This is a genomic window from Novipirellula caenicola (assembly GCF_039545035.1).
In the GTDB taxonomy this organism is placed as follows: domain Bacteria; phylum Planctomycetota; class Planctomycetia; order Pirellulales; family Pirellulaceae; genus Novipirellula; species Novipirellula caenicola.
The window spans coordinates 1-91,160 of record NZ_BAABRO010000023.1; the positions used below are offsets into that span (position 1 = coordinate 1).

The 91,160-nt window shown below is 54.5% G+C and carries 71 protein-coding genes and 1 rRNA gene; 17 read left to right on the forward strand and 55 right to left on the reverse strand.

What is annotated here, in order from left to right; all coding sequences use genetic code 11:
- Nucleotides 1–146 precede the first annotated feature (146 nt).
- The 5 genes from ABEA92_RS27320 to ABEA92_RS27340 all read right to left on the reverse strand — a co-directional run bounded on the left by ABEA92_RS27320 (nt 147) and on the right by ABEA92_RS27340 (nt 4,899).
- A complete protein-coding gene (locus ABEA92_RS27320) occupies nt 147–1,397 on the reverse strand; it encodes a class I SAM-dependent methyltransferase (RefSeq protein WP_345688320.1) in 1,251 nt (416 codons plus the stop codon).
- A gap of 194 nt (nt 1,398–1,591) precedes the next feature.
- A complete protein-coding gene (locus tag ABEA92_RS27325; protein ID WP_345688322.1) occupies nt 1,592–2,527 on the reverse strand; it encodes an NAD-dependent epimerase/dehydratase family protein in 936 nt (311 codons plus the stop codon).
- A complete protein-coding gene (gene rfbC / locus ABEA92_RS27330; protein WP_345688324.1) occupies nt 2,515–3,057 on the reverse strand; it encodes a dTDP-4-dehydrorhamnose 3,5-epimerase in 543 nt (180 codons plus the stop codon). Before rfbC ends, ABEA92_RS27325 begins: the two co-directional genes overlap by 13 nt.
- A complete protein-coding gene (locus ABEA92_RS27335) occupies nt 3,054–3,821 on the reverse strand; it encodes an FkbM family methyltransferase (protein WP_345688326.1) in 768 nt (255 codons plus the stop codon). Before ABEA92_RS27335 ends, rfbC begins: the two co-directional genes overlap by 4 nt.
- Nucleotides 3,822–3,927: 106 nt before the next feature.
- On the reverse strand, nt 3,928–4,899 hold the full coding sequence (locus ABEA92_RS27340; RefSeq protein WP_345688328.1) for a glycosyltransferase family 2 protein: 972 nt from the start codon (nt 4,897–4,899) through the stop codon (nt 3,928–3,930).
- Nucleotides 4,900–5,147: 248 nt separating this feature from the next.
- On the opposite strand from ABEA92_RS27340, the gene ABEA92_RS27345 reads away from it, so the two are divergent.
- Nucleotides 5,148–5,354 (forward strand): hypothetical protein, encoded by a 207-nt coding sequence (locus ABEA92_RS27345; protein ID WP_345688330.1) that lies wholly within the window; start codon nt 5,148–5,150, stop codon nt 5,352–5,354.
- A gap of 115 nt (nt 5,355–5,469) precedes the next feature.
- On the opposite strand, the gene ABEA92_RS27350 is transcribed toward ABEA92_RS27345, so the two are convergent.
- The 5 genes from ABEA92_RS27350 to ABEA92_RS27370 are packed head-to-tail and all read right to left on the reverse strand — an operon-like array spanning nt 5,470 to nt 11,947.
- Nucleotides 5,470–6,729, reverse strand: a complete 1,260-nt coding sequence (locus ABEA92_RS27350) for a polysaccharide pyruvyl transferase family protein (RefSeq protein WP_345688332.1) — start codon at nt 6,727–6,729, stop codon at nt 5,470–5,472.
- Complete coding sequence (locus ABEA92_RS27355; RefSeq protein WP_345688334.1) at nt 6,722–8,140, reverse strand: Coenzyme F420 hydrogenase/dehydrogenase, beta subunit C-terminal domain; 1,419 nt, start codon at nt 8,138–8,140, stop codon at nt 6,722–6,724. Before ABEA92_RS27355 ends, ABEA92_RS27350 begins: the two co-directional genes overlap by 8 nt.
- Nucleotides 8,140–9,732, reverse strand: a complete 1,593-nt coding sequence (locus ABEA92_RS27360) for a lipopolysaccharide biosynthesis protein (RefSeq protein WP_345688336.1) — start codon at nt 9,730–9,732, stop codon at nt 8,140–8,142. The genes ABEA92_RS27355 and ABEA92_RS27360 overlap by 1 nt, the downstream gene beginning before the upstream one ends.
- Nucleotides 9,729–10,931, reverse strand: a complete 1,203-nt coding sequence (locus ABEA92_RS27365; RefSeq protein ID WP_345688338.1) for an NAD-dependent epimerase/dehydratase family protein — start codon at nt 10,929–10,931, stop codon at nt 9,729–9,731. Before ABEA92_RS27365 ends, ABEA92_RS27360 begins: the two co-directional genes overlap by 4 nt.
- Nucleotides 10,928–11,947, reverse strand: coding sequence for a Gfo/Idh/MocA family protein (locus tag ABEA92_RS27370; protein ID WP_345688340.1), 1,020 nt, complete (start codon nt 11,945–11,947; stop codon nt 10,928–10,930). The genes ABEA92_RS27365 and ABEA92_RS27370 overlap by 4 nt, the downstream gene beginning before the upstream one ends.
- Nucleotides 11,948–12,787: 840 nt before the next feature.
- On the opposite strand from ABEA92_RS27370, the gene ABEA92_RS27375 reads away from it, so the two are divergent.
- Nucleotides 12,788–12,928 (forward strand): hypothetical protein, encoded by a 141-nt coding sequence (locus ABEA92_RS27375; protein WP_345688342.1) that lies wholly within the window; start codon nt 12,788–12,790, stop codon nt 12,926–12,928.
- Between the two features lie 1,809 nt (nt 12,929–14,737).
- Here the strand turns inward: ABEA92_RS27375 and ABEA92_RS27380 are convergent.
- The 21 genes from ABEA92_RS27380 to ubiE form a co-directional block, all read right to left on the reverse strand.
- Nucleotides 14,738–15,799 (reverse strand): glycosyltransferase family 2 protein, encoded by a 1,062-nt coding sequence (locus ABEA92_RS27380; protein WP_345688344.1) that lies wholly within the window; start codon nt 15,797–15,799, stop codon nt 14,738–14,740.
- 500 nt (nt 15,800–16,299) lie between these two features.
- Nucleotides 16,300–17,826 (reverse strand): capsular polysaccharide export protein, LipB/KpsS family, encoded by a 1,527-nt coding sequence (locus ABEA92_RS27385; RefSeq protein WP_345688346.1) that lies wholly within the window; start codon nt 17,824–17,826, stop codon nt 16,300–16,302.
- Between the two features lie 708 nt (nt 17,827–18,534).
- Nucleotides 18,535–19,227, reverse strand: coding sequence for a PIG-L deacetylase family protein (locus ABEA92_RS27390; RefSeq protein ID WP_345688348.1), 693 nt, complete (start codon nt 19,225–19,227; stop codon nt 18,535–18,537).
- 1 nt (nt 19,228) lies between these two features.
- Nucleotides 19,229–20,212, reverse strand: a complete 984-nt coding sequence (locus ABEA92_RS27395; protein WP_345688350.1) for a hypothetical protein — start codon at nt 20,210–20,212, stop codon at nt 19,229–19,231.
- A gap of 217 nt (nt 20,213–20,429) precedes the next feature.
- Nucleotides 20,430–21,467, reverse strand: a complete 1,038-nt coding sequence (locus ABEA92_RS27400; RefSeq protein WP_345688352.1) for a 4-hydroxy-2-oxovalerate aldolase — start codon at nt 21,465–21,467, stop codon at nt 20,430–20,432.
- Entirely contained in the window at nt 21,464–22,267 is an 804-nt protein-coding gene (locus ABEA92_RS27405; protein WP_345688354.1) for an amidohydrolase family protein, read from the reverse strand. The genes ABEA92_RS27400 and ABEA92_RS27405 overlap by 4 nt, the downstream gene beginning before the upstream one ends.
- Entirely contained in the window at nt 22,254–22,913 is a 660-nt protein-coding gene (locus tag ABEA92_RS27410; RefSeq protein ID WP_345688356.1) for a class I SAM-dependent methyltransferase, read from the reverse strand. Before ABEA92_RS27410 ends, ABEA92_RS27405 begins: the two co-directional genes overlap by 14 nt.
- Nucleotides 22,906–24,108: an ATP-grasp domain-containing protein gene (locus ABEA92_RS27415; RefSeq protein WP_345688358.1), complete on the reverse strand. Its 1,203-nt coding sequence runs from the start codon at nt 24,106–24,108 to the stop codon at nt 22,906–22,908. The genes ABEA92_RS27410 and ABEA92_RS27415 overlap by 8 nt, the downstream gene beginning before the upstream one ends.
- Nucleotides 24,109–24,223: 115 nt before the next feature.
- Entirely contained in the window at nt 24,224–25,003 is a 780-nt protein-coding gene (locus tag ABEA92_RS27420; protein ID WP_345688360.1) for a hypothetical protein, read from the reverse strand.
- 33 nt (nt 25,004–25,036) lie between these two features.
- Complete coding sequence (locus tag ABEA92_RS27425) at nt 25,037–25,402, reverse strand: hypothetical protein (protein WP_345688362.1); 366 nt, start codon at nt 25,400–25,402, stop codon at nt 25,037–25,039.
- Nucleotides 25,390–26,118, reverse strand: a complete 729-nt coding sequence (locus tag ABEA92_RS27430; RefSeq protein ID WP_345688364.1) for a hypothetical protein — start codon at nt 26,116–26,118, stop codon at nt 25,390–25,392. Before ABEA92_RS27430 ends, ABEA92_RS27425 begins: the two co-directional genes overlap by 13 nt.
- On the reverse strand, nt 26,115–27,218 hold the full coding sequence (locus tag ABEA92_RS27435) for a pyridoxal phosphate-dependent aminotransferase (protein WP_345688366.1): 1,104 nt from the start codon (nt 27,216–27,218) through the stop codon (nt 26,115–26,117). The genes ABEA92_RS27430 and ABEA92_RS27435 overlap by 4 nt, the downstream gene beginning before the upstream one ends.
- Nucleotides 27,212–28,282 carry an N-acetylneuraminate synthase family protein gene (locus tag ABEA92_RS27440; RefSeq protein ID WP_345688368.1) on the reverse strand — a complete coding sequence of 357 codons (1,071 nt, stop codon included), beginning with the start codon at nt 28,280–28,282 and terminating at the stop codon, nt 27,212–27,214. The genes ABEA92_RS27435 and ABEA92_RS27440 overlap by 7 nt, the downstream gene beginning before the upstream one ends.
- 25 nt (nt 28,283–28,307) lie before the next feature.
- Nucleotides 28,308–29,471 carry a pseudaminic acid cytidylyltransferase gene (gene pseF, locus ABEA92_RS27445; RefSeq protein ID WP_345688370.1) on the reverse strand — a complete coding sequence of 388 codons (1,164 nt, stop codon included), beginning with the start codon at nt 29,469–29,471 and terminating at the stop codon, nt 28,308–28,310.
- The gene (gene pseC / locus ABEA92_RS27450; protein ID WP_345688372.1) at nt 29,468–30,685 is read right to left on the reverse strand and encodes a UDP-4-amino-4,6-dideoxy-N-acetyl-beta-L-altrosamine transaminase; all 1,218 of its coding nucleotides are present in this window, start codon (nt 30,683–30,685) and stop codon (nt 29,468–29,470) included. The genes pseF and pseC overlap by 4 nt, the downstream gene beginning before the upstream one ends.
- The gene (gene pseB, locus ABEA92_RS27455) at nt 30,685–31,749 is read right to left on the reverse strand and encodes a UDP-N-acetylglucosamine 4,6-dehydratase (inverting) (protein ID WP_345688374.1); all 1,065 of its coding nucleotides are present in this window, start codon (nt 31,747–31,749) and stop codon (nt 30,685–30,687) included. The genes pseC and pseB overlap by 1 nt, the downstream gene beginning before the upstream one ends.
- A gap of 1,303 nt (nt 31,750–33,052) precedes the next feature.
- Nucleotides 33,053–35,899: an O-antigen ligase family protein gene (locus ABEA92_RS27460; protein WP_345688376.1), complete on the reverse strand. Its 2,847-nt coding sequence runs from the start codon at nt 35,897–35,899 to the stop codon at nt 33,053–33,055.
- Nucleotides 35,900–36,522: 623 nt separating this feature from the next.
- Entirely contained in the window at nt 36,523–37,680 is a 1,158-nt protein-coding gene (gene mqnE, locus ABEA92_RS27465) for an aminofutalosine synthase MqnE (RefSeq protein ID WP_345688378.1), read from the reverse strand.
- 103 nt (nt 37,681–37,783) lie between these two features.
- Nucleotides 37,784–38,692, reverse strand: a complete 909-nt coding sequence (locus tag ABEA92_RS27470; RefSeq protein WP_345688380.1) for a UbiA-like polyprenyltransferase — start codon at nt 38,690–38,692, stop codon at nt 37,784–37,786.
- Nucleotides 38,689–39,303, reverse strand: a complete 615-nt coding sequence (locus ABEA92_RS27475) for a UbiX family flavin prenyltransferase (protein ID WP_345688455.1) — start codon at nt 39,301–39,303, stop codon at nt 38,689–38,691. Before ABEA92_RS27475 ends, ABEA92_RS27470 begins: the two co-directional genes overlap by 4 nt.
- A 104-nt stretch (nt 39,304–39,407) precedes the next feature.
- A complete protein-coding gene (ubiE, locus tag ABEA92_RS27480) occupies nt 39,408–40,214 on the reverse strand; it encodes a bifunctional demethylmenaquinone methyltransferase/2-methoxy-6-polyprenyl-1,4-benzoquinol methylase UbiE (RefSeq protein ID WP_345688382.1) in 807 nt (268 codons plus the stop codon).
- A 666-nt stretch (nt 40,215–40,880) separates the two neighbouring features.
- Here ubiE and ABEA92_RS27485 point away from each other — a divergent pair.
- Nucleotides 40,881–41,567, forward strand: a complete 687-nt coding sequence (locus tag ABEA92_RS27485) for an HAD family hydrolase (protein ID WP_345688384.1) — start codon at nt 40,881–40,883, stop codon at nt 41,565–41,567.
- Between the two features lie 463 nt (nt 41,568–42,030).
- On the opposite strand, the gene ABEA92_RS27490 is transcribed toward ABEA92_RS27485, so the two are convergent.
- Together ABEA92_RS27490 and ABEA92_RS27495 are read right to left on the reverse strand one after the other, a co-directional pair.
- Nucleotides 42,031–43,827, reverse strand: coding sequence for a BamA/OMP85 family outer membrane protein (locus tag ABEA92_RS27490; RefSeq protein ID WP_345688386.1), 1,797 nt, complete (start codon nt 43,825–43,827; stop codon nt 42,031–42,033).
- A complete protein-coding gene (locus ABEA92_RS27495; protein WP_345688388.1) occupies nt 43,817–45,253 on the reverse strand; it encodes a BamA/OMP85 family outer membrane protein in 1,437 nt (478 codons plus the stop codon). Before ABEA92_RS27495 ends, ABEA92_RS27490 begins: the two co-directional genes overlap by 11 nt.
- Nucleotides 45,254–46,377: 1,124 nt before the next feature.
- Here ABEA92_RS27495 and ABEA92_RS27500 point away from each other — a divergent pair.
- Entirely contained in the window at nt 46,378–46,803 is a 426-nt protein-coding gene (locus ABEA92_RS27500) for an endonuclease domain-containing protein (protein WP_345688390.1), read from the forward strand.
- A 598-nt stretch (nt 46,804–47,401) separates the two neighbouring features.
- Here ABEA92_RS27500 and ABEA92_RS27505 read toward each other — a convergent pair.
- Complete coding sequence (locus tag ABEA92_RS27505; RefSeq protein WP_345688392.1) at nt 47,402–48,574, reverse strand: 3-dehydroquinate synthase; 1,173 nt, start codon at nt 48,572–48,574, stop codon at nt 47,402–47,404.
- A 99-nt stretch (nt 48,575–48,673) separates the two neighbouring features.
- Nucleotides 48,674–49,528 carry an alpha/beta hydrolase gene (locus ABEA92_RS27510; protein WP_345688457.1) on the reverse strand — a complete coding sequence of 285 codons (855 nt, stop codon included), beginning with the start codon at nt 49,526–49,528 and terminating at the stop codon, nt 48,674–48,676.
- 387 nt (nt 49,529–49,915) lie between these two features.
- On the opposite strand from ABEA92_RS27510, the gene ABEA92_RS27515 reads away from it, so the two are divergent.
- Together ABEA92_RS27515 and ABEA92_RS27520 are read left to right on the forward strand one after the other, a co-directional pair.
- On the forward strand, nt 49,916–50,953 hold the full coding sequence (locus tag ABEA92_RS27515) for an aldo/keto reductase (protein ID WP_345688394.1): 1,038 nt from the start codon (nt 49,916–49,918) through the stop codon (nt 50,951–50,953).
- Nucleotides 50,954–51,060: 107 nt separating this feature from the next.
- Nucleotides 51,061–51,618 (forward strand): hypothetical protein, encoded by a 558-nt coding sequence (locus ABEA92_RS27520; RefSeq protein WP_345688396.1) that lies wholly within the window; start codon nt 51,061–51,063, stop codon nt 51,616–51,618.
- Here the strand turns inward: ABEA92_RS27520 and ABEA92_RS27525 are convergent.
- Nucleotides 51,585–52,898, reverse strand: coding sequence for an amidohydrolase family protein (locus ABEA92_RS27525; RefSeq protein ID WP_345688398.1), 1,314 nt, complete (start codon nt 52,896–52,898; stop codon nt 51,585–51,587). The genes ABEA92_RS27520 and ABEA92_RS27525 overlap by 34 nt on opposite strands.
- A 567-nt stretch (nt 52,899–53,465) precedes the next feature.
- Between ABEA92_RS27525 and ABEA92_RS27530 the strand changes: the two genes are divergently transcribed.
- Together ABEA92_RS27530 and ABEA92_RS27535 are read left to right on the forward strand one after the other, a co-directional pair.
- Nucleotides 53,466–53,882 (forward strand): hypothetical protein, encoded by a 417-nt coding sequence (locus ABEA92_RS27530; RefSeq protein ID WP_345688400.1) that lies wholly within the window; start codon nt 53,466–53,468, stop codon nt 53,880–53,882.
- 288 nt (nt 53,883–54,170) lie between these two features.
- A complete protein-coding gene (locus tag ABEA92_RS27535) occupies nt 54,171–55,049 on the forward strand; it encodes a cysteine peptidase family C39 domain-containing protein (RefSeq protein ID WP_345688401.1) in 879 nt (292 codons plus the stop codon).
- A 283-nt stretch (nt 55,050–55,332) separates the two neighbouring features.
- Here the strand turns inward: ABEA92_RS27535 and hemW are convergent, their stop codons facing one another.
- The 3 genes from hemW to ABEA92_RS27550 all read right to left on the reverse strand — a co-directional run bounded on the left by hemW (nt 55,333) and on the right by ABEA92_RS27550 (nt 58,376).
- Nucleotides 55,333–56,493, reverse strand: a complete 1,161-nt coding sequence (gene hemW, locus ABEA92_RS27540; RefSeq protein ID WP_345688403.1) for a radical SAM family heme chaperone HemW — start codon at nt 56,491–56,493, stop codon at nt 55,333–55,335.
- 2 nt (nt 56,494–56,495) lie between these two features.
- The gene (locus ABEA92_RS27545; protein ID WP_345688405.1) at nt 56,496–57,335 is read right to left on the reverse strand and encodes an MBL fold metallo-hydrolase; all 840 of its coding nucleotides are present in this window, start codon (nt 57,333–57,335) and stop codon (nt 56,496–56,498) included.
- 147 nt (nt 57,336–57,482) lie between these two features.
- The gene (locus tag ABEA92_RS27550) at nt 57,483–58,376 is read right to left on the reverse strand and encodes a segregation and condensation protein A (protein ID WP_345688407.1); all 894 of its coding nucleotides are present in this window, start codon (nt 58,374–58,376) and stop codon (nt 57,483–57,485) included.
- A 254-nt stretch (nt 58,377–58,630) separates the two neighbouring features.
- Here ABEA92_RS27550 and ilvN point away from each other — a divergent pair, with 254 nt between their 5' ends.
- From ilvN to ABEA92_RS27565, 3 genes are all read left to right on the forward strand, one after another.
- Nucleotides 58,631–59,170 (forward strand): acetolactate synthase small subunit, encoded by a 540-nt coding sequence (gene ilvN, locus ABEA92_RS27555; RefSeq protein ID WP_345688409.1) that lies wholly within the window; start codon nt 58,631–58,633, stop codon nt 59,168–59,170.
- 90 nt (nt 59,171–59,260) lie between these two features.
- Nucleotides 59,261–60,265, forward strand: coding sequence for a ketol-acid reductoisomerase (gene ilvC, locus ABEA92_RS27560; protein WP_345688411.1), 1,005 nt, complete (start codon nt 59,261–59,263; stop codon nt 60,263–60,265).
- 3 nt (nt 60,266–60,268) lie between these two features.
- Nucleotides 60,269–60,889 carry a DUF4254 domain-containing protein gene (locus ABEA92_RS27565; protein WP_345688413.1) on the forward strand — a complete coding sequence of 207 codons (621 nt, stop codon included), beginning with the start codon at nt 60,269–60,271 and terminating at the stop codon, nt 60,887–60,889.
- Nucleotides 60,890–61,058: 169 nt separating this feature from the next.
- Here ABEA92_RS27565 and ABEA92_RS27570 read toward each other — a convergent pair whose 3' ends face one another.
- Together ABEA92_RS27570 and ABEA92_RS27575 are read right to left on the reverse strand one after the other, a co-directional pair.
- Nucleotides 61,059–62,795 (reverse strand): LamG domain-containing protein, encoded by a 1,737-nt coding sequence (locus ABEA92_RS27570; RefSeq protein WP_345688415.1) that lies wholly within the window; start codon nt 62,793–62,795, stop codon nt 61,059–61,061.
- Nucleotides 62,796–62,827: 32 nt separating this feature from the next.
- Nucleotides 62,828–63,373 carry a sigma-70 family RNA polymerase sigma factor gene (locus tag ABEA92_RS27575; RefSeq protein WP_345688417.1) on the reverse strand — a complete coding sequence of 182 codons (546 nt, stop codon included), beginning with the start codon at nt 63,371–63,373 and terminating at the stop codon, nt 62,828–62,830.
- 329 nt (nt 63,374–63,702) lie between these two features.
- Between ABEA92_RS27575 and ABEA92_RS27580 the strand changes: the two genes are divergently transcribed.
- Nucleotides 63,703–64,944, forward strand: coding sequence for a DUF1559 family PulG-like putative transporter (locus tag ABEA92_RS27580; RefSeq protein ID WP_345688419.1), 1,242 nt, complete (start codon nt 63,703–63,705; stop codon nt 64,942–64,944).
- A gap of 49 nt (nt 64,945–64,993) precedes the next feature.
- On the forward strand, nt 64,994–65,173 hold the full coding sequence (locus ABEA92_RS27585; protein ID WP_345688420.1) for a hypothetical protein: 180 nt from the start codon (nt 64,994–64,996) through the stop codon (nt 65,171–65,173).
- 241 nt (nt 65,174–65,414) lie between these two features.
- Here the strand turns inward: ABEA92_RS27585 and leuS are convergent, their stop codons facing one another.
- Nucleotides 65,415–68,258: a leucine--tRNA ligase gene (leuS, locus tag ABEA92_RS27590; RefSeq protein WP_345688421.1), complete on the reverse strand. Its 2,844-nt coding sequence runs from the start codon at nt 68,256–68,258 to the stop codon at nt 65,415–65,417.
- 802 nt (nt 68,259–69,060) lie between these two features.
- On the opposite strand from leuS, the gene ABEA92_RS27595 reads away from it, so the two are divergent.
- Nucleotides 69,061–69,978 (forward strand): hypothetical protein, encoded by a 918-nt coding sequence (locus tag ABEA92_RS27595; protein ID WP_345688423.1) that lies wholly within the window; start codon nt 69,061–69,063, stop codon nt 69,976–69,978.
- A gap of 31 nt (nt 69,979–70,009) precedes the next feature.
- Here the strand turns inward: ABEA92_RS27595 and ABEA92_RS27600 are convergent, their stop codons facing one another.
- From ABEA92_RS27600 to ABEA92_RS27610, 3 genes are all read right to left on the reverse strand, one after another.
- Nucleotides 70,010–71,347 carry a DUF1552 domain-containing protein gene (locus ABEA92_RS27600; RefSeq protein WP_345688425.1) on the reverse strand — a complete coding sequence of 446 codons (1,338 nt, stop codon included), beginning with the start codon at nt 71,345–71,347 and terminating at the stop codon, nt 70,010–70,012.
- A 23-nt stretch (nt 71,348–71,370) separates the two neighbouring features.
- On the reverse strand, nt 71,371–73,926 hold the full coding sequence (locus tag ABEA92_RS27605; RefSeq protein WP_345688427.1) for a DUF1592 domain-containing protein: 2,556 nt from the start codon (nt 73,924–73,926) through the stop codon (nt 71,371–71,373).
- Between the two features lie 352 nt (nt 73,927–74,278).
- Nucleotides 74,279–74,668 carry an acyl-CoA thioesterase gene (locus ABEA92_RS27610; protein ID WP_345688429.1) on the reverse strand — a complete coding sequence of 130 codons (390 nt, stop codon included), beginning with the start codon at nt 74,666–74,668 and terminating at the stop codon, nt 74,279–74,281.
- 168 nt (nt 74,669–74,836) lie between these two features.
- On the opposite strand from ABEA92_RS27610, the gene ABEA92_RS27615 reads away from it, so the two are divergent.
- Complete coding sequence (locus ABEA92_RS27615) at nt 74,837–75,346, forward strand: acetolactate synthase (protein WP_345688431.1); 510 nt, start codon at nt 74,837–74,839, stop codon at nt 75,344–75,346.
- A gap of 407 nt (nt 75,347–75,753) precedes the next feature.
- Here ABEA92_RS27615 and ABEA92_RS27620 read toward each other — a convergent pair whose 3' ends face one another.
- The 9 genes from ABEA92_RS27620 to ABEA92_RS27660 all read right to left on the reverse strand — a co-directional run bounded on the left by ABEA92_RS27620 (nt 75,754) and on the right by ABEA92_RS27660 (nt 87,082).
- Nucleotides 75,754–77,175, reverse strand: a complete 1,422-nt coding sequence (locus ABEA92_RS27620) for a sigma-54-dependent transcriptional regulator (protein WP_345688433.1) — start codon at nt 77,173–77,175, stop codon at nt 75,754–75,756.
- Entirely contained in the window at nt 77,172–78,563 is a 1,392-nt protein-coding gene (locus ABEA92_RS27625; protein ID WP_345688435.1) for a sensor histidine kinase, read from the reverse strand. The genes ABEA92_RS27620 and ABEA92_RS27625 overlap by 4 nt, the downstream gene beginning before the upstream one ends.
- A gap of 159 nt (nt 78,564–78,722) precedes the next feature.
- A complete protein-coding gene (locus tag ABEA92_RS27630) occupies nt 78,723–80,009 on the reverse strand; it encodes a nucleotide sugar dehydrogenase (protein WP_345688437.1) in 1,287 nt (428 codons plus the stop codon).
- A 139-nt stretch (nt 80,010–80,148) separates the two neighbouring features.
- Entirely contained in the window at nt 80,149–81,009 is an 861-nt protein-coding gene (gene rfbA, locus ABEA92_RS27635; protein WP_345688439.1) for a glucose-1-phosphate thymidylyltransferase RfbA, read from the reverse strand.
- A 73-nt stretch (nt 81,010–81,082) separates the two neighbouring features.
- Nucleotides 81,083–81,961 (reverse strand): sugar nucleotide-binding protein, encoded by an 879-nt coding sequence (locus ABEA92_RS27640; protein WP_345688441.1) that lies wholly within the window; start codon nt 81,959–81,961, stop codon nt 81,083–81,085.
- 103 nt (nt 81,962–82,064) lie between these two features.
- Nucleotides 82,065–83,456: a UDP-glucose 6-dehydrogenase gene (locus ABEA92_RS27645; protein ID WP_345688443.1), complete on the reverse strand. Its 1,392-nt coding sequence runs from the start codon at nt 83,454–83,456 to the stop codon at nt 82,065–82,067.
- 213 nt (nt 83,457–83,669) lie between these two features.
- Nucleotides 83,670–84,701 carry a GDP-mannose 4,6-dehydratase gene (locus ABEA92_RS27650; protein ID WP_345688445.1) on the reverse strand — a complete coding sequence of 344 codons (1,032 nt, stop codon included), beginning with the start codon at nt 84,699–84,701 and terminating at the stop codon, nt 83,670–83,672.
- A complete protein-coding gene (gene nusG, locus ABEA92_RS27655) occupies nt 84,698–85,255 on the reverse strand; it encodes a transcription termination/antitermination protein NusG (protein ID WP_345688447.1) in 558 nt (185 codons plus the stop codon). The genes ABEA92_RS27650 and nusG overlap by 4 nt, the downstream gene beginning before the upstream one ends.
- Nucleotides 85,256–85,492: 237 nt before the next feature.
- The gene (locus ABEA92_RS27660) at nt 85,493–87,082 is read right to left on the reverse strand and encodes a glycosyltransferase family 4 protein (RefSeq protein WP_345688449.1); all 1,590 of its coding nucleotides are present in this window, start codon (nt 87,080–87,082) and stop codon (nt 85,493–85,495) included.
- Nucleotides 87,083–87,714: 632 nt separating this feature from the next.
- On the opposite strand from ABEA92_RS27660, the gene ABEA92_RS27665 reads away from it, so the two are divergent.
- Nucleotides 87,715–88,764 (forward strand): hypothetical protein, encoded by a 1,050-nt coding sequence (locus ABEA92_RS27665; protein WP_345688451.1) that lies wholly within the window; start codon nt 87,715–87,717, stop codon nt 88,762–88,764.
- An 84-nt stretch (nt 88,765–88,848) separates the two neighbouring features.
- Nucleotides 88,849–90,201, forward strand: a complete 1,353-nt coding sequence (locus ABEA92_RS27670; RefSeq protein ID WP_345688453.1) for a polysaccharide biosynthesis/export family protein — start codon at nt 88,849–88,851, stop codon at nt 90,199–90,201.
- 856 nt (nt 90,202–91,057) lie between these two features.
- On the opposite strand, the gene ABEA92_RS27675 is transcribed toward ABEA92_RS27670, so the two are convergent.
- Nucleotides 91,058–91,160 (reverse strand): 16S ribosomal RNA (locus ABEA92_RS27675); the annotation flags it as partial.

A 91,160-nucleotide genomic window follows, 5' to 3' on the forward strand; every position in this document is an offset into this window, starting at 1 on the left:
CGCCACTCGCTATGAGAAGCTCGCACGAAACTTTCTTGCAATGGTGAAACTATCGATGATCGGTCGCTATCTTCGAATCATCGCCCCATGGAATTCCGCAATTTAAGGTTTTCAGACAGAGCCTAGCGGAAGCGGCTCAGGAATCACTAAACGCTGGTCTCTACCCCACCTTCGCCGACGACGCGAACATGTGGATTTGGAACGATGAACTTGCCACCTGCCGCGAGATAATCTTTATACTTTTCCACAAAGAAAGGGAGGAAATTCCAACTAAGCACGAGGTAGTAGTCTGGTTTCTCGGTTTGTAACGCTTCGTCTTCGATAGGAATGTGTGTGCCCGGTGTTAGCTTGTCAATTTTGAACTTGTTGACTTCGACTGCTTTTTGACAAAGATTAGGTCCGATATCGCAATAGTTCAGCAGGGTGCTGCCCTTCAGCGGTGCGCCCAGTGCCCACACACTCTTTCCGTCTGCCTTCAAGCCTTTGAGCAGTTTTTGCAGATCGTCGCGATTGGTTTCCACTTTCCGTTTGAATTCATGATAGGCGTCGATGTTGTACAGGCCGGCGTCTTCTTCATCGCGAATCCACTTTTCAACGGTTGGCGATGTGACGTTCTCGTTTGAGTTTAGCCCGACATAGCACAGGAACGAACCTCCGTGAACGTCGACGTGCTCAACATCGATGATCCGCATGCCATGTTCTTCAAACAGACGCTTCAGCGGACCAATGGAGTGAATCATGGTATGTTCATGGTAGAAATGATCGAATTGGCACTTCTGAATCACATCCTTCAAGTTCACGCACTGTGTCAGAAAGATCGTCTTGTCGTCCATTACAGCCGTTAGTCCACGGATAAAATCGTGAATGTCTTGGACGTGATAAAATACTGCAGTTGCCGTGATGAGTCGTGGCCGAACATTCAACTGACTTAATGCTCGACCAGTCGCCTCGTTCCAAAACGTTTCGCAAACCGTCGTGCCCGCATTGCGACACAATTCACCTGTCAAACGACCAGGATCGACTCCCAAGACACGCATTTTATGGTCTTGGAACTTTCTCAGCAGCGTCCCATCATTGCATCCTATGTCAATGACTAGGCTGTTTTCAGGAAGTCGAAATCGTTCAACCGTCCGCTTGGCCATCCAGTCAAAGTGATCCACGACCGGCATGTTAACCCCCGTAACGTAGGGGTGATTGCTGAACATGAACTCTGGGGCAGGAAATTCTTCCAACTGTACTTGGTGGCAGCTTTTGCAGATCATCATTGCAAAAGGAAAGACCAGTTCCTGATCTTTAATCTCTGAAGTTGGAAAGTGATTTCCATTGGGCTGGTCACCCAAGTCGATAAAACGCTGCAGATCGTAAGATCCGCAATTCATACAGTGAAGGTTTTTCATGAATTAGTGTGGGGCTGTAAGCGAGAAGTCGTAGGTGATGTCAAAGAATTGAGTTGTCAGATTAGGAGGCTTGGCCACGACGTTTATAAATCAGATTTGCGAGTCAGTTGGCATTTATCGCGTGGCAATTGTGAAAGGGCATGCCGGGGGCGCGTCGGTTTCATGTCCGGCTGCGGAACACTTGTGAGAAGTGATCAATCCTTAACATTGATCTGTTCGTTCATCCACCAGTCACAATTTTCAATCAGTCGTTGTTTTAATGTAGCAGAGGGATGCCAGCCCAGTTCAGTCGTTTGCCGAGTGATGTCTGCGACGATGCGTTGTGGCTGCCCATGGGGATCGGGCAGGGTGCCAAATTGAACGTTTTGGATCTGGCCCATGTGTTGAGCCAGCACGGTGACGATATCGCGAATCGAGGTGTCCTGGCCAGACGCCAGATTGATGGGGCCTTGCACGTTTGACGTGGCTAACGCCGCAAAAGCGTCTCCCAGATCCTGGACGCTAATAAAGTCGCGAATTAGACTGCCGCTGTCAAACGGCATCGGCTCGTCGGTACGCAGACGTGCGATCAGCTTCGGGATTAATCGTTCGGGACGCTCGTTTTCTCCAAACGGACAAAAGACGCGTCCCCAGGCCCAAGACAGGTTGTGGATGCTTGCCCACTGCTCCACCATTCGTCGCAATGAATCTTTTGCGGTGCCGTAAAGCGTGTTAGGCTGCTCGCTTTTCCCTTCGACAAGGTCTTCATTGCCACCCCATTCGTACTCCGCGCTGGTTCCGGCGACGACGATTCGTCTGCCGCCCGATTCCTGAAACGCTTGAAACAGCTTCAAACTGGCCGAAATCCAGTCCAGGTTCTTTGAGCTTGTCCAATAGGTCCCCGGTGTTGTATCCCATGCTGTATGAACCAAGGTGTCTGCATTGGCGTCTGCAACCGTGCTGGCGATCGTGGAATGATCCAAAAGATCACCAACAATCCATCGCACTCTGCCTGAAGTTAATTTTGTTCCATGGCAATATGCCTCGCTAGACCTGCAAGTGAGTGCAACAACTTCGCAGTCGCGAGCAACTAAAGCGGGCAGAATCCAGCGACCAATGAACCCTGTCGCACCGGTAACTAAAACTCGCATTGATCCCAATCTGGAGCGGCGGCATCTTTATCCGACAGAACCGGGTCCTTGACTGGCCAATTAATAGCCACCGTTGGGTCGTTCCATCGTAGCACTCGACCTTGGTCGGGCATGTACTGCCCTTCGATCAGGTAGGCAATCGTGGTGTTTGGTTCCAACGTGACGAATCCGTGGCCACATCCGGCAGGAATCAATACTGCTTGGCCACTCGCCGCTGAAAGCTTCGTGGCATGCCATTTACCGAAAGTGCTCGAATCGTCTCGCAAGTCGACCATTACATCCCAAGCTTTGCCGCTAACACAGGACACTAGTTTGGTTTGTCCGTGCGGCGACTTTTGAAAGTGCATGCCGCGAAGAGTGCCAGTGTGTGTATTGTACGAGTGGTTTGCATTGGTGGGGGAAAACGAAATGGACTGCGGAGAGAGTAAATCACGCTCCCAAAACACTTCAAATGCTCCCCGGATATCGGTGAACACCCTTATGGAAAAGAGCTTTGCACCGTCGATCGGTAATTCTTTTATTTCAATCAATTGATCGTGTTGTATTCGACTTTGCTCGGGACGGCCAGGATGTGGTGATATTGTCCGTTGTGATTGGCCATATTGGATAATTGTTGGATTTCAAATCCACGCTCTCGAAGAAACGCGTAGACGGACTCAGTCGATTCACCAAACTGCGGCAGCGCGTAGTCGTGTACTTCGAGCAACAACTTTGGTCGAACACGAGCTAAGAAATCTAATCCGCTGCGGAGCACGGACAATTCAGCGCCCTCGACATCAATCTTCACGAAGCAATCATCCAATGCCGTGAGGTGGGAGGTTGCCGAATCCAAAGACTGATTCTTCACACTCACTGTACCACTGGCCCCGATGTCAGTAGAGATTGCAGCACTCGGTTCCAGGTTGTCTGAGTCCACGACCATCTCTAAAGTTGGCTGTTCTAAATCGCTGACCGCGCTAGCGACAACGCTGACTTGATTGTCCAAGTGATTTAACTTGATGTTGCGTCGCAATTGTCGAAGGTTTTCTGGAATGGGTTCAAAAGCCATCACTTTACCGCTGGCCCCGACGCACCTCGCCATCAAAACTGTATGCATACCAAAGTTAGCGCCGATATCGATCGCAGTTCCGCCACTTTCAATACCAGATTCAATTCCCTCGCGAACCTCCGACTCTTGGTCAAAGTTCCATCTGCGTAGCGAAACATCGAACCTAAACTCGTGTTTTCCGATCGATCTAGGAACACCGCGTCCCAGATACCTCAATTGAAACAGAAAATCTCGGAGTACTTTCATAAGCTTCTATTGATCACTGCGCAAGGAAGTTGACAATTAAGGGACAGAAAACTTTGCAATTCATGGGATTCATCGAAGGTGATTCGTAAAGTTGCTGGCGCACCATTCAATAGTTGATCAGTCGACGCATTTTCTCGAAGAGCTGGATACCCAGAATCTTCCGCAGAGAAAGGGAACAGGAGGACGACTTACATCGGCAAAGCCAAAAATTTGCCCTCGCAGCAGCCATTTCTGCATATTCACGATTGCCGGCTGCAACCGCTTGCGAATACAGCCCAGAGTAGAGTCGCATTAGATTCGATGATTGAACCGCATTTGGCTCGCGTCCAGATTCCCCAAGAGTTTTTACGTTCTCTTCTGCTGCAGCGTTGACCCCCTCGTACCACTGCTGAACATCATCCGACTTAGTACGGCAATTCTCTGTCTGTGTGCGATAAAGAGCCGTGGCCGTATCGCTAAACGCGACCTTTCCGTAAAGGCAAATGCGAAACCAAAACGCATTGTCTTCGGCGAGCCAACCATCCAGATGTTCGGGCCAGGGATTCGCGAGCACCAAGTCACGGCGAACTATCGCTGCATGAACTGCCCATGGCGAAGCAGCGATTGTGGCGTCAGCTATTTTTGACGAGTCCTGTTCGCTAGCAGGACGTTTCTCAACAAACTCATCTGGTACTCCGTCAACGAACTCTTTCCAGCCTCCTGCAATCACGTTGGCCGATGGATACTTAATTGCTTCGTGAATCAACGTTGCTAAATGATTTTCCTCAAGCAAATCATCGGCATCCAGAAATTGAATCCAATCGCCTACAGCCTTTGAAACTCCAAAATTCCTAGCATGCCCTGGACCACGTCCTGGTGAACTCAGCAGACTGACTTGGGGATGTTGCCGGGCAAATTTCTCGACGATTGCTGGCCCCCCGTCTGTTGATCCGTTATCGACCACGAGAACTTCAATCGCTGATGTGGATGGTTCTTCTTTTGAACCGAATGGCTCGCTGAATTGCGAGACCGCCGATTGCAGCGTTGCTTCAATGTAGTCAGCTTTGTTGAACAGCGGAATGACAACGCTAGTTAGCAAGTTTCGGCTCCTTTTCGCGACGAAACCTTGACCGCTTCAAAACAGGCCATTCCAAAAAATGCCAAGAAATTGCCGCGATGGGATGATCTAAGCACGGGGAGACAAGAAGCATTTGGATTGGTGAAATTGACTCCACATTGTTCACAACCGACTGCTGGATGGGATACGCAAAAATATACATTCGATAGGAATAGTCGCCGACTTCACTAAACTCTCGAGCGGCTCCTGTTGGGACGAATTCAATCCAAATGATGCAATACTCTGCAAGCAACAATAGCCCCGGTCTGAACAATCCCAAGCCAATGAAGGCACAACCAGCAAAAAAGGCTATGCAAATGCCTTCCATAACACCGGAATACGCTTCTCTGAAAGATGAAGCACAAAGCACCAGTTGCAGCGAACGCCCCAAACCGCAAAAAGTGGATGCCCACCACCTCGAATGCCAGGTGCACTAGCGATTACGCAGCAACAAATGACTGCCGAATTTTTTTCTTGTCCACAAGCCTATCGCTAACATGAACCGAACTAGGTTCTAATTGTTGTTGCGACCTTTGGCGAAATCCGACAGCACTACTTGCCCCTCTCAAGAATCACTTTTAGGAAATTACCAGCGGCCAAAGAGGCATCTCGGATCTTGGGTATCCGCTCAGACAGATGGGCACGCAGATGCCTTTCCTCTGCCAGCATACGTTTTATTGTCTCCAATAATCCATTAAGTGTCAGTGATGACGACGGTAAACACCAATCTTGAGAATCAAAAACGTCTTGGTTCAATCCCCTGGCTTTCAAGCTGTAGCCAAGGCTAAGCGTTGGAACGCCAGACCCAATGGACGCAATCGTGGAGTGAGTTCGAGCGCCGACAAAAACTCGGCATTTTCCAATAATCCATTTAGACTCGGCTGCGTTCAGTGTTGGCGGTATCAGCTTAACCCTCTTTTGATCTTCAGTGCTGGTTGCATTCATGACTCGATTCAAGAAATATAAGTCATCGCTTCCGACATGATCTGAGAACACATGAGGAACCAGTACTATCGATGAGTCGGTTGTCTGCAGTAAGTTGCGAATGAATTGCACTGAGAATTCAATGGCCGGTTTCAGGTCCGATTCGGTCAGTTCCCAAGGCATTTTTGTCAACTTGAGTTGTTTTCTTGCCACCAGTGGCGAGAGGTTAACACCGATTGGCTGATCTCGAACCATGTCCTGGACCTTTTGCTTTGGTGCGACGGGTGACAAAAGGAACGCGGGGTCTGCGACTTGACGAACATTCTCCTCAACGCCAATCGAATTCAAATATTGCTTTGAAAAGGATTCCCTGACAAATACGCCGTTGAGGCTCTCCAGATGTTTTTTGATCTGCTGCTCGAATTCAGGTGAATCAGTAAACGGACCGATCGAGGCTCCCCAGATGAAAACGGGGATTCCTTGTGTCAACATGTAGCGATCCATTTCAAGGAAATGCCTAGGGATCCCATAATCCAGGGAATAGTTGTCACCGCCTAGTTCTAGTCCCGCCATTGCACTCGACGCCCTCGCGAGAATTGGTGAGTGAACACCGGCAAAGTGAGTTCCAACTCTGCGATTCAGTTGATCAGCGAACCAGTCGAATGAGCATCGTGGTTTTGCGATTTTAAGCCCAAAGTGAGTAACTGCTGCATCAGATTCGCTTGCCAATTGTGATTGCAGGGTTGCTTCGTTTGCGTAAATTCCTGAATCAAAGTGAATATCGTCGCCGAAGTTTGCTCGCAATATCTTTAGCGTCCCACGGACGATAGCTTCGCACCCAAGGTTTTTGTACGAACCATTCCCGACGAAAAGAATACGGTTAGCCATCCACTTGACTCCGACTGGCCATTCTGGCCACCCACTTTTTGACTCTAGATAGTTCTACGAATGTCTTTGTTTTGACTCGAGACATTAAACTCGGTCGGTACAGTTTGTCGTATGCTGAAAGAAGTGGTTGCATCAGCCGAAAAAACTCGGACAGATCGCCCCGATCCGTTGCAACAACAAAAGCCTTGTGGCTTTCAGAGGCGATTTCTTGCCGGAGTTCGAATACGCGTTTTTGCCTCTCATTTAAGTGGCTAGCACTTGGCTCAACGCGTTTCTTCGGGCGCCAAAGATTCTGTTGATCACGAAGGTGAAGACGGTAGGCTAGGCCATCGCGTCTATGGCGTAGGCCAGCGTCCTGAGATTCAATCACACGTTCTGGAGCAACTCTTTCGAATGCTAATTTCCCAGAACCAATTGCCGAATCTACGATCCCTCGGATTGCCTCATTCCTGACAATGACAACGTTAGAACCACCGCTATCGTTTACATATTCAGGTAACCAAGCATCACCAACTGAAATGTCGGCAGTTTCCCCGACTACATCATCGCAAAACTCACAGGCAGAGTATTTGAAGAACCCGTAGCCCCAACTACTTCCCTCGTACTCTGAGTTTGCACGACAGTGGTCCACTCCCTCCCCTCGCACAGAAATTCCGTAGTTGCTCGCGGCGCGTTCCTGAAGCTTGGTTCTAAAATTGATGGCTTGAAGGCCGCCCGGCATAATCCCGGCTTGCCAAGCAAAGAAATCTGCAAAATGACTGCTCTTAAGGTGTCCACAGAATAACGCAACCGTAAATGCAACGCGTCTTTCGATTTCCTTATCGTGTTTGGACAGCAATCGAATGCCCTTGACAAAACACGGCAATCCCACAACAGCGAATTTCCCATCCAATACACGAAGTTCCTTCAATACCTCGGACATTTCGACGGGGTAGTAGCGTGACTTGGACCGAGCCTGAACTTGTTCTTTTGTTCTCGATATTGCGTACTTAAATGGAACTCCATCAGCGTTGTCGCAACCGCCAACATGTAAGATACCATCAACCAGGCCTTGCTCTAACAACTCTAGAAGAATCCAGGTCCCCATTCCACCCGAACTGCCCGCCTTGCGCACTTCCGGCAGGGTCACGTGTCCGGCGTAGCAGTCGGAAAAATAGCCTATGCCCTGCTTGTATTCGCAGGTACTAGCAAATAACGCTTCTCCGATTTGGTCTTCGTTTTGCGATTGGTCACTGAATGGACATACCGAACTAATGCCATCAGGTTCTTGGTTTTGAACTGTTGCTTGAAATGTTCCATCATCCGTCAATTGGATTGAGAAAACATCACTTGATGCAGCGCAAACTCCACAACCACTGCACATTCCATTTGCAATGACGGTGTCTTTCAGTGTTGATGATCTTGATACCATCAGGTTATGTTCGCCCAGGCTTTTTCGAAACCCATCTTGGCGCCAATCTTTGCAAGCTTGTCACTGACGAACTTGCGGTCTTCTGCATCCATCACCAAAAAGTAGACGGCAGCCGAATACAAGACCGATAAACAAGATGCAACAGATAAAATACGGAACCAGGTGTCGATCAACATCGCCTGACAGGCGACCCACGTTACGCCAGCCAAGGCCGTCGTTGCAAGCAGCAGCCCAAGCAGCGGCAACAAGAATGTTCGCAGAGGTCTATCTATGTTGTGAGCCGCCCACATAGGAGTAAAAATGACGTTTTTCAGAGTCAAAACGGCAACCCCCGAGATCGCCACTCCGTAAATTCCAAGTGTCGTTTGAGTTACTAAGATAACCCCGAGCAGCACATTCATTATCCCAAAACCAATGGTCAAGAGACCAGGGATCTTGATCTTGTCAGCGGCCAGCGAGACAGCAAAGAGTGGAAGCACACCTAGATTGATCGAAAGGGGACCGATCAGGATCACCATCAGCGGAACAAGGTCGGTAAAATCTTCTCCCAACCAAACGTCCAGGATGTCGGCTGCCATCCCGCATAGGATGCCGATTGGGATCGACATCGAATACCCGACGAACCGTGCAGCACGCAACGCATAAAGTTTTACCTCATCCAAGTCACCTTTGGCATGCAGGCCCAAAATTGTCGGTGTAAAGACGGCAGCGAGAGAGGTCGCGAAATTCCGTAACATGGCACTCCACTGCAGGATCGCCGCATAGCGTCCCCCACTGGTTGGGCCGAAGAAATGATTGATCAGGACCAAGTCCACACTTAGCAATAAGATGGTTCCGACTTGAAAGACTGATACCCAGACTCCCGTAAAGAACAGGTGCTTGAAAGTGCTCCACTGTACGTTTGGAAAACAAATAGTTGTCCCGGGCATCAAATGACGCCACGCAATTACGTGCAACAATGCGGCAGTGGCAACTGAGGTCAATCCAGCAACGCCAACCCACTTAATGCTTGGCTCAAATAGTCCAAAAAACAGCACTATCCCGGCAACGCGAACGACGTTGCCAATGATGGCTATTGCGTGGGTGATCTCAAATCGATTCCTACAAAAGGCGGCCACCGAAAACGGTGTCATGACGGTCGAAACTACAAAGGAAAGTGCAGTGGTGCCAAACAACCAACGGGCTTGATACAGCCCATTCTCTGGAATCTGGATCAGCTTGTCTAAGAATACTGCTGCACCTGCCAGAAACAATGATACGACACATGCGATTACCAAGCAGACAACAACAGACGTGCTGAAAATCAAGTTTACATTTGCGTCGTCATCGCGTTCAACTGCTTGAGTCAGTGAGCGCGAAACAGACGTGTTGATCGCAACGGTCAAAACCCCGCAATAGCTAATCAGTGTTAACGCAAGTGGAATCAGTCCGTAATGGGCAGGTCCCAGTCTGTGAATTAGATATGGAGTAAGAAGTACACCGATCCCAATGAAAATAGAGAAGCTCAGGACTTGCGCAATCACGTTGACCGAAAATGTCCCACGACGCACCGAAGCCTTTGCTTTCACTGGATATGGGTCAGATCTGGTCATGATTCGCCTACTTGGCAATCGATAATCCTAGCCCATCGTGCCCACTGTTCGGTTGCGGCCATTCCTGCATGGATATCGAACTGAGGGTCATATCCCAGCAAGCGATTGGCCTTCTCTATGGAGTATTCAGTCTCTGCTGCGAGATACTTTCCGTAAAACGCAGGAGGAAGATGTAGCGGAAGTTCTTCGTTGGTTTTAGCTGCGGTTGATGCTGTTAAAGAGCTAGCGGTTGCGGCATTCTTTCTACGCACGAGGTTACACGCCCACTTCAGGGGCACGACTAGTCCTGACGCAGTCAAAGCAGCTCTGAACTCGGGATTGCTCTTTAGTGATCTTACTGCAGACGGGGCAAGCTGACGCGTCGCGGCCCTCTTCTTCGATCTAAAGGCAGACTTGAGGTTGGTCCCTTTCAATAAAACGATTCTATCGTTCTCACCGATCATCCTTTGGTAGTGCTCGTAGAATTCAAGACGCGTTATGCGCCCCGGACCTTTGATCATGAATATTTCGCCAACGGCGGATTCCATTACTGCTGCCCGTAGTAGAGCTTGAACCACATCATCGACATAGGTTGCGTTGGATACACCTTTGCCTTCGTTGGGAAGTCCCACCCGACCAGCTTGTAGTTGTCTTAATGGAGCAATGGTAAACACAGGACCCCAAGGGCCATATACACCCGCAACCTGAAGTACCGTTCCCGGAAGCCCTCTACTCTTATGAAAATCCAACACCACGTTTTCGGCATCCAGCTTCATATCGGAATAGTTCCACCCCCATCGAATCCGTGGTTCCGTTTCGTCAATTATGCCGTTCGCTCGATTGCCATAGACGGCCGCTGTACTGACATTTACAAACCGATCGACACCGCACTTTAAAGCTGCAGTTGCCAGCGTTTGTGTTCCCTCGACCGTGACTTTGTAGTCCTCTTTGGCGTTTCCAGATTTTGCATACGCGAGGTGGAAGACGATACTGCAGCCACTCATTGCCTTCTGCATTGCCTTCTGATCAGTCATTGGTTCGAAGACCGTATTTACCGGAAAACGACACATCCTTAGCGCACCAGCATAAGGACGATTTACCAAAGCAGTTACATTCGCCTCGTAGTCTCTGACGAGACATTCAACAAGACGGCCGCCTATGAAACCGGATCCCCCGGTCACAAAAACGTTGGTACCTTTGGGAAAACCAATGCTATTCATGATGTACCTTCGATTGGCTGCATCCATGGAAAATCGAGAATCTTGGGGCTTGCGTAGCAACCATCTATCAGCGCAATTGACTTCATCGCATCTTCGCCAGTCGCCATCGGAGGTTTGCCCTCGATAACAGCATCTGCGAAATCGTCAAGCTCCTGAGACATGATCTTGGCAACTGATTGCACTTCTGCATAAGGTGAGCCCGCTGGCACCGACCTTCCGTTGAGCGTCAATTCACTTCCTGCAAGTGATACGGAAACATTGTCACCGTAGAACGGTGCGTAAATGGTTCCCTTTTCAAACTCAAAAAGATAACGGTTTTCTAGGTTCCGACTTCGGCTCAGTTCTACGCAGCCCTTTGCTCCGCCGGCCATGGTCAGATGGACTTTGCATTCTGATTCAATGCCGCCTTCGGAATCGCATTCGAACTCAAACGCTATGGGGTCGCCAAGCATCCAAATTAGGGAATCCAGGACGTGCGAACCAAGCCCCATCAAAACGCCTCCTCCAGCCTGAGCCTTGCTTAAGATGAAGTTAGAGGCGGACGACCACGCGTAGTCGTATCCGTTTTCCACATTGAAGCTTACTAGCTTTCCCAAAACACTCGACCGAATGTATTCTCGAACCATTCGATCACTCCGAAAGAATCGCCGAGTCATTCCAGCGGCAACTAGTACGTTTTTCTCCTTTGCAAGAGAAAGCAACGTTTCGCACTCCGCAGACGATAGGGCAATTGGCTTCTCTAGCAGAACTGGCATTCCCATTTCGATCAATCCGCATGCGATAGGAACATGCGAACCGGGCGGCGTAGCGACCACTGCAGCGTCTGCGTACTTGGTAACATCCGTTATTGAATTCGAGTTATGCGCCACTCCAAACTGGTCGCAAAGTTGCTTTCTTCGAGCTTCAAGTCGATCAACAAGTAGCGTGACCTCCACTTTTTCTGATTCCGCAGCGCCAGGTAGGTGACCTTGCTCTGCAATTGCGCCGCATCCAATGATTGCTAATTTTAATGGCATTAGTTTTGTATGGTCCTACTGTGTCTACTTTCTATGAACGTGTTTCAAAATGCCATTTTTTGTTGTGTGAGTCGTCGGCTCATCAGATCAATCATTGCCAGGTAGATGGCAGTCTCTGGCGTTTCTGTGAGACGTTCATAGTCTTTGGAGAGGCTGCGATGCCGACTTATCCACGGAAGTGTTCGTTCGGCAATCTATCGCTTCGGTAAGACGACAAAACCCTTTCGTGTTTACCGGTTGTAGTACGGTGTGAAGCAAGAGACGGTGAGAGGGTTGCAAGAAGTCAGGCAGCCCGCATTAACCGTTAGCAATGTATGCAGACACCACTTTAAGCCCAGGGCAATCGCACGTAGATTCCGTTTACGTTCTGATCTATCGCGAGCAATCATTAGGAATCGATGTCGACTCGTAAAAAGCAAAAATTCGCTGGGTATCATCGCGTGAAATATTGGGCCGACACTCTTATTTCAAACGCGTTATGGCGGAGGAGCTTACATGTACGCCATCTCGGTTCCTGATGGCAAGTATCGCTCAACAATTTACGGCAAATCTAAGTGTGTTGACCCTCGCGAGGGTTGTGGACGCGATTTGTTCGCTGGAAGGTGCTCGGGTTGGCACCCTAATCTTAATCGAGGGCATCTCATTCCGCGCGGACTTCGTCCACGTGGGTGACACTAACCCATTTGCGTTTTTTTGATTTTGATCGCTTGATTCCTGTGCGTCGGGGCGACGCTGGGAATCAAGTGAATCGCGGTTTGCCCATCCGCCGCTGGTTGGCGGACGCTTCGCGGCCGCGAGGGCTGCCGGAGCCAGGGTTTTTGCCAAGATCCACGTCCGCAAATGCCGAGACCTCACGATCTTGGGCAAAATTGGCTGCCCGCGGGCAGCGACCGCAGCGCGTTTGCCGCTGTGCGGTCTGCGAAAAGTATCCTGACTCAGCCGCCTCGTCCTGACAAGGACGCGGCTGCCAAGTTGCTGTAATCTAATCCGCTTCGAGGGGTTTAGTAGGGTTGTAGCAGTATTAATTTTTGAGGAAGCGGCTAGCGGTGAGTCGCTAGACGCTAGAGGCGGGTTAGGGAGTGGGGAGAGGGGGAGACAGGGAGTGGGGAGTGGGGAGTGGGGAGTGGGGAGTGGGGAGTGGGCGTAGCGGAAGTCGTGGAGACTTTCGGGACCGACGGGGGATGATTGAGGTGGTGAAGATGCGCCGCGGGGCTGTGGGGAGAGGTAACTGCTTCTTGCGGCTGTTCCGCGCGGCAGGAGAGAGACTGCCGATTGAGGATGACACGATCGCTTTTTTGGTAGCGGTCTGGTCGTTAGTCACGGGTGAAGGGTTGCGAGGCCTCGCTAATCGCAAGGCGGCTAGCTTGTTGAGTCGTCGTCGTAGACACGGAGGAGAATTGAAAAAGTTAAATTGACAATTGGAAATTGAAAAATGGTGGGAGAGCTGTAGCGGAAGTCGTGGAGACTTTCGGGACCGACAGGGGATGATGATGAAAATGCGCCGCGGGGGCGCGGGGAGAGGTATCCGCTTCTCGCGGCTGTTCCGCGCGGCAGGAGAGAGACTGCCAGTAGAGGGTGCTGTTCGCTTTTATGGTGGCGGTCTGGTCGTTAGTCACGGGTGAAGGGTGGCGGGGGCTCGCTAGCCGCCATGGCGGCTAGCTTGTTGAGTCGTCGTCGTAGACACGGAGGAGAATTGAAAAAGTTAAATTGACAATTGGAAATTGAAAAATGGTGGGAGAGCTGTAGCGGAAGTCGTGGAGACTTTCGGGACCGACGGGGGATGATGATGAAAATGCGCCGCGGGGGCGCGGGGAGAGGTATCCGCTTCTCGCGGCTGTTCCGCGCGGCAGGAGAGAGACTGCCAGTAGAGGGTGCTGATCGATTTTATGGTAGTGGTTTGGGCGTTAGTCGAGGGTGAAGGGTGGCGGGGGCTCGCTAGCCGCCATGGCGGCTAGCTTGTTCAGTCGTCGTTGGAGAGAGGGAGGTGAATGGGGAGACACGGAGAGAGGGAGACACGGAGACATGGAGACATGGAGACATGGAGAGGGCGTAGCGTAAGTCGTGGAGACTTTCGGAGGCCGACGGGGGATGGAGATTAAGATGCGCCGTAGGGGCGCGGGCCGTAAAATAACGGGGCGTGCGTGGGGCCCGGCCGCTGACGCGTCGCGGCTCAGTAAGTCAACAAGTCGTGGGCGGCTTTCGGGGACTTGGGAATTTTGGGATAGGCCAATAGCGGTGGTGTGCGAGGGCGATGGCACGGCCGTGGCCAGGGGGAAGTTGCTCGGACGGCCCTCACCCGAACGAGGCCTTGAGGGCCCGTTCGACCTCTCCCAGCAGAGCTGGGCGAGGTGACATGCGGGGTGGCGGGTTCTGGGAAGTGGAACGTGCAGGCAAGCAGTCTCTAGCCCTCCCCGGCCGCTTTGATGCGGCCGCCCCTCCCGCAGGGAGGGTGAGTTGGAGTTCACCTCCCCTTTGGGGAGGTCAGAGTCGGCGGCAGCCGGCTCTGGGTGGGGTTCGGAGTGTTAGAAATAGACCGTGCCAGTTTCAGGTCCCTAGCCCTCCCCGTCCGCATCCATGCGGCCGGCCCTCCCGCAGGGAGGGTGATTTGGGAGTCACCTCCCCTTTGGGGAGGTCAGAGTCGGCGGTAGCCGGCTCTGGGTGGGGCTCGTGGTGTTAGAAGTCGAGGGTGCCCATTCAAGGTCCCTAGCCCTCCCCGACCGCATCCATGCGGCCGACCCTCCCGCAGGGAGGGTGAATTCTCCTCACTCCTCACTCCTCACTCCTCACTCCTCACTCCTTGTCTCCTTGTCTCCTTGTCTCCTTGTCTCCCCCTCCCCCCGCGAGACGCTGTAGGAAGCGGCGGAATCGCTTGCGGCTGAAGAGTCGCTTCTTCACTGGAGGTGGCGGTTCGCTGGGGTCGGGAGGCGGTGGTGGGAACGATGCGGGGGCCCAGGCCGATGCGGATGCGCCCTCGGGCGGGGCCATCTCGTACCGCGTTTCCTCGAGCGTTTCGTCGAGCAAGTAGTCGCGTTTGACGGCCCTGGGGTGTTTCAGTGGCCACGACAGTGAACTGGCGACGCGGTTGGCCATCTTCCAATCCTCGCTCACCGTGTGAGTGGCTGCGGGGCCGCAGCCGATATTGGAGATCAAATTTTGAGTCGGGACGATGCATAACCCCGAATGGATCCAGGTCGCGTAGACCCATTGGTAGTCCCAGGTGAACCCGGGGGTGTAATGCGTGTACCACAGGTGTTCCAGCCAGGCGTCTCGCACGAATTGGCGACGAAAAAAACGGTCGATCCAGCCGCTTTTGACGTCTTCGGGCAACGTCGCCATCGTGCCGTCGTAACACTTCCAAGCTCGCCGCCATGTCGCCCAGCCCCAGATCAACGAGTAACAGCTGAACGAGTACGAAGCGTCACAGTGTTCTTGCCACGCTCCCGGATAACACTCGCCTGATATCGACATCACTCGCGTGTCATCGCGGTAGCGGTCAAGCATCTCGTGGCAAAACACAAAGAAGCTGGGGTCGGGAACGCAATCGTCCTCCAAAATGATGCCTTCTTCGACATGCGAGAAGAACCAGTCGATCGCGCCGCTGACCGCAGCCTGGCAGCCCTGATTCTGCTCGTGGTACAACGTCTTGACTTCACAATCCCAGTCGACTCGCGAATCAAACTGACGCATCTGACGAACCGCGTCGGCGTCCGCGGGCACGTCGGCGCGAGGACCATCGACGGCGATAAACAGTTGCTTGGGTTGGTAACTGCGAATCGCCGCGAACACTTGCTCGGCCAGGTCGGGGCGGTTGAACCCGAGAAAGAGGACGGGAGTTTTTGGGGTTGGAGGCATTGGTGGGGGAGAGAGAGGGAGAGGGGGAGTGGGGAGTGGGGAGTGGGAGTGGGGAGTGAGGAGTGAGGAGTGAGGAGTGAGGAGTGAGGAGTGAGGAGTGAGGAGAATTGAATTCACACTCCCTCTGGGAGGGGCGGCTGCACGATGCGGCCGGGGAGGGCTGGTGAAACGATGCTTGTAATATCCACTTCTAACACCACGGCCCCAATCCAGAGGGGAGGTGGCATGCTGATGACAGGCTGGAAGCCTATCCCACAGTGGCCGGCTTCGCTACGGTATTGTCGTTGATCGCTCCGCGATCTTTACGCTGCGTTGATCGACGACGATCCTCCGGTGACATGCTTTTGACAGGCTGGAAGCCGATCCCACAGTGGCCGGCTTTGCTATGGGATTGTCGTTGATCGCTCCGCGATCTTTACGCTGCGTTGATCGACGACGATCCTCCGGTGGCATGCTTTTGACAGGCTGGAATCCTATCCCACGGTTTTGTGGCTGAGGCGTCATGAACGCAGGGGTTTGGGGAGCAACGAGCGGAAGACTTTGCGGGTTCGCCGCGTGAAACGTCCCGCCAGCCCGTGGGCTTGGTGGTGGGCGGCAACAACTGGTTCAGCGAACAGGTTCTGTCCGCGGAATTCGCCGTAAAAGAAATCGCTCGGTTCGTAATAATCAAACGGCACGCCGTGCTTGTTTGCGTAAAAACCGTATTTCAGCGATGCGTCTTGCGACCGCGGGGTCCACTGCGCCGCGTCGGCTAAGAAGTTTTGGATTCGCTCGGAAGTGTAGGCTTGATGCGCCACATCGAGTTGGTCGTAGAACGATGACCCCAATAACAGCACTGGTTTGCCATAATATGCGGCTTCCACGCCGACGGTCGAACCGTAGGTGATCACCAAATCGCTGGCGTCAATCAAGTCGTACGAGTTGATCGGCGAATCGGCTGCGATCACCGTCACGTTTTCACCTCGCGGTAAGTTGTCCCAAAACGCTCTCGACTCTTCCGACTTGCTTCTTAAATGGGGGTGGACGCGGATCGCAAGATGACAGTCCGGTTGCGACTTCATCGCATCCAACAACGCCAGCACCGCTTCGGCTTGCGTTTCAAATCCTTGTTGTGCAAACGCATCACCGATCGCCACGTTCTCGTCGTCCGATCCGCAGAAGTAACTCAGCAAATGTTTCGCTTTACGAAACTCTGCTGGCACCCCTTGGTCTTGATGACTGGTGAAGGAGGGCCATCCGTGCGATCCTCCCTGACGCCGGCCTTCGAAAAAAGCCCTGGCGTGTTCGTCTCGATATTCCTCGGAGTGCTGGTCCCAAAATTTTAAGATGTTCTGTTGCAAACGCACGCGATTGTGCGGCACGTCGGTCAGCAAGCAGTAATGCGCCGGGTCGCAGCCACGCTCTTGGATTCGAAACTCTGTCTCGTTCGCTTGTGTGGCACGCATGATGCCGCGGGTGCTGCAGAATCGACCATTAAAGAAGTACGCCAGATCGTAGTGGCCCGACTTCAGGACTTGGTCGGCCGCTTCGTATGCCAGCATGAATGCGAGGATCGCGTCACGAACGATCTCACAGTGCTTGTGCACATCAAGGTCGGGTGATTTGAATCGGGACACCAACGACGAAACGACGCCCATGCCCAGATCCATCCCCCGCCACCGCGATGACTTTAGGTTCTCAATCGTCGTCAGCGGCAATTCAGACGCTTCGTTCGCCAGTTCGTTTTTCAGCGAATCGGACAGTCCAAGATGCTCGATCACACGGACGTCGCTACCGAGTCGCTGCAGGCCTCGATGAAACGCGGCTCCAGGGCGAACCGATGGATTGGTTGGTCCCCACGGTTCGTGGTAGGGCAGTTCGCCGTACCAGAAGCAGATCGTGACTTTGTCGCCCATGTCGAGGTGCTTTTGGGCAATTTCCAGCGTGGTCTCGAGATGCGGTGATGCCTCTTGCGTTTCAAACAGCACCACATTGAGAGGTTCTTGTTTGGCGACGGCCGAGCGTGACTGTGCAAATGATGTGTACATACGCTGATCAGTTAAGGTGAGACGTGGGATTCAATGTGGAATAGGCTTCGAGCCTGTCAGCGGCACGTAGCGGAAGTCGCGGGCGGCTTGTTGATTTGATCCAAATGGAAATCGCAATGGTGAAGGTGGTCCGTAAGGCAACGGGTATCGTGTGGGACCCGGCCGCTGACGCGTCGCGGCTCAATAAATTAACAAGCCGTGAAGACTTTCGTGGACTTTGGGATTTTTGGATAGACCAATGTGCGTTGGCGTGCAAGGGCGATGGTATGGCTGTGGCCAGGGGGACGTTGCTCGGACGGCCCTCACCCGAACGAGGCCTTGAGGGCCCGTTCGACCTCTCCCAGCAGAGCTGGGCGAGGTGACACGCGGGGTGGCAGGGCGTTGGGAAGTGGACGGTGCCAGCTTAAGGTTTCTAGCCCTCCCCGTCCGCTTCCTGCGGCCGACCCTCCCGGAGGGAGGGTGAGTTTCATTTCACCTCCCCTGTGGGGAGGTCAGAGTCGGCGGTAGCCGGCTCTGGGTGGGGGTCGCTGTGTTAGAAGTGGAACGTGCCAGTTTCAGGTCACTAGCCCTCCCCGGCCGCTTCCTGCGGCCGACCCTCCCGCAGGGAGGGTGAATTCTCCTCACTCCTCACTCCTCACTCCTCACTCCTCACTCCTCACTCCTCACTCCTCACTCCTCAGCTCCCCCAGCTCCCCCAGCTCCCCCAGCTCACGCGATGATCCGCTGGACTTCGAAGGCTTCGGCGGCGGGGATCCCGACGCTCGAGCCGCGGTAGCGGGCTAGGTGTTCGGCCGTTTCGAGGCTGCGGGCGTGAGGAAACGGACGCATCTCTTCGTCGTAGGCGGCGAGAGCTTCCAATTTTTTGGCAAGCGTTGAACGGATGTCGACGAAATAGTTGGGGCGGAATGACTGGGATGTGCTTCCTTCCCATCCGGTGCTTGAAAGCACCTCGAAGGAGAGGATTCTTGCAGGTTTCCCTGACGCCGCAGGCTGTGGACGGAAACAGGTCATGACGGCTTGGTGCGTCAGCCGGTGATCCAGATTCAGGTCCGAGCCGTGATGCGTGTAAACCGTGTCGGGGACGCCCCAGTCACCACAGAATTTTTCGATCGTTTGCGTGATTTCAAGTAGCGGGACACTGTCCATCGCGTTGTCCGGAAAACTCATCGCTTGGAACCGCGATACGCCGAGGATCGACATCGCGGATTGCATCGCGGTGTTCCGCATCGCTGCTTCGGGTTCCCCGGCCGACAACCGCGAACTAACGCCGTCGGTCATGAACACGACTCCAACTTCGTCACCATTGGCTGCGTGACGTGCCATCGCTCCGCCGCAACCGAGTGCCTCGTCATCGGGATGGGCGGCGACGACCAGTACTTTTTGCGGGGAATGGGAACTCAACTTAAAGGCTCCGAATGAGTTGGCTGAGTCGTTCGGGTCCGCGACCATCGATGATCGATCGGCCTAATTCCGAGCGGCCATGGCGTAACGATTGACTGGAAAGGGCGTCGAGTTCTTGCAGGACCTGTTCCCGCCAATCGTCTTGTTGACAATCGATCTTGGACCCCAGCAGTCCGGTTTGCAGATAATGATCTTGGTTGGGAATCTGGTCATCGCCGACGCGGATGCCAACGAACGGAACTCCGAGAAAGGCAAGCTCGTGTAGCGTTTGTCCGCACGCGGAAACCGCGAGGTCGCAGCCCGCAAGAGTCGCTGCCATTTCCGCCGCATTCAACATGCCATGCACTTGCACGTTCCCACAATCGTGTGATGCTCGGATTTTGCCCGCGTAATCATCGTTGCCGGCGATCACGACCATCGAGGGCACTCGATCGATCAAGCAATCCAGTAGCTTTGGTAACACACCATGAACGTCCGAACCACCCAGTGTCACGACCACTCGCGTGATCGTTGATGCATGATTGATTTTTTGTGGAGTGTTGGTGATTTCAGGCCGCAGTAATACCCATGGGGCGCCACCGATCCGAGCGGCGTGGGCATGTCCCGACGGGCTCGATGATAGAATCGGATCAAACGCCGGATTGGGATTGACGATTGCTTGGACGGGGTAATCGAGTCGGTTGTAATCGTCGATCGCGACGACCTTGGCACCCCGTCGCTGCAGTGCTCGATAATCCGCCGCCGTCGCGAGGTACGAATCGACGACGGCAACGTCCATTCCATCGGCGACGTCGGGGTTGCGACGCCAATCGAGGATCTGCCACGATTGCGATTGCGGAAGATTGCCCGTGCCCTTGTGGTCCACTCGCAAGACGACGTCGTCGCCACTTTGCGATAACTGGGACGCAAGTGCGGTCATCCGAGTCAGGTGGCCAAAGCCAATCCCGTCACCGGATTCGGTCAGGATGCAAATTCGCGAATTCATTCGTGGGCGTTCGTGGCCGTACAATGGCTTGGGAATGGCGAATTGACGCCGGTGGGTTCGGTTTAAAGGATGGGCGGTGGGATCTTTAGCAAGATCCAGTACGGGGATGGTTGGGGTGTGGAGGGATCTTTAGCAAAATCCGTTGCAGGGATGGTTGGGGTGTGGAGGGATCTTTAGCAAGATCCGTTGCAGGGATGGTTGGGGTATGGAGGGATCTTTAGCAAGATCCACTACGGGTTGTTTGGGGGGCGTCGGTGGCCAAGGCCGATGCGGTTGCGTTGATCAAGTCGTCGCTTGGATTGATGCAGTCGATGGCGGAAACGTCCAGAACCAATCGGTTCAGGTCCACGCTGTACTGCGAGGCGGCTCGTCGCAGTCGCGGCAGGTGCGAAGTGTGAAAGCGTGCCATCCCGATCACGATGTCCAGTGGCGGCAGTCCTTGGGCTTGGACATTCAGCGGACGGATGATTCGTTCGCCAAATTCAAACAGTTTGAACGGGTCGATTCCGGAATCGTAACCCGAGCTGTCCATCAAGTGCGCCAGCACTTCGGTTTGCGCATTGCCGGCACTTCGTCCCATCCCGCGAACGGTCGCGTCGACAATTTTTGCTCCGGCGTCCAATGCCACCAAGCAATTTGCATTGGCGAGATCCAAGTTGTTGTGTCCGTGGAATCCAACAATGGCGTCCGACGCGTCGACGGCACGTTTGACATAATCGGTGACGTCACGGGGCAGCATACAGCCAGCGGAGTCAACAATGAACACACAGTCGGCGCCGATTGCAGCAAGCTCGCGGCTAACCTCGGCGACTCGCGACGAGGATGACGCGTAGGTTTTCATGAAGTTGGCACAAACAAACATGCCGTGCTCTTTCGCCCGTTGGATAAACGGGAGCATCGTTTTGTATTTTTCGACTTCGGATCCGATGCGGACAAAGTCCATATCGTACGACTTCGCTCGATCGAGATCGTCAAGCGTGCCGATGCCGGGGATAAAAAACGTGCCCCATTTGGCCTGGGTCAACGTTTCGGCTGCCGCTTCGAGGTAGACTTCGTCGGCTTCAAAAGCGACGCCATATCGCGGTGATGATGCCCCGAGCCCCAAGCCGTGGCCGATCTCGATCATCTTCAGACCGGATTGCTCCAGCGCCTGACACAGCCGGATCGTGTCGCGTTTGGTGAATTGGAAATTGACCGCGTAGCTGCCGTCACGCAGCGTGCAGTCTAACAGAAGTGGGAAGTCAGTTGGTTTCATTGGTATTCGCTCAGCAGTCGCCTGCATGATCTCCCCATGATATTGTCGCTGTCGGTTTGGTTGAAATCGTGCCGACGTAGAAATTGTTGATGGTCTTCGATCGATTGGTCGAGTGGGATGAACGGAGCGTCCGAGCCAAACAGAATTCGCTCGCTGCCCAGTTTGCGAATCACAAATGCCAAGTCAGTCTCGATGCTGCTGCCCAACCAATAGCTAAGCGAGAACGATGTTTCCAAGTAGGCATTGTCCCACATTTCGGCGATCAACATCGCGTCCAACACCTTTGCTCCGCCTGCATGATACATCACGACAGGACATTTCACGGCATTGAGCACTTCGACGGTCAAACGCAGATTGTCATAGCGATAGATTTGGCGACTGCCATAGGCGGTGCATAACCCGACAAACATGCCAAGTTCCTCAGCGAGTTGGCTGAGTTCGACGACCAACGGAAATCGGTCATCCGAAATGTGTTGCAGGTAGCTGTGGAAGGTGATGCCGCGAATCCCTGCGTCCTTGGCCTCGCGTAGTTGTTGGTGGGGATCGGCGGCGTTTAGGTCCGGTTGCAAGGTGAACCAAGCACGATTGGATTGCCGCAGTTTTGACGCCGTGCTTTGAAAACCCGCGTTTGCGATGACGGCAGGATCCATCAGGCAAATTCCAGAACTTGCCACCGCGGCGCGGTCGGATTCGCTGAGGAATTGATCGCACCACGCTGACCAGTCGACATCGCTGAGATCAAACAGCGAAGCTTCGTCGGGCCGCAGGACCGGGTGGCGAAAGGCATCAAACATCGGCATGTTTTCGCAGACAGAGCATCATTTCGCGTTGCGGGATCGACGGGTAATCGTGGCGGAGGGTGACGTGAGGCGTCAACGAAAACGCGAACTCGAGGATCTCGGACGGATTGTAGTAGTAGACGAAATCTTCCTCGGGATAGTCCTCGTCGCGTACCGTCGTCAGCATGTCAAAGACCAATGCGTTGTCGACGCGATCGAATGCCGCGGCGATCATCGACTTGGCAAATTCGAGGTTGTTGATTTCGGCAAAACGAAAATTCAAAACGCCGAACATTACGGCAAAGTCGGCTCGCACGTCGGGCAGTTCGTCCACCAACAGGTTGCCGCAGCGAAATGTATCGTCCGGAAACTTGGTTCGGCACTGTTGAAGCAAATCGGGGTTGATGTCAACACCGATGTAGCGGCCGCAGTGGTTGCCTGAGTCGTTGAGGTAACTGCGGAAATCGGCTAAGCCACAGCCAACGTCCAACACCGCTGCGTCAGAAACGTCGATTTCACGGCACGCCAATGCAAACCGCACGCGTTGATTGGCTTGGGTGTCCCAGCCCAACGTTCGCGGGTCGTCACCGAAATTGCGTAGTCGACCGCTGTAACGCTCGTTCAGCGACTTGTCGATTTCGCGAAGTTGTTCGTGAAAACTAGGCATATTCGATCTTTAATTTCGAGATGCATTCGGCGTGAATCGCGTCGACGGTCTCGATGTCATCGCCCACAAAGATGCCGAATCCGTGGCGTCCCGCTCCCGATTCGGGAGGCCCGATTTCATCGCCCGCTTTGATCAACAGTTGCAAGTGTTTGACGCCGTCGACCGCGGCGGCGTCTTCGATTCCATTGATTGCCGTCACCGTGCCGGAATCGAAGATGAAGAAGACTAGTTTAGCAGCTTTTGATTTCTTCCACGGCGACACTTCGAATGGTTCGCCCAAGGCTTCCTGCACGAGCAATTGGTTCAGATCGACGCCGGTGATTTCAGGCAGGATCAATCCTGAGGTCAGCACGCCGCCACCGCGATTGGCGGTTTCCAATAGAAAACAGCGGCCCGCCGAATCCAAAATGTACTCACTGTGCGTCAGTCCCCGGGTCAATCCCAGGGCGGCAATCACGCGAGTGTTGGTATCGAGTACGTGGGATAATTGTTCCTCGCTGATGTCGGCTGGATACATCACCTCGGTGATGATCGGTTTGCTGCCGGAGGTAATCTTTTTCGACGCGACGCCCAGATTGTAATGTTGGCTATCGCCGTCAAAACAGCCATCGACCGTTAGATGGATGCCTTCGATGAATGCTTCGACCAAGACTTCGCGTGAATGCGAATTCATCAATGCGTGTAAGAAGGCGTCTTCGACTTCGCTTGGTCCGTCGACGCGGCGGACACCAAAGCTGCCGCGATTGTCGACCGGTTTGACGATCACGGGATAGTCGATCAGATCGATGGCGGTTTGCACGTCCTGTAAGGTGCGGCAAGCTTGAAACCGCGGCTGGACGACATGATTTTCGTGACAGCGTGCACGCATCCAGTGTTTGTTGGTGGTGACTTGGGCACCGGCCAAATCCGCACTGGGAAGCGACAACATTTCACGGACAAAGTTGGCTGCGTAATTCGAGTAGTCACATTCGTCGGCGGTGACACCTTGAATCCCGCTGGCGGTCGCCAAGTTCAGGATGGCAGTCAAATCGCGAGGATCGACCACGACACTTTGTGTTGCCAGATCAAAGCCGCTGGCATCAGGCGTTAAGTTGGTTGCCAGGATCTCGCATCCGGTACTTTTCGCGGTGCGAAGCAACGGGACTTGCTCCCACGAAGCACCGATGACCATCAATTTCTTGTTCGATTTATGCATTGCTTTGTTTTAAAGAGGCTTTGGCGTGTTACCGAATTTTCGGAGTTTTTTGCCTTTGGGGCGGGCGAGGATTGCAGCGACACGGCTTGGGCGATCCATTGCGTGTCCTGATTTTTTATTGTTCTAGATCTCGCAAGCCTTCCACCTTTTGTCCTAGGACGGTCTTCACTTCAATCAGTGCAGGAAAGAGGATCCAGCGACCGCTGCCGGAGTCCCAGTCAAGTGTCTTTTGAGGATCGATAGCGTCGACACCGTGCACACAATTCGGATTCATTAGATAGACATCGCCCACGTCCAGGTGTTGATCGATATCAAGCTTGTTCCCATCCATTTCCACATAGAAGCCGCCTTGTTCAAAATCGCTGCCCTTTTTCGACATTGAGGCGATGATGACTGCAAACTGTTTGTTGGGTGGATCTTGGTGTTTGTTTAACTTTCCGCCGCCACTCGGGTAGTGCGTCACGTTGCCATAGGTCATGAATCCGTCGGGTTCCATTCCGGCGATCGTATAGGTGGCGGGAAGTCCAGCGATCTCGTTACGCAACACAGACATGGCTTTCATCATGTCGCTTTCGCCTGCCAAATCGTCGTTCCAGTAAAACGAAGCAAAAAACTGCTTCACTCTCTTTACGGCACTCTTGGCAGGGTTGTCGTCACGTCGCCAGAAATTGGTCACTCCGGCTTCGATCATTGGATTCGTCGGTGGGTTCTCGGCGATGTAAGAGACCGTGTTTTCGCGAACCCTTTGTAGGTCTTCTTTTGCGAAGACACCTTTTAATACGACGACGAGTTCATTGGAAATCTGCTGACGAATATCGCTGATGTCTCTGGGCGTGTAACCATTGATCCGGACGTTTTGTTTGTCGTACTTGAAATTTTCGAAAACTTTGATCATGCGAATTTTCAGCTCTTACGTTTTTTTATTCGTTCAGATAGGGAAGGTCGTTGGGGCAGACGGATCACGTCCTTGATGCTCGTGCGGGGCCGGTTGGACGCCTAGTCGGTATTCATCCGCAGCGGGGTCGTACAGCAGCAGATCGGTCCAACCATCGCTAGGCGATTCAAGTTGGCCCTGCCATTCTTTGCTGGTCGTCAATGGCTGCGTTAATAGGATCACGCGTTTGATCGAGGCAAGCTCTAAATTCGATTCATTGATCGAGTGATGCAACATCGACTCGACCAACGTGGTTCCGATGTTTTCGAGTCGCCAGGCATGCAGGCGTCCAAACGAAGCCCAGCGGGCAACGTCGCCAATCGCGTGCATTGCGTCTTGATAACAGTTCAGCTCCAGCATTCCGTTCCACAATTCAGTTTGTCTAAGCCGACGTACAGGAAAATGAATCCGAAATGGAAGCCAACAAAGAAGACTGGCAGCCCGCTATTGAGGACCGAGTCGCGGCATGGACGTGTGTTGGGTTGACCAAGGCAATAGCGAAAATCGCACGGTGCAAACGCGGCTAGCCAAGCGTTCAGGATGTAGGTGCTTTCGAAAATGCCAAACGTAAAGAAGTTGCGAAGCAGCAAAGCCGCGACGACTAAATTGGCGAATCGCAGCGCCCGGCCACCCCACCCCAAGGTGATCGCAATACCGAGGGCGGCCCACAGATAGATGGTTAACTTGAACCCTTCGCGTATCACAGGATGATCAAGCCCGTAAAACAGGATAGAGAAGTTTTGCAGCGTCCTTACCGCGGTGATCAGCGTCAACAATCCGAATGCAATTCGAAAGATTCCCAGCACTTTCAAGTTAGGCGTTTGAATGCGAAGTCGCTGTGCAGCGTTGCGGAGTAATTTTGCCGATTTGGATTTGCCATAAGACAGACGGGCGATGATCAACGCCAGTGCGATGGCGAAGACGGTTCTTCCCGCATAACGGAATGACGATGCGTCATCCAGATCGTGAATCGTGACCACGAAAATGATCGACAACAATACCAGCAGGGCATATTGCCAACGCTGGAGTGCCCGAAATGATTTCCACCAATCCGTCATGGAAAACTTCTCTGTCATTGGATTAGAAAAGGTGTCAATTGGTTCAGCCCGGTTTGAAGGGTGGCTTCAGAAACACTGAATGACATGCGAATGAATCCTGAAAAGTTCTCGCCATACGCCTCACCTGGAACCACCGCGATTCCCGCTTCGTCGAGAAGCTTTTCCGCTAGCGCTGTCCCGTCGCGTTCGCCGAACAGCGACGCGGGAACAAAGAAATAGAGTGCTCCGTCGGGAGCATAGGGAGCCAAGCGAGGAAACCTTTGGCAAATCGCTTGTCGGTTCGCTTCGTACTGCTTCACAGTCGCCCTAAGCTCGGCGAAATCGGGACGAACCATGTCCAGGACGCCATATTGTACCGGGGTGCTGACGCAGGTGGCGATGTGTTGTTGGGCTTCGAAACAGGCGTCCACCAAGTCGCGATGATGGGATGCGATCCAGCCAATTCGCAATCCGGTCAGAGCGTGCGATTTCGATAATCCGTTACAGACAATGGTGCGTTTATAATCAAATTCAGAAAGCGAATGCCACTTTTGCGAGTAGTCATAGACGCTGTAGATTTCGTCGGAGATCAACCAGGCCTCTTTCGCCGCACAGATACTGATCAGCTGTTCGGTCTCGGACGCTTCGAAGACTTTGCCGTCGGGATTGTTGGGGGTGCAAACAATCAACACGTCGAATGTTTCGCGGCGAAGCCGGTCGACCCATCCGGGCTGCGTTTGGTCGTTCGAAACGACCGGAACGTTGAGAAGATTGGCGGTCGCTTTGTATCCCAACCAAGCGGGTTCCAATACGCAAACTCGTTTGGGGGCAAGCGATTGCAGCACATAGTAGATGCCCTGTTTAACACCGGGAACCACTAAGATTTGATCGTCTTGGTATTTTGCGTGGTAGTAGTGTTCGCAGATGGCTCGCCGAAGTTCCAGCAATCCGCGGGCTGAACTGTAGTGCGTTTGTCCGGACTGCATCGCTCGCGTGATTCCATCAACGATCTGCGGAGCGGGCGAGACATGGGTGTCGCCCATCGCGAACGAAATAACCTCGCGTCCACGCTCACGCATTTGACGCACGCGTTCGGCCATCGCCATCGAGGCACTCGGTTTACGCTGCGCGGCTAGCATCGAGATTGTTCCGGTTGCGGTTCTGGCTGCAGCACAAAATCGTCCATCTGCAACAAGCAGTCTTTGCTCAAGTCGTTGGTTGCAACCACGCGTTGTTGAAGCATTTGGTTGAGGGCGACGGCATCAACACCGCTGGGGTGACGCAGGAAATAAACGTCGTCGGAGCTGAGTTCATGTCCCTTGGCGATGTCATGTTTGAGAATCGCTCGATAGCGAATCGCGTTTTTGAATTGGGTCTCTTCGGCTTCGATTTCGATTCTTGTTTCGGTGCGGTTGGCTTGCTCGACGGTGCGAATACTTTGCACCATCGCCTGCAGTTCCGCAGGTTCCAGTGAAAACGGTTCATCCGGTGCGTTGACAATGCCGCGTTTCAAGATGAAATGCTTTTCAATCACATCGGCTCCGAGTGCCACCGCGGCGGTGGCGACCGCGATGCCGTCGGTGTGGTCGGAGAATCCCACCGGACAGCCGAACATTTTCCGGTAGATTTCCATGCGGCCCAAGAAAACGCGATCCGCAGGAGTGGGATAGATACTGTTGCAGTGCAGAATGCAGTAGTTTTTGTTTCCGCTGCGTTCAAAGATCTTGATCACTTGTTCGAGTTCGCCGTAGCTGACCAGCCCCGTCGATAGCAGCGTTGGTTTGCCGGTTTGGGCGACACGCTGAATCAGCTGCGGGAACGTGCCAATTTGAGCTGAGGCGAGTTTGAACAGATCGACCGACAGATCATTCAGTAGATCAACGGATTGTAGGTACGTTGGTGTCGAGAAAAACAGAATGCCACGCTTATCGCAGTGCTCTTTCAGAGGCCGATGCCATGATTCGTCCAAGTCAATGGCTTGATGCAGTTTGCGTGTTTCGTCACTCGGGTCGAGGTAAAGGGCGTCGAGTGCGATCGATTGGAACTTGACGGCATCTGCCCCGGCTTCGGCTGCGGCATCGATCGTATCCAGGGCTAGTTGAAAATCTTGGCCATGATTCGATCCGATTTCGGCAATGATGAAGGTGGGGGATCCGTCGCCGATGCGTACCGACCCAACGGTTAGCGCTCTGTTTGGGCTCATCAGCAATGTATTGGTAGTGAGTGTGTCACGGACTCCGGAACCTTACAAATTTTTTTTCTGTTGAGGTCAGAATGAATCCGTTTTTCTTAAAGCAGGTTTGAGAGGCGATATTTGCCTGTTTGACGTCGGCAATGATGGGGGCCGAAGAGAGTTTGCGGAGTTCTTTGGTCGCAAGGCGGATCGCTTCGGCTCCGTACCCACGTCCTCGATGATTTGCCGCGACTGAGAAATCAACTTCCCAAACTCTGTCGCCGGCACAGTAGTCAAAACGTACTTGGCCCACCAATTCAGCGTCATCCTTCGTGGCAACGACGAATAGAAGTGAATGGTCATCCGAGAGTTGTGATCGAAACCACTGTGAATGCTCCTCCCACGATATCGGTCCTGTCCGACGAGATTGACTGCGGACAAGCGGGTCATTGACCCAATCAAAGTAGGTTAAGCAATCTGCATCGGTTGCGGGACGCAAAACAAGGGCGGCGTTCGCAGTGCTTTTTTGCGACTCCGCAGTGAGTACTTGGAACGCCAGTTCGGCGCGTTTCCAGTCTTCTTCGGTATCAATGTCGTGAACTAAATGCAGTGGAATTGGGTAAAGGCAAACATGTTCAGGGAAAAATTTGGCGGCTTTGCCAAACACTTCTGGCAATCCCCAGTAGAACATGCCCGCGTCAAAGTAGCGTTCCGGCAGTTCTTGCGAACGTTTGGTTTCGTTTTCAGGCCAGACAAATTGTCCCCAGCCATCGTCGCGGATTTCGAACGCACGTTGGATCGGGGATGGGAACGTGGCTACCGAAAACGTCATTTCGGCACGACGTTCGTCCAACATGTTCAGTCCGTCGCGTAGTTGTTGTGCGTTGACGAACGGAGCCGTTGCGGTCAACATGCAGGCTCGGCTGATGTTGCCCAAGTGTTCGTTGCAGAACTCAATCGCATGTTTCATCACGCGATTGGATCCCACGGTGTCGCCCGACAATTCGGCGGGCCGTTGAAAAGGCAGTTCGGCACCGCAATGCCTCGCGACATCGGCAATTTGGTCGCAGTCGGTCGAGACAATCACATGGTCGAAGACGCCGGATTCGATGGCGGCGTTGATCGAGTATTCGATGATCGGCCGTCCGCAAAACGGACGGATGTTCTTGCCCGGGATGCGTTTGCTGCCACCGCGAGCGGGAATGATCGCAACAATCATTTTGGGTTTGTGACCTCAAGCATGCTTTCGATTACCAATTGAACGTCGGCATCACTCATTTCGGGGAACAATGGCAAGCTTAGACATTGTCGGTAATACTGTTCAGCAATGGGACATTTTCCGGCGCGGTAGCCGAAGGTGGATTGATACCACGGCTGCAAGTGGACCGGAATGTACAACACTTGAGTGCCCACTCGTTTGGCACGAAGTGACTTCATCATCGAGCTTCGTGTTACCCCCAAGCGTTCGAAATCAACCATGATGGTATAGAGATGCCAGGACGTGAGATCGCGGTCACGTTCGTTACGCAATCCCGGGGTCCGAATCCAATCGTTTGATGCAAAGGCATCGTTGTAAGCAGCAACAATTTCACGCCGTCGGTTTAGAAAGGAATCGAGTCGACTGAGTTGGCTGAGTCCCAGTGCACATTGGAAATCAGTGATGCGATAATTGAACCCGAGATCGTGCATTTCGTAATACCAAGGCCCTTGTTCATCCAAGGCGGTGTCGCCGGTATTCTTGCCGCCCTCGCCTAGTCCGCGAAAATTTTCGGGTTCGCGGACCATGCCATGACTGCGAAGCCTACGTGCTCTTTGGGCGTATTGGTCATTGTCGGTGACGAGCATGCCGCCTTCGCCACACGTCATCGTTTTTACGGGGTGAAAGCTAAACGTGGTGATGTCGGCCCAAGAGTGTCCGCCTATCTTGTGGTGGCGAGCCTGGTGTTCAAATTGGCCGCCGACACCATGACAAGCGTCCTCGATCACGACCGCGCCGTGTTGCCGAGCGATCTTGCTGATCGCAACCATGTCGGCGGTTTGGCCTGCGTAATCCACCGCGACGACGCCGCGAGTGTCGGACTTCCAGTCGGCCGCAAGTTTGGCAGGATCAAGGTTGTAGGTGACCGGATCGATGTCACAAAAATCGGGAGTTGCTCCGACAAAGGCGGCACAATTGGCTGATGCGAGAAACGTATTCGGTGAGGTGATCACGCGATCGCCGGGACCGATTTCTGCAACCAGCATCGCGAGATGCAACGCGGCAGTTGCATTGCAAACCGCAACGGCGTGTTTCGCGCCGACTCGATCTGCAAACGCTTCTTCGAACTCGTCGACCTTTGGCCCCGTGGTCAACCAGCCAGACTGGATGGACTCGGTGATCGCCTGCAAGTCCGACGCGTCAATCGATTGACGGCCGTAGGGTAGGATGTCCACTAGACGGCGAAGTTGGGGTCAACGTGTTGTTTGATCAATTGTCGCAACTCATCGACGTTTAACCATTGGTCGTTGCTTTCGGAGCTATAAAGAAAGTTATGCTTGACCTGAGTGGCGTCATGATGCGCCGCGAACGTCGCGATGGTTTCGTTGTGGTTGCGGCGATGCAGCATCGGGACGATCACGTAGTAGCGGTCGTTTTCGATCGTATTTTGGCTGTCGCTTGCGGTGACCATTTCTTCGTGTAACTTTTCACCGGGACGAATGCCTACAACGGGCTTCTCGCACTCGGGGCCAATCGCTTCGGCAAGATCGGTAATTCGGTAAGATGGAATCTTGGGCACCAGGATCTCGCCACCGATGCTGTTATCAAGCGTGTACAGCACCATATTGACGCCCTCATCCAACGAGATATTGAAACGCGTCATGCTGGGATCGGTGATCGGCAGCACGCCAGTGTCTCGTCGCTTCAAAAAGAATGGGATCACGCTGCCGCGGCTGCCCATCACGTTGCCATAACGGACGACCGAAAAGCGGATGTCGCGATGCCCTTTTAAGTTGTTCGCGGCAATAAACAGTTTGTCCGAGCAAAGTTTGGTTGCACCGTACAGGTTGATTGGCGCCGCCGCCTTGTCGGTGCTCAACGCCACCACGTTTTTCACGTTAGTATCCAACGCGGCCTCAATAACATTCTGGGCTCCGAGAACGTTGGTTTTGACCGCTTCAAACGGATTGTACTCCGCTGCGGGTACTTGTTTCATTGCGGCGGCGTGAATGACCGTGTCGATGCCTTCCATCGCACGTTGCAGCCGGTCCTTGTCGCGAACGTTTCCGATGAAAAAACGAATCGCGGGGTATTCGTCGACTGGGAATTGCTCCGCCATTTCGGATTGTTTCAATTCGTCTCGCGAAAAAATCACCATCCGCGTGACATCGGGCCAGCGGCGAAAGACCTCGGAAACGAAACGACGACCAAACGATCCGGTCCCGCCCGTGACGAGGATGGATCTTCCGCTCAGCCCAGGGCTGTTTGACCCCGCGGCGGTGTTCGTAACTTCACTCATCCTGTTAACTCTTACCTTCTGCGAACGGGTTTGGTGATCGATTGATGCAATTCGTTGACGTCCGAGTTCGACTGACAAGCCGATCGGTATCGCTCTAGTTGTTCCAACCTTTTCGTCGCAACCAACGCGACGAAACGAAATGCTAGCGACGACATTTGATTGAGGAGGTCAATGAAAGTTTCTGGCGGTTTGGCGAGAGCTGTCCGGTAATTTCGAACGTTTCTCTCGCCGCAACCGGACAACTTGCAACTTGCCGCTACGAAAGTCGTGCCTGCGTTGGCGCGGACTTCGTCCACGTGGGTGACCGCTGCACTCAATGACTTTGTGGATTTAGGGGTACTGGGTAAATGCCGCCGGCGTTCCAGCGTGCTCAGTTTCCCTATGTTGGGCGTTCTGACGCAAGCCCAGTCCGACGGCAAGGACTTGCAATGCAGAGAGAAGCAGAAGAAACCACAACGCAAGACAGCGGTGGATCGCAGGAGTGCATCCGTCGTTGGCACACGAGGCCTTGCTAGCGTGGTTGCGATGGTGCCAGAGAGAAGGTGGATGCAATGCAAGCATTTGCTTGCCATAGGCGAGGTGGATGGTGCAAGCATGGTTTCACCAGCCCTCCCCCGACCGCTTTTAGCGGTCGATCCTCCCGGAGGGAGGGTGAATTGGAATTTACCTTCCCCTTGGGGAGGTCAGAGTCGGCGGTAGCCGGCTCTGGGAGGGGTTCGTGGTGTTAGAAGTGGACGGTGCAAGCGTGGTTTCACCACCCTCCCCGACCGCTTCGCGGTCGACCCTCCCGGAGGGAGGGTGAATTGGAATTTACCTCCCCTGTGGGGAGGTCAGAGTCGGCGGTAGCCGGCTCTGGGTGGGGCTCGTGGTGTTAGAAGTGGACGGTGGAAGCGTGGTTTCACCACCCTCCCCGACCGCTTTCGGCGGTCGACCCTCCCGGCGGGAGGGTGAATTGGAATTTGCCTCCCTTTTGGGGAGGTCAGAGTCGGCGGGAGCCGGCTCTGGGTGGGGCTGTTAGGGATGGATGGTGCAAGCGTGGTTTCACCACCCTCCCCGACCGCTTTCAGCGGTCGACCCTCCCGGAGGGAGGGTGAATTGGGATTTGCCTCCCCTTTGGGGAGGTCAGAGTCGGCGGGAGCCGGCTCTGGGTGGGGCTCGGGGGGTTAGAAGTGGATGGTGCAAGCATGGTTTCACCACCCTCCCCGACCGCTTCCAGCGGTCGACCCTCCCGGAGGGAGGGTGAATTGGCTTTGCACGCATTGCTAATGCGGCTTGAATTGCGAAGCACTTCCGATTTGACCGCCTAGCGGAGCTGTTGCTGGGCCATTTGTTGGATGACGGCGTCGAAGCGACGGTCATCGGGGAAACGCTCGCGTGCTTTTCTCGCCAGAACCCGGGCGTCGTCGATGCGGTCCTGCTCTCTCAGTCGGTTGATGTGCTTCAGCTGTAGGTTCGCATTGGTCGAATTCAGCTCGGTCGCTTTTTGATACGACGCGAATGCGTCATCGTATCGCCCCAAGACATAGGCCGTGTCGGCATACAGTTCTTCACAACGGGCGCGTTCGGCAATCGTTTCGCTTTCGCCGCAGGCGAGCCCGGCAAACGCTTGGGACAACAACTCCTGGTCAGGATCAGGACGTGTGATCAGGTATGCCGCAGCGGCACGGTAATTGGCCGTGTTGGGTGGCACGACACTAGCAATCGAGATTTCGGGGTAGGACTCAAGCAACTTGAGCGCGAACGGGGTTTGATTGGGTTGCCGCTCTAGTAGTTTTCGCAAATAGGTCACTCCAAGCTCGGGTTCGTGACTGTCGAGCGAAAGTTTGGCGAGTTGTTGTAATGCGGCGGAGTACGTGCCGTACAGCTTGCTAAGCTGCTGCAGGATCGCTCGCGTGCGGTCTTGATCGGTGTAGACGAAATCCAAATACAAGCTGGACGTACGGGCTTCACGCGACAGCGGGCGGACGGAAAGCTCGGCTTCGGCGTTTTTTAATGCCGTGATGTAATGACGTGACAGCGATGAATTTGTCACCGACGCGATCTCGGATGCATCATTGTTTGACGTGTCGTCGTCTGTTGCGTCCTCTGGCAAACGGTGGTTCGTCGTATGCGCGGTGACCGGTTTGTTTTGAGCATGCCATTTTAAACGCCGGACCGCTGGGGCGGTTTGCAAATACAGTTCGCGAAGCTGCTCCGCAGTTTTCGGGTTCGCTTGCACCACTTCGTCGTAACGAGCGAGTTGGAAATGCAAGTCGCTGAGAGCTCGATAGACTGCGGGCGATTCCGTTTGTTGGGCAAGGTTCTCAAGCGGTGAGATCAGCGTTTCGAGCTGTGCGGGGGCGGTTCCTCGTTGTGCAAGCAGTGCTTTGGTGCGGCGAACGACGGCGTCCGCATTGGCATCCGTTTGCAATACACTGAGCGCCCAAACGCTTGGAAGTACGGCGATCACGGCTATGGCGATCGAAGGAGAAAGCGTTTTCTTGGTTTGGAAACGGATTCGTGACTTGCGAGACACCGTCACTGGTTCAATTGGTGCCGGTTCGATCTGGACTGCATCGTCGTCGGATCGATCGAGATCGCTCGAGACATCTTGTTCGGTTGCGATGTCATCGGCCGCTTCATCTGCGGTATCGCTGGCGTCGTCGACATCAAAGTACTCGTCCGAATCATCGTACGGGTCGAATTCACCTCGCACGAAATCAGCGTCGCGGGATCTCGGTGCAACGAGGTAACCTCGTGTCGACGCGACGGGCAAGAAGATCGCACAGGCAATCAGGTTGGCGGGGATGATCAATCCCATGTCGAAAAATTGCGAAACGGTCAGCGAGCCTAGAATGTACCAACCGGCGACTCGCAGTCCATGGTCGACGGCATCCGGTGAGTCGTTTAGTTTGTTTAGCGAGCGGATGATACCGACGATCATAACCGCGACGAATAGCAGTCCGGGAATGCCTTGCTCGGTAAACATTTCTAACCACAAATTGTCAGCATGGTGCGCCCATCCGTCGCTGCTTTTTTCGAGATGGGTTAGATGCGCATCGGCGAACGTACCCAATCCGCTGCCGGCCGGCAGGTAGGTGGTTGCTGCCGCCATGGCGTCAGTCCAAAGCGGTATTCGCCCATCATTGAGCAGTGTCGAATCATCGCGATCGGACAGCAGCTCCATGCGATCCAACGACGTCAGATCAAGATTGAACGGGACGATCAACAGGGCGACAGCGATCGCCAGCACGGCAATGATGACCGGGATGCTAGCGGTGCCGCGGCGAGCCCGGATCCATCCGAGCGCAAGCGTGAATCCGATGATCGCACTGACCAATCCGCCTCGAGATCCACAAACAAGCAATGCAGCGGTGCACAGTACCAAGCTGATCAAGGCGATACTAGAGTCTCGATCGCTGGCTAATGAGATCAGGTCGTTGACTTCGAAATTTTCATCATCCACTTCGGTGCCGATCAAAGCGGATAATCGCCAAGCGAGCACTCCCATGCTGGCACCGACGCCGATATTCATCAGCAACGCCGCATTGTTGCGATTGACGAATGCGGCAAAATGAGATCCGCGATCAATCGCATTCATGCCAAGCAGGTCGGTCTCGGGGCTGACGAGATGAAATATGCCCAAGGCTGCGTGCACGGCGGCGCCGGCAGCGAGCCCAGCCATCAACAACACTAAACGCCTGCGGTTCTGGAAGACCGAGGCGGAGGTCCAGGCGAGGGTTGCGACAACCAATAACATCGCGACAGCGTGACGCGATGCAGCCGGATCAATCGAGATCGGGTGCATCGACGAGGTTTCGGCCTGTGATCCCAAAACAGGTGCAAGCCAGGTGGTGTAGGCGGCAGCCGATCCGGGGCTGAGCAGGTTGGTCAAGAAACCAGGCAGCGGCAGCGTTTGAAACCAACCGTACGCGGCCCAGCAAAGTAGGAGGATGGCGAGCCAGTGGAAGCGAGGGCCTCCTTGAGTGTCGCGATCCAAAATCGAGGGTAAAGCCAAAACCCCGGCTAGCAAAACCGCAGCCGAGGCCGCCCATTGCGCCCAGGGCAGGATGCCGCCGTAATCAATGGCGACAGCGCATGGCAGCACTGCCAGAATACAGGCGGACGCCCATAGCGAGATTTGAATTAGTAGCGGGACGATCGATTTCATAGACGGATTTCGAGACTGCGTATCCTCTCGAGACCCCTTAGTGGCGGGGGCAAGGGATGCACTGGCGTAGCGGATCTTGCTGAAAATTCGGTGGAACGCTTTTGGCAAGCTTGCTGCTGATATCAGCATGCAGCTTTGACAAGAGCCACTACGACGATGATTGTGTCGTTGGATTAGGGATTAGACATGCGGCTCAACAAGAACGCGTATTTTAGCTCATCTTACCCACACAAAACGCGGATTTTGTCTGAGACGAGTCTTCTGCCCCACCTAACCCTAGCATTCCCCCGTGCTCGGCGCCCTCATTTGCCGACGGACTAAAAAAAAATAGAAGGTTCTATCTGTCGGCGATGACGCAATTGCCATCTCGATTTTGATGTGGGGGCCGACGTTTGGTTCCCACTGGGGAGAGCGATTTTTACCTAGGAAGTGCCGTGAAGGGAATTGAGGTGCGGTCCGTCGATCGCGTAATGACGTTCGATAGTCCGCAGCAAGGCGTTAATGGGGCCGGGCGTCATCAAAATGGAGCATCCCCGCTGAAGATCCGGTGACCGGCCTCGTCATCTCCTCACTCCTCACTCCTCACTCCGTGTCTCCGTGTCTCCGTGTCTCGAGCCTTCCCTCTAGCTACCCACTGCGAGCTGTTCCACCGATTCGCCGGGAGTCCACTTGGTGTAGTCGTTCGGGTCGCGGTGGACTTGTCGATAGATCGTGTCTCGTTCGACCGGATCTCTGCCCGCTTCGCTGATCAAGTCACGGATCTTGTCCACGGACAAGCATTGTGGTGTGGTTGCACCGGCGTCGTGGTAGATCAATTCGTGACGAACGGTGCCGTCGATATCGTCGGCCCCGTAGGCCAGTGCGGTTTGGGCGGTTTCGACCCCCAGCATGATCCAGTACGCCTTGATGTGTTGGATGTTGTCCAACATCAGTCGACTGATCGCCATCGTTCGCAAATCCATGATCGCCGATGGCTTTTTGATGTCCGACAATTTCGTATTTTCAGGATGAAATGCTAGCGGAATGAAAACTTGGAAACCGCCTGTTTCGTCTTGCAAGTCTCGCAACCGGATCAAGTGATCGATGCGGTGATAGGCCTTTTCCACGTGTCCGTACAGCATGGTGCAATTGGTGCGTAGGCCGATCTGGTGCGCTGTGCGGTGGATGTCCAACCAAGCATGTGTGTTTGCCTTGTGTTCGCACAATTGATCACGCACCTCGGGATGAAAAATCTCGGCACCGCCACCGGGCATGCTGCCCAGTCCCGCGTCTCGCAAGTCCTCTAGAACCCAGCGGACTGATTTCTTGGTCTGGAATTCAAACCAATTGATCTCCACCGCCGTCCAGCCCTTCAGGTGGATTTGCGGGTAATGGTCGTGCAGCAATTCGATCAGATGACGATACCACTCGTACGGTTTTTGGTGGTGCAGTCCGCCAACGATGTGCATTTCGGTACAACCGTTTTCGGTCGCTTCCTGGCCCCGCTGCAGGATCTGTTCATCGCTCATCACGTACCCTTTGGGGTCTCGCAAATCGCTGCGAAACGCACAGAACCGACATCGATACACGCACACGTTGGTGGGGTTTAGATGCGTGTTGATGTTGAAGTAGCCGACGTTCCCGTTTTTGCGTTCGCGAACCAAGTTGGCCAGTTCGCCTACGGCCCCGAGCGAGACTTGGGGATCGTACAGAAAAATGCCGTCATCAAGCGTCAGTCGCTCTTCCGCTTCGACTTTGTCGCGGATTTCTCGAAATCGTGCTTCGCGTTCTTGAGTGATCATGCGTGGAAGTATTGTGAAGGAAGTAAGGTTTGTGGGAGTGCGAAGGTCATTTTGACTTTCGCAACAGGAACGGGATGAACGACACGCTGGAAGCCGATCCCAATTAAAGCCAGATGCAATCGAGTGTTCCGGCGACGAGTAACGTTAAACTGATGGCGGCATTGGTGTTGAAAAATGCTTGATTGACCCGATTCAAATCATCAGGTCGGACGAGCCAGTGTTGCCATAACACCATCACGGCTACGATGGCCAAAACGCCTCCGAACACGCTTCCGAGTCCGGTGTTTTGCGCAAAAGTAGGCAGCAAACAGAGCAGCCCGAGCATCAAGACATGGAACGCGGCCGCCATTTTCAACGCGCCCGCAATTCCAAATTTTGCCGGGATGCTGTGCAGCCCCGCCTCTGCATCAAACGCGGCATCTTGGCATGCATAGATGATGTCGAATCCGGCAACCCAAGCGGCTACTGCGGCGGCAAGAATTAGCGGGGCGAGCAAGTCGCTGGGGCTGGAGGTCACTTCGCCACCGCGGATCGCGACCCAAGCACAAATCGGGGAAAGGCTGAGCGCAACGCCGAGCCAAAGATGAGCGGCGGCGGTGAAGCGTTTAGCTAGACTGTATCCGCACAAGAACATCAGGACCGGAATCGACGCATACAGCGGCAAACGATTGGGCAAAAACAACGCGGTAGACGCGACAAAGCCTATCGAGCAGGCGATCGTAAACGCCCACACGCTGCTGCGAGTCAACACTCCCGCAGGCAAATGGCGATTTTCAGTGCGGGGGTTTCGTGCATCGATGTTGTGATCGACCAGTCGGTTGAAGGCCATCGCGGCGCTACGAGCAAACACCATGCACAGCAAAATCCCCACAATGTCTCGCCAGCGAAACGATGGGAGTTCGCCCGAAGCGAGCGGCATCGAAAACGCCATCACGGTTGCCAACGCGGCAAACGGCAACGCGAACACGGTGTGGCTGAATCGAATCAGTCCGAACCAATGTGAGATGTTCATGATTCTCCCCACCGCTGGATCAACGCGTTGTCGGCTCCGATTTGGTCCATGATACGGCTGACGATGAAATCGACCAACGAATCCAGCGACTTGACGCCGTGGTACCAACCGGGCATCGCGGGCAAGATCACCGCGCCGGCTGCGGCCAAGCGGTGCATGTTTTCCAGTTGCAATACACTGAGCGGTGTTTCTCGCGGTACAAGGACCAGTTTTCGATGTTCTTTCAAATGCACCTCTGCCGCACGCTGGATCAAATTCGACCCGGCCGCGCGAGCGATCCCGCTGAGCGTGCTGCCGCTGCATGGACACACCACCATCGCTCGGGTGCGAAACGATCCGCTGGCGATCGGAGTGAAATAGTCGTCGTAACGGTGGTAATGGATTCGCGAAAGCATGTTGGCGTCGGTTGCCTCGATCACCGCGCTGGACCAAGCTGGGGAAAGCGTCAGCAGTTCCGCGACATCAGCATCTTGAATGTCGACGGTCACGCCGAGTTCCTGTTTGATCACCGCCGCACCACTGGGGCTGATCGTGACGTGCACTTCGTAACCAGAGTGTGCGAGGATTTGCAACAAGCGGACGCCATAGATGGCACCACTCGCGCCAGTCATCGCCAGCACCACGGGGCTGCGATTCTTCGGATCTCGATTCACTGGATCTTGATCCGAATTCGCTGCCGTGTCGCTCGATGTCGTTTCGCCCGCAAACGTTTCGCTCACTCGGTTGACTCCGCTTCCGGCGGCCTGGTGCCTTGGTAGGGTTTGGTGCCTTGGTAAATCGTGGCGACACCAAATGTCATCGGAGTGAACTTCACCTCGGTCAATCCGGCGGCCATCATGCGTTCGGCGAGGGCTTGTCCATCAGGGAATTGGCCGACCGACTCCGGCAGATACTTGTAGGCCGATTTATCGTTGCGAGCGAACAGTTGTCCGATCCGAGGCAGCACGTTGCGAAAGTAGAATCCGTAGGCTTGCCGCAGCCCGATCATCCGCGGCTGCGAAAACTCCAACACCACGACTTGGCCGCCTGGAGTACAGACGCGAGTCATCTCACGAAGGCCTTGATCGGTATCGGTGACGTTGCGAAGTCCGAAGGCAACCGTAACACATTGGAAGTGGTCATCGGGAAACGGTAGCGATTGTGAATCGGCCTCGATAAACTCGATCGATTCGCTACTCGTTCCTGGGCGGCGCTTGCGAATCGCGATCTCGAGCATCGCGTGGCAGAAATCGCTGCCAACGACTCGGACGTTTTTCGGAGCCTTCTTGGCGATTGCGAGGGCAAGATCGCCGGTGCCGGTACAGGTGTCCAGCACGGGGGCAGCCGAATTGAGTTTCAAAATTCGCACGGTTCGCCACCGCCAATAGCGGTCAATGCTGAGCGACAGCAGGTGATTCATCGCGTCATAGCGAGGTGCGATTTGACGAAACATCTCCCGCACCCGCGAGCCGCTTTTGTCGACCAGCGGGGGCACAGCGTCCGAATTTTCGGTGGGAGGTGTTTCGTGTTCGGTGACGACCATCGATAGTCCAGCGGTTTTCGTTTGAAGGAAGGTGTCGTTAAGTTAATCTTCAGCACCGAAACGGTGAAGCCCGACCGGATTCAGGCAGGCGGTCAACGATTGTCGCTCGGCTTTCCAAGCCGTTCGCGTGCTTCACCTCCCCTATGGGGAGGTCAGAGTTGGCGGTAGCCGGCTCTGGGTGGGGCTCGTAGTGTTAGAAATGGCTCGTGCAAGTTCAAGGTTCCTAGCCATCCCCGGCCGCATCGTGCGGCCGACCCTCCGGGAGGGAGGGTGGGTTTGTTTCACCTCCCCTATGGGGAGGTCAGAGCCGGCGGTAGCCGGCTCTGGGTGGGGGTCGATGTGTTAGAAATGGACGGTGCAAGCATGGTTTCACCACCCTCCCCGCCCGCTTCGCGGCCGACCCTCCCGGAGGGAGGGTGAGTTGGAATTCACCTCCCCTTTGGGGAGGTCAGAGTCGGCGGTAGCCGGCTCTGGGTGGGGCTCGTTGTGTTAGGAGTGGATCGTGCAAGTTCAAGGTTTCTAACCCTCCCCGCCCGCTTCGCGCGGCCGGCCCTCCCGGAGGGAGGGTGAATGTTGAGTTTCCATGCTAGAAAGACCGTCGAAGGATGCGCTGGTATAACATTGCTAAACCCGGTTTCCTCGAAAAAGCTATGGAATCTCAGTCTGATGCGAACCCTGCTATTCGATATCGACGGAACGCTGTTGCTAACGAACCGCGGCGGGCAAGGAGCATTGGAAATTGCACTTCAGCAGGAATTCGATTTGCCCGGCGCCACCGCGGACGTGCATTATGCGGGACGAACCGACCGAGGAATTTTGGATGAGTTGCTGGTTTTGAACGGTTTAGAGCCTACCGAGTCCAATCGAGAACGGTTGCAGAATCGTTATATCTCGCTACTACCGCAGATGTTACAGCAGCGAGGCGGTACGGTGCTGCCGGGCGTCGTCGAGTTGTTGGAACGATTGGCGAAGGATGCACGAGTCTGCGTTAGCGTGATGACAGGCAATCTGGTCGAGACGGCACATCACAAACTGGATCATTTTGGTCTGCGGCACTACGTTCGCTGGATTGTCGGCGGCGATCGTGACGTGCATCGCGACGATTTGGCTCGTCGGGCCCGGGAAGTGATTCGTAGCGAGGCGGGCGAGCAGGCGTGTGAGCGAATCATGGTGATCGGCGATACTCCGGCCGATATTCGTTGCGGGCATGCGATCGGAGCCACTGTGGTCGCAGTTTGCACGGGCGGTTACTCTCGTGAAATGCTTGAGTTGGAGAACCCGCTCTTGGTCGTTGACGATTTGTCCGACTTAGTGAAATTATTGCCGGTCTTGGTCGGGGAAGCTGGCGATTGATTTCGCAGAGAAAAGAAGGTTTGTGTCAGCGTTAGCCGGCTCGCTGGCGGGGGGCGTTGTGTTGGCGGTGGATCGTGCAAGCGTGGTTTCACCACCCTCCCCGCCCGCTTTCAGCGGTCGACCCTCCCGGAGGGAGGGTGAATTGATTTTACCTCCCCTTTGGGGAGGTCAGAGTCGGCGGTAGCCGGCTCTGGGTGGGGCTCGGGGTGTTAGAAGTGGATCGTGCAAGCATGGTTTCACCACCCTCCCCGCCCGCTTTCAGCGGTCGACCCTCCCAGAGGGAGGGTGAAAGATTTTACCTCCCCTATGGGGAGGTCAGAGTCGGCGGTAGCCGGCTCTGGGTGGGGCTCGGAGTGTTAGAAGTGGATCGTGCAAGCGTGGTTTTACCACCCTCCCCGACCGCTTTGCGGTCGACCCTCCCGCAGGGAGGGTGAAGTTTGTTTTGCCTTCCCCTGCTTTGCGGCTAGCGGATCAGGCTCATGTAGAAGCTGAAGACCTGCGTGTCGTCCGTCGGGGCCTTGCTGACGGGGTAGGCAAAGTCGAATGCCAAGGGGGCGGGGCCGAGCATCGGAATCGCGACGCGAAGTCCCATACCGGGTGCGACCCGGAACGAATCGCTGTGCAGTTCGACGTCCGATTCGACCGTTCCAAAGTCGACAAAGGCGACGCCTTTGAACGCGTCGTCGGCGGTGATTGGGAACATGTACTCGACGGTGTTCAAGAACTTGAACCGGCCTCCGACTTCGACATTCCCATTGGCACTGGCAATGACCGGACTTGCACCACGGAAATCAAAACCTCGCATCGTGGCGTAGCCGCCTGCGAAGAAGTTTTCGAATAGCGGTGTGTTTTCGCCACTGAAACCAAGCTGGTTCGAGTACGACAGCGTTTGCTTGCCGCTGCCGTCGGCCCGCTGCGCGATCAACCAGTACTTGCGATATTCGGTTTCGATACGAGCGTAATCAAAGTCACCAAAGGCTTCTTCAAAACTGAATTCGAAATAGTGTCCTTGACTCGATTGAATCGGACTGTCGCGAGTGTCATGTTTTAACGATAGCGAGCCCGAATACAATTCGTTGCGTCCGACGTTGTCACTTAAAACGGCTTCCAGCGGCGCCACGCCACGTACGCTGGGGTTGGTGACCTCGACGCTCTGGCCACTGATGCCAAGCGAAATCGAGAGGTCCGGTGTGATGCGGTAGCCGAAACTCAAACGCCCGCCGAGACGTTCTTCGTCCCAGTCATTAAAACTGCGGTCGACCAAGAACCCACTGACCGACATGCTGACCGGTTTGTAACCGAACAAGTTGGGGTCGGCAAAGTTGATGGTGTAACGGTCGTAATCGCTACCTGGGGCGGCTTCGATACGAAACGTTTGTCCGGCGCCTCGGAACGCAGTGCCGCTAAACAAGTCTTGAAACGAACGAGGCCACCGCATGATGTCGAAGTTGCGTTCATCGACGGTGATTTGTCCTGTCACGCCAGCGTCGCTGTTGACTGCACCTCCAAGCATGATTCGTCCGGTTCGTGCCGGAAATCCGTTGATGATCAAGTCCGCTTCGCGAACCGTCGGCATCGGCACACTCGACGGAGCACTCGCGTACGGGTCGGCCCCATACGGTAACAACGTGCCGCTGTCTGGATACCCAGCGCCGGGAAAGGTGTTCGATGGTGGCGCAAAAGTCGTATCGGGATAGGCGGGGGCAGTGTAGGGAGTCGCCGGCGACGTCGTCGCGGGCGCCCCGTATGCACTGCCACCGTTGTAGGTCTGCGAGGGAGCCGACAACGACGGCGGAGCCGAATAGCTGCTAGGAGGTTGGTAGTTGTTGGGTGCGGTGTATCCGCTGGATGGCGGTGTGTAGGGTGGTGTGCTGGGGTATTGCCGAGCGACGTATCGATCACTGTCGCCTGGGCCTGGAACCAGCTCGCTGGTGGCTGGCGATGCTGGTGTGGACGCAAGTTGTGTTGCAGCGGCCGATGGGGACGCCGAAGTCGAAGTCGTCGCAGGATGATTCACCGCCGAACGATTCACCGCAGCATGGGGCGATGCTGAATGAGGCGATGCTGAATCCGCCGCTGAGTGGGATGCGAGCGGATTGGCGGCGAAAGGTGATTGCGTCGCGAGTTGGTTGCAACCGGTGAATGACGTCGCAAACGCGACGACACCGATCAAGCACGCAATGGGTCGTGCTGTTGTTTCAATCGTGTGCATCATGCGGACGACTTCATCGGAAGAGAACTGTTGAAACTTAGTAGACATCGTCGACCTCACGATCGGTCGGAACGACCTTGATGTCGGGGGCGTCGGCGATTTGAGGATTGGTTTCTAGCAATTGACTGCGTTCAATGCGACGGCGATTTAGTTCTAGCGAGCGACGGTCAATGATGTCTCCTTCGCGAAGATCGACCATGTTCAGCATCGTCGACTCACGCATCAGGTGCGGTTCGCCTTCGATGTTGACCAAGATGCGGCCGACTTTCCAAATGTCACCTTCGGTCACTTCGTATACCAAGTCGACCGTGTTGGCTTCGTCTCGCATCACGGTTTTCGGTTCGACTTCAGCATAGATAAACCCAAGTTCGCCATAGCCATAGGTGATCTCGCCGATATCGCGACGCATCAGCGTGCCATCAAACATGTCACCGGCTTTTAGTTCCAATCGTTTGCGAAGCGATTCTTCGGTAATGAATTGGTTGCCCACGATCTTCACATCGTTGACTTTGAACCGAGGCCCTTCGTTGACCACAAAGGTGACGTACAACCATTTGCCGGATTCGTCATAGTGCAGTCGTCGACCAACCGTGGCGGTCAAGAAACCGAGGTTGTGGTAGTAAGACGCCAACACGTTGACGTCATTGTCAATTTTGGCGAGGTTGGCGGTGTTACCGATGTACGACAAGACGCCGGCCGTTGGTCCACGGCTGGCGATGATTTTTTTCAATCGGGCTTCGTTGACAATCGTATTGCCTTTGATCGTGATGTCGGCAATCCGTTCTTTGGGACCTTCATTCATGCGGAAAATCACGACGCCTGGATCGGTGCCAAAGCCGATCTGTGCATCGACGGCAACTTGATTGAAACCTTCTTCGAGGTAGTAATCGATTAGGCGGCGGCGAGCGGATTCGACAGAAAATTCGCTCAGCGGATCGTTGGCTTGGACGCCAGCACGATTGCGAAGTTCGCGGTTATTAAACGCTCGGTGGCCGTGAAAGACCACTTTGGTGATCACCGGCCGCTCGTGCACGAAATAGGTGACCGCGACGCCTTCGGGGCGTTCATCCAATTTGAAGGTGACATGATCAAACGAGCCCATGTCGTTTAGACGTCGCACGTCACCGAGCACGGTTTCGTAGTCGTAGAAGCGATCTTTTCGCGTTTCGATCTTTTGCATGATCAAGTGGGTGCCGATCGCTTTGTTGCCACGCACGGTGACATCCAACACGATCGCGTCCCCTTTTTCGCGATGGATCGCCAGCCCATCACGGCTGCGAACATGATCACGAAATTTGGGACGTGTATCGGGCCCGGGAGCACTTGCGCCGCCTTGGCCGCCTCCGAAACCGCCTCCGCCACCCATCTGCGCAGTGGCCAACGTCGGCGAAAACGCAACGATGATCAGCACGGTTAGCGAAACCGATTGGGCGGCACTACAGCAAAGAGCGCGTCGAGTCGTTCGAGCAGTCATTCGGTTCGTAGTCCGTCGTATCTTACAGTGAGGTATCCCTGCAAAGGGAAAACCGATTCATCCTTGAATTCGGTCGCAAAGAAAGCGGCGAAAGCATCGTTGAATCGACGATCTGCCACCTATTTGCGGTATCAATGTTGGTAACTACCAACGCAGACGCTCTCACGACAAGGCAGATTTGAAACTAATTCCACCGGTTTTTTCGGCGAATGCCCATTCAGGCTGCTTTCCGCAGGTGCCCCTCCCGGAGGGAGGGTGAAGTTAATTTTACCTCCCCTTTGGGGAGGTCAGAGTCGGCGGTAGCCAGCTCTGGGCGGGGGTCGGTGTGTTAGAAATGGATGGTGCAAGCATGGTTTCACCACCCTCCCCGACCGCTTTCAGCGGTCGACCCTCCCGGAGGGAGGGTGAAAGATTTTACCTCCCTTTTGGGGAGGTCAGAGTCGGCGGTAGCCGGCTCTGGGTGGGGGGCGTTGTGTTAGTCGTGGATTGTTCAAGCGTGGTTTCACCACCCTCCCCGACCGCTTCGCGGTCGACCCTCCCGGAGGGAGGGTGAAGTTGATTTCACCTCCCCTTTGGGGAGGTCAGAGTCGGCGGTAGCCGGCTCTGGGTGGGGCTCGTTGTGTTAGTGGTGGATGGTGCAAGCGTGGTTTCACCACCCTCCCCGACCGCTTCGCGGTCGACCCTCCCGGAGGGAGGGTGAGGTTGATTTTACCTCCCCTTTGGGGAGGTCAGAGTCGGCGGTAGCCGGCTCTGGGTGGGGTTCGTGGTGTTAGAAGTGGATGGTGCAAGCGTGGTTTCACCAGCCCTCCCCGACCGCTTTCAGCGGTCGACCCTCCCGGAGGGAGGGTGAAAGATTTTACCTCCCCCTGTGGGGAGGTTAGAGTCGGCGGTAGCCGGCTCTGGGTGGGGCTCGTTGTGTTAGAAATGGATGGTGCAAACATGGTTTCACCAGTCCTTCCCGAGCGCCAGCAGCGGCCGATTCTCCAAGAGGGAGGGTGAAGATTTTGGGGTTCCTGGTGGCAATTGTTTTGTGATGCGCGCTGCGAGCGGTAAGATCCAGTTGGCAGCGACGGCGATTCTGATTCGTCGGAGCGACGATCCCACTTCTAATTGGGACTCTTACGATGGCTTCTGGTCGTGATCGCATCGCCCGCGCACGGGCGCTTCGCAACTCGCAGACGCGAGCGGAAGGGCTTCTGTGGAGCTTGCTTCGCTCAAAACAACTCTGCGGTTTGAAGTTTCGCCGCCAACATCCGGTCGACCCCTATTTACTGGACATTGCTTGCCTCAGTCACCATCTCGACGTGGAACTCGATGGGGAGTATCACGACCAGATTGCCGAAGGCGATTTGAAACGGCAACGATATTTAGAGGCGTTAGGTTGGAAGGTGATCTGTTTCCAAAACGAAGACGTGTTGGAGGACGCCGAGTCGGTATTGCGAGCGATCGCAAGAGAACTGGGGATCACGTATTTGTTTCACAAGCGAACACGAAGTCGCTCCGGAAATAGAAGCGAAAATAGTCCCGGACTGAGGAACCCGAAACGGTGAATTTTAATGTTCGTCGTGTTTGGTGGTTCGTGTTGTTTGATAGTGGAGCGGAGGTGTGGTGGAGCGTGCACGTTTAAGGTATCTAGCCCTCCCCGGCCGCATCGTGCGGCCGCCCCTCCCGGAGGGAGGGTGAATCGATTTCACCTCCCCTTTGGGGAGGTCAGAGTCGGCGGTAGCCGGCTCTGGGTGGGGCTCGTTGTGTTAGAAGTGGATGGTGCAAGCATGGTTTCACCACCCTCCCCGACCGCTTTCAGCGGTCGACCCTCCCGGAGGGAGGGTGAAAGATTTTACCTCCCCTTTGGGGAGGTCAGAGTCGGCGGTAGCCGGCTCTGCGTGGGGTTCGTTGTGTTAGAAGTGGATTGTGCAAGCGTGGTTTCACCACCCTCCCCGACCGCTTTCAGCGGCCGACCCTCCCGGAGGGAGGGTGAATTGGTTTTACCTCCCCTTGGGGGAGGTCAGAGTCGGCGGTAGCCGGCTCTGGGTGGGGCTCGTTGTGTTAGAAGTGGATGGTGCAAGCATGGTTTCACCACCCTCCCCGACCGCTTTCAGCGGTCGACCCTCCCGGAGGGAGGGTGAATTGGGGCTGGCGGCACGGCTTTTAGTTCGCGGGGATCGCTTTGGCCTTGGCGATGCTGCCGAGTCGCTCGATCGCGGTCTTCATGGCGAGGGCGTCGATCTCGTGCACGTTGATCGGGTCGCCTATCCCGCGAAGCATCGTGATCGTCAATCGGCCGCCCAGATGCTGGCGGAATTCCTCGAGGCCTTGCATCAATCGATCAACGGGCTCTAAACAGGGATGCCAAAGTTGAATTCCTAGATCATGCAAGCATTGCACCGCCATCTCCGCATCCTGGCGAGGCAATCCAAATCTGATCGAGGAATACAAGCAATCGATCGCCACTCCGATTGCGACCGCTTCGCCGTGACGTATTTGATAGCGTGATAGCGTCTCCAACTTATGGGCCGACCAGTGGCCAAAGTCCAACGGGCGAGCTTCGAGCATCTCGAACGGATCACCGCCTTCGGTAATATGCTGCATATGCAGCACGCAAGAACGGTGGATCGCTCGCCGCGACAACTCGGGATCTCGTCCGGAAATCTGCGACGCATGTTCGGCCAACCAGTGGAATTCGTCTGCATCCTTCAACAGCGAAACCTTCACCGCTTCGCTCAATCCGCTACAGAATTCTCGGTCGGGTAACGTTTCCAATAATGCCGAGTCGTTGACGACGGCCCAAGGAACGGCAAAGGTTCCGATCCAATTCTTTTTGTCAAAATAGTTGATTGCGTTTTTGACCCCCACGCCCGAATCGGCCTGCGCAAGTGTGGTGGTAGGCAACCGCACCAATCGGATCCCGCGATGGGCAATCGCGGCGGCATAGCCCACCGCGTCCAACATGGCACCGCCACCGATGGCGATCACGTAGCTGCGGCGGTCAAGATTCAGGTCATGAATCCGTTGCAAAATCTCTTCCACCGCCGTTTGCGTGTTTTTGATCGGTTCACCCCCCTCGACCAAGATGGTGGGGCACGTCAACTCGATCGATTCTTCGCTGCGGAGCTGTGATTGGATCTGGGTTACACGGTCGCTCGATTCGGCTACCGATCGTTCCGCGATCAACAACACTCGAGCACGACCGTTGTCTCCGCCGTCCAGTAAATCGACCAATACCGAGAAATCGTCGCCTGCAACGTCGTCCGTCACCCGCAACCGATGAACGAAGGTGGCGGTGAAGGCAACGTCGGTCGAATTGGAGAGACGATTCAGCATGGATATCTTTGAAGGGGTTGCTTTTGCGAATTGCACGCGGTGGACATCATCGAGGGCAGAACTTTCGGTGCGGAAAAGAACCGGTGTCCTATTTCAATACTAATACGTTTCCTCTTTCCAATCTCGCCATAGCCAACGCAGCGAATCAGGGAAAATCGCTCCGCCATGTTTTCCGTTGTGCGCCTCGGTGCCAAAAACCAGTTTGTAGTCGTAATCTTTGAACGCCAACGCCTTGGCCATTTGACGATTAGCCAAAGGCCAGTTTCCGAATTGGTTATCGAGATCGTTCTCGCCATCTTGTAGGAATACACGAATCGGCTTTTTGTCCGCTTTACGAATCATGGGCGGATAATTGTGACCGCCGCGAAGGTCGACGAAGCTGCCGATGTGGCTGAGGACTTTCTGGAATTGGTCGGGACGATGCCAAGCGACGCTGAAGGCGCAGATGCCGCCGGAGCTGTTGCCGCAGATGGCTCGCATTTTGGGATTCTTCGAAATTCGGTAGTCTTTTTCCATTTCGGGAAGAATTTCAGTCAATAGGAATTCGGCGTAATCGTTGCTGACCGTGTCGTATTCGAAACTGCGGTTGCTAGGCCGGGGACTCCAGCCACGTTTTTCCGGAAGTTCGCCTTTGTGACCAGGATCGATCATCACGGCGATCGTGACCGGCATGTCTCCTTTGGCGATCAAATTGTCGAAAACGACTGGGACTCGGAAATCTCCCTTGGTTCCTTCAAAGGCGTGGCCGTCTTGGAAAACCATCAACGCAGCAGGGGTTTTGCCATCGTATTGGGCGGGCACATACACGCTGTAGCGTCGCCGTGTGCCTTCGAACACCTTGCTTGAATCCCAGACATGCTGAGTCACTTTGCCATGAGGGACCGCGTCATTGGGTTGCGAATCGGGGCCGTGTTGGTAGTCCTCGGCAGACGCTGGCTGGGAACCGATTGCCATGGCCAAAACGCAGGGGGCGATTAAATAGGCCGCCGTAGCGGCGAGGGCCTGTAACGAACGCATAAGTCAGACTCGAAAGGCAAAGGAGGGATCGTTGGGGGGAGGGACGCCGAGACGTCTGTTGCTATTTTAGCAGCTCAGAACCGTTTTTTCGCGTGGGCTTGGCATGAAAAGGACATTCCACCTGTGTCGTCCGCCGCGGGCAACGCTGTGAAGCATTTTCTGGCAGCACCCTTCAATTGAAGCTGTGATGCGTATTTGCGTGGCAACCATCCACAGCCATGTGAGCCGTCGCTTCGAAACGCGGATGCCGGCCGTTGCTCGAGGGCGTATTCGCGCGAACATCAAAATTCACCCTCTCTTTCATTCCACTTTGAACTGATCGTGATGCAAAAGAAGCGTTTAGGAAGTAGCGGTGTCGTTGTTAGCAATATTTGCATGGGAACGATGACCTTTGGTAACCAATGTGACGAAAAATGCAGTCATGCGATCTGTGACTTGGCGTTCGATTCGGGCATCGACTTTTTTGATGCGGCCGAGATCTATCCGGTGCCCCCCAACAAAGACACGATTGGGGTGACCGAACAGATTTTTGGTCGCTGGTTAAAAAACAAACCGCGTGAATCGGTGGTGGTGGCCACCAAAGTCACCGGGCCGGCCCACGGATGGTTCTGTCCCCCGGTTCGTCACGGCAAAACGTCGATCGACCGGCACCAGATTTTACGAGCATGCGATGCATCGCTTCGCCGTTTGGGGACCGACTACATCGATCTGTATCAAATCCATTGGCCGGATCATGGGCTGCCTTACGAAGAGGTCTTGGGGGCGCTGACTGAGCTGCGTGATGCGGGCAAGGTCCGCGTTATCGGTTGCAGCAACGAAACGAGCTGGGGCGTGATGAAAAGTTTGTGGACCGCCGACGTTCAAGGGCTCGATCGCTACGAAACCGTGCAAAATAACTTCAGTTTGATCAATCGCCGCTGCGAAAGTGAGCTGGCGCAGGTGCTGCGAAACGAGAAAATGAGTCTGCTGCCGTATTCGCCGCTCGGCGGGGGTGTGTTGACCGGCAAGTACAACGTCTCGCCTCCACCGGGGGCCCGCTTTACCGATTACCTGCTCAACGGCGAACAGCGGCAACGAAAAATGGCGGAGCGGTTTGTCAACGAACGCACGATCGAAACCACTCGGCGGATGGAAGAGATCGCTGAGTCGATTGGCACGACGGTCACCGCGATGGCCGTCGCGTGGAGCCGCCAGCATGACTTTGTCGCTTCGACCATCATCGGCGCGACCAGCACCGAACAGTTGCTGGAATCGTTGGCGGCACGCGATTTAGTGTTGGACAGCGAAACGTTGGCGCGCATTGATCAAGTTGACGCCGAGATCCCCAACCCCATGACCGAAGACGGATTGCGACGGTTGTAACGATTGGGCGGCCAAAAAGCGTTGTAGGACGAGGCAATTACAAAAATTCCTTTGTCAGGTTCGCTTTTTTATCTCGCATTGCAAAAACGTGAACTATTTTGGCGTTCATGAAGAACGTCATCATGGTCCTAGCGAATCTCGTGATTGCGAGCCAATGTGGTGCAGCCGATTGGTTGACGCTGCCGGGCAAATTTTCGCACGATCCGGTGACGTCGCAGCGGGTCGACCAATTCCAGCCCATGGCGACGCCTGCGGTTCCCGAGGTCGCGAATTTTAGGACCAGCGGCTACACGCACGTGCGTAGTCGTTTGAACTATGCCCAATCCTCGGACAACTACCATCGCGTCGAAACTTGGGGTGATCCGGTCCGTCCCTATGGTGAATGGCAATTACCGTTTCGTCCCTACAGTGTTCCCTACGCTGCTTGGGGAGCCCCTTTTGCCGGGCTGAATATCACGCCATACGGATACGGCCCCGGTGCGTTCAGTGGTGCTGGCGGCAATGGGTTTGGCGGAAGCGGATGGGGACCGCCAGGACCGCGAAATTACGGAACAGGACGCGATGGCGTTGGCAATGACGGCGTTGGCGGCCATCGAACCAATCCCCATGACTCTCACCGTCATCGTTCCGGCTATCCGCCCCAAGCCGATTGGCCTCGCAGGTAAGTCTGTTTGATCCAGCGATCATCCCAAGCGAACATCAGCTGCGACAAGGGATCGATGATCGAATCGTCTCCTTGCATTTGAATGGCAAAGTCGGGCTCGATCACCACCACATCAGCGCGGTGTCCCTCGCAGAGCTGGCCAACGTTGTCCCAGCCTAGTGCGTCGGCGGCTCCGGCGGTGATGTCATGCCAGGCTGACGCAGCCGTAGGCGGCGGGTTGCCCAGCGATGCGGCGGTTTCGATCGCTGCCCGTGCCACGCAGACCATGCTGCGATTAAAACCGGCACCAATATCACTGCCCAGCACCACGTCGACGTTTGCCTCAGCAAGAGGTTTTCGATTCATTCGCCCTGAGCCAAGGAACTGATTGGCGGTTGGGCAATGAGCGACAATCGAATCGTGCTTCGCCAATGTTTGATGATCGGTTGCATCCAAGTGCACGGCGTGCCCCAGGATCGTTCGCGGCGTCAACAGTCCAGCTTGCTGATAAACGTCGACATAACGAGCGGAATCAAACAGTTCCGCCACACGAGCGCATTCGTGTTGGGTTTCCGCCAAATGAGTTTGAACTGCCGCGTGTTGCTGGGCCGCCAATGCACCAGCGGACTCCAATAGCGGCGGCGAACACGTGATCGCAAATCGCGGCGTCACGGCGGCTTCCATTTCTGCATTCGGTGGAAAACTTTGGAGCGTCTTGGCCGCCTGGTCAATCAATTGGTTGGTTTCACCGCAGAGGTCCTGCGGCGCGTTGCGATCCATCAACACTTGCCCGATCATTCCTCGGAAACCCATCTGCGTCGCTAGCTCTAACGCCGCCATGGTCGATTCGTGATGGACCGTCGTGTAGCCACAGAAGCTGGTCGTTCCGAACGACAGCAATTGGTTGAGAACCGAGCGAGTCGTGCTGCGAGCAAAGTCGACGTCTTGCCAGGCACGCTCGGCTGGAAATGTGACCTGGTCCAGCCACTTCAGCAGCGGCATCCCATGGGCGCCGATGATGCCAAACTGAGACAAGTGCAGATGGGCGTCGATGAAGCCGGGGGCGATCACCCGCTCGCCAGGACGAAGGGGGCGGGATCGATTCGCGGGACTGGTCCCAGCGTGGGCCTCGCCAAGCTCGTTTTGGCCTCGCTCATTTTCGCTGATAAGTTCACTGCCGGGATCGTCATCAAAGTCGACATTCACGATTTGCTCTCCGTGGATGCGAATCGAGCCTGATCGCAGCGTAATCTGTCGTCGGTGGGGATCCGCAACAAGCAATCGTCCGGTAAGTGTGGTCATTCCGTTCGCCAAGGGGTTGTTTGATCGTCGTGCAATTTGGCCGACCGTCCGCCGAATCTGGGGTGAATCCTAAGGCTCAAAGTCGTCTTTTACCCGCGATTTTTCAAGTGCATGATCGCCGATTTCGTCCCGACGCAAGCCTTGGGATTCCTCTGGATTTGCCATCGGGTTTGAGGTTGTCAAGCGGTCCAATCACCGGGAATGGAACGGGATATGCTGTTTCTGGACTCGTCACAGAATGAATCGTGGTGGGCGGCGGGTCAGTATCTGCATTTTCGGGTTCGGCGTCGCGCATCGCACCGCAGCCACATGAGTGCGCAACGTTCCCAAGGGAAGCGATCACGTTCAGCGATGAGACGGTTATGCAATGAACTCTCATTTAATGATACGGACGTTGGGCCATCGACGTTGGCGAAACGCGTGGGGGGACCGGCGTGGGACGAGTCGCCTCTTGGATTTCGAACGTGATCCAAGGCTGCAGTCGGACGGTTCGTACCGTGCCGTTGCGAAAGGAGTCGACCGTGGGCGGAGACCGCCGGTCGAGTGGATTTGATAGGGGAAACTTTCGTGAAAGTTCGATCCAATATGGTTCAAAAGCAAACATCCGCAGGCGGTCGTCGCAGTAAAAATTCTGCGCAGCTGAATCCGTGCCAATCCTCCGTTTTCGCTGAGGCGCTCGGGCGACTCGGCGGCGATGAGGACTTGTTACGCGAACTCGCTGCGATCTTGGTCGATGATGTTCCGCCTTTGGTCCAGGGGCTGCAAAGTGCAATCGCGTCGGGTGATTTTAGCGAAGCCCATCGCGACTCGCATGCTTTGAAAGGCTTGGTGGTCACCTTTGACGAGCGAGGGTGCGGATTGATGATCAGCGAGCTGATGACCGCACTCAAAGAAGAAAATTCACACGAAATTCATCGTCTCTCTCGCAACTGTATCGAAGTGGTCGAAAATTTGAGAATGAACTGCAAGCGGTTGCTCGATTAAGTGGTTCGCCGGTGGTGGGCGATTGACCTTAATCTAAATGCGTTAAGACGCTGTTTTGACGCCGCGACTCCATTGCGGTGCTTTCGTCATCGCCAACGGCATGTGAATGCTCTCTCGGTTGTTGTGAAGCCCATTGTCGGTGCTACGCAATCGTGTTTGCACTCGCTATGATCGGGAGGTGAATTTCATCGCCCCCTTTCGAATCACCCTGCGTTGCCACGTTTGACCCAGCGCTCGGTTGCCTCGGCAACCGTTGGTTCGGTTCCCCGTTGCGGTTCAATTGATTTTATGGACGATCTGTTTCAGGCGATTCTGATCATGATGAGCCTGTCATTGGCGGTCGGCATTTTCTCGGCGGTTGCGTTTGCACCACGACGAAAGAACACCGACACGGATCACCAAGGCCAAGGGGTGGTGTTGATGTTGGCCATCGTGGTCACGGGCATGTTTGCGTTTCTGTTTTATTCGGCAGGGCGACTCTATTGGGCCAAGTGGATCGATCACTCCGCTGTGATCGTTTGGTCAAACTTCACGCCGCTGCTCGCCGCGATGGCAGCAGGGATGGTGTATCGATTGCCCAACACGCCTCATTGGCGTCAATCGCTGCTGGCCATGTCGCTTGGTTTTGCATCGGTTGCGACGGTGCTGTGGCCGTTTGTCGGTGTTTGGCTGCGGCCGCCGCCTGAAGGGGGCGACGAGGTTTTTCGCGGCATCACGCTACAGACATCCTGGGCGACATGCAGCCCCTGCGCGGCAGCCACGTTCCTGCGGGCTGGCGGGATCGAAGCGAGTGAGAAGGAGCTGATCCCGCTGTGTTTGACTGACTACAGCGGCACTCCGACGCTCGGTTTGTTTCGCGGAGTGAAGTGGATGGCAAATCGTCATCACCGAGACGTCCAAGCATTGACGCTCACTCTGGATCAGCTCGAGTCCGATAACCGTTGGCCGGTGTTGATCATGGTCGAACTGCCGATTTCCGGAGTCAATGATCCACGCTATGCCGACCAATGGGGCTGGATTCCCGGACTCGGTCACAGTGTGGTGATCTTGGGAAAAAATTCGCGAGGCGGGTTTGTTGTTGCCGACCCCTCCGTCGGCGCAGAGATCTGGACCCGCGCCGATCTAGAAGTGTTGTGGCATGGTAATGCGATTCGTTTTCGCGAGTGAGCAGAAGCGAGAGGGGGGAGCGAGAGGGGGAGACACGGAGACACGGAGACACGGAGACACGGAGACACGGAGACACGGAGACACGGAGACACGGAGACACGGAGTGAGGAGTGAGGAGTGAGGAGTGAGGAGTGAGGAGTGAGGAGGTAAAGCTGAACTTGCACACTCTCCATTTTGGATACACAGAGGCCCCACGCAGAGTTTGCTTTGCTCGCTCGGACCTCCCCAAAACAAGTTTCGGGGAGGTGAAATGGCTTTGCCGGATCCGCTATTCCGCAGCGGCTTAGCCGAGTAGCTCGGATGCGACCGAGTCGGCAAACAGGATTCCTTGTTCGCTCAGACGGATGTGATTGCCCTGTCGCTGCAGCAGGCCTTGCGCGATCGATTTTTCGATCGCGTCGCCGCATTCGCGGTGTAAGTCGATCTGGGTTTCATGAGCGAGTTCGGCGATGTCGATGCCGTCAATCAGACGGATGCCAAACGCGGCGCGTTCGCGTGCATATTGCAGTGGGGTGATCGCGTCGGATTCGGCAACCGGGGATTCGTTTTGCTGCATTCGCTTCAGGTACGTGGTGGTGCTGCGATGATTGACTTCGCGACGTCCGCCAACAAAACGTGCGGCACCAGGGCCGGCGGCGTACCAGCCTCGGCCTTGCCAGTAGGCAAGGTTGTGGCGACAACGAAAGCCGTCACGTGCAAAGTTAGAGATCTCGTAGTGCCTCAGTCCTTCAACGGCCGAACGTTCACGCGTGGTTTGATACATCACAACCTCGCTCGCCTCGTCCACTGCGTCGAGTCGTCCGGCGCGTTTTGCGGTCCAAAACGCCGTTCCCTTCTCGAACGTTAACGCGTAGGTCGAAAGATGATGGATTGGCAAATCGAGTGCGGTTTGCAAATCCGACTGCCATTGGGAAACGGTTTCCTGCGGCGCGGCGAAAATCAAATCAATCGAAACGTTGCCAATCCATTTTGCCGCCAATTCGATCGCCGCGGCGGCTTGTGATGCAGTGTGGCTGCGCTCCAATAATTTTAGTTTCGATGGCGTAAAGGACTGCACCCCGAGACTGATCCGGTTGATTCCGTGATCGGCCAGCACGCGTAGTTTATCTTCGTCGATGTCTTCGGGGTTGGCTTCGACACTTCGCTCGGCTTGGTCGGTAAGGCAAAATCGCAATTCGATTTGTTTTAGTAGCCACTCTAACTGAGTGACACTTAGGTGCGTCGGAGTGCCTCCGCCTAGAAACAGCGTGTCAATCGAAGGTCGATCAAGCTGTGCGAGTTCTTGATCAATCGCCGACAAAAATGGCTGGACCAAATCGTCCCGGTCCGCGATTACGGAAAAGTTGCAATAGCCACAGCGATGTCGACAAAACGGAACGTGGACGTAGGCCGATCGAGGTGTCGGCCAAGTCCAATCCGAAGGTGGATGCGAAACAGACTGCATGTTTAAAGCCACAGTTTCATGCGGCCACCAAGGGCATCGGGAAGTCCTTTGTTGGCAAGTCGCTTCACTTGCGCATCGTTGTAACGCGTGCTGAGGTGAGATGCGATGATCAATTCGTTTTGGAAACGGTCGGCACGTTGCCGGTAATCGTCGATGTGCATATGCCCATGCTTGTGGATTTTTTCTTTGCGATGCTCGGGTGCGACAAACGTCAACTCGCTGATCAACGTTTTCGCCTCGTAAAAGACCGGATTGTTATCCAGTCCCGGTGGCGATGTGTCACCGGTATAGGCGAACACCGGCACCCTCGTCTCTTCGGTGATCTCGGTTCCCGCCAATTTCAGGTCGCGGATCTTGTCGCCTTCGAGCCCTTGAAATTCGGGTTTCAATTTGTGACGCCGCTGATGAATCACAAAGCCGAGCGAATCAATCGTATGGCGAGTTTCCAGAGCTGTGACGATGTACTCGCGGCTGATGGACGTCTCATCGCCTGGCAGCAGCCCGATCAATTCGCATGGCATCGCTCCTCGATCGAGACGGCGGAACAGTTGCAGCATGTCCCAAGTGGTGTCGACAGCGGAATCCGGAAGGTAGATGACCGGCGGATCCATCTTCATCATCCGCCGCCGTGACACGTAGGCGGGCAAGGCGGCAATGTGGTCCAGATGGGCGTGCGAGATGAACATGGTGGGCGTGCCCATGAAATCCCACGGTTGGCCGCCACAGTCGAACAAAACCTTTAGTTCATTGACTCGCCAATACGTTTGCACAGCCGCGCGTGAGTAGCCTTCGATGGTCAGACCATTGTGGACGTGAGAAAGAACAGGAAGGTTTTCAACCATCGGGCCGTAAGCATTGAGTGCAAATTGTGAAGGAACTTGTCTAGGCCCGAACAAGATATCGTGAAGGGATGGTTTGATGTACCGGACACGATCCGAAGACCTTGCCCCGATAACCATCGGCGATGGATCGTGCTGCGAACCGCGAGGTTAGCGCATCCGGATCGGCATGTTGCTCGCTTCGATGGCCTTGGTGCCGTAGTTGTCCACTTCGTTGACATTCAAACTGTCCGAATAGTTCGATGTGCGGACGACATAGATATCGCCATGCTCGTGCTGCAAGACCGCCGCACCGTGGTGCCGGGTCAATTCGAGCGTGGCCAAAAACCACCCAATCAGCGACGATTTGTGGATGCCACCGGTGACAAGGTCCATCAAATGGACTTGTTCGGTCGTTTTTAGACGCTCGTGAATCCGCTGCATGTAGACGTGGATTGGCGTGTCGTCGTAGATGACTTCGGTCGCAGGCGGGCCTGCGGCTTCACGCATGATTCGCCCAAACGCGCTGACCAAGTCCCAGATTTCCAGGTCGACGATCGGTTGATCGCCTAAATCGACTCGGCGAGTCGGCAAATCGTCCGACATCCGCTCGTACCGCTGCTGCCACCGACTGCCCATCTCATCCAGAATGGAGGCGGCATCACGGATTTCTTTGTATTGCAGCAATCGTTCAATCAGCTCGGATTGCGGATCGACGATCTCTTCCTCGTCGCTTTCTTCGACGATTTTTGGCAAAACCGCCTGACTTTTCATCTCGACCAAGGTCGTCGCAAGGTCGAGGAAGTCCCCGATATCGCCCAGGTCCAACTCTTGCAAAATGTCCATGTAGCCGAGGTACTGGTCGACAATTTTGGACAATGACACCTCTGGCAGCGACACCTCTTGGCGGCGAACCAAGTAGAGCAGCAGGTCGAGTGGGCCACGATATGCTGGCAATTCAACACGAAAATTCATGGTTTTGCCGAGGTCCCAAGCGGTGCGAACGTAGCGAATGGAGAAGATGGGTGAGATGACGAGCGGAATACGACTCGCTCGGTGACTCACATTAGCTTAGCAACCAAGATCACTCTAGACACGTTTTTGTGCTCATTTGCTGCGTTTTCGCGTGAACATCCTGCAGAATCATGCTGTCCAGGCCGGTGGCGACACGCCAAGCCGACGGCGATTCGCGAGCCCGCCTGGCGATTCACTTCGGAGCCGGTCTAAGCCCTTGTTGGTTTTTGTCGCCAAAATTATCATGCTACGCTCGACAAAGCGGTTCAATCCAAATCCTCGTAGATGACGATACCCCCCATCTGATGAGCAACGACAACCAGCGGCATGTGCTCAGTGCACTTGTCCAAAACGTTCCAGGCGTTCTGGCCCACATTTCCGGCATGCTTGCCTCACGCGGATTCAATATCGATTCGCTTGCGGTCGGTGAGACCGAAAACAAGCAACTTTCCCGCATGACCTTTGTCGTCGTGGGCGACGACCGCGTGCTCGAGCAGGTCGGCAAGCAGTTGGAAAAGATCGTCACGGTCGTCCAAGTGCTCGACGTCAGCAGTCGTGATTTCGTTGAACGCGATTTGTTGTTGATGAAGATCAAAGCACCCGCCGGTCCGGTTCGCAGCGAGATTCGTGAGCTGGTCGATATTTTCCGTGGCAAGATCGTCGACGTCGGCCCGAGCGAAGTGATGGTGGAAATCAGCGGTCGCGAGAACAAGGTGCAAGCGTTCATTGAGCGGATGCGACCTTACGGGATCACCGAACTGGCTCGCACCGGTCGTATCGCGATGGTTCGCAGCGACGCCGGAGTGCCACGCCTAAGCGACTCGCCCAAGGTGGTAACGGTTTAACGAATCAACGTTCTGCCGCTCGCCCCCCTAGAGTTTTCTTATACCAATAGACAATTTCTTACTTAACAACCCAAAGATTTGAGCCCCGTTATGGCTGCTACGATTTACTACGAAAACGATGCGGATTTGTCTCACCTCAAAGGCAAGACCGTCGCAATTCTTGGCTACGGTTCGCAAGGCCACGCACAGGCTCAAAACCTTCGTGACAGCGGATGTGAGGTGATCATCGGGCAACGCCCCGGATCGGCGAATTATGACTTGGCCGTTTCGCATGGCTTCAAGCCGATGTCGATCGACGAAGCGACCAAGGCAGCGGACGTTATCAACGTCCTGCTTCCCGATGAAGTTCAAGGCGACATCTATCGCCAACACATCGAGCCGAACTTGGAACCTGGCAACGTGTTGATGTGCTCGCACGGTTTCAATATCCACTTTGGCCAAATCGAGCCGCCCAAGGGAATCGACACCTTGTTGGTCGCTCCCAAAGGCCCCGGGCATTTGGTACGTAGCGAATACGAAAAAGGTGGCGGCGTTCCTTGTTTGATCGCGTTGGGCGAAGGGGCTTCGGAAACCACTAAACAAATCGGTTTGGCCTACGCCAAGGCGATCGGCGGAACGCGTGGCGGTGTGATTGAGACCACGTTTGCCGAAGAAACCGAAACCGACTTGTTCGGCGAACAGGTTGTGTTGTGCGGCGGCGTCAGCGAATTGGTGAAAGCTGGTTTTGAAACGCTTGTCGAAGCTGGTTATCAGCCTGAAATGGCTTACTTCGAGTGCATGCACGAATTGAAGCTGATCGTTGATTTGTTGTACCAAGGCGGTTTGAGCTACATGCGTTACAGCATCAGCAACACTGCCGAATACGGTGACTACGTCAGCGGTCCACGTATCATCACCGACGAAACCAAAGCCGAGATGAAGAAGATTTTGACGGAAATCCAACACGGCGAGTTCGCTCGCAAGTGGATTTCGGAAAATCGTGCCGGTGCACCTTTCTTCAAGGCAACTCGTCGTTTGGAGCGTGAGCATGGCGTCGAGCAAATCGGCCGTGGACTTCGCCGCATGATGACTTGGATCGACGAAAAGGAAGTTTGATCCATGGCATCGTCAGATCCATTGCAAGTGTTTCGTGTTGCGGATCTGACGCAGATGCAGATCGATAGGGTTCGGCGTTGGCACGTCGAACCGATGGGACATTCGTTGACGGGCATCATGGGGCTCGTCTGTGACCAACATGCCACCAATTTTCAGTTGTGGCACGAAGAGGACAAGGCACGCAGTCCCACCGCCACCGATACGGAAATCGCAGCCGTCAAACGCACGATTGATGGCTTGAACCAGCAGCGTCATAACCAGATCGAAAAAATCGATGACGCAATTTCGGAAGCCATCGCTGCGGCGGGGATCACGACCGCTGCTGACGCTCCGATCAACACCGAGACGCCCGGCAGTGTGATCGATCGTTTGTCGATCCTATCGCTGCGGTTGTTTCATTACGGTGAGCAGTGTGATCGCAGCGATACCGAACCCGAGCACCGGGCAAAAGTCGCTCAGCGGCTAGCGGTCTGCGAGACCCAATTGGCTGATTTGTCGTTGTCGCTACAGCAATTGTTGGATGACATTTTTGCAGGCCGAAAGCGTCACAAGACCTATCGCCAGATGAAAATGTACAACGACGCCTCGCTCAACCCTGCGATCTATAACGCGGGTAAATCATAACCCTAAGCCGGATCTCGAGCCGCGGTGTTGACGTAGATTCGGTAGACGGCGAAAGTGAGGGGCGATTCGTTGCCGAAAATTCGCTCTGGTGTGTTGCTGCCCAAGAAACGAAGAGACGAAGAGTCGATCGTATCCGATGTTCCCCACGCGGCATGGTGGCGTCGTGTTACTAATGCGGACGGCTTTGGTTGTAGAGTTCTCGGATTTCGAAGTCAGATAATGTGCGGCTGAATATCGCAAATTCATCGATCCGACCGTTCAAGTTGCGGACCGGTTCGCTGTCGTATTTTCGCTCGGGGCTCCAATTTCCTAATTCAGCTTTGCCAAAACGAATCTTATTGACAGGTTCTTGCGGGACATTGGGTTCGCTGCCGGTACGTAGGTCAAACCGGGCAACCCGTTCGCCATTGAGGTAGTGGGAAAGGGTTTGCGATTTCTTGTCGACCACGACTGCCAAGTGAATCCAACGCCCGAGGTCCTCGTACCCCAGTACGGGCTTGCTTACAAAAATACGACGTGGCGAATTTGCCAGTTTGATCCCAGCGTCGATCTCGCCCGTCGATTTCAGCTGCCAGTGTAAATGGCCGTCATCGTAACGATCGGTTAAGAAAATCGAGTTGAAGTGTCGGTCAAAGCCATCGAGTCGGAGCCAAGTCGTCATGCTTACGTCCTCGAATTCACCGGGGATATTTAGCCGCACTCGATCGCTTGGTTTCTTGAATTCAAGCGACGGCTTCAGGTCCCAGCGGCCCGAGCTTACTTCGCATCCCACAATCGATCCGTCAATCGCGTTTTGGCTTTTGTCTTTCAACACTTGTGGGTTTTGGCTTTGCGAATCAAAGTCATAGAACACCACCAGGTCTTTGTCGTGTTGAATTTTCGTGCGGTAATCGGACCACGCACGGAAGGTTTTTCGCTCCTGTTCCGTTTTTCGCAGGCTCAAATCACTGTTGTTCGTGAATTGACTGGTGTCCGATTCGATCCTTGCCCATTGGTTGTTGTCTTTTTGCTGAAGCCCTTCGCCCGACAGCACCGTTTGCGGTAAGTCGTCGCCGTGCAACGAATGAACATGGACTTCTCCGTCGAACACGTGCAATTCCTGCTTGCCATCTGGTTTGATTTCCACTCCAAACTCAGTCCCCATGTCCAGGTACTTTGTGTCCAGCGTTTCGATTGAAAATCCAACCGCGGCCGGAGGGACATAGCAGCGGATTTTGCCGTTGTGCAGTACAGCCTTTTCCTTCGACACTAGGTCGAGCTTTGCAGGGCCTTCGACAACGACCATCGCACCTGAAAGAAACACAATCTCTAAAATGCCGGATTCAAAATTCAATACATGATTAGGAATCACTTCGCCCACACGAAGCGGCGTCGCCGATGGCCCCCAGTTCACATCGACGGCACTCTTGATCAACGCAATCGATTGGTTGCCAACCAGTCGGGTCGGAGGAAGCGGTGGGTTGATCAACTGGGCTTCTTGGGTTGCGGGATCAGCCAATTGGATTGGCGCATGCGTTCCGTTGTTCGGCTGATAAAGAAACGAAAAGATGGCGATGCCGATCGAAGCGGCGCAGGCCAGTGTCATCATTAGCCAAGTCAACTTCAGCTGACGGGATTGAGATCTGGACGAGCTATGGGCGGCCTCTCGATTGGTGTCACTTGGGTCGCAATCCATGACCGCGGCCATTGATAAGCCGTGCGAATCCACAGCGGATTGGTTGATGTCATACATGTCAGCGATTTCATTCAGTGCTGCGTGAGTCAACATCGTCTCACGGAACTGTTGTCGTCGCTCAACATCATCGCGGAGCATCGTTTCAAGCCGGCTAAACGATTCCCGGTCTAGCAGTCCCGCGCAGTAGCGATCGACAAGATCGTCGAAATCGTTTGGATTAAAGGCATCCATCAGTGATTTGGTTTCTGTGGGTTGATTGGTTTTCAGCTTGGCTTCAGTTTCGTTTCAACGCACTGTTTCAAGGCGCGCCGCAAGCGACCGAGTAGTTTGTAGAGGCGATTGACGGATAGGCTGTGTTTTTCAGCAACGCGATTTATCGGAGTTCCGCACGCGTAGGCGGACACCAAAAGATTTCGGTCAGGTTCCTGTAAATGCGACATGCAGTCGCTCAAATAGCGAATGCGATCTTCGACATCGAGAGCATGGTCGTCCGAAACATATTCCTCTGCCAATGTCGTGATTAGGCCTTCATCAAGCACCAATCGGTCCCGCGCCAGTTTGCGGCGATACGTCAGGACTTCAAATCGAGCAATCACGTACGCCCATTTGAGAAATCCTGATGGGTCATCGAGTTCATCGAATTTCTTCCAAAGTACAGTGCTGACGTTTTGCATCACTTCATCGACCGAATCGCGGTCGCAAAGCAACGTAAACAAAAATGCACGTATGCGACGTTCGTGGGTGGTAAAGAGTTGAACAAAGTTTGCGACATCTGCTTCGCTCTCCGATCGTTCTCCTTGGTTGCTCATACCCGAACCTTGGGAATTCTCACTGTTTCATTACTGCCGCTCAAGCGAATTTCCGCCTTGCGTTTTTACTTTTATAACGCCTTTTTTCCCGCTCGTTGGGTTCGCCGTCTTCGGGATCAGGCGAAGGGGCGATTCGGCGAACCACGCTACCAACCGACTTTGTTCAAAAAATCAGATCTTTTTTTATTTTCTGTGGTCAGTCTCTGTTTGAACGGCAGTAAATACGTCGGAAATGAAAAGTAACGAGGTTGACTGCCAGCGGGCGTTCTTGCACTTGTATTCATTTTCTTTCTCTTTCTCTCATCATCTCTTTTTCTGAGGCAGATTAGATGTCTAGTCATTTAGCCCGACGCGGTAAATTCGGCTTCACCTTGGTGGAACTGCTCGTCGTGATCGCAATCATTGGGGTGCTGGTCGGATTGCTGTTGCCTGCGGTGCAAGCGGCTCGCGAAGCGGCACGACGTATGAGTTGCAGCAACAATTTCAAGCAGCTTGGATTGGCGATGCACAACTACCATTCCAGCTTCAATCAGTTGCCGATACAGGGCACAGGACCCTATGGCGACGTCAGTAAAGGTCCAAACAATACCGGCAATGAAGGGGCGGCAAGCCGTCGATCCACCAAACGCCAAGGTAGTGCACTCATCGGTTTATTGCCATTCTGTGAATTGACAGGATTGTGGGAGTCGATTTCAAACGAGCAAGTCAGTGACGACGGCGCGATTTTCTACTACCCATTTGGTCCCAATCACACATACGGCGGATCCGACGTAACTCGATACAATCCGGCCGTGACCGAGGTCCCCATGTTTCGTTGCCCCAGTGATCCAGGCGTTGGTTTTCCAGCACTGGGACGCACGAACTACGCATTTTGTTTAGGCGATACGGTTTGGAACATTCACCGCGGCATTTTGCATCGAAATAATTCAACAGAGGTTGCAGGTAGGTCGAATGTCGCAAATTGTCGCGGCATGTTCGTGGCCCACGCCTCGATGCGATTTGGTGATATTCTCGATGGACTGAGTAACACCATTGCCATGGGAGAAATTGCAACGGACTTGGGGGACAATTTTGCGACGACCACATTCGGTTCCAACAAGTCCGATAACAATCTAATCCTCTCCAATCCGTCCGCTTGCGATGTCGCGATCGACGCGTCTCGCCCTACTTTTTATGATCCCGCGAGTGCAAGTTATCAGGCGATGCCAGGAGCTCCGAATATTCTTCGAGGCTACCGTTGGACTGCGGCTGGCGCTTGCTTTACTGGGATGACCACAACAAGACCACCAAACAAACCGTTGTGTGGCCGATACTCTGCGACGACCAACGCAGTCGAGCATGTTGGTTCCTTTCCTTCGAGTAGTCGACATCAAGGTGGTTGCCACGTTTTGATGGGAGATGGAGCCGTGAAGTTTGTCACCGACTCCATCGAAGCAGGAGACGGAACTACGGGGCCAGTCGATCCAGGTCGTGCAGGTTGTAAGGCAGCCGGCTTGCAAAGCCCCTATGGACTTTGGGGAGCACTGGGCACTCGTGCAAGCAAAGAAACGGTCAGTATTGAGAACCTGTAGTTCGATCCTTGCTTTACTTCTATTTTGTTTTCACATTCGAAATGACACGATGAAATTAAAGACTATTCTTTCCATGGTTTGGGCATTGTTACTGGTAACTACCATTGGCTGTGCTTCAGAAGAACCTCAGAAACTGGAATATACACAGGACGAACTTCAGCAGATGGATGCTGCTATGGGAATCGATTCTGAAGGAAATCCAATCGGCGACACCGAATTCAAAGACTGAGAAAGCGATTGCACGGGTGATCGCGTCTGACACTCAAAACCATACGGATTGTGTTCATCGTCGCAGACACGTGCTTCGAAAGATGTGATCCGTACAAGATTCTCAAAGTTGACGCGTTAAGAGTCGTAATGACAAAAAGAAAGCGGGCGACGTGTATGTCGCCCGCTTTTTTTGATCTCGTTCAGCGATTTGTCGCGATGGAGATGTTTTGTGATTTCACAGTTGGTTATTTGACGTCTGGCTATTTCACAACCAAGTTCACCAGTCGTCCAGGGACCACGATTTGTTTGACAATCGTTTTGCCCGCCAATTGCTCGCTCACTTTGGCGTCGGCCAAGGCGATTTCGATCAATTGATCTTTGCCGGCATCGGGAGCCACGTTGATCTTGGCTTTGATCTTTCCATTGATTTGGACGGGGATCTCGATGCTGCTTTCGACCAATGCGGCTTCGTCCCACTCGGGCCACGCGGCTTTGGCGACACAGCCTTCGCCGCCTAACAGCATCCATAATTCTTCGGCCAAATGCGGAGCGTAAGGCGACAACAAGATCAGAAAGGTCTTCATCGCTTCACGCGGACGTTTCTCGCAGCGAGTAAAGAAGTTCGTGAACTCCATCATCCGAGCAATGGCCGTATTAAAACTCATCGCTTCGGTGTCTTCGGTGACCTTGCGGATCGTTTGGTGAAGCGTTCGCAATTGGTCTTCGTCACAGGCGTCATCGGTGATCGCATCACACAGCACGACTTCGTCCGCATCCTGATCGATGATCATTCGCCAGACGCGGTCCAAGAAATTACGGACTCCGCCGACTCCGTCCATCGACCATGGCTTGGTCGCTTCGAGCGGTCCCATGAACATTTCGTAAAGTCGCAGTGCGTCAGCGCCGTAATCCCTCACGACGGCGTCGGGGTTGACGACGTTGCCTCGACTCTTGGACATCTTGTCGGCCTTCGCCAAGACCTTCAAATCGGTACCCGCCAAAAACGTGTTGCCTTTGCGTTTTTCCGTTGCATCGTCACTTAAATCCGAGCCATCGGAATGTTTCAAAATGACGGAAACTTTGCCGCCATCTTCGACGCGGTCACCTTGGATTCCCTTGGCATTAAGATCGGCCTTCGCTGATTCGTATTCTTCGTCGCTCATGTGATACTGCGGCGAACCAAGGATCATGCCTTGGTTGACCAGACGGCCGAACGGCTCGGGGGTGCTGACGTGGCCGCGATCGTAAAGGACTTTGTGCCAGAATCGCGAGTACAGCAGATGCAACACAGCGTGCTCCGCTCCGCCGACGTACAAGTCGACTGGCATCCACTGCTTTTCTTTTTCGGGATCGATCATCGCTTGATCGTTTTTGGGATCAATGTATCGCAAGTAATACCAACATGATCCGGCCCACTGAGGCATCGTGTTGGTTTCACGGCGGTAGCGTTTTCCATCGATCGTGACGTACAACCAATCGTCATCGGCTTTGGCCAATGGCGGCTCGGGGCGACCATGCGGTTTGTAGTCTTTTAGGTCAGGCAATCGGACAGGAAGTTCTGCAGTATCGACCGCTCGCTTGATTCCCGTTGGCTCGCCGTTTTCGTCGAGCTCGTGCAGGATTGGGAACGGTTCGCCCCAAAAACGTTGACGACTGAACAGCCAATCACGAAGCTTGAAGTTGACCGCCTCGCTGCCCTGGCCGGATTCCGACAACCACTTGGTGACCGCCGATTTGACTTCTTCGGTGGTTTTGCCGTCGAATTCGCCACTGTTGATTGCTCGGCCTTGAGCCGCAAAGCAGACTTCGCCTTTTAGGATCGCTTCGCGGTTGGGATCATCCGCGTCGGGATCAACCACAGGCACGACCTTTAAATCGAACTGCTTGGCAAATTCAAAGTCGCGTTCGTCGTGTGCGGGCACGGCCATGATCGCTCCGGTGCCATAGCCGGCCAACACATAGTCGGCAACCCAAATCGGGATCGCTTCGCCGTTGACGGGATTGATCGCGGTTGACCCGGTGAAGACACCCGTTTTGATTTTGTCACCTTCGGTGCGTTCACGGTCACTTTTGAAGGAGGCTTTTTCGCGATACGCGTTGACGGCCTCGGAATGTGCCTGCGTCGTCAAGCGGTCGACCAGCGGGTGTTCGGGTGCGATCACCATATAGGTTGCTCCGAACAGCGTGTCCGGGCGGGTCGTGTAGACTCGCAAAGCATCGTCGCCGGATTCGGCAGGAAATGCGTTCTTGGCCCGTTCCGCTTTCCAGGCGTCAAATTGGTCAGCGTCACCAATATAGAAGTCGACTTCGGCACCGGTACTGCGTCCGATCCAATCGGTTTGCAGTTTCTTGATCCCCGTGGGCCAATCCAAATCGTCCAGTCCGTCTGCCAGCCGCTCGGCGTACGCGGTGATCCGCAGCATCCATTGACGCAGTGGAATCCGTTTGACGGGATAACCGCCACGGTCGCTCTTACCGTCGATCACCTCTTCATTGGCCAAAACGGTACCAAGTTCTTGACACCAATTCACTAAAGCGTCGTCTTGATAGGCCAACCGCTGCGAGTCGCGATAGGCTTCGATGGCCGATTCACCTTGCGACTGTACACCCTCAGGGATCGGCAATTCCGCGATCGGACGGCCCTTTTGCGCTTCGCTATCAAACCAGGTGTCGTATAGAACAAGAAAGATCCACTGAGTCCAGCGAAAATAATCTTCGTCGGTGGTCGCCAGTACCCGGTCCCAGTCGTAGCTGAAGCCCAACATTTTTAATTGGCGGGTAAAGTTATCGATGTTTTTCTGGGTCTGAACGCGAGGGTGTTCGCCAGTCTTGATCGCGTGTTCTTCGGCGGGCAGCCCGAATGCGTCGAATCCCATCGGGTGCAGCACGCTCTCGCCACGGGCGCGGGCAAAACGCGAGATGATGTCGGTCGCCGTGTAGCCTTCGGGGTGCCCGACGTGCAGCCCATCGCCGCTGGGGTAGGGAAACATGTCCAAAACGTAACGTTTTTTGCCCGTCGGGTTTTCCGGAGTGGCGAATACGTGGTTTTGTTCCCAATAAGCTTGCCAGCGAGGCTCAATTTCGGCGGGATTGTAACGAGGCATGGAAAGTTCGGCTTTGACGTAAGAGGGGAAAATCCAGAGCGTTCAAAGGGAGAATTCTAGGAAATACCGGGACAGATGAAAGGTGGACCCGAAATTGCGGTTTTTTGTGTGGCTGCGCAAGTTTACCCGCCCTCGGGGAGGGGCGGCCGCAGGAGGCGGCCGGGGAGGGTTCGGTGCCTGAAGTTGGCACGGTCTATTTCTAACACCGCGAACCCCACCCAGAGCCGGCTGCCGCCGACTCTGACCTCCCCAGAGGGGAGGTGACATCAGTTTTACCCTCCCTCCGGGAGGGGCGGCCGCAGGAGGCGGCCGGGGAGGGGGAGATGCCTGAAATTGGAACGTTCTATTTCTAACACCGCGAGCCCCACCCAGAGCCGGCTACCACCGACTCTGACCTCCCCGGAGGGGAGGTGACATCAGTTTTACCCTCCCTCCGGGAGGGTCGGCCGTAGGAAGCGGCCGGGGAGGGTTCGGTGCCTGAAGTTGGCACGGTCTATTTCTAACACCGCGAACCCCACCCAGAGCCGGCTGCCGCCGACTCTGACCTCCCCAAAGGGGAGGTGAAATCATGTTTACCCTCCCTCCGGGAGGGTCGGCCGCAGGAGGCGGCCGGGGAGGGGTAGATGCCTGAGATTGGCACGTTCTATTTCTAACACTGCGAGCCCCACCCAGAGCCGGCTACCGCCGACTCTGACGTCCCCGGAGGGGAGGTGAAATCAGGACGCTCCGCTCCATTTCTCGGTTGACGCTTCGGCTTGGGAATCGTTACAGAGCATGCACCATGAGACTCACGTTGCTCCGTATGACGCTCCTTTGCGCCGGGATTGCCCTTGGCGTCGGTTGTCGCACGCGCGCTTCGATCGCGATTTGGACTCCACCCGCACTCCAGTCCACTGTGGGCAAGCGGGTGGCCGTGGCTCAAGTGGTCGGTCCCGAGAAAATCGCAAAGAAAATACAAACTCAATTCATTGCCTCGGCTCCTCGAGACGACGGACGTGAACTCGAGCTTGTCGACTCTGAAACGCTGCAAGCGAAGTCAGCGATTCGCTTGGTTGCTGCGACCGATGACGAATCGAGTGATGTCGCGCTCGCATCGGTGGCGCGTCGCGAAGGGTACGACTATCTGTTGCGTGGCGAAGTGTTACCCGAGCGGACCCACGGCTCACGCCCTGCCGACCCAGACAAATTGACGATCTCGTGGCGTTTGACCGCCATGGATGATCATTTGCCGTCGGGCGGAAAACCGGTGGTGGTGGAACGCGACGCGGCGGTCAAACGTTATCCCGACTTGGCACTGATTACGGATCCCGAGGACCAAATGGTTGCCGCGGCGGTGCGCGAATCCTACCGCTTGTTGGCGCCGTCGCTTGATTACGAAACGGTATCGCTTGCCGCTCCGATACTAACGTTGGGGAAATCCGATGTGCTGCGTGGCAACGCGGCGGCGCGGCAAGGCGATTGGCAAGAGGCGACGAAGTACTGGACCAAGGCGGCTGAAGAGCATCCGTTGCAGGTAGCCGCAACACACAACTTGGCATTGGCCGCCGCTGCTTCGCAAGATTTCTCGCGAGCCAAACAACTCGCTCGCAAAGCGGTTCGGCAATGTCCATTGCCGATGTACCAACGGACCTCCGTTTGGATCGAGCGTGCTCAGCGGCAATACCACGAAGCATTCAATTTGCCTGATCCGCCCGAAGGCTGGTTCGTGACTCGTCGTTAAAAGGCCACCAGAAAGATGGCAACGCTGGCGACTAGCCGAGCTCTTCGAGCCGGCCACTGCTGTCGCCAATCGACTCGGCGGGCGTTCCCATTTTGTCCAGCATCGATAGGAACAGATTGGCCATCGGACGCTCGGACTTGGTCTCGATGTAACGTCCTGTACGAATTTGTCCCCCAGCGCCGCCGGCGAGCACGATTGGCAAATCTTCATGGCGGTGGCGGTTGCCATCGCTGATTCCGCTGCCGTACAAGACCATGGATTGATCCAACAGCGTGCCTTCGCCTTCCTGGATCGATTCGAGACGCTCAAGGAAGTAGGCGAATTGTTCCACCAAGTAGCGGTCGATCTTTTTCAGCTGCGCGACTTGTTCTTCTTGATTGCGATGATGGCTCAGTTGGTGATGCCCTTCTTTGACACCGATTTCCGAGTATCGCCGACTGCCACCGGCCGAGTCGAGCATCAACGTGGCGACTCGGGTGGTGTCGGTTTGGAACCCGACCGCCATGATGTCGTACATCAGCCGTGCGTGTTCACGAAACGCCTCGACTCGGCCATAGGGAACTTCCAAGTCCGGCATCGCGGCACGATCCGCTTGCTCGCTACGCAAAATTCTCGCTTCGATTTCACTGACGCTGGTGAAGTATTCGTCTAGTTTGCGTTGGTCCGACCGGCCGACGTTTTTCATCAATCGTTTGGCATCGGCCGCCACCACGTCCAGAATACTCTTGCGATAAAAATCACGTTCACGCCGGGCTGCGTCGCTGCCGGTGTCGAACATGCGTTCGAAAGCCATCCTGGGACTGACTTCCTTGGGCATCGGCTGCGTCTCGCTACGCCACGAGATGTTGGACGAATAAGCACAGCTGTATCCACTGTCACAGCTGCCCGCATTGCGGCTGCCTTGCAAACCGAGTTCGATCGATGGCAATGTCGTCTTGCCGGCCAATTGGCTGGCCGCGACTTGGTCGACCGAAATCCCAAGCTTAATGTTGCTGCTGGTTTTCACAGGACGAGCGGCGGTCAAGAAGGTCGCGCCGCCGCGAGCGTGATCGCCTGCACCATCCTTGTGCGCTCGTCCATTGTCGTGCGCAAGTCCGGAGATCACGTTGATTTTGGACTTGAATGGCGCCAGCGGTTTTAGCGACGTCGAAAGCTGCCAATCATCGCCGCTGCCGGTCGGTTTCCATTCGGGAACGATCACTCCGTTGGGAAAGAAAATGCACGCCATGCGGACGGGTTTCTCCGCCACCGCAGTTGCACTCGATGCAAACGCGCTTCGCGCGATCGGAGTCATCGATTCGAGCAGTGGCAGCCCCATGGCAAGTCCGGCACCGCGAAGCATCGTTCGTCGACTGATTGGCTGGCTCATCGTTTCTCCTCCGAGAGTTTATTTTAGTTGGAACGCGAGTGGTTCTGAAAGGGACGACTACGCACCACTTCAAGAATCAAGTCCGTGAAGCGATATTCTTCTTTTGCGGTGTTTTCTGCGATCAATTCGATCACGCAGCGATCCGCAGGCGACAGTTCTCGCCCAAGTGAAAAGGTCAGCAGACGGCGAATTGCGGTTCGGGCGAACGCATCTTTTTCACTATTGCCCAGCATCTCGGCCAAATCGGCCGCGCCCGAAAAACGACGCCCGCCAGGCAGTTCACCTGAGGCGTCAATTTTTGACTTGGGCGTTGATTCGCGAAATTGACCCACGGCATCAAACTGTTCTAAACCAAATCCGAGTTGGTCCATCACGCGGTGACACGCGGCGCAACTTGGATCGGCACGATGAATCTCGAGCTGTTCGCGGAACGAGGCATTGGCGTCTGCGGTTTGCGTTTCCTCTAGCTCTGGGACTCCGGCCGGTGGATCCGGTGGCGGGGTGCCGAGGATGTTTTCGAGAATCCATTTGCCTCGCTGCACCGGCGAAGTGCGGTTAGGATTGCTGGTCAGCGTCAACACGCTGGCGTGCGAGAGGACTCCGCGGCGAGGAGTGGTTTTCAGTGACACCCGCTCGAATTGTTCCTTGCCACTGTGTGTTGTGTTGTAGAACTTAGCAAGTTGCGGATTAAGGAACGTGTAGTCAGCGGTTAGCAGTTCATGTGCAGGCCGGTTTTCGCGAACCAGATGCATGAACAATCGCTCGGTTTCTTCGGACATCGCCTTGGCAAGCGAGTCGTTGTATTTGGGGAAAAGCCTTTCGTCGGCTTCATGACCGTTCAGGTTGCGAAGTCCTAACCACTGAGCTGCGAATTCGCTACCGAGTGCATCGGCGCGATCATCCTTCAGCATGCGGCGAACGTGATCCTCGATCGCTTTGCCTTCTAACTTTCCTTCGTCCGCTGTCTTTAACAACGCTTCGTCGGGCGTGCTGCTCCACAAGAAATAGGATAATCGTGTTGCCAATTGATGCTGTGTGAGTTGCGGTTCGGCGGAATCGTTTTCTGCGGATTTGGTGCCTGCGGATTTGTTATCTGCGGGAGTTTCGACGCGAAACAGGAAGCGAGGCGACATCAAGATCCCCGTCACCGCGATTTGCAGTCCGCGGTAATAGCTCTCGTCACGCTGGGTGGCAATTTCGACCAGCGAAGCAAATTGTTTGACTTCGTCGTCGCTGACCGGTCCGCGAAACGCTCGTCGCATCAGCGGTTTAAGACATTCGCTGGCTGCTTCGACGACGTTCTTCCACTGCTTTTTGCCGCCATCGTAGCTGGCGGTTTTGCGAACGATTTCCAAATGTGATTTTGGCAGTTCGCTTTTACGCGATCCCCGCGGTCCGTCCACGCGAAGTCGTCGGACCATGTGAGGGTATTTGCCCAAGTCGAACTTGCCACTCGGTTGTAACGCCTTTTTGCTGTCCTCGTGCTGCTTGGCAATCACTTCGGCAGTCAGGTCATCCTGCTGCTTGAACTTCGTTTTGCCCACCTCAGCATCGTCCGCAATCGGAGCAATTCGGAAACGATGCATCCCTTTTTTCAGTTGGAAACGCTGTTCTTTGCTTTGACTGCTGCCACTGCCGCCAAAATATCCAAGCTCGTATTTGGCAAGCAGGGTTCCATCGTTGTCAAAGATGCCAAATTGTCCCGGTTTCGCTTTCTCGTCGGTGACTCCGCCATACAGACGCACCGAGTATTCGCCGTCGACCGGTACGTCGACTTCGGTCCACACGTAGGCGTCGGGATCCAAGAAGCGACCATTAAAACTTCCTGTCTTTGACTCTCCGCGAACGAACAAGCGATCGCTGGCCAGATCGGCGGCCAATTTGGGAAGCGTCTCGGGATCGATGATGACGTGAGTGGCGACGGTTTCGGCCGCCTCGAAATACTTTTCGATTAACAGGGGCGACAATGTCAAAACGTCACCGTTGTTGTCGAACCCTCCGCCAACTTCGTCTGAGGGAAACGCGTCGGCGGGACGAAGGTCGATGTGAAACAGGTCGCGAATCGTATTGTTGTATTCGGACCGATTCAGCCGACGGGTGGTGGCGTTGCTCGGTGCCCGACGCGAATTACAAGCGACGCTGTAGAGGATTTGTTCAAGCGACGCGACCAAAGCCTTCCGCTCTTCGTCGGTCGGCAGATCGGCATCCTCCGGCGGCATGGCCCCAAACCGAACGATCTCTAACACCCGTTCGACCGATCCGAGGTCGGCATCGATCGATTGGATGTCCTGGTAGACGTTTAGATTGAGCCCCGCGTCGCCATCTTCGGAATCATGACAATCGACACAGAGCCGCTCGACGAGTGGCCAACCGGTCTTTTGCCACGACTGGACCGCAGCCTGCAAGTCGCCGGGGCCGCTTCCCTGGGGGGCGGCGGATGATTCTGCAGCAGACGGTTTTGCCGCGTCTTGTTTAGTAGCGGTGTCTTGCTGAGCAACGACGGTCCGAGTCCCGGCAAAGCCGAGGGCAATGCAGGTCAGGAAGATGATCGCGCGAAACGGCATTATGGGAAAATGCAAGGAATTTCAGGGGTGGGAATAATGAATTCGGGTGGGGTGATGAATTCGTGTTGGATCGTGAATTCGCGTGGAATGGTGATACAGTCGCAATCGATCCACCGACGAAGATCGGTCGATTTCTCACGATTCGGATCAGAATCGAGTCGGTGCGATGTTGCGGGGGGGCGGGTGTAAGGTGGGATGTGATCGAAATCACATTAAACGTCATTGTACGACATTCGCTGGTGCGATCCAGCATAATTTAACCGTTTACACCGCTGAAACGGCGTGTGACGGCAGATTTAATTTGAACTTGCGGTGAAAACTACCGTTTTCCCTGTAAATGGGGGCCGATTCAGTCGTTATGCGGGATTTAAATAAACCGACAGGGGCGTCCATTTTTGTCAACACACGCGATCGTCGAAGTCGCTTCGACCACGAGCTGATCGCCACGTTGGATGCGGTATTCGTGGTAAAGACGGACTTTTTTGGCATCGACCAGGGTGGTGGTCACGGTAAGAACATCGTCAAATTCCGCCGCAGCGAAATACTTAATATTCATTTCAGTGACAACTAACATCCGACCCGACGCTTCGAATTGCTTGTAGCTGATCCCCCCCGCCCGCAGCATTTCGACCCGGCCTCGCTCGAAATAATTCAAGTAATTGGCGTGGTGAACGCGTCTCTGTCCATCGGTTTCGTTGTATTCGACTCGGACTTCGATTTGGTGAGTTGAGCCGTTTTTCAGTAGATCCGAATCCATCAAGCTTCCTGTTTATCCGTTTAATCGTGCGAAATTGGTCCGAATTTGACAATTTGGACTCGTCTCGGTGTTGAGCCCAGAATTGGCGAAGATTGACCATGAATGTGGTCGAAGCGTAAACTTCTTCTTGATTTTCTATCAGTAATCACGCACAAAAACGAGCTTACGATGAGCGTTGGCGATGGATCCGATTCAGTGACCGCATATCAAACTTCGCGTGGTCGAAATTATCCGGCGCTTCGCCAGTTTACGGTTTTCTTGGAAAATCGCGTTGGCCAGCTTTTGGAAGTGGTCAAACGGTTCGAGGGGACCGGGATTCGCATTTGTGCTCTTTCGATCAGTGACGCTGCGGAATGCGCATTTGTGCGTTTCTTGGTGAGTGACGCGGATCGAGGACGCGAAATTCTTGAACGCAGCGGTTTGGCGATCATCGAGACCGATCTGATTGGTGTCGAACTGCCGACGGGCCCGCAGCCGCTGCTGCGAGTTTGCACCGCGCTGCTGCAGGCCGAATTGAATATCGTGCAAGCGTATCCGCTGCTGGTTCGTCCTCATGGAAAGCCCGCAGTGGCTATCATGGTCGAGAATATCGATTTCGCGATGAAAACGTTGCAAGAGAAAGGTTTTCAAATTTTGACCGAAGGCGATTTGGAAGATAATCCCATCAACGAACAATAGAGAGGCCGAACCGCAGCAGGGCGATGTCCCGGCATGTTGCGAAAAGAGAGTGAAGAGTAGGGCGAATCTTTTTCATGTCGAGTTTGTGCAAGTTAAGCGTAGCGGAATTCGTCAACGGCTTGTTGTTTTAGTCGTACGATGGACTTCCTAGTCCGTCGAATACGCCATTGACGGACTAGAAAGTCCGTCATACACCCTTGCCGCAGGAAACTTCACTAAATTAACAAGCCGCCAACGGATGATTGATGTAGTGAGCCGCGACGCGTCAGCGGCCGGGTTCCCACGCACGCCCTGGCCCACACACGCCCCGGTGCCTCACGGCCGACGGCTAACCGTTTTGATTTGGCGTTTGCCACGGTTTCGTCACCTTCGAAACGCCGCCGAGTGTCCAAGTCGCTAAGTTCGGGTCACGCCGTTTCAAGATCGGGCGGGTAGCGTTTGATCCATTCGCGTAGCGTGCCTCGGTGAATCCCCAGCATGTCGGCGGCCGCGGCCCGATTGCCGTCGGTGTGCGCGAGCACGAGTCGCAGCAAGGTCGGCATTGCGGCGGCTTGAAATCGCTCGTTCAGATCCGTCAGATTTTCGCTTCCCGCTGCTAGCTCTTGCGTCGTCCACGAGGCCACGGCTTTACCGAGTGAATTGGGTGGCGCGTCGGCGGTACTGTTACGATTTTGTCGTTCCTCGGGAAAGTCACTGAGCAACAACGGACGACCTCGTGCGATCACCGAAGCATGTTCGACCGCGTTTCGCAGCTCGCGAACATTCCCCCACCAAGAACGCTTTTTTAAGGCATCGATCAACGAAGAATCGATGGCATTTTTAGGCGAAGGATAGCCCAGCCGTGTTAGAAAGTACTCGATCAACATGGGAATGTCCTCGCTGCGATGCCGCAGCGGAGGCAGTCGGATTGATACCGCGCTAAGTCGATACAGCAGGTCCTCGCGGAAGGTACCCTCTTGGACCGCCTGTTCAAGATCGCGATTGGTTGCTGCGATGATGCGCACATTCGATCGTCGTGCCGCCACATCACCGACGGCGGTAAATTCGCCCTGCTCTAACACACGCAATAGCTTGGCTTGGATTGCCAAAGGAAGTTCGCCGATCTCATCAAGCAAAATCGATCCTTCGCTGGCAAGTTCGAACAGTCCGGCACGATTGGAATCGGCGCCGGTAAATGCGCCTTTGACATGCCCAAACAACTCGCTCTCAATCACGGTTTCGCTAAGGGACACCGGAGCAATGGGCAGATACGGTTTATCACTACGGCGACTATGGCGATGAATGGCCGCAGCGGCAAGTTCTTTGCCGGTGCCTGTTTCACCGGTAATCAAAACGGATAAATCGCTATCGGCCACCAATGCGATTTGGCGAAACACTTGCTGCATTGCTGCCGATTTTCCCACCAATAACGAAGCGTCGCTCGGCGGAACGGTGTCGGGTTCGTCTGGCGTCAGCCGGCCGCCGACACGCAATGCTTGCTCACATGCTTTCGCCGCGTCTTCGAGCCGAAACGGTTTGGTTAAATAATCGCATGCGCCGGCATGGACCGCTCCCACGGCCGTCTCGAGATCGCCGAATGCCGTCATCACAATCACCGGGGCTCCGTTTGTAGCGGCTTGCAACTTCGGCAGAGCGGTAATCCCGTCTTCACCCGGCAAACGAACATCCAGTAGGATTAAATCCAGTGGACGTGACTGAGCGATTTTGAGTGCATCTTCGGCAGACGAGGCGATCAGCACTTCGTGACCTGCGCTACTCAGTAATCGTTCAAACCCCCAGCAAATGGAGGGTTCATCGTCGACGACAAGGATACTGCGTTTTGCGTTCATAACGGCGTGTTCGCGGATGGCGAGGGAGGCGTGGTGCTGATTTGCGTGGTCATCGTAAACTGAGTCCATCCGTCGTTTCGTTCCCATTTTACGCTGCCGCCATGACGTTGTGCGGTTCGCCGAACCAGCGGCAGTCCGAGCCCAAGGCCCTCGGGTTTGCTGGTGACAAAGGGTTCAAAAATCTCGTCCGCAAGTTGCTCGGGAGGGCCAGGACCGTTGTCGCCAATCACAATTTGACATTTCTGGTCATGAGTCAACGCCACACGAATTCGAACTTCCGTTCCGACTTCGATCGCATTGAGAATCAAGTTGGACGCCGCTGCCGAGTAGCTCGGGCCGTCACCAATCATGACATCGTCGAGTTTCTCATCCACAGACCACTGCAACGCAACGTGCCGATGTTTGGCGATCGGATTGATGCTGTTTTGCAGATGGTGGATGCAATCGAGCAGACGTTCTGGGCGATCCTCGTCCTGCTTGCCCGCCGCGACTAACGTAAGCTGACGCACGTAGTCTTCGGTTTGTTCAATCTGGTCGAGGGCGACTTGAAGAGTGGTGTCCTCGGAATCAGAGCAGCTTCGTCGATGCAGTTCGATCGCCATTCGAGCTCCCGTCAAACTATTGCGTAGTTGATGGGCCATCCCGGATGCAAGTTGGTGTAGCAGCTTTTCGCCCTGTGTACGCGTCAATTGTTGCCACATTTGCGCTAGTTGATCCGACATGCGTTGGACCGAGGCCCCGAGTAGCCCTAGTTCATCGATCGGGTCGGTGGGGATTTCCGTGTCGAAATGGCCTTCGGCAATTTGGTTCACTTGACGCTGGAGATACGACAACCGGCTCGTTAATCGATGCGTGATCCAAAACGTGATCGATGACAATAGCAAGATCGTTGAGAAACCGGTGGCAAGCGGAAACGCCGCCGCCTGGATCCGAGCACGATACAGGTCGTTGTAGTTGAACAGCACGGCGATTCGGTCGACGCCATCGTTGCCCGCCGCAGGACCGTGACGAGAGAAAATCCGGTACAGAAAAACTTCCGATCCCATCGTCACCTTTTGAAAATCGCTAGTCTCGGGTGCAACAGGCGGATGCCTCCAGTGGTTCTCGGGTACCGGGATCGATGCATTGATGACGTTTCCTCGCCTGCCGATCGTGATCAATTCGGTGTGGGTCAGGTCCGAAAGCGATTGCGTGATCGACTGAGTGAGAGGAAACGGTGCCCCGACAAGCGTCGCCTCGATCGCTTGGTATCGCGTCTCGATCTGTTCACGCGACAACCGATCCCCCGAGCGATAGGAGGCCCATGCCACGACAATTGCCGCGATCATGGAAACCATGACCAACGGCAACAACAGTCGCAGTCGAAGCGATCGAAAACGGGGACTCACGTAGAATGTCTCTGAGGATCGAGGCGAAAGGCTCAATCATACTCCGAGGACGTGTAGTCGAAAACGCGGCGGTTGCAGCGGCGGATTCTTCACCTGCGCGGCGGGAAATCCGCCGCCGGCGGCGCCGAAGAAGCAGTGAACGCGATGCAAGCGATCGGGTTAGGCCTTGACGACCCGAGTGTCGGACTTGATGCCGTTGGTGGCATTGCGAGTGTCGATCACAAGTTGTGACCAATCGCATAGCTGTTGGTAATCGACGTTGGCATGAGCGGTTGCAATCAACGTCAAATCGAAACTTCCCACCGTCGATTGATCCCACGCGATCGATTCGGTCCCAGCCCAATGAGCGTGTTCGCGGCTCGGGCGAATCACCGGGATATAGGGATCGTAAAAGGCGACTTCGGCACCTGCGTTTTTGAGCATCTCGAGCAGGATATACCCCGGCGATTCACGATCGTCATCGACATTGGCTTTGTAGGACAGGCCTACCAACAACACTTTGCTGCCGTTGAGCGGTTTGCGAACCGAGTTGAGTGCTTCGGCCACCTTGTGAACGACATAGGTTGGCATCGACGTATTGATTTCGCCCGCCAGTTCGATGAAGCGAGTGGCTTGGCCGTACTCGCGCGCTTTCCAGGTCAAGTAAAACGGATCGATCGGGATGCAGTGGCCGCCGAGTCCGGGGCCAGGATAAAACGGCATGTAGCCAAACGGTTTGGTCTTTGCTGCTTCGATCACTTCCCAAACGTCGATCCCCATTGCTTCGTAGACGACCTTTAGCTCGTTCACCAACGCGATGTTGATGCTGCGAAAGATATTCTCGAGCAACTTGGTGGCTTCGGCGGCGCGACAGCTTGAAACCGGTACAACACGTTCAACGGCGCGTGAATAGAGTTCTTTGGCTTGCTCTAAGCATGCAGGCGTCAATCCACCGACAACTTTAGGGATCTTGGCTACCTTGCTATCTGGGTTTCCCGGGTCTTCTCGCTCGGGTGAAAACGCAAGATGAAAATCCTTTCCGGCCGTCAATCCGGAACCTTGCTCGAGGACTTCGCGTAAATCTTCGTCCGTGGTGCCTGGATAGGTGGTCGATTCGAGGACCACCAAAATGCCTGGTTTCAGATAAGGGGCAATCGCAGCGCCGGTTTTCAGAATGTACGAAATGTCGGGTTCGCGGTTCTTGTTCAGCGGGCTCGGCACACAGATCACCACTGCTCGTGATTCGCTGACCAATGAAAAGTCGGTGCTTGCTTTTAACCGGCCCGCGTTGACTTGATCGGCGATCGATTCGGCAGGGATATGGTGGATGTACGACTTGCCCGCGTTGATTGCGTTTACTTTGGCGGCGTCGATATCTAATCCCAAAACCTGGCAGTCGTTTTTGGCAAACTGGAGCCCCAAGGGCAAACCGACGTAACCGAGTCCTACAATGGCAAGATCGTTCATGAAAATCGCGGGTGCTAAGAGAAGAAATGTGTCTAGTTGGGATATCTTATCCTGATTCAGTGGGGGCTGCATTGCAATGTGCCATCCCCGTGGGACCACACAAATAAGCAACCGTGCTGAAACTTCGCATTGGTTAAGTTCAACTCGGAACGGATTTCAAATATTGGCCGTAATCATTATTAAAACCGCTTGCTAACCTCAGTAATTGTTCGCGATCGATGAAACCGTTCAGGTAGGCGATTTCTTCAGGGCAGGCAATTTTCAGTCCTTGACGTTTTTCGACAGCGGCCACGAAGTTGCAGGCATCCAGCAGCGAATCCTTGGTTCCCGTATCGAGCCAAGCAAAGCCACGCGAAAATAGCTCGACCGTCAGTTCACCTTTGTCCATGTAAATGCGATTGACATCGGTGATCTCCAGTTCACCACGCGCCGACGGTTTCAGGTTTGCCGCGATCTCGACGATCGAATTGTCGTAAAAGTACAGCCCGGGAACGGCGAAATTTGATTTGGGGTGTTGTGGTTTTTCCTCGATCGAAATGACATTTCCGGAGGCATCAAATTCGACCACGCCGTAACGCTCGGGGTCGGTCACGCGGTAGCCAAACACCGTGGCACCCACCTCTTTCTGAGCTGCCGCCGCCAAGGTTCTGCGGAACCCCTGGCCGTAGAAAATGTTGTCACCCAGAACGAGGGCAACACGGTCATCGCCAATGAAGTCGGCACCAATCACAAACGCTTGCGCTAGTCCCTCTGGCTTGGGCTGTTCAGCGTATTGCAGTTGGATTCCCCAGTCAGCCCCGTCACCGAGAAGCCGCTTGAACGCAGGCAAGTCGTGCGGAGTCGAGATCAATAAAAATTCACGAATGCCTGCCAGCATCAAAGTCGAAAGCGGATAGTAAACCATCGGCTTGTCGTAGATGGGGATCAACTGCTTGCTAACGCCGCGCGTCGCGGGGTGTAGTCGTGTGCCAGAGCCACCTGCCAGGATGATACCCTTCATCTTTGACCCTTCGTCGATGTTTGATTGGTGAGGTTACAAGCGGTGCGGAACAGCAGGTAAATCGAATGGGGAGTTATGGTTCGTCGATAGCCGTCCACGATTTCAACGCCTGCTCGATGGCCTCATGAACAGGTGTCAATTGGATGCCTGTGGAAAGCAATTTCGAACTATCCATCACACAATTCGAGCGAGGCGTTTTGGCGGCTCGCTGCATGAATTCACTTTCGTCGACAAAGAACGTGAATTTCTTATTCGGTAGCAAATGGGTGTTGATCAAATCCGCGACTTCACGTGTGGTGATTCGCCCTGGATTGGTGATGTTGTAGATCCCCGTTTCGACTCGACGCGTCCATGTCTGGTAACTCGCACGAACAAATTCATTCAAGTGAGAAATTGAATTGGTTGCTTCCAATAGCGTGTCGTAACGCATCAACTTGGTTAGATAATTTCGCGACGTGGCTTCGTGATTGAAGGGGATCCGCAAACGCCAGATATAGCAGTTTTCAGCACCCGCCAAGACTTCCTCGCCGAGTGCTTTGGTGCCTGAATAGAAACTGCAATGGTTGGCGCGAAATGAAAAGTTCGGTGTATCCATTTCGCGGAAACCACCGCCATCGGCACGCTCGCCGGTGTAGATACAACCAGACGAAACATGTCCCCAGCAAAGGTTTTCCGATTCACAAGCTTCGCGAACAATCCCAGGCAAGACGGCATTGCCCATCAAGCATTCGGCCTTGTGCAGTTCGCATGCATCGACGTTCGGTTTGCCTGTATAGCCTGCTGCGTTAATTAGAAATTCGGGTTTAGTTTCCCGAATCAAACGGATTAACGAATCGCGATCGGCATAATTAATCTCTCGTCGTGAGACGCCTCGATACGAAATCCCCTGCTGCTCAAACAGCTTTGCAAATTCGTTACCGATGTAACCACGACTGCCGAGGATTAAAATCATGCTTCGCTACAACACAGGGGATGCTGAGTAGGAGGTTGCTGAACCATGCGTATCGAATCGTTGCAGTATCAGTGCCGTTGGACCAACGATGTCCCCCATGCAGCTAGTTGCTTTTGCCGATTGCAAAGATTTCGAATCCAATCTTCGTCAGCTTTTGTCGATCCAAAATATTCCGTCCATCATAGACGAACGCAGGTTTCTGCATCGTGTCATAGATGCGATCGTAGTCGAGTTCGCGGAATTCATCCCATTCGGTCAAAACGGCGATGGCATGAGCTTGATTTGCAGCGTCGTACGCATTGTTGACGACCGTTACATTGGAATGGACAAGTTCTCGGTCGGTTTCCGAGACGGTTCCAGACAAGTCGCCCAGCGCGGTTAGCAACTCGGAAACGATCGTCTCCTTTGAAACTTTGGGATCATAAATGACCAAGCGAGCACGCTCGCGTAGCAGATCACGACAAACATAGATCGCGGCGCTTTCACGCGTATCGTTGGTGTCTTTTTTGAACGCGAATCCCCAAATGGCAATCTTTTTGTCGCTCACGGTGTTGAACATCGTGCGGCAGATGCGTTCGGCAAATCGCCGTTTTTGGTAGTCGTTCATGATCACGACTTGTTCCCAGTAATCGGCAACTTCGCGAAGCCCAAAGTGTTCGCACAGATAGACAAGGTTCAGAATGTCTTTCTGAAAACAGCTGCCTCCGAAACCGACAGAGGCTTTCAAGAATTTGGGGCCAATTCTCGAGTCGGTGCCAATCGCTTTAGAGACTTCGTCGATATCCGCTTCGGTCGCTTCGCACAATGCCGAAATCGCATTGATGCTGGACACGCGTTGAGCCAAGAAGGCGTTGGCGGTCAACTTGGATAGTTCGCTGCTCCATAGATTGGTCGTCAAGATTTTGTCGCGAGCCACCCATTGGCCATAGACGTCAGCCAACGCTTTTACGGCGGTCTCGGATTCGCCGCCAATCAGCACGCGGTCCGGTTCGAGCAAGTCGGCGATCGCGGTTCCTTCGGCAAGGAACTCTGGGTTGCTCAAGACATCGAATGTCGCTCCGTTACTGGACGACGACAGGATGCGTTTGACGGCTTCAGCGGTCCGCACGGGAAGCGTCGATTTTTCGACAACGATCTTGTGCCCCTTGGAAACCTTGGCGATTTGACGGGCGCATTTTTCAATAAATTCAAGGTTCGCGGCGCGACCCGCTCCGATGCCAAAATGCTTCGTTGGCGTGTTCACCGCGATAAAGATCATGTCGGCTTCGGCAATCGCTTGATCGACATTGGTCGAAAACGTCAAATTGCGACCGCGGGCTTCACGAACGACTTCGTCGAGGCCTGGTTCGTAGACCGGCAGCTCGTCGGAGTTCCATGCGTCGATGCGACTTTGGTTCAAATCGACAACGTGAACGGAAATTTGCGGACACTGTTTGGCGATCATCGCCATTGTTGGACCGCCGACGTAACCAGCGCCAATGCAACATATCTTCATGAGACTAAAACAAGCGTATGAGGGAAAGTTTTGAGTGGTGAACGCGGATGGAATCGGTCAGTGTTCGGCTTGCGAGCACGCGGGGACAATTTGGCGAATGATCAACTTAATCAAACGTGCTGAATCGGCAGTGGTGCGGTGAGCGCTTGCAGATAAGCGGATGCTTCCGGCGACACGACGCAAATCGCCAAAGGGGTGGTGGTCATCGATCGCTTATGATGCCGTGGAGTTGCGTGGTGACGTTTCGCTGAGTGAAGATGCGTTTTTCGCTAACAGTTGTTCCCGATCGTGTTGGACCATTTCCTTGGCGAGCTCCGGAAGCGTGACGTTGGCTTTCCAGTTTAGTTGCCGAAACGCCTTGGATGGATCGCCGATTAGTCGTTGGACTTCTGATGGACGCATAAACGCTTTGTCCTGACGTACATACGGTCGCCAATCCAGGTCGACGGCATCGAATGCGGCTGCCAGGAAGTTTTCGACAGTATGCTGAGTGCCCGTTGCAAGAATGAAATCGTCGGCTGTTTCCTGCTGCAGCATCAGCCACATGCCTTGAACGTAGTCGGGGGCATAGCCCCAGTCTCGGACGGTATCGAGCGAACCGAGGACCAATTCGTTTTGCAATCCCATGGAGATCGCTGCGGCGGCACGGGTGATTTTACGCGTAACAAATGACTCGCCGCGTCGAGGTGATTCGTGGTTGTAGCAGATTGCGTTACAAGCAAACAAACCAAACGATTCGCGATACAGCGTCACCATTTGTGTGGCAAAGGCTTTGGCGACACCGTAAGGGGTGACAGGACGCATCGGGGTCATTTCATTTTGTGGTGACTCCAGTGGTCGGCCAAAGATTTCGCTGCTGCTGATATGCGCAAAGCGAGGACGCTTATCGAGGTCTCGTAGGATTTCCAGCAGCTTCAATGTCCCCATCGCAGTGAATTGACAGGTCGTTTCAGGGATCTCGAAACTGGCACCGACATGACTCTGGCCAGCTAAGTGGTAGACTTCGTCCGGCGCCGTGCGTGTCAAAATCCGACGTATGGTGGTCGTGTCGTCGAGATCCGCGTAATGCAAAAACAGACGCTGGTTGTAAATCGACGTGTCGTGAAAAAGATGGTCCAATCGAGTCCGCTGGGTGGTGCTGCTGCGTCGCACCAAACCGTGAACGGTATACCCTTGCTCGAGGAGCCATTCGGTTAGGTAGGATCCGTCTTGACCGGTGATTCCTGTGATCAGTGCTGACTTCATCCTATCAACTCCAATTGGCAATCCTCGAGCTTGACGCTGACGCCTTGCTCCATAAAGCGAACGCAAACGAGCAGCCGCGTCTCTTGTTCGCGGCGGAGGATCGTGCCCTCGTAACCGGCGAATGATCCGCTGCGAATTCGTACCTGTTGTCCCGGCTCAAGACGACTTTCGATCGTCATCGGAACGCCGAGTTCGATCAAACTTTGGATCTGTCGTAGATCGGCGACAAATTCGTCGACCTCGGTAATCTCCGTTGCCTTTTGGACGCAGCCGCTACAGATCGCTTGGTAACGAGCTTCGTCGTTCTCGCCACACACGAAAATGTAATTGCTAAACAGCGGGACATAGGATGTCCGCATCCGTCCGGCAGGGGAACGTTTTCGCTGGGGAACCATCGGTCCGTAGTGCCAAACCTCGTGCTTCTGCAGGTGCCGCATCAATTGCTTTTCCTGCCGCGATTTGGTGTACATCAACCACCAAATCTTGGATTCTGCGGTTGGGTGGCTGAGCAGATCCTCGGGAAAACAATCGGGTTCTTGAGGCAAGATCGGCATCGATGGTCTGGTATGGAGGATTCGGCAGCGCTCTCCCGTTCGTCTTCGCAATCAAACACGACGGGATGCGAATCGCACAAAAAACAAGAGACAGCTAGGCAAGATGATCTGTCTTGCGGGTGGCGACAACCTTAGCTTAGCAAACCCAGGACAAGTTTTTAATGCTGCCAAGGTCTCTACCAGTTCTAACGAACGAACCGATTCGCCCATTTTAACGTTGACCGCAAGCAAATGAGCCTAGAGCGAACTCAACGCGGCTTTGTCATCGGAATCTTCCTTCTCGTGCTTTGACGGCCGAGCAGGACTCGTCGGTTTTGGCCAAAAGAAGGCTCCAGAATCGACGGCGGGCTGTTTTTCAAGCGATTCAATGACGTAATCAATCTGCGGATTCAGTTCGTTGAGTTGCTCGATAAAGCTGGCAATGTGCGAGTAAACATGAGGCGATTTTGCGGGAGCGACCATTTCGAGCCGTCCGATCACCAATTCGCTGCCATCCTTGGTACGTCGTGTAAAGAGCGGAACGCACATGGTCAATTGGTGTGATTTTTCAGGCAAACGCACACTGTGCCACGACGCATGATAGCCTTCGTGTAACCAAGCTAGATTGAGGTCAATTTTGACGCTAGCGAGGTCGTGCGATTGAGCGAGTTCGACAATCGGTTCCCAGACGGTGTCCCAGGAACCCGATCCTTGAAGTGCATGTTTGCGATGTTGTTTTTTTTCCTCGCAAACAATCGGCGATGTCGAAAACGAGTGGCAGAAATGGATTGCCCGCGTGACAAGCAGTTTTGATTCCGCATGTCCAAAGGAGCGAGTGAAAATCAAAGTGCCTAGCGCCAGGATGACTCCGACGATCGAAAGCCAAGGCAGCGAATAGTAAGTGGATACGTAGGCCAAGGTCGACGTGATCAAACAAAGCCCCGCCACGACGGCGAGCATCCCCAGACTGCCGTATTTTGCCTGCAATAAATGATGCAAATGGGCGCGGTCGGTAATGTAAATACTGCGTCCGGTGAGCCACCGCCGCAAGATGGCCGCGGTCGAGTCGAATAGAGGCAGCGCCAAAATGGCGACGGGGGCCGAAGCCAAGACCGTGGATTCCTTGGTGTTGCTCCAGATCGCAAGGACGCCCACGAAGAATCCGATCATCATGCTGCCGGCGTCACCGAGATAGATGGTCGCGGGAGGGCGATTGAAGGCGAGAAAACCGAGTAGGGCGCCCGACAGTGAAAAACACAGTACGGCGGTCAAATTAATGCCTGACCGACTACTCAGAAATCCAAGTCCCGCGCAAACGATGCAGCCGACGGTCGTGGCCATTCCGTCGGCGCCGTCGATCAGATTTAGCGCATTGATGGCAATGAGCAGCCAAAGCATGGTGATGGGAAATGCCAGATTCCCAAGCGAAATCTCGAACCCCATCAGGTTGATTTGGCGAATCACGGTGCCGCTTCCCACAACGCTTGCTACGATCAGACACTGAAACAATAGCTTCTGTCGACCTCGCAATGGCCAGCGATCGTCGATCAATCCCACCACTAAAACGGCAGCCGCTGCAAAAATCAGCACATACCAGCTGGGGTTGAAGTAGCCAAGCGAAAAATCGTTGAAATTTCGATCGATCAGTACCGTGGAAACGAAGCCCACCAACAGCGAAGCGAATACGGCAACTCCCCCACCCAACGCAATCGGTACTCGGTGGAGCTTTCGTTCGCTGTCAGGCTTGTCGATCATTCCGCAGCGGATCGCCAACGCTCGTACCATTGGGACGAGCAATAGCGCACTTACTAGCGAAATGGTAAGACAGGCTAACAGCAGCCAATTCATATCGTTTGCCTAAGAAAAGGAAGTCTTGTTCGATACTCTAGATGCGATTCTTGGGAAATGCCGAGATGAAATTGGCCAAAACGTCACATTGTCTGTGGAGTTGTTGGTCAAAATAATCGCGAGTCCCATCGGCAGCAGCGGTGTCACACAAAGTGATCAATGAGCACCATCCCGATCGGCCAACTGACGTTCCTAATGTACATCGCGCTGTTGCTTAAACAATAGGATGCATCGGGTGGCGTGGCAACGTCTGCCGAGGGGTTCTGTAATCCGAAATTCGTTTAAGGGGACTATTCGGAGATCGGTCGCGTTTTAAAGGGAGTTTCCTGGACACCAGTATAGAAGTGGAACTTGGAATACGAATCCGCAAATGGGCGGAAAAAAGCGGATTTAACAGGATCCTTAACTTCTATCCGCGATTGTCCACCCGCCACCGGGTGGTGATATCGCGATCAATCCGCTCGCTCGGCACAACCGCCAAAACCGTCCCAATGCGTGTTTTCGTGATTTTTGGTTAATCCCGCATAGCCCTCCCGGCGATAAATAGGGTTGAGCGGGTGTTCTTTCTAGCACAACCCGCACAAATAGTAGGACTAGAACACGGAATGCCTTTGCTGCCAAAGGGGGGCCAAATGGCGATTCGTTCAAAAATTTTGCCGCAATCACGAATCAGCGTCCAAAGTGGCGTCGCGGCTGGAACACGTAATTTGAGCCGAAATTCTTCCCCGTCGTTGGCGTGCAATCGCTTGGGACGCGGAGGGCGAGCCGTGCCTCGCCGCTTGAGTCATCAAGTTGGCAGGGTGAACCGGCTCGCTCGTACTGCACTGTTCGCTGGACTCTCGCTGGTCGTGCTTGGCACGGGTGGGTGTTCGATGTTCAGTGGTGCGGCCCGGCAATTGAGGAACCATGACGGGCTCAATGAATTTATGATTGGCCATCGCAACAAGACGATGGCGGCGAAGGCGTGGCATTGCCAGAAGGCTAACTTCTGTAATCCATCAAGCGCTTTTAAAGATGGTTTCTACGCAGGTTATATGGATATTTGCAACGGAGGCAGCGGCTGTACGCCCGCGATTGCTCCGTCGCAGTATTGGGGATGGATGTATCAGTCATCCAACGGCCAACTTGCCGTCAATGATTGGTTTGCTGGGTTCCCGATGGGAGTCAAGGCAGCCGAGCAAGACGGCGTGGGGCATTGGAGCAATGTGCAAACATCCTATGGTGCGACATCGCCAAACATGGCGGCCGCCCCACTGCCTGTGCAGACCGCGCCGACGGTGCTTGAACACCAGCTGCCGACGCCGCTGGAGAGTCCGTTTTTGGATGCGGATGACGAAGAGCCTGAGTTGATCGAGCCGGCTGAAATGGACGGCGACGTGATCGGGCCTCAAGATCGGCTTCAAGGTGCTCAGGGTTTGCATCAGAAAGACTCGTCTTTCCCGATGCAAAACGGAGGCGGCTACCGCTTCTCGGCATCCTCGGATTCGATCCCGGATCTCGAGCCCAAGGCGAGCGAAGAAGTGAGCTACTCCGACGCCGAAGTCTTGGACGCGGATTCGATTGTCGATCAGGTTTTTGCTGATCAAGGCTTCAAGAGTCCAACCGCAACGACTGAAGATACCGCTGGCTCGGCTCCTGTAGTCGATGCACCAGCAAGCAAGTTGCCGTTCAGCTTTCAATAAGCACGGAAAATTTTAAGTTCTGGCGACGCCAAGAAAGCGCCCCAATTACGCATACGCATTGTCCATCAGTTAGAGAGTTCAGGGATGAACAGGAAACCTTTGCAAGCCAAAAAACGGGCGCTCCGTGTACTGCGGTCCATCAAGACCGTGGCTGCCGCCGGCCTTTTTTGCACAGCCTTCAGTGGCTGCTCAACGCTGACGCAGCCGATTGACGGTGTGCCCGCGAATCGATTGCCGCCTCAGTTTTTCGCCGAGCCGAAGAACGATTTAGTGCCTGTGGATATTTCGCTGCTCTCGCTCGAGCCGCCACGCGATTATCAATTGGCCGGTGGCGACATCCTTGGTGTCTACATCGAAGGCGTGTTGCCGTTTAATCCGCCCAATGCACCTCCAGAGCCACCGCCGGTAAACTTCCCGGACGCTCAGAGCACACTGCCGCCATCGATCGGTTACCCGATCGCGGTGCAAGACGATGGAACGTTGGCGCTGCCGCTGATCGAACCTTTGAAAGTCGAAGGGTTGACGCTTGAGCAGGTTCGCGAAGCGATTCGCGATGCCTATATCGACAGCGAGATCTTGCGTCCTGAAAAAGCACGCCCGATCGTGACGATCATCAAGGAGCGAACCTACGATGTGATCGTTGTTCGTGAAGATGGTGGAAATCTAAGCACCCAGAACATCGCTGCGGACTTCATTCGTGGAACCAGCGACCGAAGTGCAAGCGGAGCGATGGTGAAGTTGCCCGCCTACCAAAACGACGTCCTGCATGCATTGGTCGAAACGGGTGGTTTGCCAGGTCTGAATGCGAAAAACGAAGTAAAAGTGCTTCGTGCAAGCCTAGCGGATCAGCGAAAACGAGCTCAGTTCATGCAGCAGTTCTACGCTCAGCAGCAGGCCGCTCGTTTGGATCCTTGTGCCTGTCCCCCTGAGTTGCCCGAAGATCCTTCGATTTTGAGAATTCCACTGCGAGTCAAACCAGGTGTGGTGCCGAATATTTCGGCAAAAGACATCGAATTGAAAGATGGCGATATCGTTTACATCGAATCTCGCGAGACCGAAGTCTTCTACACCGGAGGATTGTTGCCCGGCGGCGAACATTCGCTGCCACGTGACTACGACCTCGATATCTTGGGAGCCATGGCGATTGCGGGGCAAGGGGTTGGAAGTGCCGCGAGAACCGGCGGTGGATCGACGTTCGGCGTCGGAAGTGTCGGTGGAGTGCCCCCAGGGCGAGTCTATATCCTTCGCAAAACACCGTGTGACGGGCAAGTTGCGATCGAGGTGGACCTAGCCAAGGCGATCAATGACCCGCGTCAACGACCGCTGATCCAAGCTGGTGACACCATCATCTTGCAGTACAAGTGCGAGGAAGAGCTGTTGAACTTCGGGCTGGGAAGCTTCTTCACCTACGGTATTACCGAACTGTTCCGAAACTAAGTAGCTGATCTGTTTGACCAGCTAGCGAAACCTAGATGCCGCTTCATGAAACACGTTTCATGGAGCGGCATTTTTTTTGGCACCTTCAGCGGTCTTTGCGGCTATCGAGGAAGGTTCATCGCAGCGAAGGGATCGAGGTCGAACTTGTTTCGCGTCGATAAGAAATCGATGGTAAATGTTTATTTCGAGGTTCGTTCGAATATGCCGCGAACCGTGTCATCGGCAATGCGGTTGGGATCGCACGACTGTGCGTGGAATCGTCTTGACGCCAAAACGAGTTGCTCAGAAGCCTTTTTCCTCTAAGAGGCCGTGAGGTTTTGAAGGTAGCGGAAGTCGTCAAGACTTTCGACTCACGGGAAATGTCCCTGAAACTCTTGTCGGACCGTTTGTCTCAGCAAGATGTGAATGGAATTGTGAGCCGAGAGCCGAGAACCCAACGCCATTTACTTAGGTGCTACACGGCGAGAACTGTCACTGGGCGGCGCAAGCCCAGTGCCATCGACTTTGGGTAGCGATGTGCTGTGGGGCCCGACCGGTTGCGGCGAACAAACCGTTCGATTTTGACCGGGCGGCTCGCGCCGCTATAAACACCGCACGTTTAGAGCGAGCATCGATGGCATTGGGCTACGCCCGTTCGTCGCACCTCGATGCGAGCAGCTGTAGATTGTGAAACCCCGTTCGGTGCGCGCACGAAAAAACCCGTCTCGGCTGGCGACAGTCCGAAACGGGTTTTCGTTTTTGATTTGGTGATGACACAGATCCGAGGATCTGAATTCTGTTGAGTTAGCTGGAGGTCATTTTCACAAAGTGGATGCCACTCAGCAAGCTGAGGTCGATCCATTTCTAAATTCCTTAGAAAGGAGGTGATCCAGCCGCAGGTTCCCCTACGGCTACCTTGTTACGACTTAGTCCCAATTGTCGAGCTGACCTTCGGCGCCTGCCTCCTTACGGTTAGCTTG

Coding starts and splice junctions, on each gene's coding strand:
- ABEA92_RS27585 (WP_345688420.1), top strand. CDS start 64,994: ATGAAATTAAAGACTATTCTTTCCATGGTTTGGGCATTGTTACTGGTA.
- ABEA92_RS27595 (WP_345688423.1), top strand. CDS start 69,061: ATGACGCTCCTTTGCGCCGGGATTGCCCTTGGCGTCGGTTGTCGCACG.
- ABEA92_RS27520 (WP_345688396.1), top strand. CDS start 51,061: ATGAAGAACGTCATCATGGTCCTAGCGAATCTCGTGATTGCGAGCCAA.
- ABEA92_RS27600 (WP_345688425.1), bottom strand. CDS start 71,347: ATGAGCCAGCCAATCAGTCGACGAACGATGCTTCGCGGTGCCGGACTT.
- ABEA92_RS27410 (WP_345688356.1), bottom strand. CDS start 22,913: ATGCCTAGTTTTCACGAACAACTTCGCGAAATCGACAAGTCGCTGAAC.
- ABEA92_RS27545 (WP_345688405.1), bottom strand. CDS start 57,335: ATGGTTGAAAACCTTCCTGTTCTTTCTCACGTCCACAATGGTCTGACC.
- ABEA92_RS27375 (WP_345688342.1), top strand. CDS start 12,788: ATGCCGAGACCTCACGATCTTGGGCAAAATTGGCTGCCCGCGGGCAGC.
- ABEA92_RS27475 (WP_345688455.1), bottom strand. CDS start 39,303: ATGACTGGCGCGAGTGGTGCCATCTATGGCGTCCGCTTGTTGCAAATC.
- ABEA92_RS27525 (WP_345688398.1), bottom strand. CDS start 52,898: ATGACCACACTTACCGGACGATTGCTTGTTGCGGATCCCCACCGACGA.
- ABEA92_RS27405 (WP_345688354.1), bottom strand. CDS start 22,267: ATGCCGATGTTTGATGCCTTTCGCCACCCGGTCCTGCGGCCCGACGAA.
- ABEA92_RS27370 (WP_345688340.1), bottom strand. CDS start 11,947: ATGCCATTAAAATTAGCAATCATTGGATGCGGCGCAATTGCAGAGCAA.
- ABEA92_RS27355 (WP_345688334.1), bottom strand. CDS start 8,140: ATGGTATCAAGATCATCAACACTGAAAGACACCGTCATTGCAAATGGA.
- ABEA92_RS27360 (WP_345688336.1), bottom strand. CDS start 9,732: ATGACCAGATCTGACCCATATCCAGTGAAAGCAAAGGCTTCGGTGCGT.
- ABEA92_RS27425 (WP_345688362.1), bottom strand. CDS start 25,402: ATGCTGGAGCTGAACTGTTATCAAGACGCAATGCACGCGATTGGCGAC.
- ABEA92_RS27365 (WP_345688338.1), bottom strand. CDS start 10,931: ATGAATAGCATTGGTTTTCCCAAAGGTACCAACGTTTTTGTGACCGGG.
- ABEA92_RS27395 (WP_345688350.1), bottom strand. CDS start 20,212: ATGAATTCGCGAATTTGCATCCTGACCGAATCCGGTGACGGGATTGGC.
- ABEA92_RS27575 (WP_345688417.1), bottom strand. CDS start 63,373: ATGAGCAACCAAGGAGAACGATCGGAGAGCGAAGCAGATGTCGCAAAC.
- ABEA92_RS27505 (WP_345688392.1), bottom strand. CDS start 48,574: ATGCTGAATCGTCTCTCCAATTCGACCGACGTTGCCTTCACCGCCACC.
- ABEA92_RS27580 (WP_345688419.1), top strand. CDS start 63,703: ATGTCTAGTCATTTAGCCCGACGCGGTAAATTCGGCTTCACCTTGGTG.
- ABEA92_RS27430 (WP_345688364.1), bottom strand. CDS start 26,118: ATGACAGAGAAGTTTTCCATGACGGATTGGTGGAAATCATTTCGGGCA.
- leuS (WP_345688421.1), bottom strand. CDS start 68,258: ATGCCTCGTTACAATCCCGCCGAAATTGAGCCTCGCTGGCAAGCTTAT.
- ilvC (WP_345688411.1), top strand. CDS start 59,261: ATGGCTGCTACGATTTACTACGAAAACGATGCGGATTTGTCTCACCTC.
- ABEA92_RS27400 (WP_345688352.1), bottom strand. CDS start 21,467: ATGAAACCAACTGACTTCCCACTTCTGTTAGACTGCACGCTGCGTGAC.
- mqnE (WP_345688378.1), bottom strand. CDS start 37,680: ATGATCACTCAAGAACGCGAAGCACGATTTCGAGAAATCCGCGACAAA.
- ABEA92_RS27665 (WP_345688451.1), top strand. CDS start 87,715: ATGGCGATTCGTTCAAAAATTTTGCCGCAATCACGAATCAGCGTCCAA.
- ABEA92_RS27620 (WP_345688433.1), bottom strand. CDS start 77,175: ATGAACGCAAAACGCAGTATCCTTGTCGTCGACGATGAACCCTCCATT.
- ABEA92_RS27515 (WP_345688394.1), top strand. CDS start 49,916: ATGCAAAAGAAGCGTTTAGGAAGTAGCGGTGTCGTTGTTAGCAATATT.
- ABEA92_RS27570 (WP_345688415.1), bottom strand. CDS start 62,795: ATGGATGCCTTTAATCCAAACGATTTCGACGATCTTGTCGATCGCTAC.
- ABEA92_RS27495 (WP_345688388.1), bottom strand. CDS start 45,253: ATGACTGCTCGAACGACTCGACGCGCTCTTTGCTGTAGTGCCGCCCAA.
- rfbA (WP_345688439.1), bottom strand. CDS start 81,009: ATGAAGGGTATCATCCTGGCAGGTGGCTCTGGCACACGACTACACCCC.
- ABEA92_RS27345 (WP_345688330.1), top strand. CDS start 5,148: ATGATGCAATACTCTGCAAGCAACAATAGCCCCGGTCTGAACAATCCC.
- ABEA92_RS27640 (WP_345688441.1), bottom strand. CDS start 81,961: ATGATTTTAATCCTCGGCAGTCGTGGTTACATCGGTAACGAATTTGCA.
- ABEA92_RS27660 (WP_345688449.1), bottom strand. CDS start 87,082: ATGAATTGGCTGCTGTTAGCCTGTCTTACCATTTCGCTAGTAAGTGCG.
- ABEA92_RS27470 (WP_345688380.1), bottom strand. CDS start 38,692: ATGAACATCTCACATTGGTTCGGACTGATTCGATTCAGCCACACCGTG.
- nusG (WP_345688447.1), bottom strand. CDS start 85,255: ATGCCGATCTTGCCTCAAGAACCCGATTGTTTTCCCGAGGATCTGCTC.
- ABEA92_RS27610 (WP_345688429.1), bottom strand. CDS start 74,668: ATGGATTCGGATCTACTGAAAAACGGCTCAACTCACCAAATCGAAGTC.
- ABEA92_RS27435 (WP_345688366.1), bottom strand. CDS start 27,218: ATGCTAGCCGCGCAGCGTAAACCGAGTGCCTCGATGGCGATGGCCGAA.
- ABEA92_RS27490 (WP_345688386.1), bottom strand. CDS start 43,827: ATGTCTACTAAGTTTCAACAGTTCTCTTCCGATGAAGTCGTCCGCATG.
- ABEA92_RS27485 (WP_345688384.1), top strand. CDS start 40,881: ATGCGAACCCTGCTATTCGATATCGACGGAACGCTGTTGCTAACGAAC.
- ABEA92_RS27415 (WP_345688358.1), bottom strand. CDS start 24,108: ATGCATAAATCGAACAAGAAATTGATGGTCATCGGTGCTTCGTGGGAG.
- ubiE (WP_345688382.1), bottom strand. CDS start 40,214: ATGGTCGTCACCGAACACGAAACACCTCCCACCGAAAATTCGGACGCT.
- ABEA92_RS27565 (WP_345688413.1), top strand. CDS start 60,269: ATGGCATCGTCAGATCCATTGCAAGTGTTTCGTGTTGCGGATCTGACG.
- hemW (WP_345688403.1), bottom strand. CDS start 56,493: ATGCAGTCTGTTTCGCATCCACCTTCGGATTGGACTTGGCCGACACCT.
- ABEA92_RS27325 (WP_345688322.1), bottom strand. CDS start 2,527: ATGCGAGTTTTAGTTACCGGTGCGACAGGGTTCATTGGTCGCTGGATT.
- ilvN (WP_345688409.1), top strand. CDS start 58,631: ATGAGCAACGACAACCAGCGGCATGTGCTCAGTGCACTTGTCCAAAAC.
- ABEA92_RS27535 (WP_345688401.1), top strand. CDS start 54,171: ATGGACGATCTGTTTCAGGCGATTCTGATCATGATGAGCCTGTCATTG.
- ABEA92_RS27440 (WP_345688368.1), bottom strand. CDS start 28,282: ATGAGCCCAAACAGAGCGCTAACCGTTGGGTCGGTACGCATCGGCGAC.
- ABEA92_RS27420 (WP_345688360.1), bottom strand. CDS start 25,003: ATGATCAAAGTTTTCGAAAATTTCAAGTACGACAAACAAAACGTCCGG.
- ABEA92_RS27645 (WP_345688443.1), bottom strand. CDS start 83,456: ATGAAGATATGTTGCATTGGCGCTGGTTACGTCGGCGGTCCAACAATG.
- ABEA92_RS27500 (WP_345688390.1), top strand. CDS start 46,378: ATGGCTTCTGGTCGTGATCGCATCGCCCGCGCACGGGCGCTTCGCAAC.
- ABEA92_RS27320 (WP_345688320.1), bottom strand. CDS start 1,397: ATGAAAAACCTTCACTGTATGAATTGCGGATCTTACGATCTGCAGCGT.
- pseF (WP_345688370.1), bottom strand. CDS start 29,471: ATGATTGTTGCGATCATTCCCGCTCGCGGTGGCAGCAAACGCATCCCG.
- ABEA92_RS27385 (WP_345688346.1), bottom strand. CDS start 17,826: ATGTACACATCATTTGCACAGTCACGCTCGGCCGTCGCCAAACAAGAA.
- ABEA92_RS27380 (WP_345688344.1), bottom strand. CDS start 15,799: ATGCCTCCAACCCCAAAAACTCCCGTCCTCTTTCTCGGGTTCAACCGC.
- ABEA92_RS27615 (WP_345688431.1), top strand. CDS start 74,837: ATGAGCGTTGGCGATGGATCCGATTCAGTGACCGCATATCAAACTTCG.
- ABEA92_RS27510 (WP_345688457.1), bottom strand. CDS start 49,528: ATGGCAATCGGTTCCCAGCCAGCGTCTGCCGAGGACTACCAACACGGC.
- ABEA92_RS27350 (WP_345688332.1), bottom strand. CDS start 6,729: ATGGCTAACCGTATTCTTTTCGTCGGGAATGGTTCGTACAAAAACCTT.
- ABEA92_RS27335 (WP_345688326.1), bottom strand. CDS start 3,821: ATGAAAGTACTCCGAGATTTTCTGTTTCAATTGAGGTATCTGGGACGC.
- ABEA92_RS27630 (WP_345688437.1), bottom strand. CDS start 80,009: ATGAACGATCTTGCCATTGTAGGACTCGGTTACGTCGGTTTGCCCTTG.
- ABEA92_RS27650 (WP_345688445.1), bottom strand. CDS start 84,701: ATGAAGTCAGCACTGATCACAGGAATCACCGGTCAAGACGGATCCTAC.
- ABEA92_RS27460 (WP_345688376.1), bottom strand. CDS start 35,899: ATGAAATCGATCGTCCCGCTACTAATTCAAATCTCGCTATGGGCGTCC.
- ABEA92_RS27670 (WP_345688453.1), top strand. CDS start 88,849: ATGAACAGGAAACCTTTGCAAGCCAAAAAACGGGCGCTCCGTGTACTG.
- pseB (WP_345688374.1), bottom strand. CDS start 31,749: ATGAGTGAAGTTACGAACACCGCCGCGGGGTCAAACAGCCCTGGGCTG.